The organism is Achromobacter maghribensis (genome assembly GCF_057334215.1).
Window position 1 is genome coordinate 125,217 of sequence record NZ_JBHFII010000014.1, and the last position, 105,312, is coordinate 230,528.

The window sequence follows — 105,312 nt, forward strand, 5'->3', positions numbered from 1 at the left end:
GGCCGCGCCCGAGGTGGTCCGAATCGGTGTGGCGACCGCCGGCGGCGGCGACCCGATAACCTGGGGCGGATCCCCCGGCGGTGTCGCGCGCGCCAACCAGTGGCTGGAAGAGGCCTTCAAGGGCACCGGCACCCAGGTGCAATGGCTGTTCTTCAAGGGCGCCGGCCCCGCCGTGAACGAAGCACTCTCGAACAAGCAGATCGACTTCGCCTACCAGGGCGACCTGCCCGCCGTGGTGGGCCGCTCCAACGGCCTGAAAACCCGCATCCTGCTTGGCAGCGGCGTGCGCAACAACCTGTACGTCTCGACCCCCAAGGACTCCCCGCTCAACGCCCTGGAAGATCTGAAAGGCCGCAAAGTCTCGATCTTCCGCGGCACGAACGGACACCTGGTGGCCATCAATGTGCTGGCCTCGAAGCACCTGACCGAACGCGACATCAAAGGCGTGAACCTGGACGGCGGCAGCGCGCAAGCCGCGCTGGTGTCCAACGGGGTGGACGCGGCGTTCGGCGGTTACGAATACTTCAAGCTGCGCGACCAGGGCCTGGCGCGCATCATCTACTCCACCAAGGGCCAGGACCCCTCTTTCACGCGCCAGGCGGCCTTGCTGGTGCGCGAAGACTTCGAAAAGGAAAACCCCGACGCCGTGCAGCGGGTGGTTGACGTGTTCGTGCGCGCCGCGCAGTGGTCTTCGGACGAACAAAACCGCGACGCCCTGTTCAATATCTGGGCGCGCAGTGGCACGCCTTACGCGTCATGGCAGGCGGAGTTCGACGGCGACACGCTGGCCGTGCGCAATTCGCCGCTGCTGGATGAATTCCTGACGGCGCGCTACCAGGCCGTGGCCGACGATGCGCTGAAGTTGAAGCTGATCCGCCGCCCGGTCAGCGTGGACGGCTGGTTCGAGCCGCGCTACCTGGACGCCGCGCTGCAGAAGGCCAACCTGGCCGGCCGCTGGACCGCCTTCAATGCCCAAGGAAAGGCGGCGACGGGCGAACGCCAGGCCGCGGCCGCGCCGGCGCGATAAGGAAAGCGCCATGGCAGAAAACACCCTGGACGCCCACGTCTCGCCCTCGCCCGCCCCCGCGCTGCGGCGCGCCCGGCACGGCCCGCAAGCCTGGCTGCGACAGACCGGCGGCAGCCTGTTGCCCTGGTTGCTGCCCGGGTTGCTGCCCCTTTCCTTGCTTGCGCTATGGCAACTGGGCGCCTCCCAGGGCTGGATATCCGAGCAAGTGCTGCCGTCGCCCCACTTTGTCTGGCTCACATTGCAAGACCTGTACACCAGCGGCGACCTCTGGCTGAACGTGCACGCCAGCCTGCAGCGAGTGCTTGTCGGCTTCGCGGCGGGCAGCGTCCTGGGGCTGGCGCTGGGCGCCGCCATGGGGCTGTGGCGCCCGCTCGAAGCCTATCTGTTGCCCACGTTCAACGCGCTGGTGCAGATTCCGGTGCTGGCGTGGCTGCCGTTCGTCCTGCTGCTGGTGGGCATCGGCGAACCCCTGAAGTACATCCTGATCGCCAAGGCGGCGCTGGTGCCCGTCACGCTCAATACCCTGCAAGGATTCCGGCAGACCCCGGCAAGCCTGCTGGAAGTCGCCCGCGTCTATGGCTACACGCGCCGCCAGCAAGTGCTGGAAGTCGTCTTGCCGTATGCGTTGCCGACGCTGTTCACGGGACTGCGGTTGGGGTTCACCAAGGCCTGGCTGTCTCTGGTCGTCGTCGAGCTGGTCGCGTCCAGCGAGGGGCTGGGCTACCTGATCGTCTACGGACGCCAGTTGTTCCAGCTGGATCTGGTCATGGCCGCGGTGATCGTGGTGGGCGCCATCGGCTACGCCATCGACAAGCTGCTGGATCTGGTCGAAACCCGCGTTGGCGCCAGCCAGGCCGCCACCCGCCTGGGCGTCTCAAACACCGGAGCCCGCGCATGACGGCCGCGCGGATCGCCGCTGCCCCGGCAACGCGCCGGCCGGCCGCCTGGCGGGGCTGGCTCGGCGCGCGCTGGCGCGGCCTGGTGCTGCCCGCCGTCGCCATCACGGCGTGGTGGGCGCTTGCAAGCCTGGGCTGGGTGTCGACGCCGTTGCTGGTGTCGCCCGGCAAAGTCCTCGACACCGCCGCCAGCCAGATCGCATCCGGCCAGTTGTGGCGGGCGCTAAGCGCAAGTTTGGCGCGCGAGATGACGGGTTTCGCGATCGGCACCACGCTGGGCCTCGCGCTTGGCGCGCTGCTGGGGTTGTTGCCGCTGTTCAACCGGATCGTGGGCCCCAGCTTCAACACCTTCAAGCAGATATCGCTGTTTGCCTGGATCCCGTTGATCTCCGTGTGGTTCGGCCTGGGCGACGTCGCCAAAGTCACGTTCCTGTCATTGGCGGCGCTGGTGCCTGTAGTCGTCAACACCTGTGACGGCATCCGCAATACGCCGGCCTCGCTGCTGGAAGTGGCCCGCGTATTCGGCTATTCCCGCTGGCAGACGCTGTGGCATGTCGTGCTGCCGGCCGCGGCCCCGTCGATCTTCACTGGCGTCTATCTGGCGCTGATCTATTCCTGGCTGGCGACGATCGGCGCGGAATACCTGCTGGTGGCGGGCCATGGCATCGGCAACACGCTGATCGAAGGCAGCGAGCATTTCCAGATGGACCTCGTGATCTTCGGCATGTTCGTGATCGGCGTGGTGGGGTGGTCCATGAACGCATTGGCCCGCGCGCTGGAGCGCCGGCTGGCGCGGCACCGCTTCGGCGCCGCATGACAAGGGAAGGAAAGGAATGGCTGACACTTTCGGCAAGCAGTTAAGCATCCGCGGCGTAAGCAAGCGCTACGCCGGCAGCGACGACAGCGCGCAAGCGTTGCAGGTCTTGCAGGACATCGATCTGGATGTGCCCGCCGGCCGCTTCGTCAGCATCGTGGGCGCCAGCGGCTGCGGCAAGTCCACCCTGCTGCGCCTGATCCTGGGGCTGGATGACGACTACACCGGCCAGATCCTGCTGGATGGGGTTCCTGTGCAAGGCGCGGGCCTGGACCGCGGCATCGTCTTCCAGGACCACCGGCTTTTCCCCTGGCTCGATGTCGAACGCAACATCGCGGCGGGCCTGCGCAACGCGCCGTTGAGCCGCGCCGAGAAAAAGGAACTGGTGGCCGACCACATCGCGCTGGTCGGGCTGCAAGGGTTCGAGAAATCGTTCCCGCACCAGATCTCCGGCGGCATGGCGCAGCGCGTGGCGATTGCTCGCGGCCTGGTGAACCGGCCGCGCGTGCTGCTGCTGGACGAACCGCTGGGCGCGCTGGACGCCTTGACGCGGTCGCGCCTGCAGAATGAACTGCAGCGCATCTGGGAAAAAGAGCAGATCACCATGATCCTCGTCACCCATGATGTGGAAGAGGCCGTGTTCCTGGGAGACCGCGTGGTGGTGATGCAGCCGCGTCCGGGACGCATCCGCCGCATCGTGGATATCGACCTGCCGCACCCGCGCAACCGCAGCGACCTGCGTTTCATCCGGCTGCGCGACGACGTGCTTGGGGATTTTCTCGATCCCGACGGCCGCATCGTCGACAACGAATCCCTGCCGCCCGCTGGCGCCCTGACGGCCACGGTGGGCACGCTGCCCGCCCTGGATCGCCTGCGCATGGCTTGGTAACCCCCCTTCCCCGCATCGACCAGGACACACCATGAGCACTCCTTCCCGCCAGATCAAGCTGGGCGCCTTTCTGATGCAGACCGGCCACCACATCGCCGGTTGGCGCCACCCGGAAGCCTTGGCCGACGCCGGCCAGAACTTCCGGCACTACGTGGACCTGGCACGCAAGGCCGAGGCCGCGAAATTCGACGCGGTCTTCTTCGCGGACTCGGTCGGCGTGCGCAACGCGCACAGTCCGTCGCTGTCGCGCACGGCCCGGGCAGAACACTTCGAACCGCTCACGCTGTTGTCCGCGCTGGCGGCCGTGACCGAACGCATCGGCCTGATCGCCACCGTCTCCACCACCTACAACGAGCCTTATCACGTCGCCCGCAAGTTCGCGTCGCTAGACCTGATCAGCGGCGGCCGCGCGGGCTGGAACCTGGTGACCTCCAGCGGCGAAGGCGAAGCGCAGAATTTCAATCTGGACACGCACGTGGCGCACCCGCTGCGCTACCAGCGCGCCGAAGAATTCCACGACGTCGTGACCGGCCTGTGGGACACGTGGGAAGACGACGCCTTCATCCGCGACAAGCAGACCGGTGAATTCTTCGACGCCGGCAAGCACCACCCGCTGAACCACAAAGGCAAGCACTTCTCGGTGCGCGGCCCTTTGAACGTGGGGCGCTCTCCGCAAGGCTGGCCGGTCGTGGTGCAGGCGGGCGCTTCCGAAGCCGGCCGCGACCTGGCGGCCCGCACGGCCGAAGTGATCTTCGTGGCGCACCAGACGTTCGGTGAGGCGCAGGAATTCTATGGCGACATCAAACAGCGCGCGGCGCGGCACGGCCGGGACCCGGACGGCATCAAGATCATGCCGGGCATCTTCCCCATCGTGGGGCGCACGCAAGAAGAGGCCGACGAGAAGTTCCAGACCTTGCAAGACCTGATCCATCCGGTCGTGGGCGTCTCGCTACTGTCGAACATGATCGGCGGCATCGACCTGTCCCCCTACCCCGTGGACGGGCCTTTGCCGCCGTTGCCGGAGACGAACGGCGGCAAGAGCCGCCAGCAATTGCTGGTCGACCTGGCGCAGCGCGAAAACCTGACCAGCCGCGACCTCTACCTGCGGATCGCCGGCGCGCGCGGCCACCAGCAGGTCGTCGGTACGCCGCAGAGCATCGCCGACCAGTTGCAGCAGTGGTTCGAGGAAGGCGGCGCCGACGGCTTCAACATCATGTCTCCGTGGCTTCCCGGCGGCCTGGACGATTTCATCGAGCAGGTCTTGCCGGAACTGCGCCGCCGCGGCCTGTTCCGCACCGACTACGAGGGCACGACATTGCGCGAACACCTGGGCCTGCAACGGCCAACCAACCGCCACGCGCTGGCCCGCGATCAGGCGCGGGCGGCTTAGGGCAGCACCAGAGCGGGCTGCCCCGAGCCGGCTTGACAAGGCCGCCCGCCCCCCAGACCATACGCGGATCCCCTCTGAACCCGTATCCGCATGGCTGACATCCCCACCGACATCGCCGCCCTGGCCCGGGCGTCGCAAGACCTGTACGCGGCCGTCCGCCGCGACGCGCCGCTCGTGCAGTGCCTGACCAATTTCGTGTCCATGAACATCGCCGCCAACGTGCTGCTGGCAATGGGCGCGTCGCCCGCCATGGTGCATGCCGCCGAAGAAGCGCCGGCGTTCGCGCGCCTCTCGGGCGCGGTCGTGATCAATATCGGCACCCTGTCGGCGCCCTGGCTGGAAAGCATGCTGCTGACTGCCGACGCGGCCCGCCAGGCCGGCATCCCGTGGGTGCTGGACCCGGTCGCCCACCACGCCACCGCCTTCCGCCGCGATGCCGTGCAACGCCTGCTGGCCTTGCAGCCCGCCATCATCCGCGGCAATGCTTCCGAGATCATCGCGCTGGCCGGCGGCCAAAGCGCCGGCAAGGGCGTGGACGCGCGCGACGCCGTCGCGCAGGCGGAGCAATCCGCGCGAGCCATCGCCGCCGCCCATCGGACGGTCGTGGCCGTGACCGGCGAAACGGACTACGTCACCGATGGCCAGCGCGCCGTGCGGGTGACGGGCGGCTCCGCGCTGATGCCGCGCGTGACCGCCACGGGCTGCGCGCTGACGGCGCTGGTCGGCGCCTTCGCGGCAGTGTCCAAGAACGATCCGTACACCGCGGCCGTCGCCGCGCTCTCGTGCTTCGGCATCGCGGGCCAACGCGCCGGCGCCCTGGCGGACGGACCGGGCTCCTTCGCCTGGCGATTCCTGGACGCGCTGGCCGCCCTGGAAATCAACAGCCTGACGCAGGAATCGCCGTTGCGCTGACGCCTACATCCGATACTGCAAGCTCAGCATCGCATTGCGCGGCGCGCCCGGCATGTTCAGGTTCGGGCTGCTGCCGTGGCCCGACACGATGTAGCCGGCGTCGAACAGGTTGTACACGTTCAATTGCACCGCGTACGGCCCTTTGCGCCACCACGCGGCCGCATCCGCCGTCACATAGCCCGGCAAGGTGACCGTGTTGCCCGGGTTTGCGAAGCGCGCGCCCACCAGATTGAAGCCGGCGCCCGCGCCGAACCCGTCGCCCAGGTCTTTGGTTACCCAGATGTTGGCGGCATGGCGCGGCGTCAATGTGGCGCGCTTGCCCTCCACGTCCTGCCCCGCGTCGCGCGCGACCGACTTGGTGACGCGCGCATCCAGGTAGGCGTAGCCAAGCATGGCGCGCCAGCCATTGGACAGGTCGCCCGACAGCGTCCATTCCACGCCATCGGTCCGCTGCGTGCCCACCGGCACCAGCGTATTGGTGACGGGATTGTTCACCTTGATGTCGGTGCGTTCCAGGCGGAAGACGGACACGGTCGTCGACAGCTTGCCGTCCAGGAAATCGTACTTGGCGCCGACCTCGTAGTTGGTCGTCTTCTCGGGCGCCAGATCGGCATTGTTGGCGGCCAGCGAAAACGCTTCGCCGGACGGCTGGTACGACTGGCTCCACGATACGTAGTACGACTGCACGGTATCGGGCTGGAACACCAGCCCCAGGCGCGGGCTCCAGTTGGAATCCGTGCGGGCCAGGTCCGTGCCGTTGCGACGGTCTTCGGTCTTCTGTTCAAAACGGTCGTGCCGCACGCCGGCCAGCACCTTCCAGTGATCCCCCAGCGACACCATGTCCTGCACGTACAGGCCCAGCGTGTTGAAACGGCCCAGGTTGCTCGTGCCCGGATTGCCCGGCACCTGCAACGGCAAGGTCGGCAGCACCGGGTCAAACAGATTGACCGTGGCCACGGCATTGGCCGAATAGTTCATCAGGTCTTTGTTCTGCTGGCCCACTTCCACGCCATACAGGATGTCGTGGCGCACGGAACCCCATTGGGCGCGCTGCATCAGTTCGGTCTGGTTGGTCCAGCCGTGTTCGTCGCGCAGCACGTTGGAACGATTCAGCGTCACCGTCTGGGCGGCTTCGTTCACGACGCCGGGCAGCGTGTTGTTGCGGTTCAGCGTGTAGTGGTAGTAGCGCGTGGCATTGCGCAGCGACCAATTTTCATTGAAGCGGTGGTTCAGCGTGGCCGCGTAGGACTGGACGCGTGCCTGCGAATAATCCACGTCGCGGGCGTTCTCGGCGCCGTAGTACGTAGACGGGTCCACCTCCACGGGCCGGCCCCGATAAGCCGGAATGCCGAAGTCCGTGATGCGGCGGTCTTCCAGGAACTCGGTCTGGATCAGAAGCGTCGTGTCTTCGCCCAGGCGCAGTTGGGCCGACGGCGCGATGGCCTTGCGGTCCAGGAATTGCTTGTCGCGATAGCTATCGCCCTTCTCGACCGCGCCCGTCAGGCGCCAGGCCATGCTGCCGCTTTCATTGACGCGGCCCAGGTCCAGATCCAGCCGGCGGTCGTTCCAGCCGCCATAGCTCAAGCCCAATTGCGAAATGTCTTCGCCCGGCTTCTTGGTGATGCGGTTGATCAAACCGCCGGACGATCCGCGGCCATACAACACCGCGGCCGGCCCCTTGATGACGTCGATGCGTTCGACGTTGGACAGGTCGCGGAAATACAGGGCATCGTCACGGAAGCCGTCGACGAACTGGTCGGCGATGGCCGTGAAGCCACGGATCGACACCTGGTCGCGCTGGCCGTCGCCGGTTGAGAAACTGACGCCCGGCACGTTCTTCAACGCATCCTGCATCGACGTCGCGTGCTGGTCGCGCATGACTTCGGCCGGCACCACGTTCACCGTCTGCGGAATATCGCGCAGCGGCGCGTCGATCTTGGTGGCGCTGGTGGAATCGGGCGGGTTGTAGCTTGTTTGCGCATCTTCGCTGCCGACCACGCTGACGGCGGGCAAGGTCGGCGTATTGGATTGGCCGTGGGCGGGGGCCGGGCTGGCAAGCGGCGCCAGCGCAAGGAGTGCTGCGGAGAGGGATCGAGGGGCGTGCATGGCCGTGACAGGTTTTCTGAAGTCGTTTGAAATGGAACGAAGCGCCATTTTCTTGACAATGAGAATCACTCGCAATTTTTTTATCATCACGTTGCACGGCGGCCACGATAAATGAGACACGCATCCAATTCAGTTTTTTGTCAGGCGCCCTGTGCCACCCGTGCGCGAACCCGGACGCCACGTCCAGGCAGCCATGTCACCAGCGGGTCACACACTGTCCCCAAAATCGATTTCCTTCAAACCCGGAGGAAAGACGGTGAAGCCACACACACGAAAACTCTATGCGCTGTCCGCCAGCCTGGCGCTTGCGGCCGGCCTGGCGGCTTGCGGCGGCGATGACGACGACGATGATGCGGGTGCCAGCACGCCCCCGCCCGAAGTCAGCGTGCCCCAAGGCGCCGCGCTGGACCTGGCGATTCTTGCCACCACCGACCTGCACGCCAACGTGCTGGGCTACGACTACTACAAGCTGACGGAAGACAAGAGCTATGGCGTGGACCGGACCGCCACGCTGATCGCCAACGCCCGCAAGCAGCACGCCAACACACTGTTGTTCGACAACGGCGACACCATCCAGGGCACCGCCCTGTCCGACTACCAGGCGCTGGTATCGCCCGTGCAGTGCTCGGACATGATCGCGATCTACAAGCAGATGAAACTGCTGGCCTATGACGCGGGCACGATGGGCAACCACGAATTCAACTATGGCCTGCCCTTCCTGTCGCAGATCACGAACGTGGACTTCGGCCTGGCCGGCATCGGCAAGGGCACGGCACAGACCAACCCGGCGGGCGCCAAGGACTGCGCGGCGCCCGGCTTTCCCTTCGTCTCGGCCAACGTGGTGTCGGCGGCCAGCAAGCAGCCCATTTTCAAGCCCTGGGTGCTGCTGGAAAAGACCTTCAAGGCCACGGACGCCAACGGCAAGACAATCGATGTGCCGCTGAAAGTCGGCGTCATCGGTTTCGCGCCTCCGCCCATCCTGCAATGGGACAAGGCCAACCTGGAAGGGCACGTCGAAGTCACCGGCTGGAAGGAATCCGCGCAGCGCTTCGTGCCCGAGATGAAGGCCGCGGGCGCCGATCTGATCGTGGCGCTGGCGCACGGCGGCATCGACATGAAGACCGCCTACAGCCCGTCAATGGAGAATGGCGCCGGTTATCTGAGCCAGGTCCCGGGGATCGACGCCCTGATCACCGGCCACCAGCACCTGTTGTTTCCCGACACCAGCGCCACGTCACCGTTCCGGGGGCAGGCCGGCATCGACCTGGAGAAAGGCCTGATCAACGGCGTGCCGGCGGTGCAGGCCGGCCAATGGGGCAACAACCTGGGCCAGATCACGCTGAAGCTCGCGTATGACAAGGGCTGGAAGGTGCAAAAGGACGCCACCACGGTCCAACGCATCTCCACGCGTCTGACCGCGCAAAGCGGCGCCACGCCGGCGACCTATGTCGCCTCGGACTCCGCCGTGCAGCAACTGGTGCAAGCCGAACACGCCGCCACGATCGCGTACGTGAAAACGCCGATCGGGCAAAGCCAGTTCGACATGGCCACCTACTACGCGCTGACGGGCGACGTGTCGGCCCTGCAGATCGTGAACATGGCGCAGATCGACTACCTGACGGACTACATCGCCAAGAACAACCCGTCGTACGGCAACCTGCCCATCCTGTCGGCCGCCGCGCCGTTCAAGGGCGGGCGCAACGGCCCGGGCGATTTCACGTTCGTGAAGCAAGGCAATGTGGCAATCAACAACGCCGCGGATCTCTACCTGTACCCCAACACGCTGCAGGTCGTGCGGGTCACGGGCGACACCGTCCGCCTGTGGCTGGAAAAGACGGCCGAACAGTTCAAGCAGATCGACCCCACCCAGGTCGCCCCGCAAGACCTTGTCGACACCAGCTTCCCTACGTTCAACTTCGACGTGCTGTATGCCGCGGGCAATGCGCTGAGCTACCAGATCGACGTCAGCCAACCCAAGGGTTCACGCATTTCGGGGCTGACCTATCAGGGCGCGCCGCTGGATCCTGCCGCGCAGTTCCTGGTCGTCACCAACAACTACCGCGCCAGCGGTGGCGGCGACTTCCCGGGTTTGGCGGGCGGCAAGGGCGACATCGTGCTGCAAGCCCCGGACGCCAGCCGGGATGTGCTGATCAACTACATCAAGAAGAACCCCACGCTGGACCTGGCGACTTACGGCCTGGACCGCAGCTGGCGCTTCAAGCAACTGGGCGCGCTGGCTGGCCCCGTCCTGTTCTGGTCCGTCCCCGGCACCTTGCCCATGGCCGTGGCGCATGGCGTCACCAACGTGTCGGTGCATGACGCCACGCCGGACGCCACGACGCAGCTGTCGCGCTACGCCGTGGATCTCAGCCAGTAACCGCGCCTGCTGGCCCATGGGGCGCCCGGATGCCGGGGCGCCCCAGGCCGATTTTCAGGTGCGTAGACATTTAAATGACAGCTTGGGGTGCTTACAATACTGCTGTTGCGTCGCAACATTTCAGCGAATCCCCTCTTTTAGTCACATGTCCCACCCTGCTTCCCCGCAGCACCGGCCCGCGCTGGTGCTGCTTGCCCTTGCTGTCGGCAGCTTCGCCATCGGAACCACCGAGTTCGCCACGATGAGCCTGCTGCCCTATTTCTCCCAGTCGCTGGGCATCGACGCGCCCACCGCGGGCCACGTCATCAGCGCCTATGCGCTGGGCGTGGTGGTCGGTGCGCCGATCCTTGCCGTGCTCGGCGCCAAGATGCCTCGCCGTCGGTTGCTGATCGCGCTGATGGGCCTCTTCGCCATCGGCAACGGCCTCAGCGCGATCGCGCCCGACTACCACTGGATGCTGTTTTTCCGCTTTCTGAGCGGGCTGCCGCACGGCGCGTACTTCGGCATCGCGTCGCTGGTAGCCAGTTCGCTGGTCCCCGCCAACCGCCGCACCGTGGCCGTGGGCCGCGTGTTCCTGGGCCTGACGGTGGCGACCATCGTGGGCGTCCCGATGGCCAACTGGCTGGGCCAGGTCATCGGCTGGCGCTGGAGTTTCGGCCTGGTGTCCCTGCTGGCGGTGCTGACCATGATCAGCGTGGCGGTCTATGCGCCCGACACGCCGGCGGACCACAAGGCCAGCCCGCTGCGCGAACTGAGCGCGCTGGGCCGCGGCCAGGTCTGGATCACGCTGGCGATCGGGGCCGTGGGCTTCGGCGGCCTGTTCTCGATCTACACCTATCTGGCCGACACGTTGACCGCCGTCACGCAAGTGGCGCCCACGACGGTGCCGTTCGTGCTCAGCGCGTTCGGCGTCGGCCTGACGGTGGGCAACATGGTGGTGCCGGTCTTTGCCGACCGCGCAGTCATGCGCACCGCCGGCCTGTTGCTGCTGTGGTCCGCCGTGGTGCTGGCGCTGTTCCCGCTGATGGCCCACAACGTCTGGCTGATCACGCTGAACGTGTTCCTGGTCGGCGTGGGCGGCGCGCTGGGCACCGTGTTGCAGACGCGCCTGATGGATGTCGCGGGCGATGCCCAGGGCCTGGCCGCGGCGCTGAACCATTCGGCCTTCAACACCGCCAACGCGCTGGGCCCCTTCCTGGGCGGCCTGGCGATTGCCGCTGGATTTGGCTGGACCTCCACCGGCTGGGTGGGCAGCCTGCTGGCCATCGGCAGCATGCCCTTGTGGCTGTGGGCCGTCATGCTGGAACGCCGCCACCGCGCCGCACGCCAGGCCGGCCTGGTCGCCAGCGCGGATCCCGCACGCTGATTGCGCCGGCGGGGCCGGCGGTATCGCGTTGAAAACCGCCCGCCCCTACCGGTAATACACGCAGATCCGCTTGCCGCCGATGTCGTGGACGTCGATCGGCAATTCGTACAACGGGCTCAGCACGTCGGAACGGATCAATTCCACCGGCGTGCCCAGATGCGCGATACGCCCCTGCCGCATCGCCACGATGCGATCCGCATAGCTGGACGCAAAGTTGATGTCGTGCAGCACCAGCACCACCGTCTTGCCCAGTTCGTCGGCCGCGCGGCGCAAGGTGCCCATCATGGCCACCGCATGCTTCATATCCAGGCTGTTCAGCGGTTCGTCGAGCAGCACGTAGCGCGTGTCCTGGCACAGCACCATCGCCACGAACGCGCGCTGGCGCTGGCCACCGGACATTTCGTCCAGGTAACGGTCCGCCAGCGGTTCCAGGTCCAGATAGGCGATGGCGCGATCGATGTGCGTCTTGTCCTCAAGCGTCAGGCGCCCGCCGGTATGCGGGTAGCGGCCGAACGCGACCAGGTCGCGCACCGTCAGCCGCAGCGGCAAGTGATTATCCTGGCGCAGAATGGACAGCCGGCGCGCCAGTTCGCGGCTGTCGGAGGTCGTCACGTCCAGCCCGTCCACCCGGACGTGCCCGGCCGACATCGGCAGCAAGCGGCTGATCATCGACAGCAACGTCGATTTGCCGGCGCCGTTCGGTCCGATGATGGCGGTGACGCCGTTGGCCGGCAGGTCCAGGTTGATGTCGTCGACGACCACGCTGTCGCCATATTGCTTGCTGAGTTGTCGAATTTCTATCATCGGCGCCCCTTGCGCAGGATCAGGAAGAGGAACATCACGCCGCCCACGAATTCAATCACGACGCTGACCGTGGTGTTCAGCCCCAGCACGCGTTCCAGCAGCGTCTGGCCGCCCACCAGGAAAATGACGCTCAGGAAGGTCGCCGCGGGAATCGTGTACCGGTGTTTGTCGGACCCCATCGCCTGATACGCCAGGTTGCTGACCAGCAGGCCGAAGAAGGTCACGGGCCCGACCAGCGCCGTCGACACGGACACCAGCACGGCAATCGCGGCCAGGGTCAGCATCAGGCTGCGGCGGTAATCCACCCCCAGGTTCAACGCGATCTCGCGGCCCAGCGCCAGCACGTCGTAGCGATGGCGCATGCGCCAGACCAGCAGGGTCGCCACGCACACGGCGCCCAGCGCGATCGGCAGCAACGCCACGCGCACCGAATTGAAGCTGGCGAACATGCGGTCCTGCAGCACCAGGAATTCGTTGGGGTCGATCAGCCTCACCACGAAATTGGACAGACTGCGAAACAGCAGCCCGAAAACGATGCCCACCAGCATCATCAGATGCAGACTGCGAACCGCATCCGAAAACAGCCAGCGAAACAACAGGCAGGCAAACGCGGTCATGGCACCGACTTCCAGCAGGAAGGCCGCCACCGGATGGTTCGCGGCGGTAGCCGCTTGCCCGAAGCCGAACACGACGACGGCCTGGATCAACAGATACAGCGCATCGAAGCCCATGATCGCGGGCGTCAGGATGCGGTTGTGCGTGATGGTCTGAAACAGCACCGACGACACCGCCACGGCATATGCCACCAACAGCATCGCCGCCAGTTTGCCGCCGCGAAACGGAATCACGAACGACCACTGGCCGTTGGCGCCCAAGGTCATGAACGCGACGATGCACGCCAGGGCGGCCGCGCCCAGCCACATCAGACGCAGGGGCTGCGGCGCGCGTCGGGCCGGCCGCCCGGCAGCGGCAAGCAAGGTATCAGCCAAGGCGGTTCCTCCGCGTGCGCAACAGCCACAGGAACAGGATGCTGCCCAGCACACCCACGACGGTGCCGATCGGGATTTCGTAGGGGTGGATCACCAGCCGGCCGATGATGTCGCACGCCAGCACGAAGACGCCGCCCAGCGCGGCCACCCATGGGATGGACCGGCGCATGTTGTCGCCCAGCAGCAGGCTCACCGCGTTGGGCACGATCAGGCCCAGGAACGGGATGCCGCCCGCCGTCACCACCACCACCGCGGAAATCGCGGACACGATCAGCAGGCCGACCAGGGTCAGCCGGGCGTGGTTCAGCCCCAGGTTAGCGGCGAATTCCCGGCCCATGCCCGCCACGGTATAGCGGTCGGCCGCGGCGTAGGCCGCGCACGCGAGCGCAAAGCCGATCCACAACAACTCATAGCGGCCGCGCAACACGCCCGAGAAGTCGCCCGTGGTCCAGGCGTGCAGCGATTGCAGCAGATCGAACCGGAACGCCGCGAAGGTGGTCACCGCATGGATCACGCCCCCCAGGATCAAGCCGATCAGCGGGACGATGAAGGGCGTGCGCAACGGCACGCGGCGCAGCAGCGCCAGGAACAGCAACGTGCCCGCCAGCGCAAAGACCGTGGCGGTCAGCATCTTGCCGATCACGGGCGCGTCCGGCGCAAGCAAGGTGATCACCAGGATGCCTAACGTGGCGGACTCGACCGTGCCGGCCGTCGTGGGTTCGACGAAGCGGTTGCGCACCAGCATCTGCATGATCAGGCCCGCCACCGCCAGCGACATGCCGGCCAGCAGCAACGCCACGGTGCGCGGCACGCGGCTGACCATCAGGAAGCGCCAAGCGCGTTCGGCGTCCTCGCCCCCGCCCCACAGCGCGGCCACCGAAAACTGCCCGGCGCCCAGGCTGACGCTTGCCGCGCACAGCACCGCCAACAGCGCCAGCACCACGGTCAGGCCGCCCCAACCGCTGATCGCGTGCCGCCAGTTCACCGGCGGCCCATCCGTGCAACACACATGCCGCTTACTTTCCTTCTGCCAGCGCCGCGGAAATTTCGTCCACGTTTTGCTGCATGGACGTCAGGCCGGCGCTACCCAGCAAATACCAGTTGAAGCCGTTCAGATACACCACGCGCTTGTTCTTCCACGCTTTGGTCGGACGCACCAGGTCGTTGTCCAGCATGCGCTGGGCCGACACGCCTTCGCGGCCGATCGCGGCGTCGCGGTCGATGACGAACAGCCAATCGGGATCCGTCTGCGCAATGAATTCGAACGAAATCGCCTGGCCGTGGTTCGATACGTTCAGGCCGGTTGCGGCGGGTTTCACGCCAAACGCGTCATGGATCACGCCAAAGCGCGAGCCCGGGCCATAGGCGCTCATCTTGCCACCCGTGGTCAGCACGATCAGCGCCGTGCCGGCGTTCGCCGCCTGGCCGTGCAACGCCGCGATCGACGCCCGCAACGCGTCCAGCTTCAGCTTGGCCTGAGGCTGTTTGCCATAGATGGCCGCCAGCGTCTCGGTACTGCGCGTCACGCTGCCGACCAGGTCCTTGGGATCGGCGGTCAGGTCGACGGTGGGCGCGAGCTTGGTCAATTCGTCATACTTGGGCGCCGACCGGCCGGCCACGAAGATCACCTGCGGCTGGGCGGCATGGATGACCTCGTAGTTCGGTTCGAACAGCGAGCCCACCTTCAAATAGCGCGTGTCGGCGTACTGGGCCAGTTGGGGCGGCAGCTTGGCCACCGACGGCACGCCCATCACGTCGATGCCCAGCGCATGCATCGTGTCCAGCACGGCCATGTCCATCACGACGGTCTTCGTCGGGTTGGCCGGCACGGCGGTCTCGCCCCGCGCATGCTTGACGGGGATGGTGGCGCCGGCCGCGCACACTGCCGTCGCCGCCCCCATCGCCAAGGCGACACCCGCCTGGATCAACCAGTGGCGGGCACGGCCCATGTTTGCTTGCATCGTCATCGCTACCTCTTCGTGTTGCGGGGGACGCAAGCGCCCCCCTTGTGTCTCAAGATCAGAATTTCACGCCCACGCCCAGCCAATAGCGGCGGCCGTCTTCCACGAACTCGTAATCGTCGTAGGTAACCTGCTTGTCGAACAGGTTGTAGATGCCGGCATACACCGACACGGTCTTGTTCACGGCATACGAACCGCCCAGATCCACAAAGGTGTAGGACGGCGCAATGAACGAGGAGGACGACGCGCTGGTGATCGGCTGGCTTTCCTTGCCGCGGTAGTTCAGGCGGGCCCAGGCTTGCAGCGCGTCCGACGCCTGCCAGTTCACGGTGGTGGTGAACAGATGCTTGGGCAACTGGTTCAGGGGCTGGCCCTGGTATTGGCCCGACTTCTGCTCCGACTTGGTAAACGTGTAGCTGCTGGTCAGCGACCAGTCACGGCCCAGCGGCAACTTCAGGTTGGCTTCCACGCCGCGCGACACCGCCTTGTCCACGTTCATGTAGGTGGTGGGGCTGGCGCCAAACTGGTTCGGGCCTTCGGGGCATTGCGAGGCCGGGCAACCCACGCGCGTGATCTTGTCCTTGAAGTCGTTGTTGAACACGGTCAGGCCGGCGTTGAAGCCTTCGCCGTCGTCATACAGAATGCCGATTTCCTCGGTCACCGACTTTTCGGGCGTCAGATCCGGGTTGCCGTACATGTTGCCGCCGCGGCTGACCTGCCCCCAGCCCGCCACCGTCTGGCGCAGGTCGGGCGCGCGAAAGCCGGTCGATACCCCGCCCTTCAGCGTCCACCGCTCGGCCATTTGCCACACGCCGTACAGGCGCGGGCTGAAGTGCGTGCCGAAATTCTCGTCCTCGTCCATGCGCAGGCCGGCCGTGACGGCAAAACTGTCGGTCAGGCGCCACTCGTCTTCGGCGAACAACGCCCATTGATAGCGGTCGATCTTGTTGGGACCGCCCGCCAACTGGTTGCCGGTCTGGTCATTCAGGCGCTGGCTGAGGTAGGTGCCGCCCAGGGTCAGCATGTGCGAGCCCAGCGGCAGCGTCCAGCTGGACTGCAGGTTCAGGTTCTTGATCTTCATCTGCCGCGAACGGTTGTCGAACTCTTCCTGCTGCACATAGCTGTCCGACACTGCCCAGCCCCAGCGCCCCGTGTGCGACAGCGCCCATTTGTTGCTGCGGTAGTCCGTTTCCGACGACGCGGGGCAGCCGTTGCGCCCGCATGCGACGCCCGGCGGTTGCGGCGCGACCGTCTTGCCCAGCGTGTTCTCGTACTTCTGGCGCATGGTCGTGCCTTCCAGCACGATGTCGTGGTTACGGTTGGGCGTCAGCGCCAGTTTGGCGGTCACGCTGTCCGAATTGCGCTTGCGAAAGCCGTTGACGATATCGTCTTCATCCCGCTGCGACGACTGGCCGTAAATCTGCAAGCCCAGCAGGTCGGTCTTGATGGGCCCGGACAGGTAGAAGTTGCCCTGGTAGATGTCGCCCGACTTATTGCTTTCCTGGATGGTGGTGTCCAGGCGGATTTCGCCGCCCCATTCGTTGGGCACCTTGCGGGTGATGATGTTGATCACCCCACCCATTGCGTCCGAACCATACAGGGACGACATCGGGCCGCGCACGACTTCGATCCGTTCGATGGCGGCCAGCGGCGGCGTCCAGCCGCCTTCCACGCCGGCGGAATCCGAGTTGGTGCGCGTTTCCCGCGAACTCTGGCGCTTGCCGTCGATCAGGATCAGCGTGTATTGCGGGCCCATGCCGCGCAGGCTGATGTCCTGGCGGTCGCCCCCGCCGGTGATGATGACGCCCGGCACCCCCAGCAGCGCGTCGTTCACGTCGCGGTAGAACTTCTTGTCCAGGTCTTCGCGGGTAATGACACTGATCGACGCCGGGGCGTCCTTGATCTGCTGTTCGAACCCGCTGGCGGTCACCACGACGGTTTCCATCGTCTTCGGGGAGTCGCTCGCCTGCGCCCAAACCGCCGCCGGGCCCACGCCCAGCCCCGCCGCGCAGAGCGCCGCCGCCAACCGCGTGCGCGATACCCGAATGCGGCCGCCCAAGGCCAGATCGTTGCTGCTCATGATTCCGCTTTCTCCCGTACCGGACCCGCGGCGCACCCTGTGTGCGACACTAAGCCCGCCTCTTATTTCTTAATGAAAACTATTCTCATATTAGAATTGAGGCTGTTGGAGCCGGGCAAACGCCTTTCCACAACTTTTATCTTCTTCGCACTTCTTGACACTCGGCGGCATGGCGATGCGCCAGACTACCGGGTGCTGGACACTCAACACGGATGCCTTTTACTCACTCAACGGTCGCGCACCGCATCCTGCTGATCGACGACGACGTCGAGCTTGCACAGATGCTGCGCGAATACCTCGAACCGAATCACAGCCTGCTGACGCTGGCCCATACGGGCGCCCAAGGCCTTGCCCTGCTGGCGCAACACGATTACGACCTGGTGCTGCTTGACCTGATGCTGCCGGACGGCAGCGGGCTGGACCTGCTCAAGCATTACCGCCGGCGCTCGCGCCGCCCCGTCATCATGTTCACCGCCCACGGCGGCGAGACCGACCGCGTGCTGGGGCTGGAATTCGGCGCCGACGACTACCTGGCCAAACCTTTCAGCCCCCGCGAACTCAAGGCCCGCATCACCGCAGTGCTGCGGCGCTTTGAAGAAGTGCCGGAAGCCACTACGCCAAGCCTGACGCTGGGCGCATTGACGCTGGACCCCGCCAGCGGCCGGGTCCGGGTGGACGGTGAAGACGTTCTGCTGACGGGGGCCGAACAGCGCATCCTGGAACTGTTGATGCGCGCCCCCGGGCAAGTGGTCGCCCGCGAACAGATCGGCATGTATGCGTTGGGACGCCGGCCGGAACGTTACGACCGCAGCATCGACACCCACATCAGCACACTGCGCAAGAAGCTGCGCCTGGGCACGTCCGGCGATACGCTGTCGATTCGCAACCTGCGCGGGCTGGGCTATGTGCTGGCGGGCGCGGCCTGATGCCCTGGCTGCTGCCTACCCGGTCGCTCTTCTGGCGCGCGTTCCTGACCTTCTGGGGCGCCATGGCCATCATCCTGGTGTGCGGCATGCTGTTCACCGCGACGGTCGCCTGGTATCGCATCAATTCGCTGGACGGCCTGAATCCGGCCAGCCTCACCCACGACGCCCGGCAAGTCGCCCGCAATCACGGCATGAAGGGCCTGGAACGCTGGGTCGAAGCCATGGATCGACGCTACTCGGCGCTGAAGATCTACGTGCTGGACGCCCGCGACACGGAGATCCTGGGCCGGACCCTGCCCGCCCGCACGCACGACTGGCTTGCCGCCTACCGGGCGGCCACCGATCGGTCGACGCAAGCGGACTACCTGCAGCCCGATCCCGCTGGCGAGCGCGTTTCCTGGTGGCAGCCGCAGCGGCTCGATCTGCCCGACGGTTCCCAACTGCTGATGCTGTTCCTGCCTTTTGATTCGTCGCATTGGGAAGTGCTGGGCCTGTCGCCCGTGGCGCTGGCGCTACTGCTTTTCGCGTTGGCGGTCACCGCGCCGTTGTGCTGGGCGCTCACCCGCCACGTCACCGCGCCGCTGACGCAACTACGCCAGGCCACGCACGCGCTGGCCGCCGGGCGCCTGGACGCCCAGACGCCGCCGAAGCTGGCCGGACGCAAGGACGAGCTTGGCCTGTTGGCGCGCGACTTCAACGCCATGGCTGACCGGCTGAAGGGATTGGTGGACACCCGCGAGCAACTGCTGCATAACATCGCGCACGAATTGCGCTCGCCCCTTGCCCGGCTGCGCCTGGCCGCCGAACTGGCGCGGCGCAAGGATGAGCGCCAGGACATGCAGTTGGACCGCATCGAACGCGAATGCGAGCGCCTGGACACGCTGGTCGGCAATACGTTGCGCCTGGCCCGCCTGGGCGCCCAACCCGAGCCCAGCGACACGCTGGACCTGGCCGGTGTCGTGTCCGCCGTCGTGGACGACGCCCGGTACGAAGCCGGCGAACAGCAGGTGCGCATTCTTTGGGACAGCCCGGCCCCCGTGCCGGTGATCGGTGATCGCGACAGCCTGGCCAGCGCCATCGAAAACGTACTGCGCAACGCCGTGCGCTTCGCGCCCGCGCACAGCGCGATCCGGGTACGTCTGCTGGTCGGCGCGCGCGACGCCTGCCTGGAAATCGAGGACCGCGGCCCCGGCGTGCCGCCCGCCGATCTGGATTCCTTGTTTGAACCCTTCTTCCGAACCGCCTCCGGCTCGAAGGCGCCGGGCTCGGGCGCCGGCCTGGGCTTGTCCATCGCGCAAGCGGCGATCGCGGCGCACAAAGGCCGGATTTCGGCCCGCAATGTCTCGCCGCAAGGCCTTAGCGTGCGCATGGAACTACCGCTTCTGGTCTAGCGTCCTGAATGCAACAGGCCCCGCACGCGGCGGGGCCCTGGCGACACTGCCCGGCAACAGCCGGGCGTCCGCGCGATCAGAAGGTGATGTTCGCCGACACCCACAGGCGACGGCCTTCCAGCACCTGGCGGTACGAATTGCTCCAATTGGCATTGGCCGCCGGCGCGCTGGTACCGGTCTTGGTCGGGCCGTAGTCGACGAAATTCTTGTCGAACAGGTTGAACACCGACGCCGACAGGGTCACGTTCTTGTTGACCACGTAAGACCCGCCCATGCTGGCCAGCCAGTACGGGTTGTAGAACACCTGCTCCTTTTCCCAGTTCATGTCGTTGAACTGCTTGGCGCGATATTCGCCACGCACCCACGCGTTGAACTGGTCGTTGATGCGCCAGTTCAGGCCCAGGTTCAAGGCATGCCGGGGTTGCGAACCCAGCGGTTGCCCTTCCTTCGCGCCCGAGGTCACTTCACTGGCGGTCAAGGTGTAGTTGCCGTTGAACGACACGCCGCCGTACAACGGAATACGGCCGCCCAGTTCAAAGCCCTGGATCGTCGCGGTATCGATATTCACGCGCTGCGAGAAGTTCGCCACCGGAACGCCGTTGCGCTCCCATACCCCCAGATCCAGGCAACCCGGCGCGGGGCCGCCCACGGCCAGGCAATTGGGAATGTTCTGGCTGTCGATCTTGTCCTTGAACTTGGTATGGAAGGCGGTCAGGTTGCCCGACAGGCCTTCGCCGTCGTCAAACAGCAGGCCCAGTTCAGACGAGGTGCTGCTTTCCGGCTTCAGCTGCGAATTGCCCAGCAGCGGCATCGTGCCCTGCGCGCCCAGGCCAATGATCCCGTCCGTCATCAAATTGATGTCCGGCGTCTTGTAGCCCTTGCTCACGCCGCCCTTGACGGTCCACATCGGCGTGGCGTTCCACACCAGATACCCGCGCGGGCTCCACTTGCCGCCGAACTGCTCGTTGCGGTCGTAGCGCGCGCCCGCCGTCAACGCCAGATCGTCGACGATGCGCCACTCGTCTTCCGCGAACAGCGCCCATTGAGACTGGCTCTGGTCCAGCGGCGCGGACACCAGCGTGTCCTTGAACTGCTGCTCGCGCCATTGCCCGCCCACCGTGAGGTTATGGCGGTCGTTGAACATCGGCATCGTCCACTTCGTGTCGAAGACCCAGTTGTCGTATTCCAGATCGCGCTTTTCGCCATCGGACGGCCGACGCGGCGAATTCATGGGATTGGTGCGGCCGATGGTCTCGGTCGTGTCGTAGACCAGGCTGGTGTCGGAGCTGATGGAACCGCTGTAGCGCCCCAGATGCGTCAGCGCATAGCGCTGGCGGTTGAACTTCATTTCGGGATCGTAGCCGCCGCCCTGACGGTTGGGCGCGATGCTGGAATTCAACGTGCCCAGTTCGCCGTTGGCGTTGTCATACGTTTGCCAGTTGCTGTCCACATCGAACAGGATGTCGTGATTGCGGTTGGGCGTCAGCGACAGGCGCAACCCCACGTTCTGCTGCTTGCTGTCGCCCAGCCCCGAAAAACTGGCAAGGTCGCCCGTGTAATTGCCGCTATCGAACTCGGCCTGGTTGGCCGGGTAGTCGCCGTTGGCGCTCAAGCGGCGGTACTGGCCGCCGCGCAAGGTCAGACCCAGCTTGTCGGTCTTGATCGGACCGCTCAGGTAGAACGCCGCGCCATAGTTGTTGCCAAAGGCATTGTCGCCTTGCGCCGTGCCGTCCAGCGTGATCTGGCCTGTCCAATCCTGGCTGACCTTGCGTGTGATGATGTTGATCACCCCGCCCATCGCATCGGATCCGTACAAGGTGGACATGGGGCCGCGAACGACCTCGATGCGTTCAATGGCCGCCATCGGCGGAATGAAATTGGTATCCACGTCGCCAAAGCCGTTGGGCCGCGCGCCCGAGCTGTTCTGATTGAGGCGCTTGCCATCCACCAGCACCAGCGTGTAGTCGCTGGGCAGCCCGCGGATGCTGATGTTCATGCCGCCCGCCTTGCCGCCCCGCTCCACCGTCACGCCTTCCACATCGGCGACTGCGTCGGCCAGATTGTGGAACGGCTTGGTCTCAAGTTGCTCGCGAGTAATCACCGAAATGGACGCCGGCGCGTTCTTGATCTCTTGCTCGAACCCCGATGCGGTCACCACGACGGTATCCATCTGAGCGACCCCCATGGTGTCCTCCTTCGCGCCGCTGGCGGACTGCGCATGGGCGCTGCCCGCTGCCGCAATCGCCAACACAAGCGGCAACACGCGGAACGTGGGGAAATGGGCAGTACGGGCTCCCCCGGAGCCATTGATGCTTTTCTGAGTCGACATGGGAATCAAATGAAACCGCCCCGGCAGAGCGGCGCGCATTGCGCTGATTGAGATTTTCAATGAACGGCAATGATAGGCATTCCCAATATTGCATTCAACTTTTTGTCAGGTTTTATTCAACCAAACGCAAGTTTTCAGAAAATTCTTGGAAAAATGAGGCATCCACACGACAACTGCCGTCATCGCGTTGCCTACATCGGGGGACGGAAGTCAGTCGGCGTCGGCCAGAATGGCGGCCGGCAGTCGCGGCAGCACGCGCATGGCGTTGGCGGTGGTGGCCTGCGCCACCTGCGCGGGCGAGATGCCGCGCAATTCGGCCAGCACCCCGGCGATGCGGGCCAGTTCCCCGGGCCGATTACGGCGGTGAGGCGGATGCAGCCAGGCGGGCGGGATATCCGGCGCATCCGTCTCCAGCACCAGGTGCGCCAGGTCCACGTCCACGGCGTGCCGGCGGATCTGCAAGGCGCGCTCGTAGGTCATGGCCCCGCCCAGCCCCAACGCAAAACCGTGGTCGATGAAGGCCTGGGCCTGCTGCGCGCTACCGTTAAAGGCGTGCGCGATGCCGCCGATACGGCCATGGCGGCGCAGATACTTCAGCAGAATGTCTTGCGACCGGCGCACATGCAACAACACCGGCAAGCGGAACTCCTCGGCCATGTCCAACTGCGCGGCATAGAAGCGTTCCTGGCGTTCACGGGGTTCGCCCGACGAGATCTCGGGCACGAAAAAGTCCAGGCCGATCTCGCCGATGGCGACAAATCGTGGGTCGCCCAGCGACTGCTTGATGGTGTCGCGCAGCACGTCCAGGTCGGAATCGTCGGCGCGCTGCACAAACAGGGGATGGATGCCCAGCGCATACGCACCGCCGGCGATCTGGCCGGCCAGGTCCCGTACGATCGGAAAATTGGCACGCTCGATGGCCGGAATTACGATGGATTGGACGCCGGCCTCGCAGGCGTGGTCGGCCACCTGCTGGCGGTCGGTGTCGAATTCGGCGGCATCCAGATGGCAGTGGGTGTCGATCAGCATGGGCGTGGCCTCCTTGTCGGAATTATCCCCCCGTATCGCTCTATCCCGATACCAGCCGGCCGTTTTCCATCAGCAATTGGCGGTCGGCCCGAGCGGCCAGTTCCGGGTCATGCGTCACGATAGCGAACGCCGTGCCTGACTCCTGGTTCACGCGGGTCAGCAGCTCGAACATCTTGTGCGCCGTGTTGCGGTCGAGGTTGCCCGTGGGTTCGTCGGCCAGCACGCACACCGGCCGCGTCACCAGCGCGCGCGCCAGCGCCACCCGCTGGCGTTCGCCGCCGGACAACTGCCCCGGGAAGTGGTCTTCACGGGCAGCCAGGCCCACCAGCGCCAGAACCTCGCGCGCGGCCTCGCGGGCCTTGTCGCGGTTTTCACGGCGCACGATCAGCGGCATCGCCACATTGTCCAGCGCCGAAAACTCGGCCAGCAGATGATGGAACTGGTACACAAAGCCCAGGCTGCTGTTGCGCACCGCGCTTTTCTTGGCTTCGGACAAACCGACGGCCAGGTTTCCATCAACGGACACCGATCCGCTGGTCGGCACGTCCAACAGGCCCAGGATATGCAGCAACGTGCTTTTGCCCGAGCCCGACGCGCCCACGATGGCGACCATTTCGCCGCGCGCCACGGACAGGCTGACGTTGCTGAGCACTTCGATGCGGGCCGGGCCCTCGTCGTAGACCTTGACGATATTCTCGGCCTGCAAGGCAGGCGTCGAAGAGGAACGATTCGGGGCGTCAATCATGGCGCAGCACCTGTGCAGGTTGCAGGCGCGATGCGCGCCAGCTGGGATACAGCGTCGCCAGCAGCGACAGCACCAGGGAGGTCAGGCCAATCGTGACGATATCGCCCACTTGCGGGTCGGACGGCAAGGCGCTGATGAAATAGACTTCGCGCGGCAGGAAATGCACGCCCAGCAGACGTTCGATGAAGGGCACGATCACGTCCACGTTGTACGCAATGACAATGCCGCCCGCCACGCCCAGCAAGGTGCCAATGACGCCGATCAGCGCGCCCTGCACCAGGAAGATGCGGGCCACTTCGCCCGGGCCCGCGCCCAGCGTGCGCAAGATGGCGATATCGGACTGCTTGTCTTTCACGGCCATCACCAGCGACGACAGCAGGTTGAACGCCGCCACGGCCACGATCAGCGCCAGGATCAGGAACATCATGCGCTTTTCGGTCTGCACGGCCGCAAACCAGGTGCGGTTGTTGCGCGACCAGTCGCTGGCCATCACATACGGCGGCAGTACTTTCTTCAGTTCGCTGGCTACTTCGGGCGCTTTCTGCATGTCGGCGATGCGCAGACGCACGCCGGCCGTGCCGCTTTCCCGGAACACGCGCGCGGCGTCTTCGTTGTCGACGAACGCCAGCGAGGAATCGTATTCATAGTGCCCGGACGAGAACACGCCCACCACCGTGAACTGGCGCATGCGCGGCGCGAAACCCGCCGGACTGATCGAGCCTTGCGGCGCCATCATCAGCAGCGTATCGCCCAGCTTCACGCCCAGGCCGTCGGCCAGTTCGTTGCCCAGCACCACGCCAAAGCCGCCCGCCTTCAAGTCGGCCAGCTTGCCCGAAACCATCTGGCGCGGCAGGTCGGACACGTTGCCTTCAGTGGCCGGATCAATGCCGCGCACCTGCACGCCCCGCAGCGCCTGCCCCCGCACCAGCATGCCCTGCGCCGCCACAAAGGGCGCGCCGGCCTTGACTTCGGGGTTCTGCTTGGCCGCGTCAGCGAACTGCCGCCACTGCTCCAGCACCCGTTCGGGCAAGCCCCCCGGGATGTACAGTTCAATGTGCGGCAACACCGACAACATGCGGTCGCGCACTTCTTTTTGAAACCCGTTCATCACGGACAGCACCACGATCAGAGCGGCGACGCCCAGCGCGATGCCCGCCATGGAGCTGGCGGCGATGAAAGAGATGAAGCGATCGCGGCGCCCGCGTCGCTGGCGGATTCGGGCCAACCCGGCATAGCGGGCGCCTATCCAGAGTTCGTAGGGTATTTTCAGCACGTGCGCATTATGGCATTAACGGCCTGGAAATCGCGCCGCGGATGTGCGGTTCCACGACCAGCCGTGTCAACCTATGGCAGTCGCCGCCGCCGCTTAGTTCCCCTGGCGCGCGCGGACTACAATCCCGCCATGCTGATCGTCATTCCGGGCGCCCTGCCCGCCCTTCCCGTTGCCGCCGAGCTTGCCAAGCTCTTGCCCGAACGCGCGCCCACGCTGCACAGCTGGCTGCTGGCCGGCACGGCGCGCCCCGCCGCCTTCGACGTGCGCGGCCACGGCTGCACCGCTTTCGAATCCTGGCAGTTGCGCCGCGCGGGCTACACGCCCGAACCCGGCCTGCTGCAAGGCGCCGGCCTGGGGCCGCTGCTGGCCGCCGGCCACGCGCCCACTGGCGAGGCCGTCTGGCTGGCCGAATTGGTCCACCTGGCGCTGGGCGCCGACCAGGCCAACCTGCTGGATCCCACCCAGATGGACCTGCTGCCCGAAGAAACCGCCGCGCTGCTGGACACGGCGCGCCCGCTGTTCGAAGGCACCGGTTTTTCCGTAGAGGCCCTGTCCCCCCAGCGGTGGCGCCTGCGGCTGCCCGACGGCTTGCGTCCGCACACGGCTTCGCCGCTGGTCGTGGCCGGCCAACGCCTGAACGAATGGTGGCGGCAGGATACCGAAACGCGCCCCTGGCGGCGGCTGCTGAACGAAATACAGATGGCGTGGCACGAGCATCCCGTCAACGATGCGCGCGCCGCCCGCGGCCTGGCGCCCGTCAACGCCCTGTGGCTGTATGGCGGCGGCACGTCCTGGCCCATCGCGCCCGCCGGCCCCGAACGCGTACTGACCGAGCTGGACACCCCGCAGCGCACCAGCGACTGGTCCGCCTGGCTGGACGCGCTGGCCAAGCTGGATGCCCAGCACCTGCGCCCGTTGGCCGGCAAGAAAGGCGTGCCCGACGCGCCCGCTGAACTGCTGTTGTTGGGCGACGACCGCCAGGTCGCCCTTACCCTGAAACCGCGCGGGGGCCTGCTTGGCTTGCTGCCCGCCCCCAAGAAAAACTGGAGCGCCTGGTGGTCACACCCCGCTTGACTATCCGCCCGGCCGACCTGGATGCCTGCCGCGTCCTGGAAGCCTCGGGCATCCATCCCCTGCTGGCCCGTCTGTGGGCCGCCCGTGGCGTCAGCCACCCCGACCAGACCAAGCTGGCCTGGCCGTCGCTGCTGCCGCCCGCGGGCCTGACGCACTCGGCGCACGCCGCTGGCGTGCTGGCCGACGCCCTGCAATCCGGCAAGAAAATGCTGATCGTGGCCGACTATGACTGCGACGGCGCCACCGCCTGCGCGGTCGGCCTGCGCGCCTTTTCCGCGATGGGCGCCGACGTCGACTTCCTGGTGCCCAACCGCTTCGAAACCGGCTATGGCCTGTCGCCCGCCGTGGTCGACCTGGCCGTCCGCCACCGCAGCGGCAAGCCCGACATCATCATCACGGTCGACAACGGCATCGCCAGCGTGGACGGCGTGGCCGCCGCCAACGCGGCAGGCATCGGCGTCGTCATCACCGACCACCACCTGCCGGGCGACACCCTGCCCGACGCGCTGGCCATCGTGAATCCCAACCAGCCTGGCTGCGGTTTTCCGTCCAAGAACCTGGCCGGCGTGGGCGTCATTTTCTACATGATGCTGGCGTTGCGCGCCGAGCTGCGCCGCCGCGGTGTCTATGCGGCCGACGGCGGCCCGCGCCTGGACACGCTGTCCGACCTGGTCGCGCTAGGCACGGTGGCCGACGTGGTCAAACTGGATGCCAACAATCGCCTGCTGGTTACGCAAGGCCTGCAGCGCATGCGCAGCGGCCGGCTTCAACCTGGCCTGCGCGCGCTATTCGCCGTGGCCGGCCGCGAACCCCGCAGCGCCAACGGCTTCGATCTGGGCTTCGCGCTGGGGCCCCGCATCAACGCGGCGGGCCGCCTGGCCGACATGAGCCTGGGCATCGCCTGCCTGACCACCGATGACGAAGCCCAGGCGCTGGAAATGGCGCGTGAACTCGACAACATCAACCGCGAGCGCCGCACCATCGAAGCCGAAATGCGCGAACAAGCGCTGGCCGCCATGGAAGAACCCAATGCCGCATCGGGCGCCACGGTGTGCGTGTTCGACCCCGGCTGGCACCAGGGCGTGGTGGGGCTCGTGGCCTCGCGCCTGAAAGAAAAATTCTGGCGGCCTACGCTAGCCTTCGCACCGGCGGGCGACGACGAAATCCGCGGCTCCGGCCGTTCAATCCCCGACGTGCACCTGCGCGACGCCCTGGACCTGGTGTCCAAGCGCCATCCCAACCTGATCCGCAAGTTCGGCGGCCACGCGATGGCGGCGGGCTTGACCCTGGGCCGCGAGGACTTCCCGGCATTCGCTCCCGCGTTCGACGCCGCCGTGCGCGAACTGACCGGGCGCGACACCTTCGAACCGGTCATCGAAACCGACGGCTCGCTGGAGTCCGGCTACGCCAACGCCGACGTCGCGGGCATGCTGCAGCAGCAAGTCTGGGGCGCCGGCTTCGCCGCCCCCTTGTTCCTGGACGAGTTCACCGTGCGCAACCAGCGCCTGGTCGGCGAAAAGCACCTGAAGCTGTCACTGGAACGCGGCCACCAACGCTTTGACGCCATCTGGTTCGGCCACGACCAGTCGCTGCCCGAACACATCCAGGCCGCGTACCGGCTGGAACAAAACACCTGGAACGGCATGGTGTCGGTGCAACTGGTGATTGAACACGCGGGCTAGGCCTCGCGGGTAAAGGAAGTGCCCCCTGGGGAAGGGAACACCCCAGGGGAAGTGAACACCCCTGGAAACACATCCGTCCCCATTCTTGCAACACGCGCCCGCGCAGTTGAGCCATCCACGGTAAAATGCCAGGTTTCGCACAAAAGTCATCAGGACAGGATCATCATGGAAGCCGAACGTCAGAACCAGCTCGCAGCCCGCCTCGCCGATTACGCGGAGCGCGAACAGGCTCTACGGAGGTATCTTTGACTACGATGCCAAAGCTGAACGCCTGCAAGTCGTAAACGCCGAGCTCGAAGACCCGGCGGTCTGGAACGACCCCAAACACGCCCAAGACCTGGGCCGTGAAAAGAAAGCGCTGGAAACCGTGGTGGAAACGCTCACGGGTCTGGGCATGGGCTTGGCCGACGCCAACGAACTGTTTGAAATGGCCAAGGCCGATGACGACGATTCCACGCTGGAATCCATCGAACTCGACGCCAACGGCTACCAGGAAAAGCTCGAAGACCTGGAATTCCGCCGTATGTTCTCCAATCCGGCCGACCCCCTGAACTGCTTCGTGGACATCCAGGCAGGCGCGGGCGGCACGGAAGCGCAGGACTGGGCCTCGATGCTGCTGCGCCAGTACCTGAAGTACGCCGAGCGCAAGGGCTTCAAGGCTGAAATCCTGGAAGAATCCGAAGGTGAAGTCGCAGGCCTGAAGTCCGCCACGATCAAGATCGAAGGCGAATACGCCTTTGGCTATCTGCGCACCGAAACCGGCGTGCACCGCCTGGTCCGCAAGAGTCCTTTCGATTCTTCAGGCGGCCGCCACACGTCGTTCGCCAGCGTGTTCGTCTACCCCGAAGTCGATGATTCGTTCGAAGTCGATGTCAATCCCGCCGACCTGCGCGTGGATACCTACCGCGCGTCCGGCGCCGGCGGCCAGCACATCAACAAGACCGATTCCGCCGTGCGCCTGACCCACATCCCCACCGGGATCGTGGTGCAGTGCCAGAACGACCGATCGCAGCACCGCAACCGCGCCGAAGCGATGCAGATGCTGAAGTCCAAGCTCTACGAACTGGAAATGCGCAACCGCATGGCCGAACAGCAGAAGCTGGAAGACTCCAAGACCGATGTGGGCTGGGGCCATCAGATCCGTTCCTACGTCCTGGATCAAAGCCGCATCAAGGACCTGCGCACGAACGTCGAAATCTCCAACACGCAGAAAGTGCTGGATGGCGACCTGGATCCCTTCATCCAGGCCAGCCTCAAGCAAGGCGTCTAAGTCCGTCGCGATACTTCCGCTAACCGCACTCCAGAGGTCCACGAATGTCTGACACCATCGCAATTCTGACCGGCGCATCGCGCGGCATCGGCGCCGCCATGGCGCGCGGCCTGGCCAAACCGGGCACTCGCCTGATCACGCTGGCCCGCCGCGAAGACCCCGAACTTGCCGCCTACGCGCGCTCGCAAGACGTGCAGCTGGAACAGTTGTCCGTGGACCTCTCGGACCTGAAGGCGGCCGAAGCCGCGGCCGAACGCATCTGCTCGACCCTCCCGCGCGATGCCCGCCGCTATCTGTTGATCAACAACGCGGGCACGGTCCACCCCGTCGCCGGCACCGACGCGCTGATCGACAGCGCGGCCATCACGGCGGCTTTCAATCTGAACGTCACCGCCGTCATGCTCCTGACCGCGCGCTTCCTGGCCGCCGTCGAAGACCTTGCCGCCGACCGCCGCGTGCTGAACATCTCCTCCGGCGCGGGCCGCAACCCGAACGCCGGCTGGGGCGTGTACTGCGCCACCAAAGCCGCGCTGGACATGTACTCGCGCGTGGTCAAGCAGGAACAAGGCGCCGACGGCGCGCGCATCGTCGCGCTTGCCCCCGGCATCGTCGACACCGACATGCAGGCGGCCATCCGTTCCAGCGACCCGGAAAGCTTCCCGGCGCTGGCCAAATTCCAGGACTTTCACGCCACGGGCAAGCTCTCTTCGCCCGCCAACGTGGCCTCCCGCATTCTTGCCTATCTGGATCGCGAAGATTTCGGCACGACCGAAATCGACGACATCCGCAATTACGACTGATCCCCCGACCATGACCGACCACTCGACCACTCCGGCCCCCGCCCAGGATGAAAACCGCTTGATCGCCGAACGGCGCGCCAAGCTGGCCAAACTGCGCGAAACCGGGGTCGCGTATCCCAACGATTTCGTTCCGGACGCCCGCGCCGCCGCCCTGCATGACAAGTACGACGGCCAAGAGCAGGAAGCGCTGGCCGCCGCCGCCGTCACCGTCAAGGTCGCCGGCCGCATGATGCTCAAGCGCGTCATGGGCAAGGCCAGCTTCGCCACGCTGCAAGACAGCACCGGCCGCATCCAGATCTACCTGGACCGTGGCACGCTGGGCGAAGACAACTACGCCGCGTTCAAGCAATGGGACATCGGCGACATCATCGCCATCGAAGGGTCGGTCTTCAAGACCAACAAGGGCGAACTGTCGGTCCACGCCGCCACCGCCCGCCTGCTGTCGAAGTCGCTGCGCCCGCTGCCGGACAAGTTCCACGGCGTGGCCGACCAGGAACTGCGCTACCGCCAGCGCTACGTCGACCTCATCATGACGGACGCCACGCGCCGCACGTTCGAAGCGCGCAGCAAGGCCGTGGGCAGCATCCGCCAGTTCATGCTGAACGCCGGTTTCCTTGAAGTGGAAACGCCCATGCTGCACCCGATCCCGGGCGGCGCGGCGGCCAAGCCCTTCGTGACGCACCACAATGCGCTGGACATGGAAATGTACCTGCGCATCGCGCCCGAGCTCTACCTGAAGCGCCTGATTGTCGGCGGCTTCGAACGCGTGTTCGAAGTCAACCGCAACTTCCGCAACGAAGGCGTCAGCCCGCGTCACAATCCTGAATTCACGATGATGGAGTTCTACGCAGCCTTCGCGGAATACCGCTGGCTCATGGACTTCACGGAAGAACTGATCCGCCAGGCCGCCATCTCGGCCACCGGCAGCGCCGTCCTGACCTATGGCGAACGCGAACTGGACTTGTCCAAGCCGTTCGACCGCCTGACGATCTGCGAAGCCATCCTGAAGTACGCGCCGGGCTACACCCAGGCGCAACTGGACGACGCCGCTTTCGTGCGCGCCGAACTGAAGAAGCTGGGCGCGGACGCCGACGGCCCCGTGCTGTCGCGCGCCGGCCTGGGCGCGCTGCAACTGGCGCTGTTCGAAGAAACCGCCGAAGCCAAGCTGTGGAACCCGACGTACATCATCGACTACCCAGTCGAAGTGTCGCCGCTGGCCCGCGCCTCCGACACGCGCGAAGGCATCACCGAACGCTTCGAGCTTTTCATGACGGGCCGCGAAATCGCTAACGGCTTCTCGGAATTGAACGACCCCGAAGACCAGGCCGAACGCTTCCGCTCGCAAGTCGAAGCCAAGGACGCCGGCGACGAAGAAGCCATGTTCTACGACGCGGACTACATCCGCGCCCTGGAATACGGCATGCCTCCGACGGGCGGCTGCGGCATCGGCATCGACCGCCTGGTAATGCTGCTGACTGACAGTCCCAGCATCCGCGACGTCATCCTCTTCCCGCACCTGCGCCGTGAAGACTAAGGCATCGGCCGCGTCATGATCTTCAAGATCCTGATGCTGCTGCTGGTGGTGGCGGGGCTGGTCTACTGGATCAAACAACCCCGCCGGATCCAGCCGGGCGCCCCCTACGCGCCCGTCCGGCCACGCCGGCCGATATTCATCGCCCTGTGCATCGCTGCGGCGATCTCGGTCGTCGCATCGCTGCTGACCGCCCTGTTCTGGATGGGTGGCGTGGCGGGCGGCGTCACCGGCGGCGGCTACCACGGCGAAGCGGACTTCCTGCTTCCCGTATCCGGTTCGCTGCTGGCGCTGGGCACGGCCTGCGCCGTCGGCGCGTTCCTCAAGCGCCGGGGCTGACCTCGACCGGCCACGTCCCGGCCCCTGCGGGCAAGCCGGGCAAGGCTGCCAGCAGCATCGCGTCGATGAACTCGGCGGGCGCCAGCCGCCCGCCCGGCTTGTACCACTGCACGGTCAGGTTCATCGCCCCCAACACGCAGCGTTTGATGACGCGCGCGTCGCCCTTGATCAACCCGGCCGCCACGGCCTCCGCCACCACCGATTGCCACATGGCCTCGTAACGGTCGCTTAACGGTTTCACGGCCGACTGGCTGGGCGCCGACAGGCTGCGCCACTCATACACCAGCGCATTCATCGCGTCGCCCCCGGCGCCATGCAGCATGCTCCACATATGGACGCGAAACAGAGCCCCCAGGCGATCCGCCGGCGTGTCGTAATGCGCCAGCGCCCGTTCGCCGTCGTCGATCACCTCCTGGATACCGTTGTTCATCACCGCCACCAGGATCGCCTCCTTGCTGCGGAAATGATGGAACAGGCTGCCTGATTGGAGGCCGACGGCCCGAGCCAGCTCACGCACCGTCGTGCGTTCGTAGCCGTGCTTGCAGAACAAACGGGCCGCCGTCAGCACCAGTTCGCGGCGGCGTTCGGAATCCCCGCTTTCCTCGCGCGGCGCGGCTGCTGTCTTTTCCATGTGCGGTCACAGCCTCTGGATGATGGTCGCCGTCGCCATGCCGTGGCCGATGCACATCAGCTGCATCCCGAATTCGCCTTCCGTCGCCTCCAGGCCAGCCAGCATCTTCGCCATCAGCCCCGCGCCCGTCGCCCCCAGCGGATGCCCATGCGCGATTGCGCCGCCCCACGGGTTGATCCGCGCCGGCTTGGCGCCCAGTTCGCGCTGCCAGGCCAGCACCACGCTGGCGAAGGCTTCATTGATCTCGACCCAGTCTATGTCGGCCAGCGTCAGGCCGGCCCGCTCAAGCGCCAACCGCGTGGCCGGGATCACGCCCGTCAATTGCATCACGGGGTCCGACCCCACCACCACCCGCGCCAGAAAGCGCGCACGCGGCCGCAGCCCGTCGGACAGCGCGGTGTCGCGGTCGACCAGCAAGACCGCCGCCGCGCCGTCAGCCAGCTGGCTGGCATTGGCGGCCGTCACGCCGCCTTGTCCGGCCGGACGCATCGCGGGCGCCATCGCCGCCATCCGCGCCGGATCGGTCGCCTCGCGTATGCCTTCGTCCCGATGCGCGGCCTCTTGCGGGCCCGGCAGCAGTTCCGCATGCAGACCCGCGCGGGCGGCGGCCCAGGCACGCGCATGGCTTTCGCGCGCCCACTCGTCCATCGCGGCCTGCGATAGCTGCCAATGGTCGGCAATGCGTTCCGCGCTTTCAATCTGGTGGATCAACGGATAGCGCTCAAGCAGCGCCGGGTTCAGGGATTCGAAGCCGCGGAATTCGCTCTGCCCCAACGTCACGTCCAGGAACATCGGCACGCGGCTCATGCTTTCGACGCCGCCCACCACCACATACCGCATGTCGCCCGCGGCGATGGCCTGCGCGCCAAAATGCACCGCCTGCTGGCTGGAGCCGCACATGCGGTTCAAGGCCACGCCCGGCACGCTTTCCGGCAAGCCCGAAAGCATCGCGGCCAGGCGTCCGATGTTGGCGCCCTGCTCGCCCGCCTGGCTCACGCAGCCGGCGATCAGGTCTTCGACCTTGCCGCCCGGCAGCCCGGCGCGCGCAAGCAGTCCCTGCACCGTCTGGGCCAGCAGCGTATCGGGCCGAGTGTCCGCCCACCATCCGCCGCGGCGGCCGAACGGCGTGCGCACCGCCTCCACGATCACGGCTTCGTTCATGCCAGCGTCTCCTCAACGTACAGCGTTTCGATTTCGTTTGCGTAGGTGCGATAGATGCTGGCGCGCCTGACTTTCATCGTCGCCGTCACCTCGCCATCGTCGTGGTCCAATTCCTTGGTCAGCAAATGGAAGCGCTTGATCTGCGCCACCGGAGCCAAACCCCCGTTGGCACGCGACACTTCCTGCTGGACCAGCTCGCGCACTTGCGCGCACTCGGCCAACGACCGGAAGTGCGTAAACGCGATGCGGCGCGACTCCGCCCACTTGGCCACCGTCTCGAACTCCAGCTGGATCAGCGCCGACACGTACTTGCGCCCGTCGGCGATGACGATGCATTCCTTCACGTAGGGGCTACCCTTGACGGCGTTTTCGATCTCGGACGGGGTCAGGTTCTTGCCGCCAGCCGTAATCATGATGTCTTTCAAGCGGTCAACGATCCGGACGCGGCCATCCTGTTCCGCCACCACGTCGCCCGTATGCAGCCAGCCGTCGCGCACCGTGTCGGCAGTCGCCTCGGCGTGCTTGTAGTAGCCCTGGAACACCATGTCGCCGCGAACCAGCAATTCGCCAGCCTCGCCCATCTTCCATTCCACGCCCAGGATGGGTTCGCCCACGGTGCCAACCTTCACGCGGTCGGGATGCTGCCCGAAAATCATGCCCGCCGATTCCGTCAGCCCATAAACCTCCAGCAGCGGCACGCCCAAATTACGAAAATAGCGCACCACATCCGGCGGGATCGGCGCCGCCCCGGTCATCGCCACGCGCGCCCGGCGCAAGCCGACGAAGTTCTGCAAGGCCCGCAGCACCAGCCAGTACCACAGCGCATGCGTCAAGCGCTCGGCCGTGGTGTATTGCGCCGGAGACTTCTCCAGGAACGGCGCGCACCCCGCCAGCGCGCGCTGGTAGAGCCAGCGCTGCAAGCGGCCGGTTTCCTGCATTTTGATGGATATCGAGGCGTGGAGTTTTTCCCAGATGCGCGGGACCCCCAGGAAGATGGTCGGGGCCACTTCGCGCAGGTCTTCCTGCACCGTGCGGATGGATTCGCCGAAATTCACTTGCGAGCCCACATACAGCGGCACGAACGTTGACAGCATCTGCTCGGCCACGTGGCACAGCGGCAGGTACGACAGATGCACGCTATGCGCATCCATCGACAGCCGGTCCGCGATGCCCGGCGCCACGCCGCGCATGTTGCGGTAGCTCAGCATCGCCCCTTTGGGTTTGCCCGTGGAACCCGACGTGTAGATCATCAGGCCGGTGTCGTCCAGCCCCTGCGCGTCCAGCGCCGCGTTCAGGGCGGGCAGCTCCGCCGCTTCCCGGCCGGCGCCGTCGGCCTCGGTCTCGGCGAAGGTCGCAATACGCTGACGGTCCGCCGGCGCATACGAGCGCAGACCCTTGGTTTCCACGATCACGATACGCCGCAGCAACGGCAAGCGGCTGGCCACCTGCAACACCTTGTCGGTCTGCTCCTGGTCTTCGCATACCACCAGTTCCACGTCCGCATGTTCCAGCACGTAGCCCATTTCTTCGGCCGGGCTGGTGGGATAGACCCCCACCGCCACGCCGCCGACGGTGCCCGCGCCCAACTGCGTCAGCAGCCATTCCACGCGGTTCTCGGACACGATGGCCACGCGCCCGCCCCGGCTCAAACCCAGCGCTCGCAGGCCCAGCCCCACCCGGCAGGCGCGTTGCCAGTAGTCCGCCCACGTCAGCGGCTTCCAGATGCCAAAGTCCTTTTGCCGGATGGCAATCGCCGACGGCTGCCGCCGCGCCTGCTCGCGCAGCATCTGGGGCAATGTCAGTTCGGGCCAGGCGGGCATACCGGTAGAGGCGATCACGGTCTTGTCCTTCATGACAGCCAGCGCTTGCGGCGCTTGTAATGCTTGATATCGCGAAACCCGCGGGCCTCGCCCGTGCCGCCAACGCCCAGGTAGAACTCGCGCACATCCGGGTCCGACGCCAGCTTGTCGGCGGTGCCGTCGATCACCACCTTGCCCGTCTCCATGATGTAGCCGTAATGCGCCACGGCCAGCGCCACGGACGCGTTCTGTTCCACCAGCAGCATGGACACCCCTTGCTCGGCGTTGATGCGGGCGATGATGGAAAAGATGCTCTCCACCAGCATCGGCGACAAACCCAGCGACGGTTCGTCCAGCAGCATCAGCCGGGGCTGGGCGATCAATGCCCGGCCGATGGCCAACATCTGCTGCTCACCGCCCGAGAGGTAACCCGCCAGGCCCCGACGGCGTTCGAACAGGCGCGGAAAGTATCCGTAGACCAGGTCGAAATCCACTTTCGCGCCAGGCCGGCCGGTCAGCGCATAGGTTGCCGCCACCAGGTTTTCTTCCACGGTCAGGTCTTCAAACACCCGTCGCCCTTCCATCACGTGGGCCAACCCCGAACGGACCAGGTTCTGCGGTTTGGCGCCCGCGGTATCGCCGCCGTTGAAGACGATATGCCCGCGCACCAACGCGCCATCTTCCAGGTCCAGCAGCCCGGATACCGCCTTCAACGTGGTGGACTTGCCTGCGCCGTTGCTGCCCAGCAGCGCCACGATGCTGCCCGCAGGCACGGACAGGGACAGGCCGCGCAACACCTGCACCGCCTTGTTGTAGACGACTTCGATATTGTTGATGTCCAGCACCGCTGCGGGCGGCGGCGCCGTCACGGTTTGCGCGTCAAGTCCCTGGCTCACAGTCGCCTCACTTCAGCACGATCCAATCGGACGCGGGCACCATCTGCTTCTGCTTCACATCGGCGCGATAGATCCGGCCCACCGGGATGGAATTGCCCTTGATCGAAATCGGCACGCCGATCAGGCCGCCCGTATCGAAGTCCTTGATGCCGTCCAGCGCCGCTTTCATGTTCGCGCTGGTCAGCTCCTTGCCAGCGTCCAACGTGCGTTTGGCTACCTCGGTGAACAGCATGGCGGCCAGAAAGCCCTGCATGTAGCCCGTGCTCTGGTACTGCGGACGCATTTCGCGAATCTTCTTCAGCATCGGCGCGTCGCCCTCGGTATCGTAGTAATACCGGTACGGCATCACACCCATGAAGCCGTCGGCATCCTCGCCCATCTGCATCACGGTGGAGTTGTCCATGGTCCAGAACGTGCCCATGTAGCGCGTCTTCAGCCCCATGCGCTTTCCCTGCCCCACGAATTCCGGAATCGGCGCCAGCACGTAACCATGGAAAATCGTAAAGTCCGGGTCCGCCCGGCGCAGCTTGATCACCTCGGTGGACACGTCCACGCTGCCCGGCGGCGTCATGATCTCGGTCGCCACCTTCAGACCCAGCTTTTCGGCCACGGCGCGCGAACTGGCGATCGGGTCACGGCCGAATTCGGTATCGGAATACACGAACGCCACCTTCGCGCCGGGCTGCTCCTTGGCGATATAGCGCAGCAGGATGCCGAACATCTCGGTGTAGTCGGGTCCCAGCATGAACTGCGCCGGATACTTGGCGGGATCGTTCAGCTCGGTCGCAAACGACGCTCCGGTCATCAGGATGTCGCCGGTACGGTTCAACTCGGCATTGATGGTTTTGGAAAAACCCGTCGAATCGCCGTAGTAGAAATTCACCTTGTTCTGGCTGGTGATCTTCTTGAACGCCGCGACCGACGCATCCACCTTGTACGCCGTATCTTCGGGCACGTAGCGCAACTTGCGCCCCTTCACGCCGCCCTGCTCGTTGACGATCTTCACGTAATCGGTGATGCCCGCATGGATGCCCTGCCCGGCAAAGGCAAACACGCCGCTTAGCGGGATGGATCCGCCCAGCACCAGATCGTCCGCAGCCTGCGCCATCGGCGCCGCCAATGCCGCCGCCAGGCCCAACGGGGCCAACAACCTCGATAAACCGCTGCCTATCCGGATGCGCTTCATGGTGTGTCTCCTTGGGTCTTATAGGTCTTGCGAACGGCCAAACCGCGCTCAGGTCCGGAATGGCCACAGATGGAAGAAGCGGCGGACGCGCCGCCAGATTTCCGCGAGCCCGTGAGGCTCGAAGATCAGAAAGCCCACGATCAGCAGGCCGAAAACGATCGTTCGCACGGGCGACACCAGCCGCAACGCGTCGCCGCCCACCGGCAGCCAGCCCACGATCAGCTTGAGCAACTCAGGCACCATCGTCATGAAAATGGCGCCCAGAATGGAACCCAGTATCGACCCCATGCCGCCTACGATGATCGCGGCCAGGAAGAAGATCGACATGATCAGCGGGAAGCTCTCGGGCGTCACCACCCGAAAGAAGTACGCCCACAGCCCGCCCGCCACGCCCGCATAGAAGGACGACAGGCCGAACGACAGGAGCTTGTAGCGAAGCAGCCGGATGCCCAGGACTTCCGCCGAGATATCGCGGTCGCGAATGGCGATGAAGGCCCGGCCAATGCGCGTGCGAAACAGGTTGGCCGCGCCCAGCACCATCAGCACGGTCACCGGCACGATCAGCCAATAGATCTTGAACGACGTATCGAGATCCACGCCAAGCAATCGCGCAGGGGGCACCTGCAGCCCGCTGGTCCCGCCCGTGAACTGCCAGTTCGCGAAAATGAAATGCGCGATGAACGACGCCGCGATCGTGGCGATGGCCAGGTACAACCCCTTCACCCGCAACGACGGGATGCCGACCAGCAGGCCGCCCAGCATCGCCACCACGCCGCCTCCCAGCAGATTGACCAACACCGGCGTGCCCAGCCTCAGTTCCATGACGGCCACCGTGTAGGCGCCCAACCCCATGAAGGCCGCCTGCCCCAGGCTGACCAACCCGGTATAGCCCGTCAAGATGTTCAGCCCCGTCGCGCTGGCGATATTGATGGCGACCAGGCACGCCAGATACAGCCAATACGCGTCGGCCACGAATGGAAACAGCGCGAGCGACGCCGCCAGCAACGCCAGCCATACATGCTGGGTGCGCGTGTCGAATAGCGCTTCGTCCGCCAGGTAGGTCTGCTTCGCAGTCGCGATGCGCATGAGTCAGAGCCTCTCGATTTCACGGGTGCCGAACAGGCCGTAGGGCCTGACCATCAACACCACGACCAGCACGATGAAAGTGGCCAGCAACTTGTACTCGCCCCCCAGGTAGGCGCCCGCCCAGGCCTCCAGCAACCCGATGAACACCCCGCCCACCAGGGCGCCCGCCACGCTGTCCAGTCCGCCCACGATCACCACTACCAGCACCGACAGGCCGAAAACGCCCATCGACGACGAAATACCGCCGATGGCGCCCACGATCACGCCCGACACCGCTGCCAGCGCCCCTGCCGCCACCCAGGCCAGCGAAAAAACGCGGGGCACGTTGATGCCCATCGCATAGGCGGCGCCCTGATCCGACGCCGTCGCGCGCAAGGCGACACCGCCACGCCAATAGCGGAACACCACCAGCACCAACAGGGCCAACACCACGGCCACCCAGAACCCGTAGAACACTTTGGGCGCCACGAACGCCTCGCCCACCATCACCGGCGCGCGCGGCATGAACTCCGGCAACCGCCGCTGGTCCGCGGTCCAGATCAATTCCACCGCGCCCACCAATATCGACGCCAGCCCTACCGTCACCATGAACACCGAGATCGGCGCTTCGCCCAGCATGGGCCGTATCGTCAGCCGTTCCACCAGCGCGCCCAAGGCCCCCGACACCACCACCGCGCCGACGATCGCCAGCCATATCGGCCATTCCATGCCGGTTGCAAATGCGTAGAACACATAGGCGCCCAGCATCAGAAATTCACCGATGGCGATGTTCACGACGCGCGTCGCCTTGTAGACGATCACAAAGGCCAGCGCCGCCAGCCCATATAGCCCGCCACTGCCCAGCCCGGCCAGCGTCACCTCCAGGAAGAACAGTAGGTCCATCAGGCTGCCTCCCTCAGGCGGCGACGCAGATCGCCCACATCGCCCGCCCCCAGATAGGCCTTGATGACGTCGGGATTCGCCTGCACCTCGCCCGGTGTACCGTCGGCAATCACCTGCCCGAAGTTCAGCACCACCACATGGTCCGACAAATCCATCACCATGCCCATGTCGTGCTCGACCATCAGCACCGTCACGCCCCACTCGGACCGGGCATCCAGGATGAAACGCGCCATGTCGTCCGTCTCTTCGCGGTTCATGCCCGCCACGGGTTCATCCAGCATCAGCACCTTGGGATTCATGGCCAGCGCGCGTGCCAGCTCCACACGTTTTTGCAGGCCATAGGACAAGGCCGACACCGGCGCATGGCGGATGTGATCGATCTCCAGGAAGTCGATGATGCGTTCTTCAATGTCGGCACGTAGCGCCATCTCTTCGCGCCGTGCCCGGCCCAGATAGAACAAGGCGTCCAGCACGTTGGTGCGCAAGTGCGCATGACGGCCCAGCTTGATGTTGTCCAGCACCGTCATGCCGCGGAACAGCGCGATGTTCTGGAAACTGCGCGCCAGCCCCAGCTTGGCGCGCTCGGGCGCGGCCACGCGCGTGATGTCGCGGCCTTCGAACCGGATCTGTCCGGCGGCAGGCTTGTAGAACCCGGAAATGGTATTGAACAGCGAGGTCTTGCCGGCGCCGTTCGGGCCGATGACCGTTGTGATGGAACCCGGCGCCACGCGAAAACCCACGCCGGTCAATGCCTTGACCCCGCCGAAAGCCAAGGTCACCCCATCCACCTCCAGCAAGGGAGGCTGCTCGGACTGATCCACCATTTGTCTCCTCGCTTTTTTGTTCGCGAAGTTCTAGCCGCCTTCGGGCGGACATTTTTTAAGGCGATGAATCAGGCGACCCGCGAGGCAGGAGATGCAACGAACCTGTCTTTACCTACGCCAGACCAGCGCCGGAAAATCGTTCAATGCGGCAGTTCCATGCAGTGCTTTCATGCAGTACGCTAAGCGTGCTTAAAACAAAACCAAGCAAGCGCTCGGTTCAGACCATAGCATCGCGGTTTTTGGATCGACAGCTGGTATTTACCCGATATCGGAGACACGACATGACCGCAGGATTTCCCACCTTCGCCACCGTCCAGCTCGAGGCCCAAGGCGCCATCGCCACCCTTACGCTGAACCGCCCCGACGCGCTCAACGCCATCGATGTCGCCATGGCCCGCGACCTCCAGCAAGCGGCCCAGTGGCTGGAAACGCGCAAGGAAATCCGAGTGGTGCGCCTGCGCGCCGCAGGCAAGGCTTTTTGCGCCGGCGGCGACATCAGCATGTTCACGGGCGAACCCGACCAAGTGCGTCACACGCTCCTCGACCTCTTCACCCCGCTCAACGATTTCATCGCGCGCATCGCCCGCATGGACAAGATCTGGCTGGCGCAAGTCCATGGCGTGGCGGCGGGCGCCGGCTTGTCGCTGGTGCTGGCCTGCGACCTGGCGATTGCCGATGATGATACGCGCTTCATGACCGCCTACCTGAAGCTGGGCGCCACGCCCGATGCGGGTATGACGCATGGGCTGGTTCGCGTACTGGGCGCCCGGCGCGCGCTGGACCTGCTGCTGCGCCACGATGCCTTCACGGCGCGCGATGCATTGGCGTGGGGGATTCTTAACCGCAGCGCACCCGCTTCGGAATTGGCCGAGGCGGGTGAGCGCTATGCCCAGGAACTGGCCCACCACGCCCCGCACGGCATTGCCGGTGCGAAGGATTTGCTGCGCTGCGCGCAGCACGCCACCTTGGAGACGCAGCTGGCCGAGGAAACCGCGCGCTTTTTGGATTCGGCCGGCCGGGTGGACTTCGCCGAGGGCGTGCGCGCGTTCCGCGAAAAGCGCACGCCGCAATTCAAGGGTCAATAGCCCAAGCGGGTGTGGTCGGCGGATGGTGCATGGCGCGCGTTGTTCATGGCGTCTGCGCGTCGTTCCACACCGGTGCACGCTTGTCCACGAACGCCGCCAGTCCCTCGGCAGCATCCGGGGTGGCGGCGGCATTGCAGAACACCTCGACGGCGGTGGCCAGCTTGCGGCGGTAGTCGTTGTCGTTGGCAAACACGAACGCGCGGCGGCCCATGGCCAAGACTTGTGGCGGCTTGCTTGCCAACGATTGCGCCAACTGGCGCGCGTGCGCCAGCAACTGCGTTTCTTCTTCGACGCGCGCCACCAGGCCCAGGCCGTGCGCTTCCAGCGCGCTGAAAGTGCGGCCGGTAAAGAGCAGGTCAAACGCGCGATGCTTGCCCACGATAGCGGGCAGATGCGCGTAGTGGATGGCGGGCAGCACGCCGACATCAATCTCGGGATACCCGAACGTAGCGTTGCTGGCGGCCACGATCATGTCGCTGGAGATGGCCACCGTCATGCCGCCGCCGCGCACGGCGCCCGACACCACGGATATCGACGGCTTGGTCAGGTTGAATTGCGCGTCGTATAGCTTGATGTACAGCCGCGTCAACAGCGCATGCACCTCGCGGGGTGAACTCGCCATCAGTTTCTTCATGTCCAACCCGGCGCAAAAGCGGCCGGGAAGATCGCTGGCCAACAGCACCGCGCGCACGTTCGCATCGGCATTAGCGCGTTCCAGCGCGGCGATCAGGGCATCCAGCATGTGCACATCCAGCGCGTTGACCGGCGCGTGGCACAGGTGAATCTCGGCGATCCGGTCGCGCACTTCATAGCGTAGATAGGTCAAGCTGGTTCTCCGGGTGCAGTCTGAGGCGCTGTCTGTGGTGCGGTTTGCGGCGCAGCTTGCACGCTGCCAGCGGCAAGCAAGGCGTCGATGTCGTCGGGCGTATAGCCCAAGTCTGCCAGAATCTCTCGGCTGTGCTGTCCCAACAGTGGCGCCGGCATGGCGGCCTGGCGCGGCTGCTTGCCAAATCGCACAGGCAGCCCCACGTTGCGGACCGTGCCCAGGACGGGATGCTGGCTGGTCACGATCAGTTCACGCGCCGCCACCTGCGGATGCGACAGCGCCTGATCCAACGTGTGGATGGCGGAACACGCAATACCGGCGGGCTTGAGCGTGGCAATCCAGTCGGCCACCGTGCGTGTGGCAATCCGCGCCTGCACCAATGCCACGGTCGCGTCAAAGTTGCGAACGCGCGCGGCGTTGCTGGCAAATTCGGGGTCGTCCACCTTGTCGCGCAAACCCGCCACGGCGCAAAAGCGCTGCCACTGCGCGTCATTGCCCACGCCCAGCATCAGGTCGCCATCCGCCGCGCGAAAGGCCTGATACGGGCACATCGCCGGGTGGCCCGTACCCATGCGACGCGGAATCTGGCCGGTGCGCCAATAGTTCTGTGCCATGTACGACATCAAGCCCAACGAGGTATCCAGCAACGACACGTCCAGATACTGGCCTTGACCCGTTTGCGCACGCTGAAGCAACGCCGCCAGAATTCCACTAAGCGCAAATGACCCGGTGCCCAGGTCAACCGGCGAAAAACTGGCGCGGGCGAAGTTGCCGCCCGGCTCGCCCATGGTGCTGATCATGCCGCTGAACGCTTGCAGCATGACGTCGTACCCTGGCTCCTCACCCATCGGGCCTTCGCGGCCATACCCGGAAATTTCGCAATAGATCAGCTTCGGATTCAGTTTGGCCAGCGTGTCGTAGTCGACGCCAAGGCGCGCGGCGGTCTTGCCGCCGAAGCCCTGCAAGACCACATCCGCTTGCACGGCAAGCCGGTGCACCACCGCCCTGCCCGCCTCGGTCTTCAGGTCGACGGCCAGGCTACGCTTGTTATGGTTGACCGCCAGAAACGTGGCGGACTGCCCGGCGTCCTGAGGAAGCCAGGCACGCGTATCGTCGCCGGTACCTACGGGTTCAACCTTGATGACCCGCGCGCCCAGCTCGCCCAAATACTGGCCGCACAATGGGCCGGCCAGCACCTTGCTCAAATCCAGAACCGTAATGTCTTTCAGCGGCGTCATACGCGTAGCGATGGTCATGTTCATCATTCGGCCTTCAATCCCACGGTTTGGGCGGCATCGGTCCATTGGGCCGTTTCGCGCTTGAAGAACGCATCGAGTTCAGCCGGCGCCACGGAGAGCGCTTCGGCGCCACGTTCCTGCATCGCCTTGCGATACGCCTCACTTGCCACGACGTTGGCAACGGCCGTGCGCAGCTTTGCCACGACCTGGGGCGGCGTGCCGGCCGGTGTTTGCAACGAAAACCAGAACTTCAGGTCCAGGCCGGCGTAGCCCGCTTCTTTCAAGGTGGGCACGTCCGGCAACAGCGGTGACCGGTCGGCGGACGTGATGGCCAAGGCCCGCAGCCTGCCCGCTTGCACCTGCCCGATGCTGGTCGACATGCTGTCGAACAGGAAATCGACCTGGCCGCCAATCACATCGGTCACGGCGTTGGCGCTGCCCTTGTACGCCACGCCCACTGCGTCGAACTTCGCCCGCTTCTGCAGCAGCGCGCCATACACGTGCGGCGAACTGCCCGGCCCAAACGTGGCGTAGCTCAGGCCATGAGGCGCCGCGCGGCCACGTTCGACCAGGTCCGCCAACGTTTTGACCGGCGTACGCTCGGGGTTGACGACCAGCAAATTCGGCATGGCGCCGGTCGTGCCAATCGGCACATAGTCCGTCAGCGGCTGCATCTTGGCGCTGGGATACATCAGCGGGTTGATGGCCTGCATGCCCACGGTGTTGTGCATCAGCGTGTAGCCGTCCGCTGGGCCGTTTAGCACGCTTTGATACCCGACGTTGCCGCTGGCGCCCGGCTTGTTCTGCACGATGACTTGCTGGCCCAACTCGCGCGACAGCGGATCGGCAACCAGGCGCGCGATGAAGTCCGTGGGACCACCGGCGGAAAACGGCACCAGCAACGTAATGGGTCTGGACGGCCAGGTGTCCGCGACCGCGGGCGTGGCCAGAACCGCCGCGGCAATCGCGGTGGTCAGTGCTTTCATCAGCGCCATGATGTCTCCTTGTGTTTTTTCGGTGATGGCGGCTGCATTATGCAAAGCGGTCAGATATATGAGAAATACCGTTTCTGTATGCGAACTATCATAAAATTGTTATAGATAACCCTGGCCGGGATAGTTCAATGTCGATGTCGATTCGCGCAATGCAGTGCTTTGTCGCGGTGGTTTCCACCGGCTCGATCAGCCGCGCGGCGGCCGCGCTGCACGTCGCGCAGCCCGCGCTTAGTCTGTTGATCCGCAACCTGGAAGAAGAGCTGGGCGTGGTGCTGTTGCACCGGACATCACGGGGCGTAACGGCTACCGCCGCTGGGGCGCGGCTCTTGTCACACGCGCGCGAGATCCTTGGCCGCATCGATGCGGCGCGCGCCGATGTACGTGAAGACCTGGCCGCCCCGCGCGGCACGGTGTCCTTGGCCATGTCGATGTCCATGGCCAAGCTCGTGGCCGTGCCCCTGCTGCGATTCAGCCTGCAAACCTGGCCCGACGTCTATTTGAAGATCATCGAATCCAGCACCGGATACATCCCCGGTTTCGTCAGTTCAGGCCACGCCGACCTGGGCCTGACGTTCAGCGCCGATGCGGCCGTGGATCTGCGATTTCAGCACTTGATCGATGAAGAGCTTGTGGTGGTGTCTCCACGGCCCGCACGCGGCGGCGCGAAAGCCTGGTCCGGACAGTTGGCCGCGCTACCCACGATCGGGCTTGGCGCATTGGCCAAACTACCGCTGGTGCTGCCCGGCAATCCGCATAGCCTGCGGCGGCTGCTAGACACCTATCAGCAGCAGGAACGCACGGCGTTTCGCGTCATTGCCGAAGCCAACGCGATACCGCAATTGATAGAACTGGTTCAAGCCGGGCTCGCGCACACGATCTTGTCGTATGAAGCCGTGCGCAAAGAGGCGATGCGCGGTGACGTGGCGCTGCGCCGTATAAAAAACCCGCGTCTGACGCGCCCGGTGTTTCTATGCCGCTCGGACGTGCTGCCCCTGTCCATGGCGGCCACCGCCGTAGCGGACCGGGTAAGCCGGATCATCATCGATGGCGGTTTGCCCGGTTAGCAAGTCTGTCAGATCAGCCCAACTCGCTTTTCCACCGCCTGCGCCCAGCGCCGCGCCACCGTGGGCGACGTCGCGCAGGTGGCGGATTCGGTCACCACGCGCACGGCGCGCTCAAGCAACTGGATATCGGCCTCGTGCTGGCGCGCGACGTGCGGGTCTTCAAAGAAGATTACGCGTTGGCACTGATGTTCAAGGACGAGTTCGGCAATCTGCGCATCGCCGCCCAGCGGCCCACTCAGGTAGCGATGCACCCACGGCGTATCCTTGGGCCACCCGCGCGACCACGCCAATTCGTTCAGCCGGCCACCCGTGGTGCCCGTCGCGACGCGGCGGGCAAACTGCGACAACAGGTCGAAATGTTCGCTGGCAAACGCCACCATCTCGTCCTTGAGCGCATCGTGCGCGATCATGGCCAGCGTCTGCCCGGTAAAGTTGAACAGACGCGACACCGACGCGTCGGGCGCCAACCCGGCATGCACGCGTTCCACTTCCATCCATTCGATGGCGCCGGCCACCGTGGAAATGAACGGTCGGCCATGCGTGATGCATTGCCGCTTCAACGCCAGCGCTTCCGGGAAAATCGACGACGGATCCACCGGATCAATCAGATAGATGGCGCCGTCAAACGGCGCCTGCCCGTCGCGCCCTTCGGTTACGCGGGCCACCAGCTTCATGAGGCCGCCTTCGCGCCCGTAGGGATACCGGATCAGGCCGCTGTACCCCTGCAACATTCCTTCGCGCACGATGGCGTCATGCGTGCGGCCGACGGTGTGCAGCTGGACACCCAGCTCGCGTATCGTGGACGAGCACGCGCGCAACCAGGTAAACAAGGCGGCATCGGGGGTTTCGTGGTGCAGCCGGTTGGCGGCCAGGCCAAAGCGCAAGGGAGCAGCGGGCATCAGTAGACTCGGGCAAGGTGGATCACAACGTACGGATCCCTGATGATAACTTGGCCGCTTGACGGCGGCACGACGGCCGCACAAACAAAAACGCCCCCATCCGGGAGCGTTTTCATGGCGGCGGTCAGTCCGCTTCGTCTATCCAGGCCATCTGGATGGCCTCCAGGATCTTCTCGCCACAGTGGGCGGGGTCGTCGTTGAATCCAGGCAAGGCCATGACCCATTCGCGTAGCTGCGTGAAACGCAGCGTCTTGGGGTCCACATCAGGATGCGCGTCGACCAGGGCGGCGGCAACCTCGTAGGTATCGGTCCACTTCATCAATGGCCCTCTTTCGCATGGTTGATGGTGTACTTCGGGATCTCGACCGTCAGGTCGGTGTCCGTCACCAGCGCCTGGCACGACAGGCGCGACGTCGGGGTCAGGCCCCAGGCCTTGTCCAGCAGGTCTTCTTCGTCATCCGTCGCGTCTTCCAGCGCGGAATAGCCCTGCTTGATCACCACGTGACAGGTCGTGCAGGCGCACGACAGCTCGCACGCGTGTTCGATGTCGATATGGTTGTCCAGCAGCACACGACAGATCGACACGCCCTTCGGCGCGTCTTCGATCACGGCGCCTTCGGGGCAGTAATCGGGATGAGGCAATACAGTCAGTTTCGGCATAACGTCTTAATCAGGCGATCTCATCAAGTTTGCGGCCCGCCAGCGCGGCACGAATGCTGCGGTCCATTCGACGCGCGGCAAAGTCGTCCGTCGCGGCCGACAGCGCTTGCACCGCGTCTTTCACGGTATCCGTGTCTTGCGCCGATTGCGCGGCGATAGCGGCTTGCAGGCATTCGTCGACGTGCTTGCGTTCTTCCGCGTCCAGCAGGTCGCCGTCGGCGGCCAGGGCCGCTTGCACGGATTCCACCAACTGGCGCGCATCCACTTGCTGCTCACGCAGCATGCGAGCGCGTGCATCCGTGTCGGCCTGCGCCACGCTGTCGGCCAACATCTGCGCGATCTCATCGTCGCTCAGCCCGTACGACGGCTTGACCGATACGGCGGCCTCGATGCCCGTGCTCTGTTCACGCGCCGTGACGCTCAGCAGGCCGTCCGCATCCACCTGGAAGGTCACGCGGATGCGCGCTGCACCCGCCACCATCGGGGGAATGCCGCGCAGTTCGAACCGGGCCAGCGAACGCGAATCCGCCACCAGGTCGCGCTCGCCCTGCACCACATGGATGCTCATGGCCGTCTGGCCATCCTTGAAGGTCGTGAATTCCTGGGCGCGGGCCACGGGAATGGTGCTATTGCGCGGAATCACGCGCTCGACCAGCCCGCCCATCGTTTCCAGCCCCAGCGACAGGGGAATCACGTCCAGCAGCAGCCAGTCTTCGCCCGGCGCGCGGTTGCCCGCCAGCAAATTGGCTTGCAGCGCGGCGCCCAGCGCCACCACCTGATCCGGGTCCAGGTCAATCAACGGTTCCGTGCCAAACACGCGACCGACGGCGGCGCGCACGACGGGCATGCGCGTCGCGCCGCCCACCATCACCACGCCACGCACATCGACGGGCTTCAGCGACGCATCGCGCAGCGCACGGCGCGCGCAATCCAGCGTGCGTTCCACCAGCGGCTGCGCCAGCGTTTCAAATTCAGTGCGCGTCAGGACCAGGTCCACGTCGCGCCCATCCGACAGCGCCAGCTTCAGGCGGGCGGATTCGGTATCCGACAGCGCTTCACGCGCCGCGCGCGCCGCCATCAACAACCCGCGGCGGTCAGCCGGCGAGAACTCGCCAGTGGCCAGCTTGGACACGGCATGGTCCGCGATCAGCGCGTCGAAGTCGTCTCCGCCCAGCGCGGTGTCGCCGCCGGTGGAAATCACTTCGAACACGCCTTGGGTCAGTCGCAGGATGGAAATATCGAAGGTGCCGCCGCCCAGGTCATACACGGCATACACGCCTTCCGACGCATGATCCAGGCCATAGGCAATCGCCGCGGCCGTGGGCTCGTTCAGCAAGCGCAACACGTTCAGGCCGGCCAGACGAGCGGCGTCTCGCGTCGCCTGGCGTTGCGCGTCGTCGAAGTACGCCGGCACGGTGATGACCGCGCCTACCAGGTCGTCACCCAGGACGTCTTCGGCGCGCTGGCGCAGCACCGCCAGAATCTGCGCCGACACTTCAACCGGGCTCAGATCGCCTTGCACCGTGCGAATGCGCACCATGCCGGGCGCATCCACGAATTCATACGGGGCGCGCGTGGCGCGGGCCTCGTCCAGCGAACGGCCCATGAAACGCTTCACGGACACGACGGTATTCAGGGGATCTTCGGCCTGCTGCGCCAGGGGCTCGCGGCCCGTCGTGACTTTACCGCCGGGAAAATAGCGCACCGCCGACGGCAGCAAGGCAAGGCCTTCTGCATCAGGCAGCACTTCCGCGACGCTGCTGCGCACCGCCGCAACCAGGGAATTGGTAGTGCCCAGATCAATCCCGACCGCCAGCTTGCGCTGGTGCGGCGCGGGCGACTCGCCGGGCTCGGATATCTGCAATAAGGCCATGATTGTATTTTTCTGCTCAGTAGGCGGCGAACTCCGGGGCCCCGCCTCACGGGCGCCCCAACGCGGCCAGGGCTATCCGGCGGGTTGTGCGTGCGCCAGCTCTTCTGCCAGCTTTTCCACGAACATCCATTCCCGGACCTTCAACCCGGCAGTCGCGTAGTCGCGCTCGTTATCCAGCAGACGCGTCAGCGTGGCACGCATTTCTACGCGCGCGGCTTCCAACTCCGTCTGCAAGGCGGTCAAGGCATCGGCGTCGTCGCGTGCATCGTCCAGCATCTCGCGCCAGGTCATCTGCTGCATCAGGAAAGCCGTGTCCATGGACGTGTTGCTCTCGGTCTGCAAGTCGATGCCCGCCTGTTCGCACAGATAGCGCGCACGAAGCAAAGGATCCCGCAACACGCGATACGCCTCGTTGGCGCGCGCGGCCCACTGCATGGCCACACGGCGCTCCGCGGGGCTAGCCGTGGCATAACGATCGGGATGCACTTGTGCGGCGACTGCGCGCCACGCGCTTTCCAACGCCTGCGCGTCCAGGTCGAAGCGTGCGGGCAAGCCGAACAGGCTGAAGTGGTCGTCTCCGGCCAAGACTTACACCGTGAACGACTCGCCGCAGCCGCAGGTCGCCTTTTCGTTGGGGTTGCGGAACTTGAAACCTTCGTTCAGGCCTTCGCGGGCGTAATCCAGCTCGGTGCCGTCCAGGTAAGCCAGGCTTTTCGGGTCGATGAAGACCTTGACGCCAAAGCTCTCGAACACGGCGTCTTCCGGCGCCGAGTCGTCCACGTATTCCAACTTGTAGGCCATGCCGGAACAGCCCGTCGTCCTAACGCCGAGCCGCAAGCCAATACCCTTTCCGCGCTTCTGCAAGTAGCGCCCGATATGGGTGGCAGCCTGTTGGGTCAGGGTAACGGACATGATCAGCCTGCCACCGCTTCGGCCGGAACCGAATGCTTTTCTTTGTAGTTCTGCACCGCAGCCTTGATCGCATCTTCGGCCAGGATGGAACAATGGACCTTCACGGGCGGCAACGCCAGTTCTTCCGCGATCTGCGTGTTGCGGATGTTCATCGCCTGATCCAGCGTCTTGCCCTTGACCCATTCGGTCACGAGCGAGCTGGAAGCGATGGCCGAACCGCAGCCGTAGGTCTTGAAGCGCGCATCTTCGATCACGCCAGCTTCATTCACCTTGATCTGCAGCTTCATGACGTCGCCACAGGCCGGTGCGCCGACCATGCCGGTACCCACCGACTCGTCCGACTTGTCGAACGAACCGACGTTACGCGGGTTTTCGTAGTGATCCAGGACTTTAGTGCTGTAAGACATGTTATTTCTCCACGTATTTCTTGGTGCAGGCGCTTAGTGCGCGGCCCACTGCACGGTGTTCAAGTCAATGCCTTCCTTGGCCATTTCCCAAAGCGGCGACATATCGCGCAGCTTGCCGACTCGGCTCTTGAGCAATTCAATGGCGAAGTCCACTTCCTTTTCGGTCGTGAAGCGGCCCAGGGTGAAACGGATGGAACTGTGCGCCAACTCGTCGTTGCGGCCCAGCGCGCGCAGCACGTAGGACGGCTCCAGGCTGGCCGAGGTGCAGGCCGAACCGCTGGATACGGCCAGTTCCTTGATCGCCATGATCAGGGACTCGCCTTCGACATAGTTGAAGCTGACATTCAGGTTGTGCGGAACGCGCTGGTCCATGTCGCCGTTGAGGTAGACCTCTTCGATCTGCGACAGGCCATTCCACAGGCGGTCGCGCAGCATGCGGATGCGCTCGTTCTCGGTGCCCATTTCTTCGCGGGCCAGACGGAACGCTTCACCCATGCCGACGATCTGGTGCGTGGCCAGCGTGCCCGAGCGGAAACCGCGTTCGTGGCCACCGCCGTGCATTTGCGCTTCGATGCGGATGCGCGGCTTGCGGCGCACATACAAGGCGCCAATGCCCTTCGGGCCGTACGTCTTGTGCGCCGAGAACGACATCAGGTCGACTTTCAGCTTTTGCAGATCGATTTGCACCTTGCCGGTCGCCTGAGCAGCGTCCACGTGGAAGATGATGCCCTTTTCACGGCAGATCTCGCCCAGCGTTTCAATGTCCTGGACCACGCCGATTTCGTTGTTCACCATCATCACGGACACCAGCACGGTATCCGGGCGCAAGGCAGCCTTGAAGGTGTCCATATCAATCAGGCCATCATCTTTCACATTCAGATACGTGACGTCGAAGCCTTGGCGCTCAAGCTCGCGACAGGTATCCAGCACCGCCTTGTGTTCGGTCTTGACGGTGATGATGTGCTTGCCGCGTTCCGCGTAGAAGTTCGCGGCACCCTTGATGGCCAGGTTGTCGGATTCGGTCGCGCCGGACGTCCAGACGATCTCGCGCGGGTCGGCGTTGACCAACTTGGCGACTTCCTCGCGAGCGCGTTCGACAGCTTCTTCCGAATCCCAGCCGAACGAGTGGCTGCGCGATGCCGGGTTGCCGAAGTTCTCGTACAACCAGGGCACCATCTTGTCCACGACACGGGGATCGACGGGCGTCGTGGCCGAATAGTCAAAATAAATCGGGCGGGTGGTCATTTCTACAGCTCCTGATACTGCTTATACGGTGGCATTGGCGGCGACAGTGGTGGTCGGGGCATTCGCGGCGGCGTTGGTGCCCCCTACCCGATTCACACGCACCGCGCAGGCCTGCGCTTGATTGTTGGCTTCCTGCAATTGGCGCACGCGCTGCTGATCAACCAGATCTTGCAGGGACACCGAATCCAGGTAATCGACCATCTTGCGATTCAACGTGGCCCAGAGCTCGTGCGTCATGCACTTGCCCGGCTTGCCGTCGTTGCCGCTCGTACAGTCCCGTTTGCCGCCACAACTGGTGGCGTCCAGCGGTTCATCGACCGCGAAGATGATGTCGGCAACGGTCACATTGCGCGCAAGGCGCGCAAGCGAATAACCGCCACCCGGGCCCCGCACGCTGTCCACGAGTTCGTGGCGGCGCAGTTTCCCGAAGAGCTGTTCCAGATAGGAAAGCGAAATATTCTGACGCTGGCTGATGGCCGCAAGAGTGACCGGGCCGCTATGCTGCCGCATAGCCAGATCGATCATGGCAGTCACGGCGAAACGCCCTTTGGTAGTTAGCCGCATGGTGGGTTCCCTGTGATTCGGCAATGGCCGCCAGCGAATCCAGCGGTCAATACCCGAGTAATTGGCTCAAGTATAGCCTATTCCCGACTAATTTGGTATGGCTCCCGGCTAGAAAAAACCGCGCATTTGCGCGGTTTTTTTCACTGCCAAACACCCCGAGAGCCGCACAGTGGGCGGCTCTACGAAAAAGGTGATCAAGCCGCCTGGTACTGGGTAGCGCGCTTGCGGACCAACTCCAGGACACCCTGACAGGCGTCCTCCAGGTAATCGAGCACCTTGCCGAAACCGTCGGCGCCGCCATAGTACGGATCGGGCACGGTGGCCTCCTCGAACTCATTGGCAAAGCGCATCAACAGCATCAACTTGTGCTGATAAGTTTTGGGGCACTGCTGCTGCATGGCGGACAAATTGTCCCAGTCCATGGCGAGGATAAGATCGAAATCGCGGAAATCCTCCGCGGTGACCTGACGCGCCTCACAGTGCGTGATCTCGTAGCCGCGCTTACGCGCCGCAGCCTGCGCCCGGGCATCAGGCGCCTCGCCGATATGAAACGCGTGCGTGCCCGCGGAGTCGATGCGAACAACGTCGCCCAAACCCGCGTCGTTCACCAAATGGCGAAACACGCCCTCTGCGCTCGGCGAGCGACAGATATTGCCCATGCAAACGAAAAGTACCTTGGTCATCATGGAAGTAAGTGTGCGGGAAAACCCGAGATAAGGCAAGCTTTTTTTGCAGTTGCACGAATGGACCAAGGTGCTGCAAAGCGCATATTTTTCTTAACGTATTCAACAACTTAAGGAAATATTCGAACGCAAGAATTGAGCTTGGTTTCGCAAGATTCGAGAAGATTGTTAAGCGGCAATTGCAACAGCGCGGGTTTTACACATTTTCAGCGTCCCGTCAGGATGCTGAAACGTTTAGATACTTTCCTCGTTACACCGCCCCATCCAGAAGCACCCGCTGCTTCAATGCCGTCAGGGCATCCCGGGCAGCGGCGGCCTGCTCGAATTCCAGATTTCGCGCATGGTCCATCATCAGCTTTTCCAGGCGCTTCAACTCGCGCGCCAAGGCCTTTTCGTCCTTGAGGAATTCCGCCGGAACCGCGGCTTCAAGCGCATCGTGCTGGACGGGTGCCACAATGCCGTCGATCAGTTCACGCACCGCCTTCTGGACCCCTCGGGCCGTGATGCCGTTGTCGATGTTGAATTGCAGTTGCTTGGCGCGGCGGCGGCTGGTTTCCTCCATGGCGCGCTGCATCGAATCCGTAATGCGGTCCGCGTACAGGATCGCGTGCCCATTCAGGTTGCGCGCCGCGCGGCCGATCGTCTGAATCAGACTGCGCTCAGACCGCAGGAAGCCCTCTTTATCGGCATCCAGGATGGCCACCAGCGACACCTCGGGGATGTCCAGCCCTTCGCGCAGCAGGTTGATCCCCACCAGCACGTCGAACGTGCCCAGGCGCAGGTCGCGCAGGATTTCCACGCGCTCCACGGTGTCGATGTCGGAGTGCAGGTAGCGCACCTTGACCCCGTGTTCGCTCAGGAAGTCGGTCAGGTCTTCCGCCATGCGCTTGGTCAACGTCGTGACCAGCACGCGCTCGCCCACCGACACGCGCGCCTTGATCTGGCCAAGCAGGTCGTCCACCTGCGTACGGGCCGGCAACACTTCGACCAGCGGGTCGACCAGGCCGGTTGGCCGCACCACCTGTTCCACGACGTTATCGGCGTGCTCTTTCTCATAAGCGGCCGGCGTGGCCGACACGAACACGCATTGACGCATCCGCGTCTCGAATTCCTCGAGCTTAAGGGGCCGGTTGTCCAGCGCCGACGGCAAGCGAAAGCCGTACTGCACCAGGGTTTCCTTGCGCGAACGGTCGCCGCGGTACATGCCGCTCAGTTGCCCGATGGTGACGTGGCTTTCGTCGATGAACATCAGCGCATCGGACGGCAGGTAATCGATCAGCGTGGGCGGAGGATCCCCCGGCGCCGCGCCGGACAGGTGCCGGGAGTAATTCTCGATGCCCTTGCAGAAGCCCAGTTCCTGCAGCATTTCCAGGTCGAACCGGGTGCGCTGCTCAAGCCGTTGCGCCTCGACAAGGTGGCCGTCGTCGACGAAACGCTTGACGCGCTCGCGCAGCTCTTCCTTGATGGTCTCGATCGCGCGCAATACGGTGTCGCGCGGGGTCACGTAGTGCGATCCGGGATAGACGGTGAACCGCGGCAGCTTCTGGCGGATGCGACCCGTCAGCGGGTCGAATAGCTCCAGGCTTTCGATCTCATCGTCGAAAAGCGTCAGGCGCAACGCCAGTTCGGCGCTTTCCGCCGGGAAGATGTCGATGCTCTCGCCGCGCACCCGGAATACCCCTCGGGTGAATTCGGCGTCGTTACGCGTGTACTGCATGGCCACCAGGCGGGCCAGGATCTCGCGCCGGGAGATCTGGTCGCCGGTGCGCAGGATCAGCACCATCGCGTGGTAGTCGCCCGGATTACCGATACCGTAGATGCACGAGACCGTGCCCACAATGATCGTGTCGCGCCGCTCCAGCAAGCTCTTGGTAGCCGACAGGCGCATCTGCTCGATGTGCTCATTGATGGACGAGTCCTTTTCAATGAACAGGTCGCGCGTCGGCACGTAGGCCTCGGGCTGGTAGTAATCGTAGTACGAGACGAAGTACTCGACCGCGTTCTTCGGGAAAAACTCCCGCATTTCGGCATAGAGCTGCGCGGCCAGCGTCTTGTTGGGAGCCAACACCAGCGCGGGACGCCCCATCCGGGCGATCACGTTAGCCATGGTGAAGGTCTTGCCCGATCCCGTCACGCCCAGCAGCGTCTGGAACATGAGGCCATCTTCGACCCCCTGCGTCAGGCCATCAATGGCGGCGGGCTGATCGCCCGCTGGCGGATAAGGCTGATAAAGCTGAAACGGGCTGTCCGGATACTCGACGAATCTGGGCTTGGCTTCCAGCCCCACCACGGAGGCAGCCGATGCCGGCGCCGCCGTCAGATCCGCAGCGAGATCATCGTTCAGATCTCCCGCGCTGCTCGGGTCTATTGGGCTCTTGGGCATGCTAGACTGTTCCAGGGTAAACCCCCCATTATCCACAGCACACCGTACTGCGTCCACCCATCCTCATCAGAGTCCCATGAGCAACCTTTTCGATTCCGTCGAACTCGCGCCGCGCGACCCCATTCTTGGTCTGAACGAACAATTCAACGCGGATACGCGTCCCGGTAAAGTCAACCTGGGCGTGGGCGTGTACTACGACGATCAGGGACGCATCCCCCTGCTGGGCGCCGTACGCAAGGCCGAAACCGCCCGCATCGAGGCCGCCGCCGCACGCGGCTACCTGCCGATCGAAGGCATTGCCGGCTACAACCAGGGCGCCCAGGCGCTGCTGCTGGGCAAGGAATCCCCGTTGGCCGCCGCTGGCCGCGTTCTGACCACCCAGGCTCTGGGCGGCACGGGCGCGCTGAAGATCGGCGCCGACTTCCTGCGCCAGTTGCTGCCGACCTCCAAGGTCCTGATCAGCAATCCCAGCTGGGAAAACCACCGCGCCCTGTTCGAGCGCGCCGGTTTCGAGGTCGGCACGTATTCGTACTACGACGCCACCACCCGTGGCCTGAATTTCGACGCCATGCTGGCTGACCTGAAGGCCGCACCGGCCAAGACGGTCGTCGTGCTGCACGCATGCTGCCATAACCCCACCGGCGTGGACCCCACCGCCGACCAGTGGAAGCAGATCGCCGCCGTCGTGAAGGAAAACCAGCTGGTGCCGTTCCTCGACATCGCCTATCAAGGCTTTGGCGACGGCCTGACGGAAGACGCCTCGGTCGTGCGCATGTTCGCCGACCTGGACATGACCATGTTCATCAGCTCTTCTTTCTCGAAGTCGTTCTCGCTGTATGGCGAGCGCGTGGGCGCCCTGACGGTCGTGGCCGGCAGCAAGGAAGAAGCCACCCGTGTGCTGAGCCAGCTGAAGCGCGTGATCCGCACCAACTACTCCAACCCGCCCACCCATGGCGGCACGGTCGTCTCGACGGTGCTGAACACGCCTGAACTCTTCGCCATGTGGGAAGAAGAGCTCGCCGGCATGCGCGATCGCATCCGCCTGATGCGCAAGCAGCTGGTCGAGAAAATCAAGGAACACGGCGGCAAGCAGGACTTCAGCTTCGTCCTGCAGCAACGCGGCATGTTCTCGTATTCGGGCCTGAGCGCCGCGCAAGTGGATCGCCTGCGTGAAGAGCACGGCGTCTACGCCGTTTCCAGCGGCCGTATCTGCGTCGCTGCGCTGAACAGCGGCAACATCGACAAGGTCGCCGCCGGCATCGCCGCCGTGCTGTAACCTGACGCCAGACGCGGGCCTTCGGGCCCGGCTGCTGAAAGACGGAGCCTTCGGGCTCCGTTTTGCTTTTGCAGGTGGCGACTGGCTTGCTTTTTTGCGGTATGTCCCCCAGAATGGCGCTGTATATATGTACAGTCCGCTCGCACCGGATCATCGCCATGGCCAGCAAACTAACCGATCGCCAGCAACAAATCCTGGACCTCATCCGGCAAACCGTCATGCGCACCGGCTTCCCGCCGACGCGTGCCGAAATCGCCCAGGCCTTGGGTTTCCGCTCGCCCAACGCAGCGGAAGACCACCTCAAGGCATTGGCGCGCAAGGGCGCCATCGAGCTTACCGCCGGCGCCTCGCGGGGCATCCGCCTGAAAGACGGCGCCACTGCTTCCACCCCCACTTCCCTGTCCCTGCCTTCGCTGACGCACCTGCTGCTGCCGCTGGTGGGGCGTGTCGCCGCCGGCAGCCCTATCCTGGCGGCGGAGCACGTGGAACGCGAAGTCGGCGTCGACCCTCACCTGTTTGCACAAGCCCCCGACTACCTGCTGAAAGTTCGCGGCATGAGCATGCGCGACGCCGGCATCCTCGAAGGCGACCTGCTGGCCGTGAAGAAAGCCTCTGAAGCCCGCAACGGCCAGATCGTCGTGGCCCGCCTTGGCGACGACGTCACCGTGAAGCGCCTTCAGCGCACCAATGGGCATATCGAGCTTCTGCCCGAAAACCCGGACTTCCAGACCATCGTGGTTGAAGCAGACCAGGAATTCGCCCTGGAAGGCATTGCAGTCGGCCTGATTCGCACGCACGCCTTGCACTGACCAAGCCGCAAGGCCTCCGCGGCCTGGCGTTCAACCCGCGTTGAACGCCAAATCCCAAAGAAAAACCCCGCCGCAGCGGGGTTTTTCATGGGCGCCCTCTTTCAAGGGCGCCAGGGCAGTCGTGATCAGTGCTTCAGCACCGGATCAGTCGAACCCGGCTCGGCCGGCTTGGCCACCAGCGGTTCCTTGACGGCCTCTTCCTCAGCCAGAGGCTCAGGCAGACGCTCCAAGGCCAGTTCCAGCACCTTGTCGATCCAGCGGACCGGCACGATCTCAAGGTGGTTCTTGACGTTATCCGGGATTTCCGCCAAGTCCTTGACGTTTTCTTCCGGGATCAAGACCGTCTTGATGCCGCCACGGTGTGCGGCCAGCAGCTTTTCCTTCAGTCCGCCGATCGGCAGCACTTCGCCGCGCAGCGTGATCTCGCCGGTCATGGCGACATCGGCGCGCACCGGGATGCGAGACAACGCCGACACCATGGCCGTGGTGATCGCGATACCCGCGGACGGACCGTCCTTGGGCGTCGCGCCTTCCGGCACGTGCACGTGCATGTCGTGCTTTTCAAAGACGCTGTCGGCAAAACCCAGACGGCGAGCACGCGAACGCACCACCGTACGTGCCGCTTCGACCGACTCCTTCATCACATCGCCGAGCGAACCCGTGCGCTGGATGACGCCCTTGCCGGGCATGTCCGCGACTTCGATCGTCAGCAGATCGCCGCCGACTTCGGTCCAGGCCAGACCCGTCACCTGACCGATCTGGTTTTCCTTTTCGGCCATGCCGAAGGTGTAGCGGCGCACGCCCAAGTAGTCGCTCAGGTTTTCACCCGTGACATTGACCGGCTTGACCTCAAAGGTCTTGCCTTCAGCCTTGGCGCGGTCGGTCTGCGTCAGCAATTGCTTGATGACCTTGCGGCAGATCTTGCCCACTTCGCGTTCGAGCGCACGCACACCAGCTTCGCGGGTGTAGTAGCGCACGATGTCGCGCAGCGCGGAATCGTCCACCGTCAGTTCGCTGTCCTTCACGCCGTTGTTCTTCATCAGCTTGGGCAGCAGATGGTCGCGGCCGATATGGATCTTCTCCTCTTCCGTGTAACCGGACAGGCGGATGACTTCCATGCGGTCGAGCAACGCCGGCGGAATATTCAGCGTATTGCTGGTGGCCACGAACATGACGTCGGACAAGTCGAAGTCGACTTCGATGTAGTGGTCCTGGAACGTATGGTTCTGTTCCGGATCCAGCACTTCAAGCAACGCCGACGAGGGATCGCCACGGAAATCCATGCCCAGCTTGTCGATTTCATCAAGCAGGAACAGCGGATTGCGCACGCCGACCTTCGACATGTTCTGGACGATCTTGCCCGGCATCGAGCCGATGTAGGTCCGGCGATGGCCGCGGATCTCGGCCTCGTCGCGGACGCCGCCCAGCGCCATGCGCACGAACTTGCGGTTCGTCGCCTTGGCGATGGACTGGCCCAGCGAGGTCTTGCCCACGCCCGGAGGTCCAACCAGGCACAGGATCGGCGCCTTTACCTTGTCCACGCGCTGTTGCACGGCAAGATATTCCAGGATGCGTTCCTTGACCTTTTCCAGACCGTAGTGGTCGTTGTCCAGCACCGTCTCGGCGTTGGCGATCGAGTTGTTGATCTTGCTCTTCTTCCTCCAGGGGAGGTTGATGAGCGTGTCGATGTAGTTGCGCACCACGGTGGCTTCGGCCGACATGGGCGACATGAGCTTGAGCTTCTTGAGCTCGGCATCGGCCTTCTTACGTGCCTCTTTGGGCATGTGGGCAGCGATGATCTTCTTTTCAAGCTCTTCGATGTCCGCGCCCTCTTCGCCTTCGCCCAACTCCTTCTGAATGGCCTTGACCTGCTCATTCAGGTAGTAGTCGCGTTGGCTTTTTTCCATCTGCTTCTTCACACGGCCACGAATCCGCTTCTCGACCTGGAGGATGTCGATTTCGGTTTCAAGCTGGGTAAGCAGACCTTCAAGGCGCTCGGAGGTGCCGACGATCTCGAGCATCTTCTGCTTTTGCTCGAGCTTCAGCGGAAGATGCGCGGCGATCGTGTCGGCCAGGCGTCCGGCATCATCGATGCCAGCCAGCGAGGTCAGGATCTCCGGGGGGATCTTCTTGTTGAGCTTTACGTACTGTTCGAACTGGGCAACGATCGCGCGGCGCAGGGCCTCGGTTTCAGAACCTTGCATGGCGTCCGGCTCGATCGGCGTCACCTGGCAGGTGAAGTGCGAATCGGCGTCTTCGATGCTGTTGATGCGGGCACGCTGGGTGCCTTCGACCAGCACTTTGACAGTGCCGTCGGGCAGCTTGAGCATCTGCAGGATGCCGGCTACGCAGCCGATCTCGTAGACGTCTTCAGGGGTGGGGTCATCCTTGCCGGCGGACTTTTGGGCCACGAGCATGATGCTTTTGCCCGCTTCCATCGCAACCTCGAGCGCGCGAATAGAGCGCGGACGGCCGACGAACAGCGGGATGACCATGTGCGGAAACACCACGACATCGCGAAGTGGGAGCAGGGGCAGGTCGATCGGGTCGGAAGGCAGGGTCTGGCTGGCAGACATAGGAGGTTCCTCGGTATGACTCGGCGTATCGGGGACAGGAGGCCCGGGTATACCCCGAGCTATCCACGTCAGTTACGTCTGTTATGGGAACAATAGCCGAAAATTCAAGATCCCGGCGGCCTGATAAACGAAAGGCAAAAAAAAATGCCCCTGAGGGCCGCCAGGAAGGAAAAAAACCCGTTACAGGAACGGGTTTTTTTGAAATATCAGGCTGCAGCGTCGCGGACTTCTCCGCGATCCGGCTTTTCCGTTTCACCGGCTTCGTCGGCGTAGATCAGCAGGGGCTTGCCTTCACCTTCGATGGCGCCTTCGTCAACCACGACACGTTTGACGTTGCCTTGGGAAGGCAACTCGTACATGGTGTCCAACAGCGTCTGTTCGATGATCGAACGCAGGCCACGGGCGCCGGTCTTGCGCTTGAGCGCCTTGCGAGCGATAGCCTTCAATGCGGCAGGCCGCAGGTCCAGCTCGGCACCTTCCATGGCGAACAGCTTCTGGAATTGCTTGAGCAAGGCGTTCTTGGGCTCGGTCAGAATCTGCACCAGGGCCGCTTCGTCCAGTTCGTCCAGCGTGGCGACGACGGGCAGGCGGCCGACCAGTTCAGGGATCAGGCCGAACTTGATCAGATCTTCAGGTTCGACTTCCGAGAACAGTTCGCCCACGCCGCGTTCGGACTTGGCGCGCACGGACGCCGAGAAACCGATGCCCGATTTCTCGGTACGGTCGCGGATGACCTTCTCCAGCCCATCGAAAGCGCCACCGACGATGAACAGGATGTTCGTCGTGTCGACCTGGACAAAGTCCTGGTTGGGATGCTTGCGCCCGCCTTGCGGGGGCACCGAGGCAACCGTGCCTTCGATCAGCTTCAGCAAGGCCTGCTGCACGCCCTCGCCCGACACGTCGCGGGTAATGGACGGGTTATCGGACTTGCGGGAAATCTTGTCGATTTCGTCGATGTAGATAATGGCGCGTTGCGCCTTCTCGACTTCGTAGTTGCAGTTCTGCAGCAACTTTTGAATGATGTTCTCGACGTCTTCGCCCACGTAGCCGGCTTCGGTCAACGTGGTGGCGTCAGCCATGACGAAGGGCACATTCAGCATGCGCGCCAGCGTCTGGGCCAAAAGCGTCTTGCCCGACCCGGTGGGGCCGATCAGCATGATGTTGCTCTTGGAGAGCTCGACTTCGTCACCCTTGATCTCGCCGTGACGAATGCGCTTGTAATGGTTGTAGACCGCCACTGCCAGCATGCGCTTGGGCGAATTCTGCCCGATCACGTACTGGTCCAGGAACGTCTTGATCTCGGCCGGAGTAGGCAGTTCGGAACGAATAGCCGCGCGCGCGGTCGCTTGCGCTTCCTCGCGGATGATGTCGTTGCACAGGTCTATGCATTCATCGCAGATGAATACCGACGGACCCGCGATCAGCTTGCGGACTTCATGCTGGCTTTTATTGCAAAACGAGCAATGCAGCACTTTTGCGTCTGCCGATCCCTTTTTTTCAGGCATATTTGTTTCGTATCTCAGGTAAAGATGCGCCAGACCGGATAAGGGCCCAGCGCATGCGCTTACTCAAACTTGATGGCAGCGGGTTCGGATCAACCGGGAAGTCAGCCTTCCGAGCGGGAGGTCATTACCTTGTCCACCAATCCATACGATACCGCATCTTCGGCGGACATGAAGTTGTCACGTTCCGTGTCCAGGCCGATGCGTTCCATCGATTGGCCGGTGTTGTCGGCCAGGATCCGGTTCAGGCGTTCGCGCAGGTCCAGGATCTCGCGAGCCTGGATCTGGATGTCCGATGCCTGGCCCTGGGCGCCGCCCGACGGCTGATGGATCATGATCCGCGAGTTGGGCAGCGTGAAACGCTTGCCCTTCTTGCCAGCCGCCAGAAGGAACGCGCCCATGCTGGCCGCCAGGCCGGTGCACAGCGTCGATACGTCCGGCTTGATGAACTGCATGGTGTCAAAAATGGCCATTCCCGCATACACCGACCCGCCGGGCGAGTTGATGTACAGGGAAATGTCCTTGTCAGGATTCTCCGATTCCAGGAACAGCAACTGCGCCACAACCAGATTGGCCGTTGCGTCGTTGACCGGACCCACCAGGAAAATGAGCCGTTCGCGGAGCAGACGCGAATAGATGTCGTAGGCGCGTTCGCCGCGCCCCGACTGCTCGATAACCATGGGAATGTAGCCCAGGCCGGTGGGGGTCACCGAAGACCCGCCATTCATTGCCGCATAGAAATCGGTGAATCTCTGCATAGTGTTACGCCATCCCCATCAACTGATCGAAAGGCACCTTTTCGTCGGTGACCTTAGCCTTTTCCAGCACGTGCGCGACAACGTTGTCTTCGAGCACGATAGCCTCGATTTCAGCACGACGCTGGCGGTCTGCCAGGTAATAGCTGACAACCTGAGCGGGTTGTTCGTAGTTTTCCGCGAATTCTTCAATGCGCGCACGAACTTGCTCGGGCTTGGCTTGCAACTGGGCTTGCTTGACCAGTTCCGACACCAGCAGGCCCAGGCGGACACGGCGTTCGGATTCGGTCGAGAAAGCTTCAGCCGGGATCGGCACGGACTCGGCGTTGGGGATGCCACGCTGCTTGAGCTCTTCGCGGGCAGCGGCGACACGGCCTTGAACGTCGTTGTCGACCAGAGCCTTCGGCACGTCGAACTTGCCGGCTTCGACCAGGGCGTCCATGACGCTGGACTTGGTACGGCCAGCCGAACGGACCTTGACTTCGCGCTCGATGTTGCTACGGATGTCCGCCTTCAGCTTTTCGATGTCGCCTTCGGCCTGGCCGAGCGACTTGGCGAATTCGCCGTTCAGTTCGGGCAGCACGCCTTCAGCCACTTCCTTGACGGTAATGGTGAATTCGGCGGTCTTGCCGGCGACTTCGACGCCTTGGTAGTCGTCAGGGAACTTCAGTTCGAAGACCTTGGTTTCGCCAGCCTTCAAGCCGCGGGCGGCTTCTTCGAATTCCGGCAGCATGCGGCCTTGGCCGAGCACGAACGGGAAGTCTTCGGCCTTGCCGCCTTCGAACGGCACGCCGTCGATGGTGCCGGCGAAGTCCAGCGTGACGCGGTCGCCGTCTTGCGAGGCGCGGCCTTCACGGGCTTCGAACGTGGCGCGCTGCTTACGCAGGACGTCCAGGGTTTGTTGGACTTCGGCGTCGGTGACGGCGGTGTCGAAACGGGTGACGGCCAAGGACGACAGGTCCGGCACGACGACTTCAGGGTAGACCTCGAACGTGGCGGTGAACGCCAGCGTGTCGTCGGTGACGCCTTCGGTCTTGGGTTCCAGGTTCGGGGCGCCAGCGACGCGCAGCTTGGCGCCGTCGATGGCTTGTTCGAACGCACGGCCAACTTGGCTATTGATCACGTCGTAGCGGATGCCGGGGCCATGGCTGCGCTCGAGCATGGCGAGCGGAGCTTTACCCGGGCGGAAGCCGGGGACCTTGGCGGTGCGAGCCACGCGCTTCAATTGCGCCTGGACTTCCTTTTCGACGTCGGCCACCGAGACGGCCAGATCAACACGGCGCTCCAGGCCGGAGAGGGTTTCAACCACAGGCTGCATTAAAAGACCTATTTTCCGAGAGATGAGATTACGGGCGGATAAACGCGCCATTTTACCGGAAACTTCCGGAACCCTGACGCAAAGGGGCGCGAGCCCCGGATTTGCCCGGATGCTCGCGCCCCGTTTTCCGCCCAAAAAGGGAGGGAGAACGCCTTTTCGACGTCTTTATTTAGCCTTGGCGATGCGATCTTCGATGTGCTGAGCGCGCTTGGCCGAGGACGGGTGCGAGCTCATCATATCGCTCTTGCCGCCATCCAGCTCGGCCAGCTTCTGGAATGCCGTCACCAGACCACGGGTATTGAGCTTCTTGGCCTGCAACTGGTCGAACGAATAGTCGTCGGCGTCGCTTTCCTGCGATTGCGAGAATTGCGCATTGATGAACTTCTCGGTCAGGTCGCCCAGTTGCGAGGAATTCAGGGCTGCGACCGTCGCGCCGCCAGCGGCGCCCGCCGCGTCACGCGCCGCCGACACCGTGTAGGCCGTCTGCATGGCCTTCTTGGTGTGGCCGAGCGCCACGTGGCCGATTTCGTGGCCCACCACGCCCAGCACTTCGTCGTCGGTCATCATGTCCATCAAGCCGCTGTAGACGCGGATGCAGCCGTTGGCCATCGCCCAGGCGTTGACGTCCTTGGTGATGTAGACCTTGTAGTTGGCCTTTTGGCCATTGACCGTGCCGCCCAGCGACTTGGCGATCTTTTGCAGGCGGGCGTCGTACTTGCTGCCCGGCGCGGCGATTTTTTCCTGCGAATCGCTTTGCGCGCAAGCCTTGTCCGACAGGGTCTTGATTTCAGCGTCGCTCAGGGTGGCAGCTTGCACGACCTTGCTGCCGGCGCCCACCAGGCCGCCGATATCGAAGGCATGCGATGCGGAATAAGGGGCAAGCGCAACGGTCAACGCGGCAACGGTGTAGCGGATTTTCATGGAACAAACTCCTCTTGACTGGCTCTATGCGAGTGAGGCGGCAATTCTATCCATGCCGAAACCGCACAAAGCGTTTCGCCACAGAGTTTCGCAAATGGCAGTTTCGCTTACACAATTGCCCAGCAAACCGCGCGCAGGCGTGGTATCGCGTGTCTGCACTGTCATCCAGAGGTCATAAAAAACTGATGCCTGGCCCGGCCGGGCATTGATAGAATTGCCGCCGCACTTTTCATTGCCCCACCACACATGGCTCGCACCCAACATGAATAACACTCCCCCTCCCCGCCTAGGCCTGCTGCCCAGCCTGATCTTCAGCTCGCGCTGGCTGCAACTGCCGCTGTACCTTGGGCTGATCGTCGCGCAAGGCGTCTACGTCATGCTCTTCCTGAAAGAGTTGTGGCACCTGGTGACGCACGCCAACAGCTTTGGCGAAATGGAAATCATGCTGCTGGTGCTGGGGCTGATCGACGTCGTCATGATCTCGAACCTGCTGGTCATGGTGATCGTAGGCGGCTACGAGACCTTCGTGTCCCGTCTGCGCCTGCAGAACCATCCGGACCAGCCTGAATGGCTAAGCCACGTGAACGCCAGCGTGCTCAAGGTGAAACTGGCGATGGCCATCATCGGCATCTCGTCGATCCATCTGCTGCGCACCTTCATCGAGGCCGGCACGATCGGTACGCCCAACGCACGCTTCACCGAAGCGGGCGTCATGTGGCAGACGATCATCCACGCGTTGTTCATCCTGTCGGCGCTGGGGATCGCGCTGGTGGACAAGTTGTCGACGACCGCTCCGCAGAAGCACTAAAAATTCCGCAAAAAAAAGCCCCCATGCATTGCGCATGGGGGCTTTTTTATGGGCCGAACACCGGGGCCTTGCCCGGCGCGCTACCCGGAAAACATCAGGCCGCAACCTTGATGTTCTTGGCGCTCGGGCCCTTGGGGCCGGTACCGACCTCGAAGGTGACGCGCTGGTTTTCCTGCAGCGACTTATACCCTTCGCTGCGGATTTCGGAGTAATGGGCGAAAAGGTCTTTGCTGCCGTCGTCGGGCATGATGAAGCCATAACCCTTTTCGGCGTTGAACCACTTAACGATGCCGGTTGCCATGGAGTGTCCTTGAACCTAGAAAGTGCGATTGCTCGCGGGGCGCCAGATCATCAAGGATGGGAGAGGAAGCAACCGCAGCACCACTGACGGCGACAAGTTAACGCAGACCGCGTCGCTTGAAAATCTCGCTGAACCCAGTGTATTGGCGAACCCCGAAAAACGTCAAATATGCGAATGGTGGACGCGGTATGCGGGCACGGACGGGTGCCGAAGAATCGGTGGCGAAGACCCGGCGATGCAGACACCGCAAACGCGTCATGCCAAAGAATATTTCACCTTGCTATAAACGGATACATCCCAGCACCGGCCAGCGCGAAGGGCGGCTCTGGCCGCACCCTGCCCGGCCACACGTGTTAGCCCGAGAAGCCGCCGGCCTCCAGGAACTCCTGTTCCGCCTGGGTCGTCTGGCGGCCCAGCGCGGCGTTGCGATGCGGGAAGCGGCCGAAACGCTTGATGATGTCGCGGTGCAGAACCGCCCAGCGCAGCGAATCCGCGTCCAGGTGTTCCATCAGCGAAACGCCGCGGTTCTGCGTCACCAGGCTTTCCGCATGCTCGAACGGCAGGTAGAAAAATTGGCGCAGCCGCGGATCGACAGCAAGGTCGTGGCCGGAAGCAATCGCGCGTTCAGCGAAGTACTGGGCCAAGGGATCGGTGGCGAACATGTGCGCCGTGCCTCGGAAGGCATTCCGCGGAAATTGATCCAGCAGGATCATCAGCGCGAGGGCACCGTCCGCGTCTTCCAGCCACTCGTCAAGCTGGCGCGAGGCAGCAGCCCAATGCGCAGCTTCAAAACGCTGGCGGAAGTCAGCGTCGAACGCGTCGCTCTTGCTGAACCACGCCTGCGGCCCCGCATCCCTCCAGAACGCGACCACGTCTTGCGGCTGCACGGCGAGGGGCTTCAGGGAGGGGGAAGTCATGGCGGGATCCTGAGGGATGGAGAAGCGGCAACGCACCTGCGGCCGCCACCAAGGATACCGCGCGAAAACAAAAAAAGCCCCCGAAGGGGCTTTTTTGAAAACTCAGACCTTTACAGGACCTGAATCTTCGTGGCTTGCGGGCCCTTGGGGCCATTGGCCGTCACAAAGCTGACGCGCTGGTTCTCTTCCAGAGACTTGAAGCCAGAACCCTGGATTTCGGAGAAGTGAGCGAACAGATCCTTACCACCCGCTTCCGGGGTGATGAAGCCATAGCCTTTTTCCGAATTGAACCACTTAACGACGCCGGTTTCCATACTGTATTTCCTAGAGATAATGGGCAAATGCCCGGAGGTCACGAATCAATCAAGGAGGGGACAGTAGAACAATAACGCTGAGCCGGAAAAGGCACGGCACTGAACGAAAATCGCAACGCTTGTGATCGTGTGCCGACACTATCGTTATGTTCCCCTCACAAGTCAACATAATCCTAAAAAATACGTGCCAATAATGCAACAAAGAGAAACTGCGTTGAAAATTTGCACGTTTTCATAGGCAAAATTTGTCCCTGCATAGGTGTAAACACCCATACATCATAAAAAAACAATCAAGGCTTATATAAATGCCGTCTAAACCCGTACACCCTTCATACGCCGTTCAGATAGGCACTTTGGTTTGCCGTCAGGCTTACTCGTCGATAGGTAAACCCAACAAATCGAGTGCCGCGCCGAAAGCATCGGAACCCGAGCAAAGGAAAACCGCCACGTCGCCGGGATTCATATTTTCCAGGACTTGGTCGATTTGTTCTTGCGCATTATCAACATTGTCGACATTTGAAGCGTGTATATCCGCCCCAGCCTCGACTTTTTGGATGGGAACGATGTCCGCGATCGCATTGAGATCGGTTACGCCCACCACGACATAGACGCTGATGGACTCGCCATCAATCGTCGTGAGCAGCTCGACGCCGCCCGTCACGTCGGCAAGGTGCCGACTTACTATTTCCATGTTCAATCTTCCTTGATCAGCGGGCGGGGCCCGCTTGAGCGCACGCACCGTCAAGGTGCAATCTCACGCTCAGGCGCGACTATAACAGCCTTATGCTAATGCTTCTTGACATTCGGTCCCAGGGACTGCCGGGCGGCGCCGGACGTGGCGGCGACGCTACGGCAACGCACCCCGGCTTCGGCCAGGACGCGGATCAGCGGCTTCTGGGCCGCCAGGAAGGCATCCTTCTCGTCGCCGGTCAGCTTGCAGATGAACATCTGGGCCAACAGCTGGGTGCGGCGGGCGCGGCGGTTGCCCGCCTCTTCGGCCAGCCACGAGGCGATCCAGGCGGCGGCAGCCTCGGCGTCGCCCTGCTGCTTGACATGCCCCAGCAGGTCATAGACCGTCACGCCGGCGATCTGGTCGTCTTCGCCGCGCGAAAGAAAGAGCTTGGCGGCCTGGCCCGAGTAGCCGGGGATCAGCGCGAGGCAATCGCGTTCAGCGGGTTTCTTCATAGCGTTCTGTGTGTTTCGTTATCGAGAACCCTGGACTGTAACCCGGGCTTGCGCACTGTCGCATCGACGCCACGGAACTCTGCTATTGTCGGCCTACCCATTTTCAATACGGTGAACATCATGCAACGCGATTTCGATCTGGTCGTCACGATTCTGGGCGCCCTGCGCGACGCGCCTGGCCCCAACTTGAGCACGCACGACATCAAGAACGCCGCGCTGGCCCCGCATCCCGAGGAGCAGGGTTTGCAGACCATCGCACATCATCTGGACCTGCTGTCGGATGCCGGCCTGGTCAAGCAAGTGAGCGAAACGGCAGCCAGCGCCGCCGCGACGCGTTGGCGCATTACCTGGAAGGGCTACGACGCCCTGGAGCAGGACGAGGACGACGAAGAAGACGCCGAAGACTTCGACGCCGAAGAGTAAGCGGCAAGGCGGCAGGCTCAGCGGCGCTGCAGGATGCGCCGCGTGAGCAAGGATGCGGCGGTGCCGATCACCAGGCTGAACATGAAAGCGGCGATCGACAGCATCGCCGACAAGTCACTGAAGCCACCGTGGCGCGACAGCAGGAATACGGCCACGAAGACCGCTGCGGCCAACGCGACCACCCCTGTCAGCACCTGTTTGACCGAACGCAGACGGCCACAGAGCGAGCCGCCAATCAGCGCGGCCGCCACCATCGCGGCCATGGACCAGAACAGATATTCGTACTGCATGCGAACGTTCTCCCCCGAAGGCATTGAGGCGCCCGCATTATAGGCGCCGGATCAATCCGGGGCAGCCACCGCGACCACGCTGATCTCGACCAGCGCGCCGTAATGCAGTCCGCGCGTGGGCACGACTGCCCGCGCCGGCCGGTGATCGCCAAAGACGCGTTCGTAGACCCGGTTGACCTCGTCCCACAACCCGATATCCGGGATGTACACCGTGACGCTGGCAACCGTGGACAACGATGCGCCGGCGGCCGTCAGGATCGCCTTCACGCTGCGCAGGGCCTCCTCGGTCTGGGCGGAGGCCCCAGCCGCCAACTGCGGCTTGGCGCCCGCCTGCGCGGGCGCCAGAAAGCCCAGTTGCCCCGAAACGAAGACAAAGCCGTTCGCTCGAACCGCCTGCGAGTAGTGCCCGGCCGGCGGCGTGGCGTCGGCGGTATTGATCAATTCCATGGTCGATTTCCTGTTGATACGGGGAGGATCGCGAAGGCTTACCAGCCGCGGAAGCGTTCCCAGCGGGTCACCACGCCAGGCTCGCCCGGCCGCACCACTTGATAGGCGTCGTGCTGCGCGCAGGTGGCGCACGCGTGGTTCGGCACGATACGCAACTTTGTCCCCAGCGGAAGATCGGGCAGGCGCGCGCCGCTTCCGGCGCGCACCGTGATGATGCCCTGCTCCTGGTTGGTTTCGGCCAGCAACAGGTCGGGATAGACCTTGCCGTCGACGTCGCAAACCAGGCCGTACAGTTGATCCACCGGTTGCTTGGCGGTGCCTCGGTCGCGCGACATGGCCATCCAGCCGGCGTCGACGAGGATCCAGCCCTTGTCAGCCTGGTGGCCGATGACAGTCGTCAGCACGGAGACCGCGATGTCATCGACCGCACATACTCCCAACCCCGCCATCACCAAGTCGAAGAAGACGTAGACGCCCGCGCGCACTTCCGTCACGCCGTCGAGGTGACGGGCGACGTGGGCGGTAGGTGTGGAACCGACACTGACGACGGGGCACGGCAGGCCTGCCTGGCGGATTGCGTCGGCGCAGCTGACGGCGGCCCAACGCTCTTGTTCGGCCATGTCGGCGATCGCCTCGGCGCTGCGGCAGCCGTAGGACTCGCCGGCGTGCGTCATGACGCCGCGCAGGCAGCCTGCGGCATGCAGCACGCGCGCAATCGACAGCAGATGCCCATGATCGCCCGGCTGCACCCCGGCGCGATGCCCGTCGCAATCAATCTCGATCAACGTGGGCACGGGGCGGCCCGCCGCCTTGGCGCGGTCGGCGACGGCCTGGGCGGCCTCGACGCTGTCCACCACCACGGTCAGGTCCACGCCTTTCTCGCGCAGGGCCAGCACGCGGTCGAGCTTCGAGGGCGACACGCCGACGGCATAGAGCAGATCGGTGACTCCTGCCGCGGCGAATTGCTCGGCCTCTTGCAGGGTGGAAACGGCAGCCGGCCCCTGCGGGCTGGTCATCACCCGGCGCGCCACGTCGATCGATTTAGGCGTCTTCAAATGCGGCCGCAATTGCACGCCATGGCCGGCCATCAGCGCATTCAGGCGCTGGATGTTGCGCGTCATGCGGGTTTCGTCCAGCAACAGGCAAGGGGTATCCAGAGAATCCAGGGGCGTGAACGGGCGGGGAATAGTCATCGGGGCGGTCTCGGCAGATCGGAATGAAAGGACGCCAGGCGAGCCCCGCGTCCAGTGGTAAGCAGTATGGCGCGCCAAGGCCCTTGCGTGTTTAATACATACTTAACTTTCGATTAACGTTCACCTAAATGATCACCACCGACGACCTGCGCTTTTTCATGAGTCTGGCGGCCACGCCATCGCTGGCGCAGGCCGCACGCGCCCTGGACGTGACACCCCCTGCCGTCACGCAGCGGCTGAACGCGCTGGAAAAGCGTCTGGGCGTCAGGCTGGTCAACCGGTCGGGGCGCGGCACTGTACTGACCGACGAAGGCCGGCTGCTTGCCTTGCGAGCCGGCCAGATCTGCGGAGAACTGGGCGATCTGGCCGATGAGCTGGCGGGACGGCGCGGCGTCGTGGCCGGCCATCTGCGCGTGGTCGCGCCGCTGGGTTTCGGCCAGCGCTATGTGGCCCCGCTGGTGGCGGGTTTCCGAAAAAGTAGCGAAGACATCACCGCCAGCCTGACGCTGTCCGACGGACCGCCGCGGCTGGCCACCGACAACTGGGATGTGATGGTGCATATCGGCGAATTGCGCGATTCCACGCTGGTGGCCTACCCGCTGGCGCCCAACCGCCGCATTCTGTGCGCGTCGCCCGCCTACCTGGCCCGACGCGGCGCGCCCGCCAAGCCGGAAGACCTGCGCGACCATGACTGCATTGCCTTGCGCGAAAACGACGAGGACGTGACCTTGTGGCGTTTCAAGCGCGGCCGCGGACCGGCGGTCGGCGTGCGCATCGCCCCCGTGCTGTCCAGCAACACGGGCGCGGCCGCGGTGGCGTGGGCGCTGGCCGGGCACGGCATCGTCGCGCGGTCGGAATGGGATGTGGCCGAATACGTGAAGACCCGGTCGCTGGTGCCGGTGCTTGCCGGGTGGAACTTGCCCGACGCCAATGTGGTGGCGCTGGTGAAGTCGCGCCAGGACCTATCCGCCCGCACCTCGGGCTTTTTGGCGCATCTGCGCGAGGCGTTCGCCACCACGCCCTGGCGCGACAAAAACTGAATCGCCTGGCTTAGTCCAGCATCGCTTCCGCTTCGATCTCGACCAGCCATTCGGGCAGAGACAGCCCGCTGACGATGACCCACGAGGACGGCGGAGGGTCTACCGGGAAACGGTCGCGCAGGGCCTGCGCGATCAATTCCTGATCTTCGCGCGCCGTCTCGCAGATGTAGATGCGCAGCATGATCACCTGCGCCAGCGTGCCGCCCGCCGCGGCCAGGACGCGCTGGATGTTGTCCAGCGCGGCTTCGGTCTGCTCTTGCAAGCCCGGCCCCACCGTGCGTTCGTTGATATCGACGCCAACCTGGCCCGACAGCAGCATCCTGCGCTGCCCCGTCACGATGACGGCCTGACTGAATCCGTATTGGACGGTGTTGAAAACGGTGTCGGGATTGACGACGGTTCTAGACATGAAATGCTCCTGTAGGCGGCGCGCCCCGCAGCGCGCCGGAACCGCCATTCTATCGAGCCGCTGTCAGGACGGGACGCGCTCTTGCGCGCCTGCCCGCGCGCCCTGCAAGGCGACCAGCAGCACGACCGCGCCCGCGACGACCGCCGTCCAGAATCCCGCCCTCACGCCGTAGTGATCGACCACCCAACCCGCCATCGCGGCACCGGCAGCCACGCCCGCGCCCAAGCCCGTCACCAGCCAGGTCAGTCCTTCGGTCAAACGCCGCCCCGGGACACTGCTTTCCACCAGCGCCATGGCGATGATCATGGTGGGAGCAAACGACAGTCCGGCCAACAGCACGCCCAGCGAAAGCGTGACCAGGTCGTTCACCAGCAGCAACGGCAAGGTCGTGAAGGCCGTGACTGCCGCGGCGATGGAGAGCATCCGCGCAAGCGGCATCTGAAATTTCAGCACGCCAAACACCAGCCCCGCCACGCAGGAACCCAGGGCATAGGCGGACAGGATCAAGCTGGCGGCCGCTGGCATGCCCTGCGCGCGGGCGAAGGCGACGCTAAGCACATCGATCGTGCCGACGATCACGCCCATGGCCGACATCATGGCGACCAGCGAACGCATAGGGGGCATGCGCAGGACCGAGGCCTCGCGACCGGCTTCCCTGACTTCCACGGCAGGCGCGGTGGCTCGCTGCAGGACGAACGCCGTCACCCCCACCGCCAACAGCAACGCCGCAGTCAACGCGGCCGCCTGCGGAAACAGTGCCACGCTCAGGCCCACCGCAATGGGCGGGCCGACGATAAAGCTAAGTTCATCGGCGACGGATTCCAACGCATAAGCGGTGCGCAACTGGGGTTGGTCGCGGTAGATTTCCGTCCAGCGCGCGCGAATCATCGCGGGCATGCTGGGCAAGGCGCCTGCCAACGCGGCGAAGACGAACAGCGCCCAATCCGGCGCGCCCCACTGCACGCAGGCCGCCAGGCCAATCAGCGCCAGCACGCAAATGCCCGCCGCCACCGGGAGCACCCGCCCCTGCCCATGCCGGTCCACCAAGCGCGAAATGCGCGGGGCAAGCAACGCCGTGGCCAAGGCAAACGTGGCGGCGACCCCGCCCGCCAATGCGTACGCGCCGCGCACCTCGGACAGCATCGTGATGATGCCGATGCCGATCATCGGCAAGGGCAGCCGCGCGATCGCGCCGGCCAACACGAAACCCGTGGCGCCGGGCGCTTTGAACAACTCACGATACGGATTGGACACCGATAACCTTTTGAATCTGCTAGACGGCGAGATCGTATTCACATACATTGCGTATGTCAATTAACATACGCGCCGTATGTCACTGGAGAACCGCATGCCGCGTTCGCGCGCCGAGATGATCGAAGCCACCCAGGCCAAATTGCTGGCAACCGCCCGCCGCGCCTTTCAGCACACTGGGTACGCCGCCACGTCCATGGACGATCTGACCGCTTCCGCAGGGCTGACGCGAGGGGCTTTGTATCACCATTTCGGTGACAAAAAGGGCTTGTTGGCCGCGGTCGTTGAACAAATCGATGGTGAGGTGGACCAGCGGCTCAATGCCATTTCAGCGCACGCGGCGGACCCCTGGGACGCGTTTCGAGGGCGCTGCCGTTCTTACCTGCAGATGGCGACGGAGCCGGAAATCCGCCGCATCGTGCTCCAGGACGGGCGCGCAGTGTTGGGCCCGGCATCCGAGGCGGCGCAACAGCAGTGCATCGCGTCACTTGCCGCGTTGCTGCAGCGCTTGATGGCGGCGCGGATCATCGACGACGCGGACCCGCAGGCCCTTGCCCGGCTGATCAACGGCAGCTTGACCGACAGCGCGTTCTGGATCGCCGACGCCCCCGATGACACGCCGCGCCTGGAGCAAGCCTTGCAGGCATTGGAGTTGTTGCTGCGCGGCCTGCTACGCCAATAAGACCTCACGGGTCGCCCACGTTCGGTTGTGGATACCGTGCGATGTGCGTATTATCAAAGCCATAACTTGTTTAAATAATTTTGGAGCCGGTGGTGGCCATCAGCACAACCCCTGATTCGAGCGCTTCCTGGGCCGACCTCCTGCATGGCGCCAACGCGCTGCGCTCGATTGCGCTGGCCGGCGGTGTGGCGCTGCATGCCATCAACGTCTATATCGTCACCACCATTCTGCCCAGCGTCATCCAGGACATCGGCGGCCTGGAGTATTACGCGTGGAACACGACACTGTTCGTCGTGACGTCCATCATCGGGTCGGCCCTGTCGGCCAAATTGATCGAAACCTTCGGCCCGCGTGCCGCCTATTTGCTGGCTGTGGCGATTTTCACCGCCGGCGCGGTGACCTGCGCGTTGGCGCCGACCATGCCGATGCTACTGGCCGGACGCAGCATCCAGGGCTTGGGCGGCGGCATCCTGTTCGCCTTGAGCTATGCGCTGATCCGATTGGTGTTCGACGCGCCCCTCTGGTCGCGCGCCATGGCGCTAGTGTCGGGCATGTGGGGCGTGGCCACGCTGTGCGGACCCGCGATCGGAGGCATCTTCGCCCAGGCCGGCCACTGGCGGCTGGCGTTCTGGGCCTTGCTGCCCGTTGCCGCGGCGCTGGCGTTGATCGTGGCGTTCAAGGTTGGCGGCCGGTCTTCGGTGCCCCCTGCCCCGCGCTCGACGTTGCCGCTGGGCACGCTCGCGCTGCTGGTGGCTTCCGTGGCGGCAGTGACGTTGGCCAGCCTGTCGACGAACCTGGGCTGGAACCTGGCCGGGATCGCGGGGGGCCTGGCCCTTGCCATGCTGATCGCCCGGGTAGACTCGCGCGCCAAGCGGCGCCTGCTACCCACGGGCGCCTATTCCGTGCGCGCGCCGCTGGGCGCGTTGTATGCCCTAATGTGCCTGGTGGTGGCCGCCATCACGACCGAGATCTTCGTGCCCTACTTCCTTCAAGTGATCCACCGGTTGTCGCCGCTGGCCGCGGGCTATATGACGGCGGCGATGGCGGCAGGCTGGACGTTGGCCGCCATGCCTAGTTCCACGCGCACGGGCACGGCCGCCGATCGCCTGGTGCGCGCGAGCCCCGCAGTGATTCTGGCGTCGCTGATCGCCCTGGCCATCATGACGCCGCAAACCGGCATGTTGTCGTCGCTGTGGGGCCTGGCGGCGTACATCGTCGCGCTGGCAGGCGTGGGTTTCGGCATCGGGCTGGCGTGGCCGCATCTGCTGACCCGGATATTCAACGCTGCGCCCAAAGGCGAAGAAACGCTGACATCGTCATCGATCACCACCGTGCAACTCTACGCGTCGGCCGTAACCGCCGCCTTGGCAGGGGTCGTCACCAATAGCGCGGGCCTGGCGGACCCCGGGGGCGTCGAGGGCGCGCAGCACGCGGCGCGATGGCTATTCGCAGCCTTCGCCCTCGCGCCCGCCTTGGCGTTGCTGCTGCTTGCCCGTGTCACGCGCGGCACGGCAGGCAAAGCCTGAACCCACCCGGTACCGGCGAATCTTCGAGCATCGGGGCGGGAATCCGCCAAACGCGGTATGGAACGTCAAGCAGGTCTTTGCTACGCTGACGACACCTGAACAGGGTGACGTCCATGAGCAACAAGATCCGACTGCTATGCGTTCAACCTTCCTCGCTTTCGGCGCGTTTCGCCTTCATGGCGATCGCCTTCAGATGGTCGATCGGCGCCACGCCACGGCCCTCGCGCCTGATGATCGGGCCGCACGAATTGGAGCCTGTCGGCACCGAATCCGCCTTCTGGCAATTCGCGCTGCGCCATGCCCTGCTGGGTCAGTCGTTTTTAGTGACGCGCGGCAACCACTGGGACGTGGCGGCTTCGGTGGATGGTGACGAAGTGCGAGCGTTCGGTCGCAAATTCACCCTTAGCCAGTGTTTGTATTGACGTCCCACTAGACGCCGAATCCGCGCTTGCGGTGGAATGCGGCCAATTCCTCGGCCGTCCAGCGCTGCCGCGCCTCTTCCTGACAGCAGGTGCGAAAGACCAGTGCGCCAACTTCCAGGAAACGTCTGACATCCGCGTCCGAGAGTTTGGCCTGCACTTGCAACAGGCAATCCGCATAGGCCGAGAGTATGCCGTCCCAACCATCGACCTTGCCCGGCGCAACGGGCTGCGAGATCATGCGCACCATCATTTCATTATGGTCCATGCAATTGTCCCCACTCCGATACCACGCCGGCGCCCATCCTCCAGCGGCCGGTCGTCGGGCGCTTGCAGCAAGTACCGTACCCGGGCCCGTCCCCGCCTGCCCGCAGTCACACCGCCGACATTGCGGCAAGCGTTCTGCTTCGAATGAAGAAAATACCGCACGCACAGGCTACCGGCTGGTCGGCACATCGCGCGCCCGGCCCTTGAGCAACGCTTCCGGATTTACCTGCAGGTAATCGGCCAGCTCGCGCAGCGATCTGGCAGCCCTGGCCAATTCACGCAATGCGGTGTCCGTGTTCTGGGGCAAGGCGGAATCCGGCGCCACCAGACCGCCAACGGCCGCCAGCGACCGGTTGGCCTGCCGCAGCAAGGCCTGTGCCTCGGGCGCCAACTGCGTGTCCATCCGCCTGACCAGACTCGATGCCGCGCGTAGTGCCCCGCTCAACTCGGCCCCGATCGCGTCGAACGGCACCCGGTCGAGTTTGGCCACGATGTTGCTGAGCTGCTGCTGCAATTGGTCCAGGTTGTTCGGCACGGTCGGGATGAAGGGCTCGTCCTCCATCTTGAACGTCACCGGCTTGGCGTTCGGAAATTCAACCATCGCCACATACAACTGGCCGGTCAACAGGTTACCGATGCGCAGCTGCGCCCGCGTGCCCCGCTTGACCAATGCCGCCAGCAGTTTGCCGCTGGGATGATGCAGATCGGTGCCGACGTATTCCTTGATCTCGCGGACGGTCTCGCCGCCCAGGCGTTCAGGATAGAGCGTGGCGGAAACCACCGCATAGAACTGCTGGATGGTCCGGTCGAAATCCAGTCTGATCGCGTCCACCTTGCCGATCGTCACGCCATAGGCATCGATGGGCGCGCCCACCACCAGGCCGCGCACCGACTGGTCGAAGCGCATCCGGATGCGCAGCGGCACGCCATCGGGCTCGGCACGCGCCGCCTCTTCGTTGGGATAGATGACAAACGTCGCATCGGCCGCTGCCGCCGGATGGCTGCGTTGTTCCTGCGTATCGAACGCCACGCCGCCGATGATCACCGACAGCAGCGACTGCGACCGCATCCGCAGGCCGCGGGCATCGATGCTGAAGTCCACCCCGCTGGCATTCCAGAAACGCGTGCCCGCGTTGACATAAGCATCGTTAGGGGCATCGACGAATACCTGCACATCCACGCCTTCGCCGCCCTTGGACAACCGGTACCCCACCACCTGGCCCACGGCGATGCGGCGGTAGTAAACGGGCGACCCGATGTCCAGCGACCCAAGGTCGCGGGCATGCAGCGTGAAGCGTTTGCCGGCGCGGTCCTGAGCGACCTCGGGCGGTACTTCCAAGCCGGTGAATTCGTACTGGCGCTTCGGCCGCGGGGCGTCCTTGCCGTGATGCCCCACCGGGTCCAGGCCGATATAGGAACCGGACAGCAGCGTGCCCAAGCCGGACACCCCGCTTAGCGTCAGGCGCGGCCTGACGACCCAGAACACCGTGCCCTCCTGCAACATGCTGCCGGCGTCTTTTTCGAGACGCACCGTCACGTCCACGCCTGAACGCTCCGGATTCAGGGCCAGGCGTTCGACGAGCCCGACGGCAAGTTCCTTGTAGCGCACCTGCGTCTTGCCGGCCTCCAGCCCCTCCGCAGTCTGGAAATGGATGACGGCCGTGGGTCCGGCGTTCAGCCAGACCTGCAACACCAACAACAATCCACCCAGCGCCGCGGCGATGGGCACGAGCCAGATCCAGGAGAGTCGCCGCCGCTTGGGCGGCACGGGCGATAGCGTTTCACCAGCGGCAGAACCAGACTCAGCCATAGAGGACATCCCCATTGTGTACATGTCCGGACGCGAGGGCGGATTCGTCCGCCAGGGTCGCGCCGCGCTTTACCCGACGCAAGTGGGGGGATTCCCGGTGCCCCAACCCATGCGTGCCTGCAAGCCCGCGCATTAGCGGGTAGCATGGCCGTCCCATTTGGAGGAAGTCAACGTGAATATCACCATCCGTCCCGCCACACTCTCGGATGCGGCCCAAATCTACGCTTTCATTACCGAACTGGCCGTTTACGAGCGCGCCGCGCACGAAGTGATCGCCAGCGCCGATGACGTCGCCCGCACCTTGTTCGCCCACGAAGCTCCGGCCAAGGCGTTGATGTGCCTGGCGGACGGCAAGGCCATCGGCTACGCCGTCTATTTCTACAGCTATTCGACCTGGCTGGGCAAGAACGGTATCTATCTGGAAGATTTGTACATCACGCCCGACCATCGCGGCATCGGCGCCGGGCGCGATCTGCTACGCCATTTGGCGCAGGAAGCCGTCGCCAACGACTGCGGACGGCTGGAATGGAGCGTGCTGGACTGGAACAAGCCGGCCATCGACTTCTACCGGTCCATCGGCGCGTTGCCGATGGACGAATGGGTGCGCTACCGCCTGACCGACGATGCGCTACGCGCCTTTGCGGAAGGCCGCCGCGCCGCCTAGAATTCGGGCAGATCGAACAGCGTATGTAGCGTGGAACTGGGCACGGGCACGGACGCGAGATGCTCACGTCCGCCGTCGTCGACAAGCACCCGCACCGGACGCAATGCCACGCGGGTGCCTTCCACGCTGAAGGCGGTTTCGACGTCTCCGCCGTCCTTGATGACTTCGATGACTTCGGATGCCGCTGCGGTCACGGGCTCCGTGACCCAGCCGGGTACGCCGCGCTCGGCCTGGCCCCAGCGCACGTAGGCGATATGCCCGCTGACGGGTTCTTTTCGAACGGCGACGATCACATGCAAAGACATCCAGGCCTCCCTAAAGTGTGGCCTGGATCGTATAACAAGTTGACGTAGTCGGGATGACAGACGACGTCACGGCTCGATGTCGATGGGGGCAAAGGATTTCACCAGGTCATCCAGCTGCTTGAGCTGGCTCAGGAACGGCTCCAGCTTGTCCAGCGGCAAGGCGCTGGGACCGTCGCACTTGGCGTTCTTGGGGTCGGGATGCGCTTCCAGGAACAGGCCGGCCAGGCCCACCGCCATGCCGGCGCGCGCCAGTTCGGCCACCTGCTCGCGGCGCCCTCCCGACGCGGCGTCCAACGCCGAGCGCTGCTGCAACGCGTGCGTTACGTCGAAAATCAGCGGGCGGTTGCCCGTCACCTTTTTCATCACGCCGAAACCCAGCATGTCCACGACCAGGTTGTCGTAACCGAAGCTGGTGCCACGGTCGCAGAGGATCAACTTGTCGTTGCCGGCCTCGGTGAACTTCTCGACGATATTCAGCATCTGGGTCGGGCTAAGGAACTGGGGCTTCTTGATGTTGACCACGCGCTGCGTTTGCGCCAGGGCCACCACCAGATCCGTCTGCCGCGCCAAAAACGCGGGCAGTTGCAGGATGTCGGCCACTTCGGCCACCGGCGCGGCCTGCCAGGGCTCATGCACGTCAGTGATGACCGGCACGCCGAACTCTTTCTTGACCGCCTCGAAGATCTTCATGCCCTCTTCCAGACCCGGGCCACGGTAAGAGTGGATGGACGAGCGGTTGGCTTTGTCGAACGACGCCTTGAATACGTACGGAATGCCCAGCTTGCGGGTCACGCGCTGGTATTCCTCGCAGGCGCGCAGGGCCAGATCCAGCGATTCCAGCACATTGATGCCGCCAAACAGCACAAAGGGGCGATCATTGGCGCAAGGGATCGACGGGGAAATAACGACTTCTGGGGCGGTCATGGTGACGGAATCCTGTAGTGATAAAGCAGGTGACAGTGCGTAATGTACAACCTGCCCCGCCTGCTTTTCACCTTCCACCGCGTATTCCCCGCCCTTGCTGTACGCTCGACCGGCAATAGGCGGGGAAGCGCAATGATTTCAAACTGAAGGATTCCCTGACTGGGGCGTTATCGCTGGACGCCGTAGGGTTCACTGGCCACAATGACCCGTCGCGGACCGCCGTCGCGCTGTCCGGCACTTGAATCAAAGGCGGTTTCATGGGTTTTTTGGACTTTCTCTTCCGGCGCAAGCCCTCGCCGGACCAGTTCGCCAAGCTGTTCGTCGCCGCGGCGCGGCGCGAAGGCTTCGCGGACGCGCTGACCTACAAAGCGGATGAATTCCGGCTGTTGCTGGGCGAAGGCTCGTACTTCAATCTGCACAACGCCTACCACGCCTATTGCAACACTCGGGGAACCGAACAGACGCGAGCCCTGCGGGGCTTCGTATCGGCGCTGTCCAGCAGTACACAGGGCACGCCGCAGCAGGCTTCCGTCGCGCGGCCAATGCTCAGACCCGTGATCCGCGGCCGCAGCGCGCTGGAAGACGTGCGTTTGCACCACGTCCGCACGGAAGGCAACGATTCGGCATTCCACCCCGCCTTCCGTCCCTTTGGCGACGATTGCGTCGTGCTGTTGGCGCTGGACCATCCCGACGCCATCTCCACGCTGACCAATGGCCCCGAGGCCGCATGGGCGTTGACGTTCGAGCAGGCGCTGGCGATCTCGATCGACAACCTTCGCGACGCGCCCGACCACTTTTCCGAGTTGACGCCTGGCGTCTTTCGCGGCGGTTGGGCGGACGGCTACGACATCAGCCGCGCCTTGCTTCCCGACATGCTTGAACGTGTGCCGGTGCGTGGCCGGCCCGTTTTCATGATGCCGACCCGCGACGTGCTGCTTGTTACCGGAGACAACGATGACGACGGGCTGATCGCCATGGTGGAATTCAGCCTGCAGGCATTGCACCAGGGGCGAGTCGTCAGCGCGCACATGTACCACTATGACGACCGCGGCCCCGTACGCTATCGGCCCGCCAGCCCGGCCCTGGCGCATCGCCTGGCGCACCTGGCGCGCTTGCTGGACAAGTCGGAATACGACGCCCAGAAAGAAGCGTTGGACCATATCCATGAAGAACAAGGCATGGATATCTTCGTGGCCAACTACAACCTCTTCACGCAAGACGACGATCCCGCCACATCGTTCTCGCTGGCGTCATGGACGCGAGGCGTGGACACGTCCCTGCCCAAGGTCGACAGGCTGGCACTAGTGCGCCCGGACGCCGAAGACGAGATCGGCGAAGTCCGGGTGGTGTCCTGGGAACAGGCCGCGCATCTGCTGGAACCCCTGCTATCCGAGGAAGCCGGCTATCCAGTCAGGTACCGCACGCGCGGCTTTCCCGCTGACGCGCAGTTGGCGCAGCTGGACGAGGCGCCCTAGCGCACCGCAGGCTAGCCCTTTTCCGCCGCCGGATCGCTAACGAGGCGATAGGCGATGGCGCCGATGATGGCGCCCGCGATCGGTGCGACCCAGAACAGCCACAGCTGCTCGACCGCCCATCCGCCGACGAACAACGCCGGCCCGGTTGAACGCGCCGGATTCACCGACGTGTTGGTGACGGGAATACTGATCAGGTGGATCAACGTCAGCGCCAGGCCAATCGGAATGGCGGCAAAGCCGGCTGGCGCGCGCTTGGACGTGGCGCCAAGGATCACGAACAGAAAGCCGGCCGTCATCACCACTTCGGTTACCAGTGCGGACAGCAGCGAATATTTGCCGGGCGAATACGCGTCGTAGCCGTTAGCCGCAAAATGACTGCCCTTGAGGTCGAAGCCCAGCTTGCCGCTGGCGATGCAAGCCAGCACCGCGGCCGCAACAATCGCCCCCAAGACCTGGGCGATCACGTAGGGCAGGATTTCCTTGGCGGGGAAACGTCCCCCGGCCACCAGACCGACAGTGACCGCCGGGTTGAAATGCCCGCCGGAAATGTGTCCCACCGCGAACGCCATCGTCAACACGGTCAGGCCGAACGCCAGCGCCACGCCCGCGAAACCGATACCCAACTCCGGAAATCCGGCCGCCAGCACGGCGGCGCCGCACCCTCCCAACACGAGCCAGAACGTGCCGAAAAACTCCGCGCCGCAACGCTTTGAAAGCGAATACATGTCAACTCTCCGAATAGAAAAGTCCAAGGTATCGCGCAGCGAAGATCAAGACTTTAAAGAACTGAAAATCTTGACAGTTCTTGTCCGGACCGGCGTCAGCGCTCTGGCATTCCTGACGGCAAGCCCCCGGTTTGGATCCGGGGATCGTGGAAACGGGCGATGCCGAAAAGCCCGGCTTTTCGCGCTAATCCCGAATTAGCCATGCATGGGTGTGCACAGCTCCACGAGCGTGCCGTCGGGGCAGCGCAGATACGATACCACCTGGCCCCAGGGCTTTGCCGTCGGCGCGTTGAGTTCAGTGGCGCCCAGCGACACCGCACGGGCGTGCGCGGCGGCAACATCGTCCGTCACGAACGCCACTTCCATGCCCAACGGTTTGGCGGATGACGAGGCTTCGACGTGCCCGGTGCTGAAGTTCATGGCGCCCAATTCATGCGCGGCGAACGACAACGTGGTGTCGCCCGTATCGAGTTCGCCGTAAGTCTGGGATTCGTGCAGAAACCGGCGCGGAAATCCGAAGGCGCGTTCGAAAAACGCCAGTGATGCCGCAACGTCCGGCACATAGACGATGGTGTATCCAAATTTCATTGATCTGCCTTGTAGTGAGTCAGCGGGCCCCGGGACATCCCGGGGTGGGAGTTCCACATGGCATTGAATCAAATAACTGGATATATATCCAGATACGCCACGATGAACCGACCGCAGCCGTCAAATTATGTTTGACACCATGTCAACCACAGACAGCATTGTCAAAGAAACGTAGCAAGGCAAGAATCGCCGGATAAGCGCGATGGCGTCCGGGCCTCTCCCGAGCGGACAAACGCGCAACTTCCGGAGACAAGCCCATGACCGCGCACGCCCCTTGCCTGCCGCGCCGCCAGTGGTTGAAACAAAGCATCGGGAGCCTGGCCGCGCTTGGCCTGCCCGGTGTCTGTTTCTCGCAAGACGCCTGGCCGGCCAAACCCATCAAAATCGTGGTGCCCTATAACGCCGGCGGCGCCACCGATATCGTGGCCAGGCTGGTGGCGGAACGGCTATCCGCCGCGGTCGGACAACCGGTTCTGGTCGAGAACCGCGGCGGCGCGTCCGGCATCATAGGCACTGACGCGGTCGCCAAGGCGGCCCCGGACGGCTATGCCCTGACCGTGTCGCTAAGTTCATCGCTGTTGTTGAACCAGTTCCTGTACAAGAGCCTGCCCTACGATACCGGCCGCGACCTGGTGCTGATCTCGCAAATTGCGATGGCGCCCGTAACCCTCGTCGTTCATCCCAGCGTGCCCGCCCGCAATGGCCCGGAACTGCTTGACTACGTGCGCCGCAACCCGGGCAAACTGGCTTACGGCTCTTGGGGCGTGGGCTCCTACGCGCATCTGGGAGGCGCCTATCTGAGCGAAACGCAACGGGCCGATATGACGCACATCGCCTACAAGGGCGAATCGCCAATGCTGCAAGACCTGATCGGCGGGCGGATCCAGATGGCGTTCGCCAGTGCGCTGGGTGCCAAACCCTATGTCGACAACGGCAGGCTGGCGCTGATCGGCGTCACCGGCGAACAGCGCATGCAGGTGCTGCCCGACTCGCCGACCCTGGCCGAGCAAGGCCTGACGGACGATGCCTACCGGGTGGTCGGGTGGGTGGCGATAGCGGCGCCCATCCAGACGCCCAAGCCCGTCGTGGCGCGCCTGGCCAGCCTGATGCAGACCTTGACGCGCACGCCCGACATGCAAGAGCGCCTGAGCGCGATGGGCTTCATCGCGCTGGGCAACACGCCCGAGGCCTTCCTGGCGAACTACCGGGGCGAGTACGCGGTGTGGCAGGAACTGGTGCGCAAATCCGGCGCCCGCCTGGACTGAGTCAGCCCTTGAGCTGGCGCGGGTCCAGGCTCCACAGGCCGTGGTCGCTGGTCGATACACCCACCGCGCCGTGCTTCATCGCGATGCCGATATCCGTCTGGTTGCAGACGAATCCCGAGGCCACGATGGGCGGCAACGCCTTCAGGTCCTGCTCCGCCATGTGCGTCAGCATCGGCGCCGGCATCAGTTGAACCAGGTTGGGGTCGCTTTGCTCAAGGGCCTTGACGCTGCGCGGCCAGGTGGAACGGTCGGTCACGAACACCTTCTGCATCGTGACCATGCCCGCCCGGTTGGCGCGCTGGATGGTGGCTACCCGCGTGGACACCAGGCTGGCCACGCCGATGTCCGCCAGGTATTCCACACCGCCCTTGTCTTGCGACAGGCCTTCGCAGCTGTCTATGTTGACGATCGCGAACTTGCCCGCCCGGTTCAAAGCCGCGATCACGGGCGCCAGCTTGCGCAGTTCCACGTTGGCAACGATGCCGATTTCGGCCACGCTGCTCACGAAGGTATTGATCTGCTCAAGGCCGTACATCGTCGCGATGACGGGATGACGCGCCAGACATGCCCCGAATGACCTATCCATGGTTATCGATCTTCCTGACCGTAAAAGCGCTGATCGCTTAGCCCCAGCTTGCCGGGGTTAAGGATGTTCTGCGGATCCAGTGTGCGCTTGATCGTGCGCAGCACCTCGAACGCGCCGCCCAGCGATTCCTGCATGTACGGCGCGCGCAACAGACCCACCCCGTGATGGTGGCTGAGCGCGGCATTATATTTAATCAGCACGGCGTTGGCCGCATCCCAGGCCGCGCGATACCACTGGGCACGCCGCTCCACCTCGACTTCGCCGCGCAATGAAAAGTACAGGCAGGCACCGTCGACATACGCGTGCGACTGATGCGCGGAACCGGCCAGCGTGCCGGGCACCGCGTTTACCGCCGCCACCACCTCTGCGTAGATGGCAGGCAGGTCGCTCCAGCGGCCTGCCATTTCCAGCGTGTCGGCGACGAACCCCGGGCTGCGCTTGAACCCTTCGGCGCTCTTGCCGGTCAGATAGCGGGTTTCCAGCCAGCGTTCGAAGACCGCCTCGCCATCCATTTTTTCGCCTAGCTCCTTGCACACGCCCTCGCTGATCTCCATCACGGCGTCCACGATCTGCCGCGCCCCTTCGTCGGCCACCAGCAGCACGTTCAAGTCCGGGCGGTTGAACTGCACGCCGCTTTCCAGTTCGTCGTACAGCCGCAGCGCCGCCGGATTGGCGCCTCGCTGCATGATTTCGCGGCACGCGTCGAGACCGATGGCGAACGTCTTGAAGCCATAGGCGATGGCGCGGCCATAATCCGGCAGGCGATGCAGCTTCAAGCGCAGCCGCACGATCACGCCCAGCGTGCCTTCCGAGCCGATGAAGACCTGTTGCAGGTCGGACCCCACCGCCGCGCGCGAGTACCCGCCCACGGTGATCAGGCTGCCATCGGCCAGCACCACGTCCATGCCGAAGACCATGTCTTCGATCTTGCCGTAGCGCGTGGACAATTGGCCCGCGCCGCGGCACGCCGCCCAGCCGCCGACGGTACTGATGCCGAACGACGACGGCCAATGGCCCATCGTCAGGCCATGCTCTTTCTGGATCGTTTCTTCGAACACATCGCCGAACATGCCGGCCTCGACCTCGACGATCTGGCTTTCACGGTCTATGCCGATCAGTTTGTTCAATTGGCAAACGTCCAGCACGATGCCGCCACGCACGGGCAAGGCAGCGCCCGTGACGTTGCTGCGGCCGGCGGACACGGTGACAGGAATGGCGTCCGCGTTGGCAATGCGCATCACGGCCTGCACCTGCTCTACCGTCGACACCTTGACGATCACCGCCTGCGGGGTGGCGGGTTTGCCCCCCGTTTCCGACACCATCGATGCCGCCCACCAGTCTCGGGTCCAGGCCACGACGTTGGCGGTGTCGGTCAGGACTTCGTCCGCCACGTGCCGCAAGGCGTCGATCCGCGCCTGCGGCACGCGTACCGGATCGCGCTGCATTCCGGGCTCGGAGCCGGTCACGCTGAGTGCCGCCGCATAGGCGGGCGGCGTGTGCGCGCCCACGACGTAATTGCCGCGGTTGTAACCGCGCTTGATGGCTTCTTTGCTGATCATTCCTTGTCTCCCATGAGTACGGATTTTTCGTGTTTGACGGCAGCCAGGTAGTCATTGACCTGCTGCGTGATGTGTTCGGGCGCAAGGCCCAGTTCGGCTTGCAGGATCTGCCCCACCCGCGCCGCGGCCAGCGCCGATGCGTCGCGCGCCATCAGGCGGGCGCGCATCCGGCGGGACAGCACGTCCTCGACCGTCGCGGCCAGCTCATGGCGCACGGCGTAGAGGGCTTCGGCCTCGGTATAGGGCAGGCCCTGGACAATGGGCGCCTGCAGCGCTGGCGACGCTTGCATCAAATCGCTGACAAAGCGCGCCTCGGTGCCATAACGTTCGCCCAGATGCGCCGACATGCCACCTGAGGCCACGATGGCCTGCGGGTCATACCCCGCCGCCCCCAACAAATAGGCCTTCTTCGTCTGGCAAGGGTTGCGCTGGCCAATGACCTGCTGCGCGGCGTCGATCGTCTGCTCGGCCATGTGCCGCGACGTGGTCAGCTTGCCGCCCACGATCGTGACCAGGCCATCCGCCCCCACGCGAATTTCGTGGTTACGCTTCATCTCCAGCGTCTTGCCGCCGGCCGGGCCGACCAGCGGGCGGCAGCCGGCGATGCTGCCCACGACGTCCTCGGGCTGCAGGTCCGTCTTCAATGCGGAACGCGCGCCTTCCAGCAGGAAGTCCAGTTCGCGGCGCGTGCAATAGACATCGTCCAGATCGCCTTCATAGTCTTCGTCCGTGGTGCCCAGATAGGACACGTTGCCCCAGCGCGTAATGGTCGCGCGGCGGCTGCGGCCCGGCACCGGAATGGTGACCGTGCAATCGTTGCGCACCTTCAGCCAGGGCACGGCCACGTGCACGCCTTTGGCAGGGCGCACCTGCAACGCGGAGGCATCGCCCCGCTTCGCTCCGCTCCAATCGCGCAACCACACACCCGTCGCCATGATGACCACGCCAGCGCGCGCGCGAATCTCTTGCTGACCGGCCTGCACGATCACGCCGTCCACCTTGCCCTGGGCGTTGCGCGTCACCTCGATCGCCTTCGCGTGATTGATGACCGTCGCGCCATGAAAGGCGGCCGTGCGCGCCACGGCCAGGGTCAGGCGGGCGTCGTCCACTCGCGCATCGAAGTACAGGAACCCGCCTAACAGCCCCTCTTCCTTGAAGGTCGGGCAATGCGACAGCACTTCCGCGGCGGTCAATTTCTGATGCAGGATGCCTTCGCGCCAGCCGCCCGCCATGTCGTAGGTCCACAGCAGACTTTCAAAGGCCTTGGCCAGGCGCTTGTCGAACACCCCGTCCCGCTCCAGGATCGGAAACAGGAATGGCAAGCGCTGCACCAAATGCCGCGCGTTACGGCGCAGCCGCTGGCGTTCGTGCAGGGAATGGCGCACCAGGCCCAGGTTGCCCTGTTCGATGTAGCGCAACCCGCCATGCACCATCTTCGATGATTTGGACGATGTGCCCGACGCGAAATCGTCCTTCTCGATCACTGCCACGCGGTAGCCGCGCAGACTGGCGTCCAAGGCCGCATACACGCCGGTAATGCCGCCACCCACGATCAGCATGTCGTACTGCTCACTGCCCAACCTGTCCAATTGCTCTTGCCGCATCAGACGTAATGGCTCGGTGTTCGTCATATCGGCCCGGTCCTTCCTGGGCTTTCTGGATAGCCAACCGATCATTTGTGCAACGCCTCCTCTTTTTCCTGCTTGAACTGTCTGACATGACCCAATTCAGATCCCACCCGCGCGTGCCACAAGGCCCGTCGCCGCGCACGCTCATTCGCGTCGATGGTCGGTTCGAATACCGCGTCGGTCGCGATGGTCTGGCAAGCCTCGCGCAGCGAGGGCCACAACAGTCCGGAGGAGCCCGCCAGATACGCAATGCCGCGCAGGCTGGCCCGGTCCGATTCCTGCATGCGGCGGATGGGGATGCCGATCAGGTCCGCCTGGATCTGCAGCAAGGGATCGCTGCACGACAAACCGCCGCCCACCACCAATTCGGACACCCGCACACCCGACACGGCTTCATCCGCCTCGATGCAGCTGGCCACGGAATGCGCGATGCCTTCCAGAATGGCGTAGGCAACGTCGGCCTGCGTCGTCGCCATGGATACGCCGGTAAGCGACGCGCGCGCGGCTGCCTCCATCCGCGGAACGCGCAGTCCCGTCAGCGCCGGCACGAACGTCACCCCTTGCGGGGAGCTCACCGTGGCGGCCAGCGCACTGATCTCGCGCGCATCCGCGAACCACTTCAGCTTTTCGCACACCCAATTCAGGGCCGAGCCGGTTGTGGCCACAAACGTCTCGACGGCAAAATGCGACACCCCGTGCTGGCGTCGCGCGGTCATCGTCAACGACCCTTCGGACAGGCCGGAATTCACAGGCGGCTCGGGCCCGATGATCAGGTCCACGAAGCTGCCCGTGCCATGCACGCACATCGCCTGCCCGCGTTCCAGGCACCCCAGGCCGATAGCGCCCGCATGCTGGTCGCCCGCCGACGCCAGGATCGGCACGTCGATGCCCAGCACGTCTGGCCGCGTCCGCCCGAAGTCGTCCGCATCCTGCCGCAAGGCGGGCAAGAGCTCGAACGGAAAGTCCAGCGCCTGCGTCCACTCCAGGTAGTAGCTGTGATCCGCCAGCACATAGGCCCCGGCCGACGTGGCGTTGGTCGGCGTGGTCACGACCTCCCGCCGCTGCGAGAAATGCCACAGCAGCCAGCTGTCCACCGTGCCGAACGCCAGGCGTTTCTCACGCCAGGCCTGCGCCACTTGCGGCGTGTCCCGCAGATGGCGCGCCGCCCAAAGATAGAGCGACCGCACGCCCACAGGACGGCCCACGCGATCCCGCAGGCGCACATCCCACTCGGGCGCCAATTGGTCCAGCTCGTCCACGAAACGCGTGTCCTGCCAGACCATGGCCGGCACCAGCGCGGCGCCCGTCTGCGTGTCCCACAGGACGGCCGTGGCGCGCTGCGTCGCCAACGCCAGCGCGGCGATGCGCTGCCCTGCCCGTTCCGCTTCCGCAATGGTGGCCCGGCAGACGCTGATGGTCTTTTCCAGGATCTCGTTGGCGTCCTGTTCGACGACGCCAGGCCGGGGCGTCTCGACATGCAGCGTCAGATACTCCAGGCAGGACACATGCCCGTCGGCGGACACGGTGGCCGCCCGCGTGCCGGACGTGCCCTCGTCGATGGCCAGAATCACATCGGTGTTTGTCATCGCGCAGCTTTCCCAATGGCGGGGTCCAGGGAGGCCAGGGCGACATCGTCCTTGAACTGCGGCGCGCCGGCTTCCGTGTCGGGATTGATGGTGGTGCGGGTGGGGTCCCACTTGATCACAAAGCAGATGATGCTGGCGATCAAGGGCACGACCGACAGGATCAGGAAAGTCCTTTCCAGGCCGTAGTTCTCGCGGAAAATCGGAAACACCAGCAGGCCGATCGCCGCGCCGGTGGACCCCAGCGCCCCGATGATGCCGTTGGCACCGGCCCGCAACTCGCTGCGAAATGACAGCGACGACAGGCTCTTGCCATTGGCGCCCGGGCCGCCGGAGTGGAACAGGATGAAGAGCGACGGCAACGCGACCGCCAGCCACAGCGGCATTTGCCCATGGAAAGTGCCCAGCACGAGCAGGATCACGAACACCATCGCGAAGCCGAACGCCGATGCGCGCCGCAGGCCCAGTTTGCGGCCGATGTAGGGTGACAGGAAGCCGCCGAAGATGCCGAAGATGTTGAACACCAGCGCGCCGATCGTCGCGTAGATGAAGTCCTTGCCGAACAGCGCCGCGCTGATCAGCGGAAGATACCAGCCGACGGCAAAGTACTGGATCGACTGGCCGATCTGCACCGTGGCCGCCAGGATCGTGCGCGGCAAGTACACCCCGCGAAAGATCAGCAGCACGTTGGCCAGCCCGCGCTTGGCCTGGTTGGTGACCGGCACCCGGTCCGCCAGCGGCGCGGCGGCAAACGCCTGCCCGTAGATCCGCGTCATCGCCTGCGCCGCCTGCTCGACCCGTTCCTTGCGCGCCAGCCAGATGGGGCTTTCGACCATGTAGCTAAGCTGCAGCACCAAAATGACCATGGCGAAAACTGCGGTCGCACCCACCGAATAGCGCCAGATCGAGTCGCCCACGTCCCATGAAAAGAACAGCATCGCCAGCAGCAGGTTCGTGCACACGGCCGTGTACCACATGCCCTGCCAGGTATTCAGGCGGCTCTTGAACTTGACGGGAGTGAACTCGGCCAGCACCGCCATGGCGATGGCGAAGTCGATGCCATACGCCGCGCCCACAAAGAAGCGGCCCGCCAGGATGACTTCGAAGTTGGGCGCGAACATCACCAGCCCGGCGCCGATCACCGCCAGGAACTTGGCGATGATCAAGGGACGGATGCGCCCCCAGCGGTCTGCCATCCACCCGCCGATGGGGTTGAACGCAATGGCTACCCAGGAGGCGAACGAAGTCATCAACGCGACCTGGCCCGCCTTCAGGCCCAGATCTCGGGTCATCGGCCCCAAGCCCGCGCTCAATGCCGAGTTTGCAAACGCATCCAGGAACAGTCCGCCCAGCGCCAGCCACCAAATCAGGCCAGCGCGGCCGGCAATGCCGGGGCGGGAATCGATAAAAGCGATGACATCGTCGATGCCACGTATTTTCACGGTCGATGATTGCACAGTCGTCTCCTCTTGGAATTATTTCTGTAAGAGGTCGACGCAATCTGCACGCGATAAAAGACCACCTTACAGATGGTCTTTTATCTAAATCTGTGCGGTGACTTTATGGGCTGCGCGAGGGGGTGTCAAGCAGATTGGGCATCAGGACAAACCCTGTCCCGATGGGTTTTCCGGGTGCGCCAGACGGGCAGCTGATGGCCCTGTGGAAAGCGGTATCAAGGTATGCAAGAGGCAAATCGGGCAGCCGTGTTGGCCGCCCTTTGTCGGGTGCTGATTATCTCGGGTCAGGCGCCCATCAGAATGCCGAGGCGGCTATTCCAGGTATCGCCATACGCTTTACCGATGACGGGAATGTGGATCAACGGTCTTTTAAGGTCGTTGGTGGAAAACGCGAAATGAACATTCCTGAACGCCAGTCCGCCATTGCCGGAAACCTCGGTCCATTTCAACTGCCACTGCCTGATGTATGAAAAGTCGAGGACCTCGCCCGGATCCTTGGCCCCCGACACCATGCAGAGTTTTCGAGTTTCAGGATCAAACGCAATGACAACTTTCTTGGCCTTGTCGCTAAGAATCAGTTCGCTGTCGACATTGGTTTCGGGGAAAGACGTGCCGAGTCGCTGGTTGTGTTCGCGAAACTTCGCCAGCAACGCTTTATGCCGCTTTTGTTGACGGTGGATTGCCCAGGCGATCAGAGCAACGATGGTTACGACAATGGAGATTAAATCAAACATGGCACTGTTTTCCCTTGGCCTATGGAAGCTGTATCGGCATTAACGGCAACCGGAGCGGAAAACTTGAGCGTCGCGTTGCGTTGGTTCAATGCTTTCCAGGCTTCGCTATTACCCGGGATCGAAGGACGCGGAGCCGCTGTTTGAACGTCCGCCTCGTAGGAAGACGTGCGCGGACTGTACGGATAACGCGATTTTTGGAACGGCCGTTGCGTGACGCCGCAACAATTAACGTGGCCGTCAGCTAGCCCGGCGTAGCCTGATTCGACGGCACCGCGAATCGCCGGGCACTGGAAAACAACGAGGAGACAAGCATGAGCACATTCGATCCGGATGGGCGCCGGCGCTTCCTGCGCCAAGCCTGTACCGTAGGCGCGGCCGGCACGCTGGCGGGCCATGCCCTGGTCAGCCTGGCCGCCCCGGCCACCGTCACGCTACCTTTCGCGAACGGCGAGCGCGACTTGATCGCCTACCCGCAGAAGCGCCCCCTGATCCGCCAGACCTCACGGCCGCCGCAGCTGGAAACGCCGTTCGAGGTGTTCAACGACAGCGTCATCACGCCCAACGATGCGTTCTTCGTGCGCTACCACCTGGGCAACATTCCCACAGCCATCGACCCCGCTACCTACCGGCTGCGCGTCGGCGGGCTGGTAGGCACGCCATTGGAGCTGTCGCTGACCGACCTGAAGCAGCAGTTCGGTGACCCCGTCGAGCTGGTAGCCGTCACCCAATGCTCCGGCAACAGCCGGGGTTTTTTTGAACCGCGGGTGGGTGGAGGCCAACTGGGCAATGGCGCGATGGGTAACGCCCGCTGGGTGGGCATTCCGCTCAAGCGCGTCCTGGAAATGGCCGGCATCCAGGCCGGCGCCCGGCAAATCACCTTCGAAGGCCTGGACCGGCCCGTGCTGCCTGGCACCCCGGAATTCGTCAAGGCGCTGGACGCGGCCCACGCCCTGGACGGCGAAGTCATGCTGGCCTACGCCATGAACGGCGAAGACCTGCCCATGCTCAATGGCTATCCCGTGCGGCTGGTGGTGCCCGGTTATTACGGCACCTACTGGGTCAAGCACTTGGCCGACATCAAGGTGCTGAACACCGAGTTCGACGGCTTCTGGATGCAGAAGGCCTACCGCATTCCCGATAACGACTGCGCCTGCACTCCGGTGGGCAAAGCGCCAGAAAAAACGCGCCCCATCGGCCGCTACAACGTGCGCAGCTTCATCACCAGCCTGGCCGACGGCGCCCGCGTGGCCAAAGCCCAACGCGTGCCGGTGCGCGGCATTGCCTTCGACGGTGGCCGCGGGATTCGCGACGTGCAATTTTCGGCCGACGGCGGCAAGACCTGGCGCGCCGCGGCTCTGGGCGAGGACCTGGGCCGCTATTCCTTCCGCGAGTGGCACGCCGACTTCACGCCCGAGCAGGCCGGCGCCTACGCCCTGAAGGTCCGCGCCACCAATACGGCGGGCGAAACCCAACCCGTGGACCCGCTGTGGAACCCGTCCGGGTACATGCGCAACGTGGTCGAAACCGTGCGCGTCGACGCTGTGTAAGGAGCCCCCCCATGACCCGCCCCGCCCGTCGTCATCCCCACGCCCGCCTGGTCAGGCTGGCCATCGCCCTGGCCGCTATTTCTGCCTGCGCATCCGCCGCCGCCCTGGACATCCAGCTCCCCCCGGAAACCGCAACGCTGCACCCCGGCACCGGCGTCGGTGCCCAAAGCGCGGCCCTATGCCTGATGTGCCACTCGGTCGATTACCTGTCGTCGCAGCCGCCGATGCCATTGGGTTTCTGGGATGCCGAAGTCAAAAAGATGGTCGGCACCTACGGCGCGCCCATTCCGGCCGAGCAAGTGCCGCTGATCGTGCAGTACCTGAATCAAGCCTATCCCCCGCCCCCGCCTGCCGGGTCTCCCAAGCCCTGAGGCCTGGTTTCCCCGGCGCCGCCCTTGCTGACGTTGCCGCGCCATCGGTCCCCGCGCTTGCGGAAAGTGCCCGATTCGTCCCCGTTTGGCGTAGATCCCTGGCGTGGATTTGGCGTGGGGACGTGGCGCTTTATGGGGGGATGCCTGAATGGGGGATGCCTGAATTGGAGGCAAAAGAAAACCCCCGGCGCATTCGAGCGCTCGGGGGTTTATGACATTGTCGGCGCAACACCAACCCACGGCCAAACAACGGCCAAACAACGTCAGGCAATATGTGGTGCGAAGGAGGGGACTCGAACCCCTACACCTGTTACGGCGTCAGGACCTAAACCTGGTGCGTCTACCAATTTCGCCACCTTCGCTAAAGGTCAAGCCCGCTATTGTAGCTTGCTTGTTAAAATCTTGCGTCATGAATCCGCGCCTCGATGCTTTACACCCCTACCCGTTCGAAAAACTGCGCGCGTTGTTGGCTTCCGCCAACGCGCAGCCGGACGGCCTGACGCCCATCAATCTGTCGATCGGCGAGCCCAAGCACGCCGCGCCGGAACGTATCGAACAAGCGATCCGTGACCACATGGGCGGGTTGTCCGTGTACCCCTCCACCAAGGGCGACCCGGCGCTGCGCCAGGCGATCTCTGGCTGGCTGGCGCGCCGCTACAGTATCCCCGCCCCCGACGCGGACACGCAGGTGCTGCCGGCCCTGGGCTCGCGCGAGGCGCTGTTCGCGTTTACGCAGACGGTGATCGACCCGTCGGCGGGTTCGGTGGTCATCTGCCCCAACCCGTTCTATCAAATCTATGAAGGCGCCACGCTGCTGGCGGGCGCCACGCCCTACTTCGTCAACGCCGATCCCTTGCGCAATTTTTCCAGCGACTGGCACCAGGTGCCGGAGGATGTCTGGAAGAAGACGCGGCTGGTGTTCGTGTGCTCCCCCGGGAATCCGGCGGGCAACGTCATGTCGCTGGACGAGTGGGAAACGCTGTTCAAGCTGTCCGACCGCCATGGCTTCGTCATCGCGTCGGACGAGTGCTATTCCGAGATTTATCTGGATGAAGGCAACCCGCCCCTGGGCGGCCTGCAGGCGGCACGCCGCCTGGGCCGGGACGACTACCGTAACCTGGTGGCGTTCTCAAGCCTGTCCAAGCGCTCCAACGTACCCGGCCTGCGCTCGGGCTTCGTCGCCGGCGATGCCGCCCTGATTGGCCGCTTCCTGCTGTATCGCACGTATCATGGCAGTGCGATGAGCCCCCTGGTGTCCGCGGCGAGCGTCGCGGCCTGGTCCGACGAAGCGCACGTGAAGGACAACCGGCGCCTCTACCGCGAGAAATTCGACGCGGTCGTGCCTATTCTTGAAAGCGTACTGGACGTGTCGCGCCCGCAGGCGTCTTTCTATCTATGGGCGGCCACGCCGGGGTCGGATACGGCCTTTGTGCGTGACCTTTACGGCCGCACCGGTGTTACCGTTCTGCCGGGCAGTTTCCTGGCGCGGGAAGCGCATGGCGTGAATCCCGGCCACGGCCGCATCCGTATTGCGTTGGTGGCGCCTTTGGCTGACTGCGTGCAGGCAGCCGAACGCATCGCCCATTTTGTACATACTTCTGTTTGATCAACCTTTAAAAGCTGAGCCGCTATGACTCTCGACCTGCAGACCACCATCGAACAAGCCTGGGAAGACCGGGCCAACCTGACGCCCGCCGACGCCAGCGCCGAAGTGCGCGAAGCGGTGGAACACACCATCGACGGCCTGGATCTGGGCCGCTTGCGCGTGGCCGAGAAAATCAATGACGACTGGGTGGTCCACCAGTGGATCAAGAAGGCCGTGCTGCTGTCGTTCCGCCTGAGCGAAAACGCCATCATGGGCCAGGCCCCGCTGCAGTTCTACGACAAGGTGCCGCTCAAGTTCTCGGAATATGGCGACAACGCCTTCAAGCAAGGCGGCTACCGCGTGGTGCCGCCCGCCGTTGCCCGCCGTGGCGCGTTCATCGGCCGCAACGTCGTGCTGATGCCCTCCTACGTGAACATCGGCGCCTACGTTGACGAAGGCACCATGGTCGACACCTGGGCCACCGTCGGTTCGTGCGCGCAGATCGGCAAGAACGTTCACCTGTCGGGTGGCGTGGGCATCGGCGGCGTGCTGGAACCCCTGCAGGCCAACCCCACCATCATCGAAGACAACTGCTTCATCGGCGCCCGTTCGGAAGTCGTCGAAGGCGTGGTCGTGGAAGAAAACTCGGTGTTGGCCATGGGCGTGTTCCTGTCGCAAAGCACGAAGATTTTTGACCGTGCCACCGGCAAGATCACCTACGGCCGCGTGCCGTCGGGTTCGGTCGTGGTGCCCGGCTCGCTGCCGTCGGCCGATGGTTCGCACAGCCTGGCTTGCGCTGTCATCGTCAAGCGTGTCGACGCGCAAACGCGTGCCAAGACCAGCATCAATGATCTGCTGAGGGCGTGATGAGCAGCACGACCGCACGGCCGCCCGAAGGGCGTGCACCCTCCCCTGGGGAGGCAGCCGCAACGCGGCAGGAGGGCCAACCATCCGGAGCCGTTCTGGATCTGGTCAAGGACCTGATCGCCCGCCCGTCGGTCACGCCGGCGGACGAAGACTGCCAGGCGGCGTTGGCCGCCCGGCTCGAGCGCATCGGCTTCACGTGCGAAACCATCGCACAGGGCGGCGTCACCAATCTGTGGGCCCGGCGCGGAAACGCCGCGCCGCTGACCGTGTTCGCCGGCCACACCGATGTGGTGCCTCCGGGTCCGCGCGAAAAGTGGGACAGCGATCCGTTCGTGCCCACCGAACGCGATGGCTGGCTGTACGGTCGCGGCGCGGCCGACATGAAGAGCTCGATTGCCGCCTTCGTGGTGGCGGCCGAGGAATTCGTGGCGGCCCACCCGCAGCATGGCGGTTCCATCGCACTGCTGATCACGTCCGACGAAGAAGGCCCGTCCATCGACGGCACCGCCATCGTCTGCGACGCGTTGAAAGCGCGCGGCGAAAAGCTGGATTACTGCATCGTCGGCGAGCCGACCTCGGGCGACGTGCTGGGCGACACCTGCAAGAATGGTCGCCGCGGCTCGTTGTCGGGCAGGTTGACGGTCAAGGGCATCCAGGGTCACGTGGCCTACCCGCATCTGGCGCGCAACCCGGTGCACCAACTGGCGCCGGCGCTGGCTGACATCGTCGGCATCGAATGGGACCAGGGCAACGAGTATTTCCCGCCCACGACGTTCCAGGTGTCGAACCTGAACTCGGGCACGGGTGCAACCAACGTGGTGCCGGGCGAAGCCGTGGCGCTGTTCAACTTCCGTTTTTCGACGGCCAGCACGCCGGAAAGCCTGAAGGCCCGCGTGCATGCGGTGCTGGACAAGCACGGCCTGGAATACGACCTGGACTGGGAATTGGGCGGCGAGCCTTTCCTGACCCCGCGTGGTTCCCTGACCGATGCGCTGGTGCAGGCGATTCACGCTGAAACCGGCGTCACCGCGGAACTGTCCACCACCGGTGGCACGTCCGACGGCCGGTTCATTGCCAAGATCTGCCCGCAGGTGATCGAGTTCGGGCCGGGCAACGCCACGATCCACAAGGTCAACGAGCGTGTCGAAGTGGCTTCGCTGGATCCGCTTAAGAACATCTATCGGCGCACGTTGGAAAACCTCCTGCTGGATAAGTGAAACTGCCCCGCGCTTCGTCGGATCGCGACGGCGCGTGGGGAAACGAAACTGCCCCCTCCCAAAGGGGGCGTTTTCCCCTTGGGGTAACCCAGCGGGAAAAAGGTCTAACTATGTATCAATCCGCCCGCCAAGAATTGCTGACCCTGCGCGACCTCATCCGTTATGGGGTGTCGCGATTGAACGGCGCCCAGGTGGCGCTGGGGCATGGCAGCGACAACGCCTGGGACGAGGCGGTCTACCTGACGCTTCACGCCCTGCACTTGCCGCTGGACACGCTGGAGCCGTTCCTGGACGCGCGCGTGGTCCGCGAAGAGCGCGACCGCGTGCTGGACCTGCTGGAGCGCCGCGTGACCGAGCGCGTACCCGCCGCTTACCTCACCAACGAGGCCTGGCTGCGCGGTCATCGCTTCTACGTGGACCAGCGTGTCATCGTGCCGCGCTCGCCCATCTCGGAACTGCTGGACCAGGGCTTGGCGCCCTGGGTGCAGGACGCGACGGCGGTGGAAAACGTGCTGGACATGTGCACCGGATCCGGTTGCCTGGCCATCTTGTCCGCCCTGGCCTTCCCCTACGCCCATGTGGACGCGGTGGACGTGTCGGCCGATGCGCTGGAAGTGGCCCGCCGCAACGTGGACGACTACGGCTTGCAAGACCGGCTGGACCTGCACGAAAGCAATCTGTTCGACAGCCTGCCGGCCCGCCAATACGACGTCATCATCTGCAATCCGCCTTACGTGAACAGCGGCTCCATGGATGTGCTGCCCCAGGAATACCGGCATGAACCGCAGCTGGCGCTGGCTGGCGGCGAAGACGGCATGGACCTGGTGCGCCGCATCCTGGCCGCGGCTCCCCGATACCTGACGCAAGACGGCGTGATCGTGCTTGAAATCGGTCACGAACGCGACTTCTTCGAAGCCGCCTTCCCGCAGTTATCCCCCGTGTGGCTGGATACGGAAGAGGCGTCGGACCAGCTCCTGCTGCTTACCCGAGACCAACTGACCCTGTGATACGCGCTACTGGATTGACCCTGCGCCGCGGTACGAAAGTGCTGCTCGACGGCGCTGAATTCGTCGTTCATCCGGGTGAACGCGTGGGCATCGTGGGCAAGAACGGCGCAGGCAAGTCCTCGCTGTTCGCCCTGCTGACCGGCGCCCTGGACCTGGACGCCGGCACCGTGAACCTGCCCGTCGGCTGGCGCATCGCCAGTGTCAAGCAAGAGCTGGACGCCGACGATCGCCCTGCCCGCGAATTCGTCATTGACGGCGACACGCACCTGCGCGAACTGCAGGCGCGCCGGGCCGCGCTGACCGACGAGCAAGGCACGCAGATCGCGGAAGTGGAAGCCGCGTTGGTGGAAGCCGGCGCCTGGAGCGCGGCCTCGCGCGCGGAACAGCTGCTGGCCGGCCTGGGCTTCAAACCCAACGAATGGATGTTGCCGGTAGAGAGCTTTTCCGGGGGCTGGCGCATGCGCCTGGCCCTGGCAAGCGCGCTGATGGCGCCGTCCGAATTGCTGCTGCTGGACGAACCCACCAACCACTTGGATCTGGACGCGATGTTGTGGCTGGAGAAATGGCTGGGCGCCTATCCGGGCACCGTCATGCTGATCTCCCACGACACCGAATTCCTGGATGCGGTGGCCAAGTCCATCCTGCATTTCGATCACGCCAAACTCGTGCGCTACCGCGGGGGCTATGGCGATTTCCTGACGCAACGCGCCGAGCGCCTGCGGCAGACCAACATCGCCTACGAACGGCAGACCCGCGAAGCGGCCCGCCTGCAAGGCTTCATCGACCGCTTCAAGGCCAAGGCAACCAAAGCCAAACAGGCGCAAAGCCGCGTCAAGGCACTGGCCCGCATGCAGGTGCTGGCGCCCCTGCATGCTGAAGCCGGCATCGACATCCGCATCCCCTCGCCCGATCAGGTGCCGGACCCGTTGCTGACGCTGGAGCACCTGTCCGCGGGCTACACCGATGCGGCGGGCAACGCCGTTCCCATCCTGCGCGATGTCACCTTGATGGTGCGCGCGGGCAGCCGCGTCGGCGTGCTGGGCGCCAACGGCGCGGGCAAGAGCACGCTGATCAAGACGCTGGCCGAAGAGATCCCGGTCCAGGCCGGTGAACGGCGCGCCTCGCGCGGCCTGGCCATCGGCTATTTCCATCAGCACCAGTTGGACATGCTGGACGTCGACAGCACGCCGATCGCGCACCTGGCGCGCCTGGCGCCGGAGACCCGCGAACAGGAACTGCGCAACTACTTGGGCGGTTTCGGTTTTTCGGGCGATACCGTCACCAGCAAAGTCGGACCCATGTCGGGCGGCGAAAAGGCGCGACTCGCGCTGTCTTTGATCGTCTGGCAAAAGCCCAACCTGCTGCTGCTGGACGAGCCCAGCAACCACTTGGACGTGGAAACCCGCGAAGCCCTGGCCGCCGCGCTGGCCGACTTCGGGGGCAGCATGCTGCTGGTCTCGCACGATCGGCACTTGCTGCGCACCACCGTGGACAGCTTCTGGATCGTGGCGGACGGCGCGGTTCGCGAGTTCGATGGCGACCTTGAGGATTACCGCGACTGGCTGGCCGCCCGCAACGCCGGGGAACGCGCGGAAGCCGCGCGTGAAAACGCCGAAGGCAGCGAACCCGTCGTGGACCGCAAGGCGCAGCGCAGGGCCGACGCCGAACAGCGGCAACGCCTGTCCGCCTTGCGCAAACCCCTGGAATCCAGGCTGGCCAAGGTCGAGTCCGAGATGGAAAAGCTGCGGGCCAAGCTGCACGCGCTGGACGCCGTGATCGCTGATCCGGACCTGTATTCGGATGCACGCCGCGCGGAACGCCAGAAGGTCATGGCCGAGCACGGCGAACACGGCAAGCGCATCGACGAGCTGGAAGAGCAATGGCTCGAGATCCAGGGATCGCTGGAAGAAATCGATCAAAGCGAAGCCTAGAACGAGCGTTGCCCGGGCGGCGGGCCTGCCCCGCTGCCCGCATCGGTCTATCTATTAATAATAACCATTATCATTTATACTTCGTCGCGAAATTGACTCCATCTGGCGCCGGGCGCCAGCGACATGTCTACGCTTTCGGACGTATTCCTTCGCCACTACCGCGAACTGCTTGGCTTTCTTTCGATGCGCACCGGCTCACGCGACGTGGCGCAGGATTGCGCGCAGGACACTTGGATCAAGCTGGCGGAATTCAACGACCGCACCCGTCCGGACAATGACCGGGCTTATGTGTTCCGGGTCGCCGCCAACATCGCAACGGACTGGCACCGCCGCCGCACTCGCGAGCTGTCCGCCACCGCGGATTACGCCGCCGCGCAGCCCGTCGCTCATGCCCCCGACACCTACGACGTGGCGTCCGCCCATCAAACCCTGCGCCGCCTGGAATCCGCCCTGCTCGCCCAGCCGCGCCGCAGCCTGGACGTCTTCGTGCTGCACCGTCATGAAGGCCTGACCTACCGCGCCATCGCCGAGCGCTTCGCGATTTCCGTCAGCGCGGTTGAAAAGCACATGATGCGCATCCTGCTGGCCTGCGATCTGGCGCTGGCCGACTGATGGCCACGCGCACGCGCCCGCTCGACCCGGTGGAAGAAGCCTCGCGCTGGGTGATCCGGCAAAGCGAGCAGCGACTGGACGACGAATCGCATGCCGCGTTCGAAGCCTGGTACCGCGCCGACGCCCGGCACGCCGCGGCCTACGACCGCCTGTCGCGCCTATGGCGCCGCATGGGCGAGATCGACCGCGGCAAGCTGGCCAAGCGGCCTGCTCGCAAGTTGCGCGCCGCCGCCATGCTGGCGATGCTGACGGCCGCGTTCGCCGGGTGGTTCGGGTCCACCGATCCCCGGGCACAGGCCGACTACATCGCCGATGTCGGCTTGCGCAACATTACGCTGCCAGACGGCTCCACGGTCGTGCTGGATGCGCACAGCGCGCTGGCGCTGGACTATGCGGATGGCCGCCGCCAGGTCCGCTTGCTGCGCGGACGCGCGCAGTTCGAACCCACGCCCCAGCAGCCCGGCATGGCGCCGTTTTCAGTCATCACCCGCGATGCCTCCACCACCGCATTGGGCACGCGCTTCACGGTCGACCTCGCGAACGGCGGCACGCGGGTCGCGGTGCAAGCGCACCAGGTCGCCGTGCGCTGCCTGCCGTGCGTGGACGAACAAGGGCTGACCTTGTCTGCAGGCGAAGCGGCGCAAGTATCCGCCGCTGGCGTCAAACGCGATGCCGAGACCGGCGCGGCGCAGCCCCCCTGGACCCGCGGCCTGGTCAGCTTCAACGACGTGCCGCTGCAAACGGCGGCGGACGCGTTGGCGCGCTACAGCGCCAAACACATCCTGGTGCTGGGTCAGGCAGCCAAGGCCCAGCGCGTATCGGGCACCGCGCTCGTCGCCGACCCGCTGCGGGCGCTGGAGCTGCTGCTGGCGCAGACGCCGGTCCGGGTGACCGAACTGCCCGGCCTGCTGATCTTGCGCTGACTGTTGTGCTGACTGTTGCGCGGACAGGGACACGCCCCACAACCAATCGGTAAATGAGAATCGATATAAATTATTCATCGAAAAATCGATGAGGGGTTTGGGCGGTACCAACGTCCTACGGCTGACATTACTGCTTAGGACTTCCGCATGTCTTCCCGCTTTCCCACGCGCCGACTTCCCGTTGCCGCCGTCGCCTTCTGCGCCGCGCTGACACTGGCCCACCCGGCACAGGCCCAGACCCGCGCCACGGCTGTTGCCTTCGACATCCCGGCCCAGCCATTGGGCCCTGCCTTGCTGGCCCTGGGCCAGCAGGCGAAGCTGGAAGTGTCGTTCGTGCCAGCGGCCGTCGCCGGCAAATCGGCGCCCGCGCTACGGGGCACCTTGTCGCCGCTGGATGCGCTGGACCAGTTGCTGCGCGGCTCCGGCTTGGCGCTGCGCGGCGACGGTCCCGGCCGCTACATCATCTTCGTCGACAAGACCAACCAATTCTCCGCGTTGCGCCTGGAAGCGGTGAAGGTGTACGGCGAACACAATGACGAACGGGTCTACAGCCAGGAGGAAATCGCAACCAAGCCGACCGGCAACCAGGACCTGACGTCACTGGTGGCGACCCATCCCGCCGTGCGCACGAATACGCCGGCCAACGGATCGACGAACCGCGGCTCGATGAATGTCGAGGACATTTCCTTCCACGGTTCCAGCCCTTATCAAAACCTGTTCCAGATCGACGGCATGGACGCGACCAACCGGGTCGACCCCGCCAGCAAGAATCTGAATTTGCAGATCGCCAATATCCCCAGCAACACGCAGTCCTATTTCGTCGACACGAATCTTCTGGGTGAAGTGCGCGTGATGGACAGCTTTGTGCCCGTTGAATATGGACGTTTCACGGGAGGCGTGGTGGACGCGCGCCTGCGCCGGCCATCAGGCGAAAACCACTTGCAGTTGGACTATCGCTGGAACACGTCGAAGATGACCCAGCAAAAGATCGCCGAGGGCGACGAAACGGGATGGGGCCAGGGCAAGCCGGGATTCTCTCCGGAATGGAAGAAGCGCTTCTACACGGCCATCGGCGACATCGCGATCAATGACAAGACGGGCGCGGTGCTGAGCATGTCGCGGCGCGAATCCAGCATCCGGCGCTGGAACATGGGGGTGGACGGCGATCAGCCCACGCAAGGTGAAGACAACTACAACGACCGCATCGACAACTTTCTGGGCAAGTTCACGGTACGGGCGACGGCGGACACCATCTCGGACCTGACGCTGAAGTACAGCGACCGCCGGGAAACCCTGTCAAGCGACACCTTCCGCGACACGCAATGGGACAACACCCATGCGGCGCGCGGCGTGGGCTGGAACCTGGACCACGCGTTCCAGGGCGGCCGGGCTTCCCTGCAGGCCGGCTGGGACAACGCGCTCAGCAACCGTTCATCCGACGCCACATCGCTGGTCACGCACAAGTTTCCATCGATACCGTTGTACGTGACGGGCGGCTACGGAAAAGAGCAGAAGGAACAGGACACCTGGACGCTGAAAAGCCGCGTCGACCTGGACCCGATACGAACGGGGCCCTTCACCCACACGCCGTATGCCGGCGTGGATCTGCAACGCGTGGGGGTGAATTTCGAGCGCTTCAGCGATTCCTATTCGTACATCGCCACACACGCCGCGGATGGCTCCGAACGCCAAAGCAGCAAAGTGCATAACCTGCGCGGCACCGTCGCAACGAAGTACAACACCGCTTCCTTCTACGTATCGGACCGCGTGGAGCTGGGCCGGGTGGCCTTTACCGGCGCGCTGCGCTATGACCGTGAGACCTTCCTGGGCAACGCCAACCTGTCGCCGCGCACCCGCCTGGACTGGGACGCGTTCGGCAACGGCAATACCGTGATCAGCGGCGGTTGGGCGCGTTACTACGGCTCGGACGTGCTGAACATCGCCCTGGAAGAACGCATCAACACCCTCAGGCGCCAGGTATTGGACCGCAACGGCAATCCGGTGGCGGACGGATCCAAGCCCTACTACGTGTCCTACGAAGGGTTGCGCACTCCTTACGACGACGAATGGGCCCTGTCGGTCAGGCAGCGAATGGGCAGCATCGAAGGGACGGCGGCATACGTGCATCGCAATGGGCGCGATCAGGTCAGCAAGGCAGGCAACAGCGTCCAGGGTTATCGCTATCTCAACGATGGCCAGTCCACCACGGACACTCTCAGCCTGACGTTGCGGACGCTGGAACCTTGGCATCTGATGGAGACCCGTTGGACCGCGCGCGCTGACTGGAGCTATCAAAAACGGAAGGTCAACGCGGACTTGGTCGAAGGCTATGAGGGCTCGGCCCGCGACCCGGATGAGTACATTCTTTACGACGGCGAGCGCATGCGTGCCATCGATCTTCCGCCTACGTCGTTCCATCAGCCCAGGAAGGCCTCGCTTTCCTTGACGGGCATCTGGCCCAGAGCCGGACTGACTTGGGACAACAGCCTCCAGTGGCGCAGCTCGCGCATGACCTCCGTCTATGTGGGTTACGGTCCGCGCCCCGAATCACTGCAAAGCTACCGCAGCGCCCGCCTTGCCTCGTACTGGACGTGGGACACGCGCCTGATCTGGGAGCCCACCTTCGCTCGCAACGTCGCCTTCACGCTGGATGTCTTGAACGTGTTGAACAAGACGCCGGCCATCACCGCCACCAACCCGAATCTGACGACCAACCGAAGCACCTACCAGGTCGGCCGCGAGATCTGGGTGCAAGCCAGCTATCGCTTCTGATGCGCCGCGCCTTCCTACGCCGCTGCCTGGCCGGGGCGGCTACCGCCGTTGTCCTGGCCACCGGCACAATTCCCGTCGCGTTCGCCGATAGCGCCCCCGCCCCTGCATGCCGCGATGGCGATACCTGGGACATGGCTTGTCTGCGCGAGCGCTATGCCGGCCCCCCGGCTCGGTGGCCGGCCCCAACCATCGATCCCGGTATCACGTGGACGGAATGGACCACGGTGCCGCCCGTGGACGCGCCGCCGCAGTCCTGGATGGCAGCGAATGCCGGGCGCGATGAACTGGCGCGCGATGTCCGGAAACCCGAGATCGTGGCGCTGGGGCAGATGCTGTTCTTCGATGCGCACTTGTCCCGCAAGGGGCAAGTGTCTTGCGCGTCCTGCCACATGCCACAGCGCGCGTTCAGCGATGGCCGTCCGTTGGCGCTGGGAGAGGACCGGCTGATGGGCAGGCGGCGGTCGCCCTCCTTGCTGGCGTCGCCCTTCGCGCCCCGCCTGTTCTGGGACGGACGCGCCGACACGCTGAAAGCGCAGGTGCTGGGCCCGGTACAGGATAGCCGCGAGATGAATCACGACTTGGCGAGCGCCATCGCGCGCCTGCAGGGCTTGCCGCCCTATCCCACGCAGTTCTTGAAGGCGTTCGGCCCCGCAGCGGAAGACACAGCGCCGGACTCGGCCCCCGCATCCATGTCCAACCGAAGCGTCGTCGACAGCGACCGGTTGGCGCGCGCCCTGGCGGCCTATGTCGCCACCCTTCGTCCGCAAGCCTCGCGCTTCGACGCCTTCCTTCTGGGAGACCAGACCGCCCTGAACGATAGGGAACTCCAGGGCATGCATCTGTTCCGCACGCAAGCACGCTGCATGAACTGCCATAGCGGCGCGATATTGACGGACCACCAGTTTCACAACATTGGCCTGTCGTTTTATGGCCGGCGTAATCAGGATCTGGGACGCTTCGAAATCACCCGCGACCCGGCCGACCTGGGCAAATTTCGCACGCCCAGCCTGCGCAACGTCTCGCAGGGAGGGCCGTGGATGCACAACGGCCTATTTGCCGATCTGAAGGGGTTGCTGCGGATGTACAACGCGGGCATGGGCCGGGACGCTGCGCCCGCCGATCCGCCGGATCCGTATGCACCGCCCAAGTCCAGGCACATCCGGCCGCTGGATCTCAGCGCGGACGACATCGACGCCTTATTGGCGTTCATGAAGGTCTTGTAGGGAAAGGGAAGGGGGGGCCCCAGGGC

99 protein-coding genes and 1 tRNA gene are annotated in these 105,312 nt (G+C 64.4%); 40 read left to right on the forward strand and 60 right to left on the reverse strand.

Annotation, left to right across the window (positions count from 1 at the left end):
* From ACE039_RS05630 to thiM, 6 genes are all read left to right on the forward strand, one after another.
* Positions 1–1,027, forward strand: a 1,027-nt coding sequence (locus ACE039_RS05630) for an ABC transporter substrate-binding protein (RefSeq protein ID WP_485821887.1), incomplete at its 5' end; no start/stop codon positions are given.
* A 10-nt stretch (positions 1,028–1,037) separates the two neighbouring features.
* Positions 1,038–1,925 carry an ABC transporter permease gene (locus tag ACE039_RS05635; protein ID WP_485821888.1) on the forward strand — a complete coding sequence of 296 codons (888 nt, stop codon included), beginning with the start codon at positions 1,038–1,040 and terminating at the stop codon, positions 1,923–1,925.
* Positions 1,922–2,740, forward strand: a complete 819-nt coding sequence (locus tag ACE039_RS05640; RefSeq protein WP_485821889.1) for an ABC transporter permease — start codon at positions 1,922–1,924, stop codon at positions 2,738–2,740. Before ACE039_RS05635 ends, ACE039_RS05640 begins: the two co-directional genes overlap by 4 nt.
* Before the next feature lie 16 nt (positions 2,741–2,756).
* Entirely contained in the window at positions 2,757–3,626 is an 870-nt protein-coding gene (locus ACE039_RS05645) for an ABC transporter ATP-binding protein (RefSeq protein ID WP_485821890.1), read from the forward strand.
* Positions 3,627–3,657: 31 nt separating this feature from the next.
* Positions 3,658–5,016 (forward strand): LLM class flavin-dependent oxidoreductase, encoded by a 1,359-nt coding sequence (locus ACE039_RS05650; RefSeq protein ID WP_485821891.1) that lies wholly within the window; start codon positions 3,658–3,660, stop codon positions 5,014–5,016.
* Between the two features lie 90 nt (positions 5,017–5,106).
* The gene (gene thiM / locus ACE039_RS05655) at positions 5,107–5,928 is read left to right on the forward strand and encodes a hydroxyethylthiazole kinase (RefSeq protein WP_485821892.1); all 822 of its coding nucleotides are present in this window, start codon (positions 5,107–5,109) and stop codon (positions 5,926–5,928) included.
* A 3-nt stretch (positions 5,929–5,931) separates the two neighbouring features.
* Here the strand turns inward: thiM and ACE039_RS05660 are convergent, their stop codons facing one another.
* Positions 5,932–8,034: a TonB-dependent receptor gene (locus ACE039_RS05660; protein ID WP_485821893.1), complete on the reverse strand. Its 2,103-nt coding sequence runs from the start codon at positions 8,032–8,034 to the stop codon at positions 5,932–5,934.
* A gap of 256 nt (positions 8,035–8,290) precedes the next feature.
* Between ACE039_RS05660 and ACE039_RS05665 the strand changes: the two genes are divergently transcribed.
* Together ACE039_RS05665 and ACE039_RS05670 are read left to right on the forward strand one after the other, a co-directional pair.
* The gene (locus ACE039_RS05665) at positions 8,291–10,411 is read left to right on the forward strand and encodes a 5'-nucleotidase C-terminal domain-containing protein (protein WP_485821894.1); all 2,121 of its coding nucleotides are present in this window, start codon (positions 8,291–8,293) and stop codon (positions 10,409–10,411) included.
* A 145-nt stretch (positions 10,412–10,556) separates the two neighbouring features.
* The gene (locus ACE039_RS05670) at positions 10,557–11,777 is read left to right on the forward strand and encodes an MFS transporter (protein WP_105557708.1); all 1,221 of its coding nucleotides are present in this window, start codon (positions 10,557–10,559) and stop codon (positions 11,775–11,777) included.
* Positions 11,778–11,822: 45 nt separating this feature from the next.
* Here the strand turns inward: ACE039_RS05670 and ACE039_RS05675 are convergent, their stop codons facing one another.
* From ACE039_RS05675 to ACE039_RS05695, 5 genes are read right to left on the reverse strand one after another with little or no spacing between them, the layout of a single operon-like run.
* Positions 11,823–12,581, reverse strand: coding sequence for an iron ABC transporter ATP-binding protein (locus tag ACE039_RS05675; RefSeq protein ID WP_485821895.1), 759 nt, complete (start codon positions 12,579–12,581; stop codon positions 11,823–11,825).
* The gene (locus ACE039_RS05680; RefSeq protein WP_332009417.1) at positions 12,578–13,504 is read right to left on the reverse strand and encodes an iron chelate uptake ABC transporter family permease subunit; all 927 of its coding nucleotides are present in this window, start codon (positions 13,502–13,504) and stop codon (positions 12,578–12,580) included. The genes ACE039_RS05675 and ACE039_RS05680 overlap by 4 nt, the downstream gene beginning before the upstream one ends.
* Positions 13,505–13,562: 58 nt before the next feature.
* Complete coding sequence (locus ACE039_RS05685; RefSeq protein ID WP_448711996.1) at positions 13,563–14,555, reverse strand: ABC transporter permease; 993 nt, start codon at positions 14,553–14,555, stop codon at positions 13,563–13,565.
* A gap of 31 nt (positions 14,556–14,586) precedes the next feature.
* Entirely contained in the window at positions 14,587–15,537 is a 951-nt protein-coding gene (locus tag ACE039_RS05690; RefSeq protein ID WP_448711994.1) for a siderophore ABC transporter substrate-binding protein, read from the reverse strand.
* 52 nt (positions 15,538–15,589) lie between these two features.
* Positions 15,590–17,611 carry a ligand-gated channel protein gene (locus tag ACE039_RS05695; RefSeq protein WP_485821896.1) on the reverse strand — a complete coding sequence of 674 codons (2,022 nt, stop codon included), beginning with the start codon at positions 17,609–17,611 and terminating at the stop codon, positions 15,590–15,592.
* Positions 17,612–17,823: 212 nt separating this feature from the next.
* Here ACE039_RS05695 and ACE039_RS05700 point away from each other — a divergent pair, with 212 nt between their 5' ends.
* Both ACE039_RS05700 and ACE039_RS05705 read left to right on the forward strand, forming a co-directional pair.
* Entirely contained in the window at positions 17,824–18,537 is a 714-nt protein-coding gene (locus ACE039_RS05700) for a response regulator transcription factor (protein ID WP_485821897.1), read from the forward strand.
* The gene (locus ACE039_RS05705) at positions 18,537–19,928 is read left to right on the forward strand and encodes a sensor histidine kinase (RefSeq protein ID WP_485821898.1); all 1,392 of its coding nucleotides are present in this window, start codon (positions 18,537–18,539) and stop codon (positions 19,926–19,928) included. The genes ACE039_RS05700 and ACE039_RS05705 overlap by 1 nt, the downstream gene beginning before the upstream one ends.
* 76 nt (positions 19,929–20,004) lie before the next feature.
* Here the strand turns inward: ACE039_RS05705 and ACE039_RS05710 are convergent, their stop codons facing one another.
* The 4 genes from ACE039_RS05710 to ACE039_RS05725 all read right to left on the reverse strand — a co-directional run bounded on the left by ACE039_RS05710 (position 20,005) and on the right by ACE039_RS05725 (position 25,256).
* On the reverse strand, positions 20,005–22,257 hold the full coding sequence (locus tag ACE039_RS05710) for a TonB-dependent receptor domain-containing protein (protein WP_485821899.1): 2,253 nt from the start codon (positions 22,255–22,257) through the stop codon (positions 20,005–20,007).
* A gap of 210 nt (positions 22,258–22,467) precedes the next feature.
* A complete protein-coding gene (locus tag ACE039_RS05715; protein ID WP_310029377.1) occupies positions 22,468–23,286 on the reverse strand; it encodes a TatD family hydrolase in 819 nt (272 codons plus the stop codon).
* Positions 23,287–23,326: 40 nt separating this feature from the next.
* On the reverse strand, positions 23,327–24,031 hold the full coding sequence (locus ACE039_RS05720) for an ABC transporter ATP-binding protein (protein WP_105557700.1): 705 nt from the start codon (positions 24,029–24,031) through the stop codon (positions 23,327–23,329).
* Positions 24,024–25,256 (reverse strand): lipoprotein-releasing ABC transporter permease subunit, encoded by a 1,233-nt coding sequence (locus tag ACE039_RS05725; RefSeq protein ID WP_233214089.1) that lies wholly within the window; start codon positions 25,254–25,256, stop codon positions 24,024–24,026. The genes ACE039_RS05720 and ACE039_RS05725 overlap by 8 nt, the downstream gene beginning before the upstream one ends.
* Before the next feature lie 177 nt (positions 25,257–25,433).
* On the opposite strand from ACE039_RS05725, the gene ACE039_RS05730 reads away from it, so the two are divergent.
* From ACE039_RS05730 to ACE039_RS05755, 6 genes are all read left to right on the forward strand, one after another.
* Positions 25,434–26,378 (forward strand): hypothetical protein, encoded by a 945-nt coding sequence (locus ACE039_RS05730; RefSeq protein WP_485821900.1) that lies wholly within the window; start codon positions 25,434–25,436, stop codon positions 26,376–26,378.
* The gene (gene recJ, locus ACE039_RS05735) at positions 26,360–28,060 is read left to right on the forward strand and encodes a single-stranded-DNA-specific exonuclease RecJ (protein ID WP_485821901.1); all 1,701 of its coding nucleotides are present in this window, start codon (positions 26,360–26,362) and stop codon (positions 28,058–28,060) included. The genes ACE039_RS05730 and recJ overlap by 19 nt, the downstream gene beginning before the upstream one ends.
* A 165-nt stretch (positions 28,061–28,225) precedes the next feature.
* Positions 28,226–29,330 (forward strand): peptide chain release factor 2 gene (gene prfB / locus ACE039_RS05740; RefSeq protein ID WP_105557697.1). Its coding sequence is split into 2 segments (ribosomal slippage): positions 28,226–28,306 and positions 28,308–29,330, totalling 1,104 coding nucleotides; the frame shifts between segments, so codons are not numbered across the junction.
* Positions 29,331–29,374: 44 nt separating this feature from the next.
* Positions 29,375–30,130 (forward strand): SDR family oxidoreductase, encoded by a 756-nt coding sequence (locus ACE039_RS05745; protein WP_310029381.1) that lies wholly within the window; start codon positions 29,375–29,377, stop codon positions 30,128–30,130.
* Between the two features lie 10 nt (positions 30,131–30,140).
* Entirely contained in the window at positions 30,141–31,664 is a 1,524-nt protein-coding gene (lysS, locus tag ACE039_RS05750) for a lysine--tRNA ligase (protein WP_105557695.1), read from the forward strand.
* 15 nt (positions 31,665–31,679) lie between these two features.
* Positions 31,680–32,000, forward strand: a complete 321-nt coding sequence (locus ACE039_RS05755; protein ID WP_105557694.1) for a preprotein translocase subunit TatB — start codon at positions 31,680–31,682, stop codon at positions 31,998–32,000.
* Here ACE039_RS05755 and ACE039_RS05760 read toward each other — a convergent pair.
* The 8 genes from ACE039_RS05760 to ACE039_RS05795 are packed head-to-tail and all read right to left on the reverse strand — an operon-like array spanning position 31,984 to position 40,465.
* Entirely contained in the window at positions 31,984–32,631 is a 648-nt protein-coding gene (locus ACE039_RS05760) for a TetR/AcrR family transcriptional regulator (protein ID WP_485821902.1), read from the reverse strand. The two genes, ACE039_RS05755 and ACE039_RS05760, sit on opposite strands and share 17 nt — an antisense overlap.
* Positions 32,632–32,637: 6 nt before the next feature.
* A complete protein-coding gene (locus tag ACE039_RS05765) occupies positions 32,638–33,792 on the reverse strand; it encodes a thiolase family protein (RefSeq protein WP_485821903.1) in 1,155 nt (384 codons plus the stop codon).
* Entirely contained in the window at positions 33,789–35,645 is a 1,857-nt protein-coding gene (locus ACE039_RS05770) for an AMP-dependent synthetase/ligase (RefSeq protein ID WP_448711979.1), read from the reverse strand. The genes ACE039_RS05765 and ACE039_RS05770 overlap by 4 nt, the downstream gene beginning before the upstream one ends.
* Positions 35,642–36,436, reverse strand: a complete 795-nt coding sequence (locus ACE039_RS05775) for an ABC transporter ATP-binding protein (protein WP_313464335.1) — start codon at positions 36,434–36,436, stop codon at positions 35,642–35,644. The genes ACE039_RS05770 and ACE039_RS05775 overlap by 4 nt, the downstream gene beginning before the upstream one ends.
* Before the next feature lie 58 nt (positions 36,437–36,494).
* Entirely contained in the window at positions 36,495–37,673 is a 1,179-nt protein-coding gene (locus ACE039_RS05780) for an ABC transporter substrate-binding protein (RefSeq protein WP_313464332.1), read from the reverse strand.
* A gap of 48 nt (positions 37,674–37,721) precedes the next feature.
* The gene (locus tag ACE039_RS05785; RefSeq protein ID WP_105557689.1) at positions 37,722–38,759 is read right to left on the reverse strand and encodes a branched-chain amino acid ABC transporter permease; all 1,038 of its coding nucleotides are present in this window, start codon (positions 38,757–38,759) and stop codon (positions 37,722–37,724) included.
* A gap of 3 nt (positions 38,760–38,762) precedes the next feature.
* Positions 38,763–39,641, reverse strand: a complete 879-nt coding sequence (locus ACE039_RS05790; protein WP_485821904.1) for a branched-chain amino acid ABC transporter permease — start codon at positions 39,639–39,641, stop codon at positions 38,763–38,765.
* Positions 39,641–40,465, reverse strand: a complete 825-nt coding sequence (locus ACE039_RS05795) for an ABC transporter ATP-binding protein (RefSeq protein ID WP_199196824.1) — start codon at positions 40,463–40,465, stop codon at positions 39,641–39,643. Before ACE039_RS05795 ends, ACE039_RS05790 begins: the two co-directional genes overlap by 1 nt.
* Positions 40,466–40,746: 281 nt before the next feature.
* On the opposite strand from ACE039_RS05795, the gene ACE039_RS05800 reads away from it, so the two are divergent.
* Positions 40,747–41,550: an enoyl-CoA hydratase/isomerase family protein gene (locus tag ACE039_RS05800; protein WP_485821905.1), complete on the forward strand. Its 804-nt coding sequence runs from the start codon at positions 40,747–40,749 to the stop codon at positions 41,548–41,550.
* 43 nt (positions 41,551–41,593) lie between these two features.
* On the opposite strand, the gene ACE039_RS05805 is transcribed toward ACE039_RS05800, so the two are convergent.
* From ACE039_RS05805 to ACE039_RS05815, 3 genes are read right to left on the reverse strand one after another with little or no spacing between them, the layout of a single operon-like run.
* Positions 41,594–42,376, reverse strand: coding sequence for an enoyl-CoA hydratase/isomerase family protein (locus ACE039_RS05805; protein WP_448711974.1), 783 nt, complete (start codon positions 42,374–42,376; stop codon positions 41,594–41,596).
* The gene (locus ACE039_RS05810; protein ID WP_448712003.1) at positions 42,373–43,614 is read right to left on the reverse strand and encodes a CaiB/BaiF CoA transferase family protein; all 1,242 of its coding nucleotides are present in this window, start codon (positions 43,612–43,614) and stop codon (positions 42,373–42,375) included. Before ACE039_RS05810 ends, ACE039_RS05805 begins: the two co-directional genes overlap by 4 nt.
* Before the next feature lie 23 nt (positions 43,615–43,637).
* Positions 43,638–44,609 carry a Bug family tripartite tricarboxylate transporter substrate binding protein gene (locus ACE039_RS05815; protein WP_332009016.1) on the reverse strand — a complete coding sequence of 324 codons (972 nt, stop codon included), beginning with the start codon at positions 44,607–44,609 and terminating at the stop codon, positions 43,638–43,640.
* Between the two features lie 128 nt (positions 44,610–44,737).
* On the opposite strand from ACE039_RS05815, the gene ACE039_RS05820 reads away from it, so the two are divergent.
* A complete protein-coding gene (locus ACE039_RS05820) occupies positions 44,738–45,673 on the forward strand; it encodes a LysR family transcriptional regulator (protein WP_448711972.1) in 936 nt (311 codons plus the stop codon).
* Positions 45,674–45,681: 8 nt separating this feature from the next.
* Here ACE039_RS05820 and ACE039_RS05825 read toward each other — a convergent pair whose 3' ends face one another.
* The 11 genes from ACE039_RS05825 to uvrB form a co-directional block, all read right to left on the reverse strand.
* Positions 45,682–46,572 (reverse strand): methylglyoxal synthase, encoded by an 891-nt coding sequence (locus tag ACE039_RS05825; protein ID WP_332009013.1) that lies wholly within the window; start codon positions 46,570–46,572, stop codon positions 45,682–45,684.
* Between the two features lie 124 nt (positions 46,573–46,696).
* Positions 46,697–46,891: a Fe-S cluster assembly protein IscX gene (iscX, locus tag ACE039_RS05830; protein WP_105557685.1), complete on the reverse strand. Its 195-nt coding sequence runs from the start codon at positions 46,889–46,891 to the stop codon at positions 46,697–46,699.
* Positions 46,891–47,232, reverse strand: a complete 342-nt coding sequence (gene fdx / locus ACE039_RS05835; protein WP_006225293.1) for an ISC system 2Fe-2S type ferredoxin — start codon at positions 47,230–47,232, stop codon at positions 46,891–46,893. The genes iscX and fdx overlap by 1 nt, the downstream gene beginning before the upstream one ends.
* A 10-nt stretch (positions 47,233–47,242) precedes the next feature.
* On the reverse strand, positions 47,243–49,105 hold the full coding sequence (gene hscA / locus ACE039_RS05840) for a Fe-S protein assembly chaperone HscA (RefSeq protein ID WP_485821906.1): 1,863 nt from the start codon (positions 49,103–49,105) through the stop codon (positions 47,243–47,245).
* Positions 49,106–49,177: 72 nt separating this feature from the next.
* Positions 49,178–49,690, reverse strand: coding sequence for a Fe-S protein assembly co-chaperone HscB (hscB, locus tag ACE039_RS05845; RefSeq protein ID WP_485821907.1), 513 nt, complete (start codon positions 49,688–49,690; stop codon positions 49,178–49,180).
* Between the two features lie 3 nt (positions 49,691–49,693).
* Positions 49,694–50,017, reverse strand: coding sequence for an iron-sulfur cluster assembly protein IscA (iscA, locus tag ACE039_RS05850; protein WP_006225296.1), 324 nt, complete (start codon positions 50,015–50,017; stop codon positions 49,694–49,696).
* Positions 50,018–50,019: 2 nt separating this feature from the next.
* Positions 50,020–50,424, reverse strand: a complete 405-nt coding sequence (gene iscU, locus ACE039_RS05855) for a Fe-S cluster assembly scaffold IscU (RefSeq protein ID WP_006225297.1) — start codon at positions 50,422–50,424, stop codon at positions 50,020–50,022.
* Between the two features lie 33 nt (positions 50,425–50,457).
* Positions 50,458–51,669, reverse strand: a complete 1,212-nt coding sequence (locus tag ACE039_RS05860) for an IscS subfamily cysteine desulfurase (RefSeq protein ID WP_485821908.1) — start codon at positions 51,667–51,669, stop codon at positions 50,458–50,460.
* A 21-nt stretch (positions 51,670–51,690) separates the two neighbouring features.
* Positions 51,691–52,233: a Fe-S cluster assembly transcriptional regulator IscR gene (gene iscR, locus ACE039_RS05865; RefSeq protein WP_035213312.1), complete on the reverse strand. Its 543-nt coding sequence runs from the start codon at positions 52,231–52,233 to the stop codon at positions 51,691–51,693.
* A gap of 194 nt (positions 52,234–52,427) precedes the next feature.
* Positions 52,428–52,919, reverse strand: coding sequence for a low molecular weight protein-tyrosine-phosphatase (locus ACE039_RS05870; protein WP_006225301.1), 492 nt, complete (start codon positions 52,917–52,919; stop codon positions 52,428–52,430).
* A gap of 247 nt (positions 52,920–53,166) precedes the next feature.
* Positions 53,167–55,299, reverse strand: coding sequence for an excinuclease ABC subunit UvrB (gene uvrB, locus ACE039_RS05875; RefSeq protein ID WP_448711963.1), 2,133 nt, complete (start codon positions 55,297–55,299; stop codon positions 53,167–53,169).
* A 76-nt stretch (positions 55,300–55,375) separates the two neighbouring features.
* Between uvrB and ACE039_RS05880 the strand changes: the two genes are divergently transcribed.
* The gene (locus ACE039_RS05880; protein WP_485821909.1) at positions 55,376–56,575 is read left to right on the forward strand and encodes an amino acid aminotransferase; all 1,200 of its coding nucleotides are present in this window, start codon (positions 55,376–55,378) and stop codon (positions 56,573–56,575) included.
* Between the two features lie 158 nt (positions 56,576–56,733).
* The gene (gene lexA / locus ACE039_RS05885) at positions 56,734–57,384 is read left to right on the forward strand and encodes a transcriptional repressor LexA (protein ID WP_310029412.1); all 651 of its coding nucleotides are present in this window, start codon (positions 56,734–56,736) and stop codon (positions 57,382–57,384) included.
* Positions 57,385–57,509: 125 nt separating this feature from the next.
* On the opposite strand, the gene lon is transcribed toward lexA, so the two are convergent.
* From lon to loiP, 5 genes are all read right to left on the reverse strand, one after another.
* Complete coding sequence (gene lon, locus ACE039_RS05890) at positions 57,510–59,960, reverse strand: endopeptidase La (protein WP_006225305.1); 2,451 nt, start codon at positions 59,958–59,960, stop codon at positions 57,510–57,512.
* A 206-nt stretch (positions 59,961–60,166) separates the two neighbouring features.
* Positions 60,167–61,465, reverse strand: coding sequence for an ATP-dependent Clp protease ATP-binding subunit ClpX (clpX, locus tag ACE039_RS05895; RefSeq protein WP_105557679.1), 1,299 nt, complete (start codon positions 61,463–61,465; stop codon positions 60,167–60,169).
* Between the two features lie 101 nt (positions 61,466–61,566).
* Entirely contained in the window at positions 61,567–62,220 is a 654-nt protein-coding gene (gene clpP, locus ACE039_RS05900) for an ATP-dependent Clp endopeptidase proteolytic subunit ClpP (RefSeq protein ID WP_006225307.1), read from the reverse strand.
* Between the two features lie 4 nt (positions 62,221–62,224).
* A complete protein-coding gene (tig, locus tag ACE039_RS05905) occupies positions 62,225–63,535 on the reverse strand; it encodes a trigger factor (protein WP_105557677.1) in 1,311 nt (436 codons plus the stop codon).
* 165 nt (positions 63,536–63,700) lie between these two features.
* The gene (loiP, locus tag ACE039_RS05910) at positions 63,701–64,456 is read right to left on the reverse strand and encodes a metalloprotease LoiP (protein WP_105557676.1); all 756 of its coding nucleotides are present in this window, start codon (positions 64,454–64,456) and stop codon (positions 63,701–63,703) included.
* A gap of 262 nt (positions 64,457–64,718) precedes the next feature.
* Here loiP and ACE039_RS05915 point away from each other — a divergent pair, with 262 nt between their 5' ends.
* The gene (locus ACE039_RS05915) at positions 64,719–65,264 is read left to right on the forward strand and encodes a TIGR00645 family protein (RefSeq protein WP_105557675.1); all 546 of its coding nucleotides are present in this window, start codon (positions 64,719–64,721) and stop codon (positions 65,262–65,264) included.
* Positions 65,265–65,358: 94 nt separating this feature from the next.
* Here ACE039_RS05915 and ACE039_RS05920 read toward each other — a convergent pair whose 3' ends face one another.
* The 5 genes from ACE039_RS05920 to ACE039_RS05940 form a co-directional block, all read right to left on the reverse strand.
* Positions 65,359–65,565, reverse strand: coding sequence for a cold-shock protein (locus tag ACE039_RS05920; protein WP_006225311.1), 207 nt, complete (start codon positions 65,563–65,565; stop codon positions 65,359–65,361).
* Positions 65,566–65,918: 353 nt separating this feature from the next.
* On the reverse strand, positions 65,919–66,482 hold the full coding sequence (locus ACE039_RS05925) for a DUF924 family protein (RefSeq protein ID WP_485821910.1): 564 nt from the start codon (positions 66,480–66,482) through the stop codon (positions 65,919–65,921).
* 110 nt (positions 66,483–66,592) lie between these two features.
* Entirely contained in the window at positions 66,593–66,796 is a 204-nt protein-coding gene (locus ACE039_RS05930) for a cold-shock protein (protein ID WP_006220190.1), read from the reverse strand.
* Positions 66,797–67,166: 370 nt separating this feature from the next.
* Positions 67,167–67,487 carry a hypothetical protein gene (locus ACE039_RS05935; protein ID WP_105557672.1) on the reverse strand — a complete coding sequence of 107 codons (321 nt, stop codon included), beginning with the start codon at positions 67,485–67,487 and terminating at the stop codon, positions 67,167–67,169.
* A 95-nt stretch (positions 67,488–67,582) separates the two neighbouring features.
* Complete coding sequence (locus tag ACE039_RS05940; protein WP_485821911.1) at positions 67,583–67,981, reverse strand: hypothetical protein; 399 nt, start codon at positions 67,979–67,981, stop codon at positions 67,583–67,585.
* 120 nt (positions 67,982–68,101) lie between these two features.
* Between ACE039_RS05940 and ACE039_RS05945 the strand changes: the two genes are divergently transcribed.
* Positions 68,102–68,404, forward strand: coding sequence for a DUF2513 domain-containing protein (locus ACE039_RS05945; protein WP_006225318.1), 303 nt, complete (start codon positions 68,102–68,104; stop codon positions 68,402–68,404).
* A 17-nt stretch (positions 68,405–68,421) separates the two neighbouring features.
* Here the strand turns inward: ACE039_RS05945 and ACE039_RS05950 are convergent, their stop codons facing one another.
* Genes ACE039_RS05950 through ACE039_RS05960 form a run of 3 tightly spaced genes read right to left on the reverse strand, consistent with a single transcriptional unit; the run spans position 68,422 to position 70,334 of the window.
* Positions 68,422–68,694 carry a hypothetical protein gene (locus ACE039_RS05950; RefSeq protein ID WP_485821912.1) on the reverse strand — a complete coding sequence of 91 codons (273 nt, stop codon included), beginning with the start codon at positions 68,692–68,694 and terminating at the stop codon, positions 68,422–68,424.
* A 51-nt stretch (positions 68,695–68,745) separates the two neighbouring features.
* Complete coding sequence (locus ACE039_RS05955; RefSeq protein ID WP_485821913.1) at positions 68,746–69,141, reverse strand: RidA family protein; 396 nt, start codon at positions 69,139–69,141, stop codon at positions 68,746–68,748.
* A gap of 38 nt (positions 69,142–69,179) precedes the next feature.
* Complete coding sequence (locus ACE039_RS05960; RefSeq protein ID WP_485821914.1) at positions 69,180–70,334, reverse strand: DSD1 family PLP-dependent enzyme; 1,155 nt, start codon at positions 70,332–70,334, stop codon at positions 69,180–69,182.
* A 128-nt stretch (positions 70,335–70,462) separates the two neighbouring features.
* Between ACE039_RS05960 and ACE039_RS05965 the strand changes: the two genes are divergently transcribed.
* Entirely contained in the window at positions 70,463–71,374 is a 912-nt protein-coding gene (locus tag ACE039_RS05965) for a LysR family transcriptional regulator (RefSeq protein WP_485821915.1), read from the forward strand.
* 10 nt (positions 71,375–71,384) lie between these two features.
* On the opposite strand, the gene ACE039_RS05970 is transcribed toward ACE039_RS05965, so the two are convergent.
* Both ACE039_RS05970 and ACE039_RS05975 read right to left on the reverse strand, forming a co-directional pair.
* Entirely contained in the window at positions 71,385–71,783 is a 399-nt protein-coding gene (locus tag ACE039_RS05970; protein ID WP_313465152.1) for a RidA family protein, read from the reverse strand.
* 63 nt (positions 71,784–71,846) lie between these two features.
* Entirely contained in the window at positions 71,847–73,037 is a 1,191-nt protein-coding gene (locus ACE039_RS05975; protein ID WP_485821916.1) for an MFS transporter, read from the reverse strand.
* A 94-nt stretch (positions 73,038–73,131) separates the two neighbouring features.
* Between ACE039_RS05975 and ACE039_RS05980 the strand changes: the two genes are divergently transcribed.
* The 3 genes from ACE039_RS05980 (at position 73,132) to ACE039_RS05990 (ending at position 75,664) form a co-directional block, all read left to right on the forward strand.
* Entirely contained in the window at positions 73,132–73,716 is a 585-nt protein-coding gene (locus ACE039_RS05980) for a TetR/AcrR family transcriptional regulator (RefSeq protein ID WP_485821917.1), read from the forward strand.
* A 92-nt stretch (positions 73,717–73,808) separates the two neighbouring features.
* Positions 73,809–75,242 (forward strand): MFS transporter, encoded by a 1,434-nt coding sequence (locus ACE039_RS05985; RefSeq protein ID WP_448708385.1) that lies wholly within the window; start codon positions 73,809–73,811, stop codon positions 75,240–75,242.
* A 113-nt stretch (positions 75,243–75,355) separates the two neighbouring features.
* A complete protein-coding gene (locus ACE039_RS05990) occupies positions 75,356–75,664 on the forward strand; it encodes a hypothetical protein (protein ID WP_485821918.1) in 309 nt (102 codons plus the stop codon).
* A 7-nt stretch (positions 75,665–75,671) separates the two neighbouring features.
* Here ACE039_RS05990 and ACE039_RS05995 read toward each other — a convergent pair whose 3' ends face one another.
* Positions 75,672–75,929 (reverse strand): hypothetical protein, encoded by a 258-nt coding sequence (locus ACE039_RS05995; RefSeq protein WP_448708381.1) that lies wholly within the window; start codon positions 75,927–75,929, stop codon positions 75,672–75,674.
* 168 nt (positions 75,930–76,097) lie between these two features.
* Positions 76,098–77,738, reverse strand: coding sequence for a PqiB family protein (locus tag ACE039_RS06000; protein WP_485821919.1), 1,641 nt, complete (start codon positions 77,736–77,738; stop codon positions 76,098–76,100).
* 172 nt (positions 77,739–77,910) lie between these two features.
* On the opposite strand from ACE039_RS06000, the gene ACE039_RS06005 reads away from it, so the two are divergent.
* A complete protein-coding gene (locus ACE039_RS06005) occupies positions 77,911–78,402 on the forward strand; it encodes a GNAT family N-acetyltransferase (RefSeq protein ID WP_485821920.1) in 492 nt (163 codons plus the stop codon).
* Here the strand turns inward: ACE039_RS06005 and ACE039_RS06010 are convergent.
* Together ACE039_RS06010 and kdsA are read right to left on the reverse strand one after the other, a co-directional pair.
* On the reverse strand, positions 78,399–78,707 hold the full coding sequence (locus ACE039_RS06010) for a carbohydrate isomerase (RefSeq protein ID WP_105557659.1): 309 nt from the start codon (positions 78,705–78,707) through the stop codon (positions 78,399–78,401). The genes ACE039_RS06005 and ACE039_RS06010 overlap by 4 nt on opposite strands.
* A gap of 66 nt (positions 78,708–78,773) precedes the next feature.
* On the reverse strand, positions 78,774–79,631 hold the full coding sequence (kdsA, locus tag ACE039_RS06015; protein WP_485821921.1) for a 3-deoxy-8-phosphooctulonate synthase: 858 nt from the start codon (positions 79,629–79,631) through the stop codon (positions 78,774–78,776).
* A 257-nt stretch (positions 79,632–79,888) separates the two neighbouring features.
* On the opposite strand from kdsA, the gene ACE039_RS06020 reads away from it, so the two are divergent.
* On the forward strand, positions 79,889–81,106 hold the full coding sequence (locus ACE039_RS06020; RefSeq protein WP_448708377.1) for a DUF1444 domain-containing protein: 1,218 nt from the start codon (positions 79,889–79,891) through the stop codon (positions 81,104–81,106).
* 11 nt (positions 81,107–81,117) lie between these two features.
* Here the strand turns inward: ACE039_RS06020 and aqpZ are convergent, their stop codons facing one another.
* Positions 81,118–81,831, reverse strand: coding sequence for an aquaporin Z (aqpZ, locus tag ACE039_RS06025; protein WP_448708375.1), 714 nt, complete (start codon positions 81,829–81,831; stop codon positions 81,118–81,120).
* A gap of 195 nt (positions 81,832–82,026) precedes the next feature.
* Positions 82,027–82,419 carry a VOC family protein gene (locus tag ACE039_RS06030; protein WP_105557655.1) on the reverse strand — a complete coding sequence of 131 codons (393 nt, stop codon included), beginning with the start codon at positions 82,417–82,419 and terminating at the stop codon, positions 82,027–82,029.
* Between the two features lie 257 nt (positions 82,420–82,676).
* Here ACE039_RS06030 and ACE039_RS06035 point away from each other — a divergent pair, with 257 nt between their 5' ends.
* The gene (locus ACE039_RS06035) at positions 82,677–83,684 is read left to right on the forward strand and encodes a Bug family tripartite tricarboxylate transporter substrate binding protein (protein ID WP_485821922.1); all 1,008 of its coding nucleotides are present in this window, start codon (positions 82,677–82,679) and stop codon (positions 83,682–83,684) included.
* A 1-nt stretch (position 83,685) separates the two neighbouring features.
* On the opposite strand, the gene ACE039_RS06040 is transcribed toward ACE039_RS06035, so the two are convergent.
* The 6 genes from ACE039_RS06040 to ACE039_RS06065 all read right to left on the reverse strand — a co-directional run bounded on the left by ACE039_RS06040 (position 83,686) and on the right by ACE039_RS06065 (position 91,231).
* On the reverse strand, positions 83,686–84,270 hold the full coding sequence (locus ACE039_RS06040; RefSeq protein WP_485821923.1) for a glycerol-3-phosphate responsive antiterminator: 585 nt from the start codon (positions 84,268–84,270) through the stop codon (positions 83,686–83,688).
* Between the two features lie 2 nt (positions 84,271–84,272).
* A complete protein-coding gene (locus ACE039_RS06045) occupies positions 84,273–85,829 on the reverse strand; it encodes an FAD-binding oxidoreductase (RefSeq protein ID WP_485821924.1) in 1,557 nt (518 codons plus the stop codon).
* Positions 85,826–87,505, reverse strand: a complete 1,680-nt coding sequence (locus tag ACE039_RS06050) for a glycerol-3-phosphate dehydrogenase/oxidase (protein WP_485821925.1) — start codon at positions 87,503–87,505, stop codon at positions 85,826–85,828. The genes ACE039_RS06045 and ACE039_RS06050 overlap by 4 nt, the downstream gene beginning before the upstream one ends.
* Entirely contained in the window at positions 87,502–89,043 is a 1,542-nt protein-coding gene (locus ACE039_RS06055; RefSeq protein ID WP_485821926.1) for an FGGY family carbohydrate kinase, read from the reverse strand. Before ACE039_RS06055 ends, ACE039_RS06050 begins: the two co-directional genes overlap by 4 nt.
* A complete protein-coding gene (locus tag ACE039_RS06060; protein ID WP_485821927.1) occupies positions 89,040–90,497 on the reverse strand; it encodes an MFS transporter in 1,458 nt (485 codons plus the stop codon). Before ACE039_RS06060 ends, ACE039_RS06055 begins: the two co-directional genes overlap by 4 nt.
* 284 nt (positions 90,498–90,781) lie before the next feature.
* Positions 90,782–91,231, reverse strand: coding sequence for a hypothetical protein (locus tag ACE039_RS06065; RefSeq protein WP_105557648.1), 450 nt, complete (start codon positions 91,229–91,231; stop codon positions 90,782–90,784).
* A 311-nt stretch (positions 91,232–91,542) separates the two neighbouring features.
* Between ACE039_RS06065 and sorA the strand changes: the two genes are divergently transcribed.
* The gene (sorA, locus tag ACE039_RS06070; RefSeq protein WP_485821928.1) at positions 91,543–92,778 is read left to right on the forward strand and encodes a SorA family sulfite dehydrogenase catalytic subunit; all 1,236 of its coding nucleotides are present in this window, start codon (positions 91,543–91,545) and stop codon (positions 92,776–92,778) included.
* A gap of 11 nt (positions 92,779–92,789) precedes the next feature.
* Entirely contained in the window at positions 92,790–93,149 is a 360-nt protein-coding gene (gene sorB, locus ACE039_RS06075) for a SorB family sulfite dehydrogenase c-type cytochrome subunit (protein WP_485821929.1), read from the forward strand.
* A 275-nt stretch (positions 93,150–93,424) separates the two neighbouring features.
* Here sorB and ACE039_RS06080 read toward each other — a convergent pair.
* A tRNA-Leu gene (locus ACE039_RS06080) sits at positions 93,425–93,511 on the reverse strand.
* 47 nt (positions 93,512–93,558) lie between these two features.
* Here ACE039_RS06080 and dapC point away from each other — a divergent pair.
* From dapC to ACE039_RS06125, 9 genes are all read left to right on the forward strand, one after another.
* Positions 93,559–94,755 (forward strand): succinyldiaminopimelate transaminase, encoded by a 1,197-nt coding sequence (gene dapC / locus ACE039_RS06085; protein ID WP_313461725.1) that lies wholly within the window; start codon positions 93,559–93,561, stop codon positions 94,753–94,755.
* 24 nt (positions 94,756–94,779) lie between these two features.
* Positions 94,780–95,601 (forward strand): 2,3,4,5-tetrahydropyridine-2,6-dicarboxylate N-succinyltransferase, encoded by an 822-nt coding sequence (gene dapD / locus ACE039_RS06090; protein ID WP_105557644.1) that lies wholly within the window; start codon positions 94,780–94,782, stop codon positions 95,599–95,601.
* Positions 95,601–96,818 (forward strand): succinyl-diaminopimelate desuccinylase, encoded by a 1,218-nt coding sequence (dapE, locus tag ACE039_RS06095; RefSeq protein WP_485821930.1) that lies wholly within the window; start codon positions 95,601–95,603, stop codon positions 96,816–96,818. The genes dapD and dapE overlap by 1 nt, the downstream gene beginning before the upstream one ends.
* 110 nt (positions 96,819–96,928) lie before the next feature.
* Positions 96,929–97,825, forward strand: coding sequence for a 50S ribosomal protein L3 N(5)-glutamine methyltransferase (gene prmB / locus ACE039_RS06100; RefSeq protein WP_105557643.1), 897 nt, complete (start codon positions 96,929–96,931; stop codon positions 97,823–97,825).
* Complete coding sequence (locus ACE039_RS06105; RefSeq protein ID WP_485810975.1) at positions 97,822–99,756, forward strand: ABC-F family ATP-binding cassette domain-containing protein; 1,935 nt, start codon at positions 97,822–97,824, stop codon at positions 99,754–99,756. The genes prmB and ACE039_RS06105 overlap by 4 nt, the downstream gene beginning before the upstream one ends.
* 123 nt (positions 99,757–99,879) lie before the next feature.
* A complete protein-coding gene (locus tag ACE039_RS06110) occupies positions 99,880–100,368 on the forward strand; it encodes an RNA polymerase sigma factor (RefSeq protein WP_105557641.1) in 489 nt (162 codons plus the stop codon).
* Positions 100,368–101,291 (forward strand): FecR family protein, encoded by a 924-nt coding sequence (locus ACE039_RS06115; RefSeq protein ID WP_485821931.1) that lies wholly within the window; start codon positions 100,368–100,370, stop codon positions 101,289–101,291. The genes ACE039_RS06110 and ACE039_RS06115 overlap by 1 nt, the downstream gene beginning before the upstream one ends.
* A 147-nt stretch (positions 101,292–101,438) precedes the next feature.
* On the forward strand, positions 101,439–104,063 hold the full coding sequence (locus ACE039_RS06120) for a TonB-dependent receptor plug domain-containing protein (protein ID WP_485821932.1): 2,625 nt from the start codon (positions 101,439–101,441) through the stop codon (positions 104,061–104,063).
* A complete protein-coding gene (locus ACE039_RS06125; protein WP_485821933.1) occupies positions 104,063–105,286 on the forward strand; it encodes a cytochrome-c peroxidase in 1,224 nt (407 codons plus the stop codon). The genes ACE039_RS06120 and ACE039_RS06125 overlap by 1 nt, the downstream gene beginning before the upstream one ends.
* Positions 105,287–105,312 lie beyond the last annotated feature (26 nt).

What these genes read in the sequence shown, in the direction of transcription:
- ACE039_RS06110 (WP_105557641.1), top strand. Translation starts at nt 99,880, where the DNA reads ATGTCTACGCTTTCGGACGTATTCCTTCGCCACTACCGCGAACTGCTT.
- ACE039_RS05640 (WP_485821889.1), top strand. Translation starts at nt 1,922, where the DNA reads ATGACGGCCGCGCGGATCGCCGCTGCCCCGGCAACGCGCCGGCCGGCC.
- ACE039_RS06035 (WP_485821922.1), top strand. Translation starts at nt 82,677, where the DNA reads ATGACCGCGCACGCCCCTTGCCTGCCGCGCCGCCAGTGGTTGAAACAA.
- sorB (WP_485821929.1), top strand. Translation starts at nt 92,790, where the DNA reads ATGACCCGCCCCGCCCGTCGTCATCCCCACGCCCGCCTGGTCAGGCTG.
- ACE039_RS06045 (WP_485821924.1), bottom strand. Translation starts at nt 85,829, where the DNA reads ATGATCAGCAAAGAAGCCATCAAGCGCGGTTACAACCGCGGCAATTAC.
- ACE039_RS05955 (WP_485821913.1), bottom strand. Translation starts at nt 69,141, where the DNA reads ATGGAATTGATCAATACCGCCGACGCCACGCCGCCGGCCGGGCACTAC.
- iscA (WP_006225296.1), bottom strand. Translation starts at nt 50,017, where the DNA reads ATGTCCGTTACCCTGACCCAACAGGCTGCCACCCATATCGGGCGCTAC.
- ACE039_RS05760 (WP_485821902.1), bottom strand. Translation starts at nt 32,631, where the DNA reads ATGGAAAAGACAGCAGCCGCGCCGCGCGAGGAAAGCGGGGATTCCGAA.
- ACE039_RS05860 (WP_485821908.1), bottom strand. Translation starts at nt 51,669, where the DNA reads ATGACCACCCGCCCGATTTATTTTGACTATTCGGCCACGACGCCCGTC.
- ACE039_RS05680 (WP_332009417.1), bottom strand. Translation starts at nt 13,504, where the DNA reads ATGTGGCTGGGCGCGGCCGCCCTGGCGTGCATCGTCGCGTTCATGACC.
- ACE039_RS06125 (WP_485821933.1), top strand. Translation starts at nt 104,063, where the DNA reads ATGCGCCGCGCCTTCCTACGCCGCTGCCTGGCCGGGGCGGCTACCGCC.
- aqpZ (WP_448708375.1), bottom strand. Translation starts at nt 81,831, where the DNA reads ATGTATTCGCTTTCAAAGCGTTGCGGCGCGGAGTTTTTCGGCACGTTC.
- ACE039_RS06120 (WP_485821932.1), top strand. Translation starts at nt 101,439, where the DNA reads ATGTCTTCCCGCTTTCCCACGCGCCGACTTCCCGTTGCCGCCGTCGCC.
- ACE039_RS05960 (WP_485821914.1), bottom strand. Translation starts at nt 70,334, where the DNA reads ATGACTATTCCCCGCCCGTTCACGCCCCTGGATTCTCTGGATACCCCT.
- ACE039_RS05970 (WP_313465152.1), bottom strand. Translation starts at nt 71,783, where the DNA reads ATGTCTAGAACCGTCGTCAATCCCGACACCGTTTTCAACACCGTCCAA.
- ACE039_RS06115 (WP_485821931.1), top strand. Translation starts at nt 100,368, where the DNA reads ATGGCCACGCGCACGCGCCCGCTCGACCCGGTGGAAGAAGCCTCGCGC.
- dapE (WP_485821930.1), top strand. Translation starts at nt 95,601, where the DNA reads ATGAGCAGCACGACCGCACGGCCGCCCGAAGGGCGTGCACCCTCCCCT.
- ACE039_RS05785 (WP_105557689.1), bottom strand. Translation starts at nt 38,759, where the DNA reads ATGCGCATCGCGACTGCGAAGCAGACCTACCTGGCGGACGAAGCGCTA.
- ACE039_RS06050 (WP_485821925.1), bottom strand. Translation starts at nt 87,505, where the DNA reads ATGATCGGTTGGCTATCCAGAAAGCCCAGGAAGGACCGGGCCGATATG.
- ACE039_RS05800 (WP_485821905.1), top strand. Translation starts at nt 40,747, where the DNA reads ATGACCGCAGGATTTCCCACCTTCGCCACCGTCCAGCTCGAGGCCCAA.
- ACE039_RS05675 (WP_485821895.1), bottom strand. Translation starts at nt 12,581, where the DNA reads ATGATAGAAATTCGACAACTCAGCAAGCAATATGGCGACAGCGTGGTC.
- ACE039_RS06055 (WP_485821926.1), bottom strand. Translation starts at nt 89,043, where the DNA reads ATGACAAACACCGATGTGATTCTGGCCATCGACGAGGGCACGTCCGGC.
- ACE039_RS06065 (WP_105557648.1), bottom strand. Translation starts at nt 91,231, where the DNA reads ATGTTTGATTTAATCTCCATTGTCGTAACCATCGTTGCTCTGATCGCC.
- ACE039_RS05670 (WP_105557708.1), top strand. Translation starts at nt 10,557, where the DNA reads ATGTCCCACCCTGCTTCCCCGCAGCACCGGCCCGCGCTGGTGCTGCTT.
- ACE039_RS05995 (WP_448708381.1), bottom strand. Translation starts at nt 75,929, where the DNA reads ATGGACCATAATGAAATGATGGTGCGCATGATCTCGCAGCCCGTTGCG.
- lexA (WP_310029412.1), top strand. Translation starts at nt 56,734, where the DNA reads ATGGCCAGCAAACTAACCGATCGCCAGCAACAAATCCTGGACCTCATC.
- ACE039_RS05795 (WP_199196824.1), bottom strand. Translation starts at nt 40,465, where the DNA reads ATGGTGGATCAGTCCGAGCAGCCTCCCTTGCTGGAGGTGGATGGGGTG.
- ACE039_RS05770 (WP_448711979.1), bottom strand. Translation starts at nt 35,645, where the DNA reads ATGAAGGACAAGACCGTGATCGCCTCTACCGGTATGCCCGCCTGGCCC.
- loiP (WP_105557676.1), bottom strand. Translation starts at nt 64,456, where the DNA reads ATGAAAATCCGCTACACCGTTGCCGCGTTGACCGTTGCGCTTGCCCCT.
- ACE039_RS05710 (WP_485821899.1), bottom strand. Translation starts at nt 22,257, where the DNA reads ATGTCGACTCAGAAAAGCATCAATGGCTCCGGGGGAGCCCGTACTGCC.
- ACE039_RS06030 (WP_105557655.1), bottom strand. Translation starts at nt 82,419, where the DNA reads ATGAAATTTGGATACACCATCGTCTATGTGCCGGACGTTGCGGCATCA.
- iscU (WP_006225297.1), bottom strand. Translation starts at nt 50,424, where the DNA reads ATGTCTTACAGCACTAAAGTCCTGGATCACTACGAAAACCCGCGTAAC.
- ACE039_RS05880 (WP_485821909.1), top strand. Translation starts at nt 55,376, where the DNA reads ATGAGCAACCTTTTCGATTCCGTCGAACTCGCGCCGCGCGACCCCATT.
- ACE039_RS05980 (WP_485821917.1), top strand. Translation starts at nt 73,132, where the DNA reads ATGCCGCGTTCGCGCGCCGAGATGATCGAAGCCACCCAGGCCAAATTG.
- dapC (WP_313461725.1), top strand. Translation starts at nt 93,559, where the DNA reads ATGAATCCGCGCCTCGATGCTTTACACCCCTACCCGTTCGAAAAACTG.
- ACE039_RS05650 (WP_485821891.1), top strand. Translation starts at nt 3,658, where the DNA reads ATGAGCACTCCTTCCCGCCAGATCAAGCTGGGCGCCTTTCTGATGCAG.
- ACE039_RS05705 (WP_485821898.1), top strand. Translation starts at nt 18,537, where the DNA reads ATGCCCTGGCTGCTGCCTACCCGGTCGCTCTTCTGGCGCGCGTTCCTG.
- ACE039_RS05700 (WP_485821897.1), top strand. Translation starts at nt 17,824, where the DNA reads ATGCCTTTTACTCACTCAACGGTCGCGCACCGCATCCTGCTGATCGAC.
- ACE039_RS06000 (WP_485821919.1), bottom strand. Translation starts at nt 77,738, where the DNA reads ATGGCTGAGTCTGGTTCTGCCGCTGGTGAAACGCTATCGCCCGTGCCG.
- ACE039_RS05660 (WP_485821893.1), bottom strand. Translation starts at nt 8,034, where the DNA reads ATGCACGCCCCTCGATCCCTCTCCGCAGCACTCCTTGCGCTGGCGCCG.
- ACE039_RS05915 (WP_105557675.1), top strand. Translation starts at nt 64,719, where the DNA reads ATGAATAACACTCCCCCTCCCCGCCTAGGCCTGCTGCCCAGCCTGATC.
- ACE039_RS05815 (WP_332009016.1), bottom strand. Translation starts at nt 44,609, where the DNA reads ATGGCGCTGATGAAAGCACTGACCACCGCGATTGCCGCGGCGGTTCTG.
- clpP (WP_006225307.1), bottom strand. Translation starts at nt 62,220, where the DNA reads ATGCAGAGATTCACCGATTTCTATGCGGCAATGAATGGCGGGTCTTCG.
- ACE039_RS05635 (WP_485821888.1), top strand. Translation starts at nt 1,038, where the DNA reads ATGGCAGAAAACACCCTGGACGCCCACGTCTCGCCCTCGCCCGCCCCC.
- ACE039_RS06010 (WP_105557659.1), bottom strand. Translation starts at nt 78,707, where the DNA reads ATGTCTTTGCATGTGATCGTCGCCGTTCGAAAAGAACCCGTCAGCGGG.
- ACE039_RS05945 (WP_006225318.1), top strand. Translation starts at nt 68,102, where the DNA reads ATGCAACGCGATTTCGATCTGGTCGTCACGATTCTGGGCGCCCTGCGC.
- ACE039_RS06020 (WP_448708377.1), top strand. Translation starts at nt 79,889, where the DNA reads ATGGGTTTTTTGGACTTTCTCTTCCGGCGCAAGCCCTCGCCGGACCAG.
- thiM (WP_485821892.1), top strand. Translation starts at nt 5,107, where the DNA reads ATGGCTGACATCCCCACCGACATCGCCGCCCTGGCCCGGGCGTCGCAA.
- ACE039_RS05780 (WP_313464332.1), bottom strand. Translation starts at nt 37,673, where the DNA reads ATGAAGCGCATCCGGATAGGCAGCGGTTTATCGAGGTTGTTGGCCCCG.
- uvrB (WP_448711963.1), bottom strand. Translation starts at nt 55,299, where the DNA reads ATGCCCAAGAGCCCAATAGACCCGAGCAGCGCGGGAGATCTGAACGAT.
- ACE039_RS05745 (WP_310029381.1), top strand. Translation starts at nt 29,375, where the DNA reads ATGTCTGACACCATCGCAATTCTGACCGGCGCATCGCGCGGCATCGGC.
- ACE039_RS05720 (WP_105557700.1), bottom strand. Translation starts at nt 24,031, where the DNA reads ATGATTGACGCCCCGAATCGTTCCTCTTCGACGCCTGCCTTGCAGGCC.
- ACE039_RS05645 (WP_485821890.1), top strand. Translation starts at nt 2,757, where the DNA reads ATGGCTGACACTTTCGGCAAGCAGTTAAGCATCCGCGGCGTAAGCAAG.
- ACE039_RS05765 (WP_485821903.1), bottom strand. Translation starts at nt 33,792, where the DNA reads ATGAACGAAGCCGTGATCGTGGAGGCGGTGCGCACGCCGTTCGGCCGC.
- ACE039_RS05790 (WP_485821904.1), bottom strand. Translation starts at nt 39,641, where the DNA reads ATGGACCTACTGTTCTTCCTGGAGGTGACGCTGGCCGGGCTGGGCAGT.
- ACE039_RS05730 (WP_485821900.1), top strand. Translation starts at nt 25,434, where the DNA reads ATGCTGATCGTCATTCCGGGCGCCCTGCCCGCCCTTCCCGTTGCCGCC.
- ACE039_RS05820 (WP_448711972.1), top strand. Translation starts at nt 44,738, where the DNA reads ATGTCGATGTCGATTCGCGCAATGCAGTGCTTTGTCGCGGTGGTTTCC.
- ACE039_RS05925 (WP_485821910.1), bottom strand. Translation starts at nt 66,482, where the DNA reads ATGACTTCCCCCTCCCTGAAGCCCCTCGCCGTGCAGCCGCAAGACGTG.
- ACE039_RS05965 (WP_485821915.1), top strand. Translation starts at nt 70,463, where the DNA reads ATGATCACCACCGACGACCTGCGCTTTTTCATGAGTCTGGCGGCCACG.
- hscA (WP_485821906.1), bottom strand. Translation starts at nt 49,105, where the DNA reads ATGGCCTTATTGCAGATATCCGAGCCCGGCGAGTCGCCCGCGCCGCAC.
- fdx (WP_006225293.1), bottom strand. Translation starts at nt 47,232, where the DNA reads ATGCCGAAACTGACTGTATTGCCTCATCCCGATTACTGCCCCGAAGGC.
- ACE039_RS05950 (WP_485821912.1), bottom strand. Translation starts at nt 68,694, where the DNA reads ATGCAGTACGAATATCTGTTCTGGTCCATGGCCGCGATGGTGGCGGCC.
- iscR (WP_035213312.1), bottom strand. Translation starts at nt 52,233, where the DNA reads ATGCGGCTAACTACCAAAGGGCGTTTCGCCGTGACTGCCATGATCGAT.
- kdsA (WP_485821921.1), bottom strand. Translation starts at nt 79,631, where the DNA reads ATGACCGCCCCAGAAGTCGTTATTTCCCCGTCGATCCCTTGCGCCAAT.
- prmB (WP_105557643.1), top strand. Translation starts at nt 96,929, where the DNA reads ATGTATCAATCCGCCCGCCAAGAATTGCTGACCCTGCGCGACCTCATC.
- ACE039_RS05990 (WP_485821918.1), top strand. Translation starts at nt 75,356, where the DNA reads ATGAGCAACAAGATCCGACTGCTATGCGTTCAACCTTCCTCGCTTTCG.
- ACE039_RS05930 (WP_006220190.1), bottom strand. Translation starts at nt 66,796, where the DNA reads ATGGAAACCGGCGTCGTTAAGTGGTTCAATTCGGAAAAAGGCTATGGC.
- ACE039_RS05755 (WP_105557694.1), top strand. Translation starts at nt 31,680, where the DNA reads ATGATCTTCAAGATCCTGATGCTGCTGCTGGTGGTGGCGGGGCTGGTC.
- clpX (WP_105557679.1), bottom strand. Translation starts at nt 61,465, where the DNA reads ATGCCTGAAAAAAAGGGATCGGCAGACGCAAAAGTGCTGCATTGCTCG.
- ACE039_RS05935 (WP_105557672.1), bottom strand. Translation starts at nt 67,487, where the DNA reads ATGGAAATAGTAAGTCGGCACCTTGCCGACGTGACGGGCGGCGTCGAG.
- ACE039_RS05695 (WP_485821896.1), bottom strand. Translation starts at nt 17,611, where the DNA reads ATGAGCAGCAACGATCTGGCCTTGGGCGGCCGCATTCGGGTATCGCGC.
- ACE039_RS05870 (WP_006225301.1), bottom strand. Translation starts at nt 52,919, where the DNA reads ATGATGACCAAGGTACTTTTCGTTTGCATGGGCAATATCTGTCGCTCG.
- lysS (WP_105557695.1), top strand. Translation starts at nt 30,141, where the DNA reads ATGACCGACCACTCGACCACTCCGGCCCCCGCCCAGGATGAAAACCGC.
- ACE039_RS05715 (WP_310029377.1), bottom strand. Translation starts at nt 23,286, where the DNA reads ATGCTGATCGACACCCACTGCCATCTGGATGCCGCCGAATTCGACACC.
- ACE039_RS05690 (WP_448711994.1), bottom strand. Translation starts at nt 15,537, where the DNA reads ATGACGATGCAAGCAAACATGGGCCGTGCCCGCCACTGGTTGATCCAG.
- tig (WP_105557677.1), bottom strand. Translation starts at nt 63,535, where the DNA reads ATGCAGCCTGTGGTTGAAACCCTCTCCGGCCTGGAGCGCCGTGTTGAT.
- ACE039_RS05810 (WP_448712003.1), bottom strand. Translation starts at nt 43,614, where the DNA reads ATGACGCCGCTGAAAGACATTACGGTTCTGGATTTGAGCAAGGTGCTG.
- ACE039_RS05940 (WP_485821911.1), bottom strand. Translation starts at nt 67,981, where the DNA reads ATGAAGAAACCCGCTGAACGCGATTGCCTCGCGCTGATCCCCGGCTAC.
- lon (WP_006225305.1), bottom strand. Translation starts at nt 59,960, where the DNA reads ATGTCTGCCAGCCAGACCCTGCCTTCCGACCCGATCGACCTGCCCCTG.
- dapD (WP_105557644.1), top strand. Translation starts at nt 94,780, where the DNA reads ATGACTCTCGACCTGCAGACCACCATCGAACAAGCCTGGGAAGACCGG.
- ACE039_RS05920 (WP_006225311.1), bottom strand. Translation starts at nt 65,565, where the DNA reads ATGGCAACCGGCATCGTTAAGTGGTTCAACGCCGAAAAGGGTTATGGC.
- sorA (WP_485821928.1), top strand. Translation starts at nt 91,543, where the DNA reads ATGAGCACATTCGATCCGGATGGGCGCCGGCGCTTCCTGCGCCAAGCC.
- iscX (WP_105557685.1), bottom strand. Translation starts at nt 46,891, where the DNA reads ATGAAGTGGACCGATACCTACGAGGTTGCCGCCGCCCTGGTCGACGCG.
- ACE039_RS06040 (WP_485821923.1), bottom strand. Translation starts at nt 84,270, where the DNA reads ATGGATAGGTCATTCGGGGCATGTCTGGCGCGTCATCCCGTCATCGCG.
- ACE039_RS05825 (WP_332009013.1), bottom strand. Translation starts at nt 46,572, where the DNA reads ATGCCCGCTGCTCCCTTGCGCTTTGGCCTGGCCGCCAACCGGCTGCAC.